Annotated in this window: 110 protein-coding genes, 2 tRNA genes, 1 other RNA gene and 9 pseudogenes; 60 read left to right on the top strand and 62 right to left on the bottom strand. The window is 33.6% G+C overall.

Going from position 1 to position 115343, the window contains the following annotated elements; translation table 11 throughout:
* The first annotated feature begins 35 nt into the window (after positions 1 to 35).
* Complete coding sequence (dprA, locus tag BWZ41_RS03865) at positions 36 to 1112, top strand: DNA-processing protein DprA (RefSeq protein ID WP_143689458.1); 1077 nt, start codon at positions 36 to 38, stop codon at positions 1110 to 1112.
* A 251-nt stretch (positions 1113 to 1363) separates the two neighbouring features.
* Here the strand turns inward: dprA and BWZ41_RS03860 are convergent, their stop codons facing one another.
* Positions 1364 to 2089 (bottom strand): triosephosphate isomerase, encoded by a 726-nt coding sequence (locus BWZ41_RS03860; RefSeq protein WP_143689714.1) that lies wholly within the window; start codon positions 2087 to 2089, stop codon positions 1364 to 1366.
* 24 nt (positions 2090 to 2113) lie between these two features.
* Positions 2114 to 2186, bottom strand: a tRNA-Thr gene (locus BWZ41_RS03855).
* Positions 2187 to 2263: 77 nt separating this feature from the next.
* Between BWZ41_RS03855 and rsmA the strand changes: the two genes are divergently transcribed.
* Together rsmA and guaB are read left to right on the top strand one after the other, a co-directional pair.
* Positions 2264 to 3058, top strand: coding sequence for a 16S rRNA (adenine(1518)-N(6)/adenine(1519)-N(6))-dimethyltransferase RsmA (gene rsmA, locus BWZ41_RS03850; RefSeq protein WP_143689457.1), 795 nt, complete (start codon positions 2264 to 2266; stop codon positions 3056 to 3058).
* 123 nt (positions 3059 to 3181) lie between these two features.
* The gene (guaB, locus tag BWZ41_RS03845) at positions 3182 to 4669 is read left to right on the top strand and encodes an IMP dehydrogenase (RefSeq protein WP_143689456.1); all 1488 of its coding nucleotides are present in this window, start codon (positions 3182 to 3184) and stop codon (positions 4667 to 4669) included.
* An 88-nt stretch (positions 4670 to 4757) separates the two neighbouring features.
* On the opposite strand, the gene rho is transcribed toward guaB, so the two are convergent.
* Positions 4758 to 6164, bottom strand: a complete 1407-nt coding sequence (gene rho / locus BWZ41_RS03840; protein ID WP_143689455.1) for a transcription termination factor Rho — start codon at positions 6162 to 6164, stop codon at positions 4758 to 4760.
* A 194-nt stretch (positions 6165 to 6358) separates the two neighbouring features.
* Positions 6359 to 6964: a cell cycle transcriptional regulator TrcR gene (locus BWZ41_RS03835; RefSeq protein ID WP_143689454.1), complete on the bottom strand. Its 606-nt coding sequence runs from the start codon at positions 6962 to 6964 to the stop codon at positions 6359 to 6361.
* 167 nt (positions 6965 to 7131) lie between these two features.
* Between BWZ41_RS03835 and BWZ41_RS03830 the strand changes: the two genes are divergently transcribed.
* From BWZ41_RS03830 to trpS, 6 genes are all read left to right on the top strand, one after another.
* Positions 7132 to 7922, top strand: a protein-coding gene (locus BWZ41_RS03830; protein WP_143689453.1) for an IS5 family transposase whose coding sequence is annotated in 2 segments (ribosomal slippage) — positions 7132 to 7525 and positions 7525 to 7922 — 792 coding nt in all. Because the reading frame shifts where the segments join, the coding sequence is not laid out codon by codon here.
* Positions 7923 to 8060: 138 nt separating this feature from the next.
* Positions 8061 to 9860, top strand: coding sequence for a peptidylprolyl isomerase (locus BWZ41_RS03825; protein ID WP_143689452.1), 1800 nt, complete (start codon positions 8061 to 8063; stop codon positions 9858 to 9860).
* A gap of 133 nt (positions 9861 to 9993) precedes the next feature.
* Positions 9994 to 10308 (top strand): 30S ribosomal protein S16, encoded by a 315-nt coding sequence (gene rpsP / locus BWZ41_RS03820; RefSeq protein WP_006015540.1) that lies wholly within the window; start codon positions 9994 to 9996, stop codon positions 10306 to 10308.
* 10 nt (positions 10309 to 10318) lie between these two features.
* Positions 10319 to 11305 carry a polyprenyl synthetase family protein gene (locus BWZ41_RS03815; protein ID WP_143689451.1) on the top strand — a complete coding sequence of 329 codons (987 nt, stop codon included), beginning with the start codon at positions 10319 to 10321 and terminating at the stop codon, positions 11303 to 11305.
* 62 nt (positions 11306 to 11367) lie between these two features.
* Positions 11368 to 11928: a nucleotide exchange factor GrpE gene (locus BWZ41_RS03810; RefSeq protein ID WP_006015534.1), complete on the top strand. Its 561-nt coding sequence runs from the start codon at positions 11368 to 11370 to the stop codon at positions 11926 to 11928.
* 15 nt (positions 11929 to 11943) lie between these two features.
* Positions 11944 to 12942, top strand: coding sequence for a tryptophan--tRNA ligase (trpS, locus tag BWZ41_RS03805; protein WP_143689450.1), 999 nt, complete (start codon positions 11944 to 11946; stop codon positions 12940 to 12942).
* 7 nt (positions 12943 to 12949) lie between these two features.
* On the opposite strand, the gene BWZ41_RS03800 is transcribed toward trpS, so the two are convergent.
* On the bottom strand, positions 12950 to 14317 hold the full coding sequence (locus BWZ41_RS03800; RefSeq protein WP_143689449.1) for a hypothetical protein: 1368 nt from the start codon (positions 14315 to 14317) through the stop codon (positions 12950 to 12952).
* A 198-nt stretch (positions 14318 to 14515) separates the two neighbouring features.
* On the opposite strand from BWZ41_RS03800, the gene BWZ41_RS08505 reads away from it, so the two are divergent.
* The 3 genes and pseudogenes from BWZ41_RS08505 (at position 14516) to BWZ41_RS03790 (ending at position 16745) form a co-directional block, all read left to right on the top strand.
* Positions 14516 to 14848, top strand: coding sequence for a transposase (locus tag BWZ41_RS08505; RefSeq protein ID WP_410543275.1), 333 nt, complete (start codon positions 14516 to 14518; stop codon positions 14846 to 14848).
* Positions 14849 to 14941: 93 nt separating this feature from the next.
* A complete protein-coding gene (locus tag BWZ41_RS08280) occupies positions 14942 to 15070 on the top strand; it encodes a hypothetical protein (protein ID WP_277750552.1) in 129 nt (42 codons plus the stop codon).
* A gap of 382 nt (positions 15071 to 15452) precedes the next feature.
* Positions 15453 to 16745: pseudogene (locus tag BWZ41_RS03790) on the top strand (IS4 family transposase).
* 41 nt (positions 16746 to 16786) lie between these two features.
* On the opposite strand, the pseudogene BWZ41_RS03785 reads toward BWZ41_RS03790, so the two are convergent.
* The 3 genes and pseudogenes from BWZ41_RS03785 to BWZ41_RS03775 form a co-directional block, all read right to left on the bottom strand.
* Positions 16787 to 17912, bottom strand: a pseudogene (locus BWZ41_RS03785) (IS256 family transposase).
* A gap of 169 nt (positions 17913 to 18081) precedes the next feature.
* Positions 18082 to 18954 (bottom strand): hypothetical protein, encoded by an 873-nt coding sequence (locus tag BWZ41_RS03780; RefSeq protein WP_143689447.1) that lies wholly within the window; start codon positions 18952 to 18954, stop codon positions 18082 to 18084.
* Positions 18955 to 19049: 95 nt separating this feature from the next.
* Positions 19050 to 19421, bottom strand: coding sequence for a glutaredoxin (locus tag BWZ41_RS03775; protein WP_006015443.1), 372 nt, complete (start codon positions 19419 to 19421; stop codon positions 19050 to 19052).
* Between the two features lie 68 nt (positions 19422 to 19489).
* On the opposite strand from BWZ41_RS03775, the gene ribF reads away from it, so the two are divergent.
* Genes ribF through BWZ41_RS03750 form a run of 5 tightly spaced genes read left to right on the top strand, consistent with a single transcriptional unit; the run spans position 19490 to position 24450 of the window.
* Positions 19490 to 20422, top strand: coding sequence for a riboflavin biosynthesis protein RibF (gene ribF / locus BWZ41_RS03770; RefSeq protein WP_143689446.1), 933 nt, complete (start codon positions 19490 to 19492; stop codon positions 20420 to 20422).
* Positions 20419 to 20895, top strand: coding sequence for a signal peptidase II (lspA, locus tag BWZ41_RS03765; protein ID WP_143689445.1), 477 nt, complete (start codon positions 20419 to 20421; stop codon positions 20893 to 20895). Before ribF ends, lspA begins: the two co-directional genes overlap by 4 nt.
* A 4-nt stretch (positions 20896 to 20899) precedes the next feature.
* Complete coding sequence (locus BWZ41_RS03760) at positions 20900 to 22231, top strand: M16 family metallopeptidase (RefSeq protein WP_143689712.1); 1332 nt, start codon at positions 20900 to 20902, stop codon at positions 22229 to 22231.
* A complete protein-coding gene (locus BWZ41_RS03755) occupies positions 22218 to 23528 on the top strand; it encodes a M16 family metallopeptidase (RefSeq protein ID WP_143689713.1) in 1311 nt (436 codons plus the stop codon). Before BWZ41_RS03760 ends, BWZ41_RS03755 begins: the two co-directional genes overlap by 14 nt.
* Positions 23529 to 23583: 55 nt before the next feature.
* A complete protein-coding gene (locus tag BWZ41_RS03750) occupies positions 23584 to 24450 on the top strand; it encodes a hypothetical protein (RefSeq protein WP_143689444.1) in 867 nt (288 codons plus the stop codon).
* Positions 24451 to 24457: 7 nt separating this feature from the next.
* Here BWZ41_RS03750 and purN read toward each other — a convergent pair whose 3' ends face one another.
* Positions 24458 to 25024, bottom strand: a complete 567-nt coding sequence (purN, locus tag BWZ41_RS03745; protein WP_143689443.1) for a phosphoribosylglycinamide formyltransferase — start codon at positions 25022 to 25024, stop codon at positions 24458 to 24460.
* Positions 25025 to 25288: 264 nt separating this feature from the next.
* Here purN and BWZ41_RS03740 point away from each other — a divergent pair, with 264 nt between their 5' ends.
* Positions 25289 to 25705, top strand: coding sequence for a hypothetical protein (locus tag BWZ41_RS03740; RefSeq protein ID WP_143689442.1), 417 nt, complete (start codon positions 25289 to 25291; stop codon positions 25703 to 25705).
* On the opposite strand, the gene BWZ41_RS03735 is transcribed toward BWZ41_RS03740, so the two are convergent.
* Positions 25698 to 26219: a Na+/H+ antiporter subunit E gene (locus BWZ41_RS03735; protein ID WP_143689441.1), complete on the bottom strand. Its 522-nt coding sequence runs from the start codon at positions 26217 to 26219 to the stop codon at positions 25698 to 25700. The genes BWZ41_RS03740 and BWZ41_RS03735 overlap by 8 nt on opposite strands.
* A 103-nt stretch (positions 26220 to 26322) precedes the next feature.
* On the opposite strand from BWZ41_RS03735, the gene BWZ41_RS03730 reads away from it, so the two are divergent.
* The 3 genes from BWZ41_RS03730 to lgt all read left to right on the top strand — a co-directional run bounded on the left by BWZ41_RS03730 (position 26323) and on the right by lgt (position 28576).
* Positions 26323 to 27240: an ankyrin repeat domain-containing protein gene (locus BWZ41_RS03730; RefSeq protein WP_143689440.1), complete on the top strand. Its 918-nt coding sequence runs from the start codon at positions 26323 to 26325 to the stop codon at positions 27238 to 27240.
* Positions 27241 to 27328: 88 nt separating this feature from the next.
* Complete coding sequence (smpB, locus tag BWZ41_RS03725) at positions 27329 to 27778, top strand: SsrA-binding protein SmpB (RefSeq protein ID WP_143689439.1); 450 nt, start codon at positions 27329 to 27331, stop codon at positions 27776 to 27778.
* Positions 27779 to 27784: 6 nt separating this feature from the next.
* Positions 27785 to 28576 carry a prolipoprotein diacylglyceryl transferase gene (gene lgt, locus BWZ41_RS03720; protein WP_017531780.1) on the top strand — a complete coding sequence of 264 codons (792 nt, stop codon included), beginning with the start codon at positions 27785 to 27787 and terminating at the stop codon, positions 28574 to 28576.
* A gap of 214 nt (positions 28577 to 28790) precedes the next feature.
* Here lgt and BWZ41_RS03715 read toward each other — a convergent pair whose 3' ends face one another.
* The 5 genes from BWZ41_RS03715 to BWZ41_RS03700 form a co-directional block, all read right to left on the bottom strand.
* Positions 28791 to 29141, bottom strand: coding sequence for a hypothetical protein (locus BWZ41_RS03715; protein ID WP_241653897.1), 351 nt, complete (start codon positions 29139 to 29141; stop codon positions 28791 to 28793).
* Positions 29142 to 29167: 26 nt separating this feature from the next.
* The gene (locus BWZ41_RS07940) at positions 29168 to 29320 is read right to left on the bottom strand and encodes a hypothetical protein (RefSeq protein WP_241653896.1); all 153 of its coding nucleotides are present in this window, start codon (positions 29318 to 29320) and stop codon (positions 29168 to 29170) included.
* Positions 29321 to 29404: 84 nt separating this feature from the next.
* Positions 29405 to 29932, bottom strand: coding sequence for a phospholipase D family nuclease (locus BWZ41_RS03710; protein ID WP_143689438.1), 528 nt, complete (start codon positions 29930 to 29932; stop codon positions 29405 to 29407).
* Positions 29933 to 29972: 40 nt separating this feature from the next.
* Positions 29973 to 31460 (bottom strand): UbiD family decarboxylase, encoded by a 1488-nt coding sequence (locus BWZ41_RS03705; protein WP_143689437.1) that lies wholly within the window; start codon positions 31458 to 31460, stop codon positions 29973 to 29975.
* Between the two features lie 47 nt (positions 31461 to 31507).
* Positions 31508 to 33391, bottom strand: coding sequence for a DUF3857 domain-containing protein (locus BWZ41_RS03700; protein ID WP_143689436.1), 1884 nt, complete (start codon positions 33389 to 33391; stop codon positions 31508 to 31510).
* 419 nt (positions 33392 to 33810) lie between these two features.
* Here BWZ41_RS03700 and BWZ41_RS03695 point away from each other — a divergent pair, with 419 nt between their 5' ends.
* The 3 genes from BWZ41_RS03695 (at position 33811) to BWZ41_RS03685 (ending at position 36580) form a co-directional block, all read left to right on the top strand.
* Complete coding sequence (locus BWZ41_RS03695) at positions 33811 to 34551, top strand: DsbA family protein (protein ID WP_143689711.1); 741 nt, start codon at positions 33811 to 33813, stop codon at positions 34549 to 34551.
* Between the two features lie 194 nt (positions 34552 to 34745).
* The gene (locus tag BWZ41_RS03690; protein WP_241653895.1) at positions 34746 to 35933 is read left to right on the top strand and encodes an OTU domain-containing protein; all 1188 of its coding nucleotides are present in this window, start codon (positions 34746 to 34748) and stop codon (positions 35931 to 35933) included.
* A gap of 53 nt (positions 35934 to 35986) precedes the next feature.
* Positions 35987 to 36580 (top strand): TIGR02217 family protein, encoded by a 594-nt coding sequence (locus tag BWZ41_RS03685; protein WP_063630557.1) that lies wholly within the window; start codon positions 35987 to 35989, stop codon positions 36578 to 36580.
* A 74-nt stretch (positions 36581 to 36654) separates the two neighbouring features.
* Here the strand turns inward: BWZ41_RS03685 and BWZ41_RS03680 are convergent, their stop codons facing one another.
* The 7 genes from BWZ41_RS03680 to BWZ41_RS07925 all read right to left on the bottom strand — a co-directional run bounded on the left by BWZ41_RS03680 (position 36655) and on the right by BWZ41_RS07925 (position 44653).
* Complete coding sequence (locus tag BWZ41_RS03680) at positions 36655 to 37428, bottom strand: hypothetical protein (RefSeq protein WP_063630558.1); 774 nt, start codon at positions 37426 to 37428, stop codon at positions 36655 to 36657.
* Positions 37429 to 37900: 472 nt separating this feature from the next.
* Positions 37901 to 38194, bottom strand: coding sequence for a hypothetical protein (locus BWZ41_RS03675; protein ID WP_143689435.1), 294 nt, complete (start codon positions 38192 to 38194; stop codon positions 37901 to 37903).
* A gap of 140 nt (positions 38195 to 38334) precedes the next feature.
* Complete coding sequence (locus BWZ41_RS03670) at positions 38335 to 41004, bottom strand: 2-oxoglutarate dehydrogenase E1 component (RefSeq protein ID WP_143689434.1); 2670 nt, start codon at positions 41002 to 41004, stop codon at positions 38335 to 38337.
* A gap of 281 nt (positions 41005 to 41285) precedes the next feature.
* Positions 41286 to 42626, bottom strand: coding sequence for an ankyrin repeat domain-containing protein (locus BWZ41_RS03665; protein WP_143689433.1), 1341 nt, complete (start codon positions 42624 to 42626; stop codon positions 41286 to 41288).
* A gap of 242 nt (positions 42627 to 42868) precedes the next feature.
* Positions 42869 to 43321: an ATP-binding protein gene (locus tag BWZ41_RS07935; RefSeq protein WP_241653894.1), complete on the bottom strand. Its 453-nt coding sequence runs from the start codon at positions 43319 to 43321 to the stop codon at positions 42869 to 42871.
* Positions 43299 to 43697, bottom strand: coding sequence for an AAA family ATPase (locus BWZ41_RS07930; RefSeq protein ID WP_241653893.1), 399 nt, complete (start codon positions 43695 to 43697; stop codon positions 43299 to 43301). Before BWZ41_RS07930 ends, BWZ41_RS07935 begins: the two co-directional genes overlap by 23 nt.
* A 119-nt stretch (positions 43698 to 43816) precedes the next feature.
* A complete protein-coding gene (locus tag BWZ41_RS07925) occupies positions 43817 to 44653 on the bottom strand; it encodes an ankyrin repeat domain-containing protein (protein WP_241653892.1) in 837 nt (278 codons plus the stop codon).
* 620 nt (positions 44654 to 45273) lie between these two features.
* Here BWZ41_RS07925 and BWZ41_RS03655 point away from each other — a divergent pair.
* Complete coding sequence (locus tag BWZ41_RS03655; RefSeq protein ID WP_143689432.1) at positions 45274 to 45540, top strand: hypothetical protein; 267 nt, start codon at positions 45274 to 45276, stop codon at positions 45538 to 45540.
* A 19-nt stretch (positions 45541 to 45559) separates the two neighbouring features.
* On the opposite strand, the gene purH is transcribed toward BWZ41_RS03655, so the two are convergent.
* From purH to BWZ41_RS03620, 7 genes are all read right to left on the bottom strand, one after another.
* Positions 45560 to 47080 (bottom strand): bifunctional phosphoribosylaminoimidazolecarboxamide formyltransferase/IMP cyclohydrolase, encoded by a 1521-nt coding sequence (gene purH, locus BWZ41_RS03650; protein ID WP_143689431.1) that lies wholly within the window; start codon positions 47078 to 47080, stop codon positions 45560 to 45562.
* A gap of 162 nt (positions 47081 to 47242) precedes the next feature.
* The gene (gene fmt / locus BWZ41_RS03645; RefSeq protein WP_143689430.1) at positions 47243 to 48142 is read right to left on the bottom strand and encodes a methionyl-tRNA formyltransferase; all 900 of its coding nucleotides are present in this window, start codon (positions 48140 to 48142) and stop codon (positions 47243 to 47245) included.
* 14 nt (positions 48143 to 48156) lie between these two features.
* Positions 48157 to 48513: a 50S ribosomal protein L20 gene (gene rplT, locus BWZ41_RS03640; protein ID WP_143689429.1), complete on the bottom strand. Its 357-nt coding sequence runs from the start codon at positions 48511 to 48513 to the stop codon at positions 48157 to 48159.
* Positions 48514 to 48534: 21 nt separating this feature from the next.
* Positions 48535 to 48741: a 50S ribosomal protein L35 gene (gene rpmI, locus BWZ41_RS03635; RefSeq protein WP_143689428.1), complete on the bottom strand. Its 207-nt coding sequence runs from the start codon at positions 48739 to 48741 to the stop codon at positions 48535 to 48537.
* A gap of 98 nt (positions 48742 to 48839) precedes the next feature.
* Positions 48840 to 49283 (bottom strand): PAS domain-containing protein, encoded by a 444-nt coding sequence (locus tag BWZ41_RS03630; protein WP_143689427.1) that lies wholly within the window; start codon positions 49281 to 49283, stop codon positions 48840 to 48842.
* Between the two features lie 205 nt (positions 49284 to 49488).
* Positions 49489 to 50262 carry a hypothetical protein gene (locus tag BWZ41_RS03625; protein WP_143689426.1) on the bottom strand — a complete coding sequence of 258 codons (774 nt, stop codon included), beginning with the start codon at positions 50260 to 50262 and terminating at the stop codon, positions 49489 to 49491.
* Positions 50263 to 50551: 289 nt separating this feature from the next.
* Positions 50552 to 51508: a hypothetical protein gene (locus BWZ41_RS03620; protein WP_143689425.1), complete on the bottom strand. Its 957-nt coding sequence runs from the start codon at positions 51506 to 51508 to the stop codon at positions 50552 to 50554.
* 218 nt (positions 51509 to 51726) lie between these two features.
* Between BWZ41_RS03620 and alaS the strand changes: the two genes are divergently transcribed.
* Both alaS and BWZ41_RS03610 read left to right on the top strand, forming a co-directional pair.
* A complete protein-coding gene (gene alaS / locus BWZ41_RS03615) occupies positions 51727 to 54366 on the top strand; it encodes an alanine--tRNA ligase (protein WP_143689424.1) in 2640 nt (879 codons plus the stop codon).
* Between the two features lie 203 nt (positions 54367 to 54569).
* A tRNA-Asn gene (locus BWZ41_RS03610) sits at positions 54570 to 54641 on the top strand.
* Between the two features lie 86 nt (positions 54642 to 54727).
* On the opposite strand, the gene BWZ41_RS03605 is transcribed toward BWZ41_RS03610, so the two are convergent.
* Entirely contained in the window at positions 54728 to 55462 is a 735-nt protein-coding gene (locus BWZ41_RS03605; protein WP_143689423.1) for a leucine-rich repeat domain-containing protein, read from the bottom strand.
* 187 nt (positions 55463 to 55649) lie between these two features.
* On the opposite strand from BWZ41_RS03605, the gene gpmI reads away from it, so the two are divergent.
* Entirely contained in the window at positions 55650 to 57146 is a 1497-nt protein-coding gene (gene gpmI, locus BWZ41_RS03600; protein WP_143689422.1) for a 2,3-bisphosphoglycerate-independent phosphoglycerate mutase, read from the top strand.
* Positions 57147 to 57160: 14 nt separating this feature from the next.
* Here the strand turns inward: gpmI and BWZ41_RS03595 are convergent, their stop codons facing one another.
* Positions 57161 to 57916 carry a hypothetical protein gene (locus tag BWZ41_RS03595; protein ID WP_108784208.1) on the bottom strand — a complete coding sequence of 252 codons (756 nt, stop codon included), beginning with the start codon at positions 57914 to 57916 and terminating at the stop codon, positions 57161 to 57163.
* 53 nt (positions 57917 to 57969) lie between these two features.
* A complete protein-coding gene (gene fabD, locus BWZ41_RS03590; protein ID WP_143689421.1) occupies positions 57970 to 58938 on the bottom strand; it encodes an ACP S-malonyltransferase in 969 nt (322 codons plus the stop codon).
* Positions 58939 to 59064: 126 nt separating this feature from the next.
* On the opposite strand from fabD, the gene rpmE reads away from it, so the two are divergent.
* The 9 genes from rpmE (at position 59065) to BWZ41_RS03545 (ending at position 70183) form a co-directional block, all read left to right on the top strand.
* A complete protein-coding gene (gene rpmE / locus BWZ41_RS03585; RefSeq protein ID WP_006013575.1) occupies positions 59065 to 59277 on the top strand; it encodes a 50S ribosomal protein L31 in 213 nt (70 codons plus the stop codon).
* Positions 59278 to 59298: 21 nt separating this feature from the next.
* Positions 59299 to 60084 (top strand): NAD kinase, encoded by a 786-nt coding sequence (locus BWZ41_RS03580; protein WP_006013579.1) that lies wholly within the window; start codon positions 59299 to 59301, stop codon positions 60082 to 60084.
* A gap of 83 nt (positions 60085 to 60167) precedes the next feature.
* Positions 60168 to 61646, top strand: coding sequence for a hypothetical protein (locus tag BWZ41_RS03575; protein WP_143689420.1), 1479 nt, complete (start codon positions 60168 to 60170; stop codon positions 61644 to 61646).
* Positions 61647 to 61735: 89 nt separating this feature from the next.
* Complete coding sequence (locus BWZ41_RS03570; protein WP_143689419.1) at positions 61736 to 62752, top strand: extracellular solute-binding protein; 1017 nt, start codon at positions 61736 to 61738, stop codon at positions 62750 to 62752.
* Positions 62753 to 62832: 80 nt separating this feature from the next.
* A complete protein-coding gene (locus BWZ41_RS03565; RefSeq protein WP_143689418.1) occupies positions 62833 to 63717 on the top strand; it encodes an aspartate carbamoyltransferase catalytic subunit in 885 nt (294 codons plus the stop codon).
* Between the two features lie 684 nt (positions 63718 to 64401).
* Positions 64402 to 65442 (top strand): ankyrin repeat domain-containing protein, encoded by a 1041-nt coding sequence (locus BWZ41_RS03560; protein ID WP_143689417.1) that lies wholly within the window; start codon positions 64402 to 64404, stop codon positions 65440 to 65442.
* Positions 65426 to 67192, top strand: coding sequence for a pentapeptide repeat-containing protein (locus tag BWZ41_RS03555; RefSeq protein WP_143689416.1), 1767 nt, complete (start codon positions 65426 to 65428; stop codon positions 67190 to 67192). Before BWZ41_RS03560 ends, BWZ41_RS03555 begins: the two co-directional genes overlap by 17 nt.
* A gap of 35 nt (positions 67193 to 67227) precedes the next feature.
* Positions 67228 to 67836 carry a guanylate kinase gene (gene gmk, locus BWZ41_RS03550; protein ID WP_143689415.1) on the top strand — a complete coding sequence of 203 codons (609 nt, stop codon included), beginning with the start codon at positions 67228 to 67230 and terminating at the stop codon, positions 67834 to 67836.
* Positions 67837 to 68086: 250 nt separating this feature from the next.
* Positions 68087 to 70183 carry an ankyrin repeat domain-containing protein gene (locus BWZ41_RS03545; protein ID WP_143689414.1) on the top strand — a complete coding sequence of 699 codons (2097 nt, stop codon included), beginning with the start codon at positions 68087 to 68089 and terminating at the stop codon, positions 70181 to 70183.
* Here BWZ41_RS03545 and sdhA read toward each other — a convergent pair.
* The gene (gene sdhA / locus BWZ41_RS03540) at positions 70155 to 71954 is read right to left on the bottom strand and encodes a succinate dehydrogenase flavoprotein subunit (protein WP_143689709.1); all 1800 of its coding nucleotides are present in this window, start codon (positions 71952 to 71954) and stop codon (positions 70155 to 70157) included. The two genes, BWZ41_RS03545 and sdhA, sit on opposite strands and share 29 nt — an antisense overlap.
* A 208-nt stretch (positions 71955 to 72162) precedes the next feature.
* Positions 72163 to 72573: a zinc-ribbon domain-containing protein gene (locus BWZ41_RS03535; RefSeq protein ID WP_143689413.1), complete on the bottom strand. Its 411-nt coding sequence runs from the start codon at positions 72571 to 72573 to the stop codon at positions 72163 to 72165.
* A 38-nt stretch (positions 72574 to 72611) separates the two neighbouring features.
* Here BWZ41_RS03535 and dapD point away from each other — a divergent pair, with 38 nt between their 5' ends.
* Positions 72612 to 73454: a 2,3,4,5-tetrahydropyridine-2,6-dicarboxylate N-succinyltransferase gene (gene dapD, locus BWZ41_RS03530; protein ID WP_143689412.1), complete on the top strand. Its 843-nt coding sequence runs from the start codon at positions 72612 to 72614 to the stop codon at positions 73452 to 73454.
* Here the strand turns inward: dapD and BWZ41_RS03525 are convergent, their stop codons facing one another.
* Positions 73455 to 73736, bottom strand: a complete 282-nt coding sequence (locus BWZ41_RS03525; protein ID WP_143689411.1) for a DUF2610 domain-containing protein — start codon at positions 73734 to 73736, stop codon at positions 73455 to 73457. It lies immediately after the preceding gene.
* Complete coding sequence (locus BWZ41_RS03520; protein ID WP_143689410.1) at positions 73737 to 74108, bottom strand: hypothetical protein; 372 nt, start codon at positions 74106 to 74108, stop codon at positions 73737 to 73739.
* 95 nt (positions 74109 to 74203) lie between these two features.
* Between BWZ41_RS03520 and BWZ41_RS03515 the strand changes: the two genes are divergently transcribed.
* Entirely contained in the window at positions 74204 to 75217 is a 1014-nt protein-coding gene (locus BWZ41_RS03515) for a class I SAM-dependent methyltransferase (protein WP_143689409.1), read from the top strand.
* A 183-nt stretch (positions 75218 to 75400) separates the two neighbouring features.
* On the opposite strand, the gene BWZ41_RS03510 is transcribed toward BWZ41_RS03515, so the two are convergent.
* The gene (locus BWZ41_RS03510) at positions 75401 to 75931 is read right to left on the bottom strand and encodes a hypothetical protein (RefSeq protein ID WP_143689408.1); all 531 of its coding nucleotides are present in this window, start codon (positions 75929 to 75931) and stop codon (positions 75401 to 75403) included.
* Between the two features lie 134 nt (positions 75932 to 76065).
* On the opposite strand from BWZ41_RS03510, the gene BWZ41_RS03505 reads away from it, so the two are divergent.
* Both BWZ41_RS03505 and BWZ41_RS03500 read left to right on the top strand, forming a co-directional pair.
* Positions 76066 to 76674 carry a superoxide dismutase gene (locus tag BWZ41_RS03505; RefSeq protein WP_143689407.1) on the top strand — a complete coding sequence of 203 codons (609 nt, stop codon included), beginning with the start codon at positions 76066 to 76068 and terminating at the stop codon, positions 76672 to 76674.
* Between the two features lies 1 nt (position 76675).
* The gene (locus BWZ41_RS03500; RefSeq protein ID WP_143689406.1) at positions 76676 to 77950 is read left to right on the top strand and encodes a M16 family metallopeptidase; all 1275 of its coding nucleotides are present in this window, start codon (positions 76676 to 76678) and stop codon (positions 77948 to 77950) included.
* Here the strand turns inward: BWZ41_RS03500 and BWZ41_RS03495 are convergent.
* The 3 genes from BWZ41_RS03495 to nuoE all read right to left on the bottom strand — a co-directional run bounded on the left by BWZ41_RS03495 (position 77947) and on the right by nuoE (position 80083).
* On the bottom strand, positions 77947 to 78264 hold the full coding sequence (locus tag BWZ41_RS03495; protein ID WP_143689405.1) for a WD_0736 family protein: 318 nt from the start codon (positions 78262 to 78264) through the stop codon (positions 77947 to 77949). The two genes, BWZ41_RS03500 and BWZ41_RS03495, sit on opposite strands and share 4 nt — an antisense overlap.
* Before the next feature lie 103 nt (positions 78265 to 78367).
* Positions 78368 to 79582 carry a tRNA guanosine(34) transglycosylase Tgt gene (gene tgt, locus BWZ41_RS03490; protein WP_143689404.1) on the bottom strand — a complete coding sequence of 405 codons (1215 nt, stop codon included), beginning with the start codon at positions 79580 to 79582 and terminating at the stop codon, positions 78368 to 78370.
* On the bottom strand, positions 79583 to 80083 hold the full coding sequence (gene nuoE, locus BWZ41_RS03485) for an NADH-quinone oxidoreductase subunit NuoE (RefSeq protein ID WP_143689403.1): 501 nt from the start codon (positions 80081 to 80083) through the stop codon (positions 79583 to 79585).
* Positions 80084 to 80338: 255 nt separating this feature from the next.
* Here nuoE and BWZ41_RS07920 point away from each other — a divergent pair, with 255 nt between their 5' ends.
* Together BWZ41_RS07920 and BWZ41_RS07915 are read left to right on the top strand one after the other, a co-directional pair.
* A complete protein-coding gene (locus tag BWZ41_RS07920; protein WP_241653891.1) occupies positions 80339 to 80893 on the top strand; it encodes a hypothetical protein in 555 nt (184 codons plus the stop codon).
* A gap of 30 nt (positions 80894 to 80923) precedes the next feature.
* Complete coding sequence (locus BWZ41_RS07915) at positions 80924 to 81220, top strand: hypothetical protein (protein ID WP_143689402.1); 297 nt, start codon at positions 80924 to 80926, stop codon at positions 81218 to 81220.
* On the opposite strand, the pseudogene BWZ41_RS03470 reads toward BWZ41_RS07915, so the two are convergent.
* The 3 genes and pseudogenes from BWZ41_RS03470 to BWZ41_RS07905 form a co-directional block, all read right to left on the bottom strand.
* A pseudogene (locus BWZ41_RS03470) lies at positions 81215 to 82005 on the bottom strand (IS5 family transposase). The gene BWZ41_RS07915 and the pseudogene BWZ41_RS03470 overlap by 6 nt on opposite strands.
* A gap of 135 nt (positions 82006 to 82140) precedes the next feature.
* Positions 82141 to 82554 carry a hypothetical protein gene (locus BWZ41_RS07910; protein ID WP_241653890.1) on the bottom strand — a complete coding sequence of 138 codons (414 nt, stop codon included), beginning with the start codon at positions 82552 to 82554 and terminating at the stop codon, positions 82141 to 82143.
* A gap of 30 nt (positions 82555 to 82584) precedes the next feature.
* Positions 82585 to 82899, bottom strand: coding sequence for a hypothetical protein (locus BWZ41_RS07905; RefSeq protein WP_241653889.1), 315 nt, complete (start codon positions 82897 to 82899; stop codon positions 82585 to 82587).
* Between BWZ41_RS07905 and BWZ41_RS07900 the strand changes: the two genes are divergently transcribed.
* The 3 genes and pseudogenes from BWZ41_RS07900 to BWZ41_RS03455 all read left to right on the top strand — a co-directional run.
* Complete coding sequence (locus tag BWZ41_RS07900) at positions 82892 to 83320, top strand: hypothetical protein (RefSeq protein ID WP_241653888.1); 429 nt, start codon at positions 82892 to 82894, stop codon at positions 83318 to 83320. The genes BWZ41_RS07905 and BWZ41_RS07900 overlap by 8 nt on opposite strands.
* A 157-nt stretch (positions 83321 to 83477) precedes the next feature.
* Positions 83478 to 83826, top strand: an RNA gene (gene rnpB, locus BWZ41_RS03460) — RNase P RNA component class A.
* A gap of 33 nt (positions 83827 to 83859) precedes the next feature.
* A pseudogene (locus BWZ41_RS03455) lies at positions 83860 to 84054 on the top strand (IS256 family transposase); the annotation flags it as partial.
* Between the two features lie 41 nt (positions 84055 to 84095).
* Here the strand turns inward: BWZ41_RS03455 and BWZ41_RS03450 are convergent.
* Both BWZ41_RS03450 and BWZ41_RS03445 read right to left on the bottom strand, forming a co-directional pair.
* The gene (locus tag BWZ41_RS03450; protein WP_143689401.1) at positions 84096 to 85388 is read right to left on the bottom strand and encodes an IS4 family transposase; all 1293 of its coding nucleotides are present in this window, start codon (positions 85386 to 85388) and stop codon (positions 84096 to 84098) included.
* 451 nt (positions 85389 to 85839) lie between these two features.
* Positions 85840 to 86610, bottom strand: coding sequence for a response regulator transcription factor (locus BWZ41_RS03445; protein ID WP_143689400.1), 771 nt, complete (start codon positions 86608 to 86610; stop codon positions 85840 to 85842).
* Positions 86611 to 86932: 322 nt separating this feature from the next.
* Here BWZ41_RS03445 and BWZ41_RS03440 point away from each other — a divergent pair, with 322 nt between their 5' ends.
* From BWZ41_RS03440 to BWZ41_RS03425, 4 genes are read left to right on the top strand one after another with little or no spacing between them, the layout of a single operon-like run.
* A complete protein-coding gene (locus tag BWZ41_RS03440) occupies positions 86933 to 87910 on the top strand; it encodes an NAD(P)H-dependent glycerol-3-phosphate dehydrogenase (protein WP_006014776.1) in 978 nt (325 codons plus the stop codon).
* A gap of 19 nt (positions 87911 to 87929) precedes the next feature.
* Positions 87930 to 88412, top strand: a complete 483-nt coding sequence (locus BWZ41_RS03435) for a phosphatidylglycerophosphatase A family protein (RefSeq protein WP_143689399.1) — start codon at positions 87930 to 87932, stop codon at positions 88410 to 88412.
* Positions 88402 to 89193, top strand: coding sequence for a GNAT family N-acetyltransferase (locus BWZ41_RS03430; protein WP_143689398.1), 792 nt, complete (start codon positions 88402 to 88404; stop codon positions 89191 to 89193). Before BWZ41_RS03435 ends, BWZ41_RS03430 begins: the two co-directional genes overlap by 11 nt.
* A gap of 35 nt (positions 89194 to 89228) precedes the next feature.
* On the top strand, positions 89229 to 90365 hold the full coding sequence (locus BWZ41_RS03425) for a hypothetical protein (RefSeq protein WP_143689397.1): 1137 nt from the start codon (positions 89229 to 89231) through the stop codon (positions 90363 to 90365).
* 3 nt (positions 90366 to 90368) lie between these two features.
* On the opposite strand, the gene BWZ41_RS03420 is transcribed toward BWZ41_RS03425, so the two are convergent.
* The 7 genes from BWZ41_RS03420 to BWZ41_RS03390 form a co-directional block, all read right to left on the bottom strand.
* Positions 90369 to 91157 (bottom strand): succinate dehydrogenase iron-sulfur subunit, encoded by a 789-nt coding sequence (locus BWZ41_RS03420; RefSeq protein WP_143689396.1) that lies wholly within the window; start codon positions 91155 to 91157, stop codon positions 90369 to 90371.
* Positions 91158 to 91211: 54 nt separating this feature from the next.
* A complete protein-coding gene (gene ybeY / locus BWZ41_RS03415) occupies positions 91212 to 91670 on the bottom strand; it encodes an rRNA maturation RNase YbeY (protein WP_143689395.1) in 459 nt (152 codons plus the stop codon).
* On the bottom strand, positions 91664 to 92062 hold the full coding sequence (locus tag BWZ41_RS03410; RefSeq protein ID WP_143689394.1) for an EVE domain-containing protein: 399 nt from the start codon (positions 92060 to 92062) through the stop codon (positions 91664 to 91666). The genes ybeY and BWZ41_RS03410 overlap by 7 nt, the downstream gene beginning before the upstream one ends.
* Positions 92062 to 93246: a cell division protein FtsZ gene (ftsZ, locus tag BWZ41_RS03405; protein ID WP_143689393.1), complete on the bottom strand. Its 1185-nt coding sequence runs from the start codon at positions 93244 to 93246 to the stop codon at positions 92062 to 92064. Before ftsZ ends, BWZ41_RS03410 begins: the two co-directional genes overlap by 1 nt.
* Before the next feature lie 237 nt (positions 93247 to 93483).
* Positions 93484 to 93972, bottom strand: a complete 489-nt coding sequence (locus BWZ41_RS03400) for a hypothetical protein (RefSeq protein WP_143689392.1) — start codon at positions 93970 to 93972, stop codon at positions 93484 to 93486.
* 77 nt (positions 93973 to 94049) lie between these two features.
* The gene (locus BWZ41_RS03395; protein WP_241653887.1) at positions 94050 to 95507 is read right to left on the bottom strand and encodes a YifB family Mg chelatase-like AAA ATPase; all 1458 of its coding nucleotides are present in this window, start codon (positions 95505 to 95507) and stop codon (positions 94050 to 94052) included.
* Positions 95437 to 96195 (bottom strand): recombinase zinc ribbon domain-containing protein, encoded by a 759-nt coding sequence (locus BWZ41_RS03390; RefSeq protein WP_277750557.1) that lies wholly within the window; start codon positions 96193 to 96195, stop codon positions 95437 to 95439. The genes BWZ41_RS03395 and BWZ41_RS03390 overlap by 71 nt, the downstream gene beginning before the upstream one ends.
* A 98-nt stretch (positions 96196 to 96293) precedes the next feature.
* Here BWZ41_RS03390 and BWZ41_RS03385 point away from each other — a divergent pair.
* Positions 96294 to 96395 (top strand): annotated as a pseudogene (locus tag BWZ41_RS03385) (IS5-like element ISWpi1 family transposase); the annotation flags it as partial.
* Here BWZ41_RS03385 and BWZ41_RS03380 read toward each other — a convergent pair.
* The 3 genes from BWZ41_RS03380 to BWZ41_RS03370 are packed head-to-tail and all read right to left on the bottom strand — an operon-like array spanning position 96370 to position 98089.
* A complete protein-coding gene (locus BWZ41_RS03380) occupies positions 96370 to 96762 on the bottom strand; it encodes a helix-turn-helix domain-containing protein (RefSeq protein ID WP_143689038.1) in 393 nt (130 codons plus the stop codon). The pseudogene BWZ41_RS03385 and the gene BWZ41_RS03380 sit on opposite strands and share 26 nt — an antisense overlap.
* Before the next feature lie 22 nt (positions 96763 to 96784).
* A complete protein-coding gene (locus BWZ41_RS03375) occupies positions 96785 to 97114 on the bottom strand; it encodes a helix-turn-helix domain-containing protein (protein WP_007549995.1) in 330 nt (109 codons plus the stop codon).
* Between the two features lie 51 nt (positions 97115 to 97165).
* Positions 97166 to 98089, bottom strand: a complete 924-nt coding sequence (locus BWZ41_RS03370) for a hypothetical protein (protein ID WP_143689037.1) — start codon at positions 98087 to 98089, stop codon at positions 97166 to 97168.
* A 198-nt stretch (positions 98090 to 98287) separates the two neighbouring features.
* Here BWZ41_RS03370 and BWZ41_RS03365 point away from each other — a divergent pair, with 198 nt between their 5' ends.
* The gene (locus BWZ41_RS03365; RefSeq protein ID WP_143689036.1) at positions 98288 to 99370 is read left to right on the top strand and encodes a hypothetical protein; all 1083 of its coding nucleotides are present in this window, start codon (positions 98288 to 98290) and stop codon (positions 99368 to 99370) included.
* 138 nt (positions 99371 to 99508) lie between these two features.
* Here BWZ41_RS03365 and BWZ41_RS03360 read toward each other — a convergent pair whose 3' ends face one another.
* The 3 genes from BWZ41_RS03360 to BWZ41_RS03350 form a co-directional block, all read right to left on the bottom strand.
* On the bottom strand, positions 99509 to 99871 hold the full coding sequence (locus BWZ41_RS03360; protein WP_143689035.1) for a helix-turn-helix domain-containing protein: 363 nt from the start codon (positions 99869 to 99871) through the stop codon (positions 99509 to 99511).
* Between the two features lies 1 nt (position 99872).
* Positions 99873 to 100208 carry a helix-turn-helix domain-containing protein gene (locus tag BWZ41_RS03355; protein ID WP_143689034.1) on the bottom strand — a complete coding sequence of 112 codons (336 nt, stop codon included), beginning with the start codon at positions 100206 to 100208 and terminating at the stop codon, positions 99873 to 99875.
* A gap of 104 nt (positions 100209 to 100312) precedes the next feature.
* On the bottom strand, positions 100313 to 100972 hold the full coding sequence (locus tag BWZ41_RS03350; protein WP_143689033.1) for a JAB domain-containing protein: 660 nt from the start codon (positions 100970 to 100972) through the stop codon (positions 100313 to 100315).
* Positions 100973 to 101084: 112 nt separating this feature from the next.
* On the opposite strand from BWZ41_RS03350, the pseudogene BWZ41_RS03345 reads away from it, so the two are divergent.
* From BWZ41_RS03345 to BWZ41_RS03320, 6 genes and pseudogenes are all read left to right on the top strand, one after another.
* A pseudogene (locus BWZ41_RS03345) lies at positions 101085 to 103738 on the top strand (efflux RND transporter permease subunit).
* Positions 103739 to 103826: 88 nt separating this feature from the next.
* Positions 103827 to 105380 (top strand): transcription termination factor NusA, encoded by a 1554-nt coding sequence (gene nusA / locus BWZ41_RS03340; protein WP_143689390.1) that lies wholly within the window; start codon positions 103827 to 103829, stop codon positions 105378 to 105380.
* 7 nt (positions 105381 to 105387) lie between these two features.
* The gene (infB, locus tag BWZ41_RS03335) at positions 105388 to 107709 is read left to right on the top strand and encodes a translation initiation factor IF-2 (protein ID WP_143689389.1); all 2322 of its coding nucleotides are present in this window, start codon (positions 105388 to 105390) and stop codon (positions 107707 to 107709) included.
* A gap of 9 nt (positions 107710 to 107718) precedes the next feature.
* Entirely contained in the window at positions 107719 to 108069 is a 351-nt protein-coding gene (locus tag BWZ41_RS03330) for a ribosome-binding factor A (RefSeq protein ID WP_143689388.1), read from the top strand.
* 3 nt (positions 108070 to 108072) lie between these two features.
* Positions 108073 to 108960, top strand: a complete 888-nt coding sequence (gene ubiA / locus BWZ41_RS03325; protein WP_143689387.1) for a 4-hydroxybenzoate octaprenyltransferase — start codon at positions 108073 to 108075, stop codon at positions 108958 to 108960.
* A gap of 564 nt (positions 108961 to 109524) precedes the next feature.
* Positions 109525 to 109620: pseudogene (locus BWZ41_RS03320) on the top strand (Rpn family recombination-promoting nuclease/putative transposase); the annotation flags it as partial.
* Here BWZ41_RS03320 and BWZ41_RS03315 read toward each other — a convergent pair.
* Both BWZ41_RS03315 and BWZ41_RS07665 read right to left on the bottom strand, forming a co-directional pair.
* Positions 109609 to 111306: an ankyrin repeat domain-containing protein gene (locus BWZ41_RS03315; protein WP_143689386.1), complete on the bottom strand. Its 1698-nt coding sequence runs from the start codon at positions 111304 to 111306 to the stop codon at positions 109609 to 109611. The pseudogene BWZ41_RS03320 and the gene BWZ41_RS03315 sit on opposite strands and share 12 nt — an antisense overlap.
* A 318-nt stretch (positions 111307 to 111624) precedes the next feature.
* Positions 111625 to 111837, bottom strand: a complete 213-nt coding sequence (locus BWZ41_RS07665) for a hypothetical protein (RefSeq protein WP_206663877.1) — start codon at positions 111835 to 111837, stop codon at positions 111625 to 111627.
* Positions 111838 to 111885: 48 nt separating this feature from the next.
* On the opposite strand from BWZ41_RS07665, the pseudogene BWZ41_RS03310 reads away from it, so the two are divergent.
* A pseudogene (locus BWZ41_RS03310) lies at positions 111886 to 112568 on the top strand (IS6 family transposase).
* A 41-nt stretch (positions 112569 to 112609) separates the two neighbouring features.
* Here the strand turns inward: BWZ41_RS03310 and BWZ41_RS03305 are convergent.
* Both BWZ41_RS03305 and BWZ41_RS03300 read right to left on the bottom strand, forming a co-directional pair.
* Positions 112610 to 113203: a hypothetical protein gene (locus BWZ41_RS03305; protein WP_143689385.1), complete on the bottom strand. Its 594-nt coding sequence runs from the start codon at positions 113201 to 113203 to the stop codon at positions 112610 to 112612.
* A 364-nt stretch (positions 113204 to 113567) separates the two neighbouring features.
* Positions 113568 to 114488, bottom strand: coding sequence for an Rpn family recombination-promoting nuclease/putative transposase (locus BWZ41_RS03300; protein WP_143689384.1), 921 nt, complete (start codon positions 114486 to 114488; stop codon positions 113568 to 113570).
* A 129-nt stretch (positions 114489 to 114617) separates the two neighbouring features.
* On the opposite strand from BWZ41_RS03300, the pseudogene wmk reads away from it, so the two are divergent.
* Positions 114618 to 115338 (top strand): annotated as a pseudogene (wmk, locus tag BWZ41_RS03295) (WO male-killing family protein Wmk); the annotation flags it as partial.
* Positions 115339 to 115343: the final 5 nt, after the last annotated feature.

Raw genomic sequence — 115343 nt, 5'->3', positions numbered from 1 at the left:
GGGTACACTAAATTGATAAGAAATTCAAGCCTTTTATGAAGATAAATAAATTAAATAACGAAGAATTAGAAATATGGCTAAGCTTGGCTAGGACTGTGGGACCAGTAAAGTTTTTTAGTATACTAAGAGCATGTGGCTCACTAGATGAAGTGCTTAAATATCTTAGTAAGTTGACTAACAAGGATTATGGAATTAAAAATGTACAAGAAGAAATTAAGAATGCAGAAAAAATTGGAGCCAAAATAATACCAGCATGTGATCCAGATTATCCTGACATTTTAAGGAATATCTCTGGTTGTCCTCCTGTAATAACTACACTTGGTGATGTCTCATTATTAAGCCGTGAGATAATTGCAATAATCGGTGGACGTAATTCTTCAATGAATGGAAGAAATTTTGCCAATAAGTTAGCACTTGATTTAAGCGAAGCTGGTTTTATTATCGTTTCTGGACTTGCAAGGGGGATCGATACTGCAGCAAACAGTGTAATATACAAAAATCACCCAACCATTGCTGTCACAGCAAGCGGAATTGACGTAGTATACCCAAGAGAAAATCTTGATCTATACAAAAGAATCACTGAAAGTGGCGGATTAGTAATTACTGAGCTTCCATTTGCTACTAAACCAAAGCCTCAGTATTTTCCTCAAAGGAATCGAATTATATCTGGTCTATCGCTGGGTGTTGTAGTGATTGAAGCATCGAGACGTTCTGGCTCTCTAATAACAGCAGATTTTGCTTTAAATCAAGGAAGAGAGGTATTTGCAGTTTCTGGTTTCCCTCTAGATTCACGCTGTAGTGGTAGCAATTATCTAATTAAAAACGGCGCTAAACTTGTTGAATCAGCTGATGATATAATAGAGAGCGTGAGATTTAGTTTGCCTCTTCAGCAAAAAAGTCTATTTGATACCGTTGCTGACCAAAAACAAGAAAAATTACAACAGGCAAAATCTGTTATAGTTGATCATATTAACTCTGTACCTGTTGATATAGATGAACTTATATTAGCAAGTGGACTTTCTACCAACATAGCTCTAATGGCTCTTTTGGAACTAGAGTTGGAAAACAAAATAGAGCGTTCACCGGGAAATAAAATATCGTTAATTTTCTAAGCTATAAGCCCACAACCGTACGAACATTGTGATTTGAGTTCACCAAGAAAGATGTCATTCCAGCGCGCGACGCTGGAATCCAGCCTTTATTATTTGGTTGAAATTAAGTCTTCTGGATCCCAGTGTCACTCTGACAACCGACATCTCGCTACGTGTTAGCGGATACCGTGACGTTATGACGAGGGATACGCGTTAGCGGAATCTGCTGAGACGCCCGTGATAGCCCTATTCCTATAGTAAGTAATTCCCTTTTATCTACTTTTAGAATTGATAAGAGAAAATTTTTTCTCGACTTGTTGTATAACTTTATAAAAGTGATCAAAATCTAAGCTTGCACTACCAATTAAAACTCCTAATAAATTTGGAATACTGAGCAAGTTTTCTATATTTTCTGAGCTGACTGAGCCACCATATATAATGTGTTTTTTACCAGTACAAAATTTTATTATCTCTATCACCTCAGCAATTGCGTCATTATTTGGCACATTTCCTGTTCCTATTGCCCATATCGGTTCGTATGCTATGGTATATTCACCTTGTGTTGGCAAACGGTTTTTGCATTGATATTCTATTACTTCTTTTGTTTTTTTATTTTTATAATCTTCTAAATTTTCACCTACACAGATGATTGGGTGTAATCCTGATTCTATTGCTGTTTTCGATTTGAGTTTTATTTCACTATCTTTTTCATGAGCCCTTTCAGAATGCCCAAGTATTACGTAACTACATCCTAGTTCCTTCAACATTCCTGCACTAATTTCACCTGTGTAAGAACCGAACTCTTTATGATGGCAATTCTGTCCTCCTATTTTAATATTATTGTTCAACTCTATACTGCTTGGAAATGATGTAAAAGGAGGGCAAATTACTAATTTAGAGGTAATTTCGTTGCTCTTGTTGTTAAGTTTGCCTATAAAGTCAACAAATGAAGAACGTGTTCCATTCATTTTCCAATTTGCTACTATTAAAAAGGACATCAACTTTACTTGTATGGATAAGAGTGCCGGCTGTCGGACTTGAACTGACAACCTACTGATTACAAGTCAGTTGCTCTACCAATTGAGCTAAGCCGGCATTAAATACACTAACAATATACAATTATTGATGAATTTTCGTCAACTAATTTTTAAAATACTGCATACTAAGATCATATGAAAAAATTTTCACTGAAGCCAAAAAAGAGTCTAGGGCAAAATTTTATTTTATCGAATGAGATAACAAAAAGAATAGTTGCCTTAGCTGGTAGCCTGAAAGATTTTAATGTTATTGAAATTGGTCCTGGGTATGGTGCGTTAACAAGAGAAATATTAGCGTATAATCCAAAGTTTCTACTTTCTATAGAAAAAGATAGTAATTTAGTGAAACATCACGAACAATTGCTAAATGAGCATCAGGGAAAATATAGAATTATAGAAGCGGATGCACTTAATGTTGTAGAAAAAGAGCTGGTAGAATGTCCAGTCAAAGTCATTGCTAACTTGCCTTACAATATCTCAGTAGCATTATTTTTAAAGTGGTTAAATAATATAAAATTTTTTACGAGTTTGACGTTAATGTTCCAAAAGGAGGTAGCAGAGCGTATTACAGCAGAACCTAGTTCTAAAGATTATGGTTCCCTATCAGTGCTAAGCCAGTTACTATGCGACATAAAAAAGGAATTTGATATTGAACCTAAGGAATTTTTTCCAAGACCAAAAGTATATTCTTCAGTAATTACAGTAAAACCTTTACCCACTCCAAGATTTGCAGTAAATTTAGAAACCTTAACAAAGCTAACACGTGCTGTGTTCGCTCAAAGAAGAAAGATGCTGAGAAATAGCTTGCAAAGTATAACTAGTGATGTCTCAACTACTCTTGAGAATGCTAAACTGAGTGGAGACGAACGTCCAGAAAGCTTAACTATTGAGCAGTTCTGTTTGCTAGCAAATAATGTAATTTTGCGATAAATATATTAGTAGCTACATACCTCTTCTATCCTATTTTGATCTAAAAATAGCTGTAGCCAGGCTAATTTTGCAAAAGCTCTATTGCAATTTCATTAATTGGCGTATAAGCTTTAAATAAAGCATATGAAAAAAATGGAAGCTTGTTATTCGTTTGACGATGTACTTCTCTTACCGGCCTATTCTGATGTATTGCCTCGTGATGCAGACACAAGAACTTATCTAACAAATAATATAGAACTAAATATCCCTCTCATATCCTCTGCAATGGACACTGTCACTGGATCAGGTTTTGCAATAGCTATTGCCCAACATGGTGGAATAGGTTGCATACATAAGAATTTATCAATAGATGAACAAGTGTTAGAAGTAAGAAGGGTGAAAAAATATGAAAGCTGGATCGTGTATAACCCAGTTACAATTTCCCCAGATAAAACGGTTGCAGAAGCAGTTTCATTAATGAGAGAGTATAATTATTCCGGAATTCCTGTAGTTGATCAACGCAAGTTAGTGGGAATTTTAACTAATCGAGATGTGAGGTTTATTGAAGACCAGAACATGAATATAAAAGTTTCCGAGGTAATGACAAAAGATAAGTTAGTAACAGTTCGAGAGCAGGCAGTAAACAGCGCCTCAGCAATGAAATTGTTGCATGCAAATAGAATAGAGAAGCTTTTGGTTGTTGATGAAAATTCTTGTTGCATAGGTCTAATCACAGTTAAAGACATCGAAAAATACAATAGATATCCAAATTCATGTAAAGACAGTAAAGGTCGACTCAGAGTTGCCGCTGCAATTGGTACTGGTAAAAAAGACGGTATAGAAAGATGTGAAGCTTTGATCGGAGAGGAAGTTGATGTGGTTATTGTAGATACCGCTCACGGTCATTCCGAGAACGTTATCAGCACCATTAAGGAAATAAAAAAGATGTATCCGAATACGCAATTAATCGGCGGAAATATTACAACAAAGGAGGCTGCTGAAGCGTTAATTGATGCTGGTGTTGATGCAGTAAAGGTTGGAATAGGGCCAGGATCAATTTGTACTACCAGAATAGTTACAGGTGTTGGTATGCCGCAATTCTCTGCAATCAAGAATGTTGCAGAGGTGTGTAGAGCAAAAAACGTCAGACTAATTGCTGATGGTGGAATAAAATATTCGGGAGATGTTGCAAAAGCTATTGCAGCTGGTGCTGATACTGTGATGATAGGTTCAATCTTTGCTGGTACTGAGGAAAGCCCAGGTGAGATTATCATGTATAAGGGTAGAGCATATAAGGAATATCGAGGAATGGGATCTATTAGTGCAATGAAACGAGGGTCAGCTAGCCGTTATTTTCAAGATTCAAAACTTGATTTAGTCCCACAAGGAGTAGAAGCAAGAGTTCCTTTTAAAGGTCCAGCTTCAGGAGTGATCTGTCAGTTAATTGGTGGGTTGCAAGCTGCAATGGGTTACACTGGCAACCGTAATATAGAAGAGATGAAAAAAAACTGCAAATTTGTCACTATTACTTCATCAGGGTTAAGAGAAAGTCATGCTCATGATATAATCATTACACAGGAAGCTCCAAATTACGCTTACCAAGCATCTAATTTATCATCTGATTCAGAGTAGATACAATCTCCTTCTGAGGGTGTCATTTCAACACTGGTACACAATTGTATAAACATAGCTTTTTTGCTCCATCAGAATTGGCTTACTTTTAGTGATTCATGGAGTTAAAAAAGTCAGCATTGCTCTTTGTTAAAAGTAGTTTGTCACGTAAAAACTCCATTGCTTCAACAGACCCCATAGGATTAAGTATCCTACGCAATACCCATATTTTATTTAGTATGGCCTTATCAACTAATAGCTCTTCCTTCCTTGTTCCGGATTTTGTAATATCAATAGCAGGGAATATACGTTTATCAGCAAGTTTTCTATCTAGTATAATTTCAGCATTACCTGTGCCTTTAAACTCTTCAAAAATAACATCATCCATTTTTGAACCAGTTTCTATAAGGGCTGTAGCGATGATTGTCAAAGAACCACCATTTTCAATATTACGAGCTGCTCCAAAAAAGCGTTTTGGTCTTTGCAGCGCATTTGAATCTACACCGCCGGTTAGAACCTTTCCAGACGAAGGAATGACTGCATTATAAGCACGTGCAAGACGAGTTATAGAATCAAGCAAAATCACTACATCTTTTTTGTGTTCAACCATTCTTTTAGCTTTTTCTATTACTATTTCAGCAAGTTGGACATGACGGTAGGCAGGTTCATCAAATGTAGAGCTTACCACTTCACCCTTTACAGAGCGTATCATATCTGTCACCTCTTCGGGTCTTTCATCTATAAGTAATACTATTAGTTCTATTTCAGGATAATTTGTAGCTATAGAGTGAGCCATTTGCTGAAGCAATATCGTTTTTCCTGTACGAGGTGGAGCAACTATCAATGCTCTTTGTCCTTTTCCAAGAGGTGTAACTATATCTACAGCACGCATGTTTATATCTTTTTTATTATTTCCGCTACTGTTGTTTTCAAGGATGAGGCTTTTTTCAGGATAAAGCGGAAGCAAATTATCAAAATGGACGTACTTTCTTAATTCACTGATTTCAGTAGAGTTTATACTTTGAACCTTAGTTAAAGTAAAATATCTTTCTTTATCACCAGGTGGCCTTATTTCTCCACATACCATATCTCCTGTACGTAAATTAAACTTCCTTATTTGGCCATTGGAAATATAAACATCATCGGTACTTGGAGCATAATTTGCACTTGATGAACGTAAGAAGCCAAAACCCTCAGGCAATGTTTCCACTACTCCACTTCCTGTGGTTATGCCTCCTTCTTCACTCATTTTCTTCATTAAACTGAATATCATTTCCTGTTTTAGCATCCTGCCATTGCCTTTACCACTAGTTGAAATTTTTCTTTCTTCAGCTAGCTCTAACAATTCTTCTGCTGTTTTTTCTTTCAATTCGCTCAGGTCCAATGTTTTCTTGTTTTTTTCAGCACCTTCACTGGTCATTTGTTTTACTGCGTCAGCATTATGAATTTGTTCGCTTTTTTCAGGTTGACCTACAACCTCTTCTTTTGCTAAGACATCTTCATTGATTGTTGTCATAATCCTCCAAAAATTTTAATTGATGCTTACTAACCTAAAATGTGAATATAAAACAATAAATTAGGCTGAGCTAGTTTTTAGTGCGTATTTAGACTTAATTATTATTAAACTAGATACTTTACTTACATTATACTGATAAAAACTAACAAGTCAAGTCAATTTAATATTAACAAAGTACAAGAATTTGAGAATCATCAATAGCTATTATTTATATTTTTTAATCTTTGTTTCTTCTCTTCTTCTATTTCCGCTCTTTCTACTTCCACTTCTAAATTTTCCTGGCTACATAAACCAAGTAGTACAGGATCTTGAGGTTTGATATTGAGCATGTTATGATGAGATCTATCTCTTACCTGCTTAACTGTGTAATTTGTTGTACTAACTAGCTTAGCTATAACATTATTGTTCAAGATAGGAAATTTTCTTACCAAATAACAAATTGCATTAGGTTTATTTCTACGCCTTGCTGTAGAAGGAAAGCCAAGAATGCTAACCGTCTTTGCCCTTTTTTTTATATTTTTTATAATCAAATTTGGTACACGATTTGGATTTTTTTTGCAATCATCGATTTCTTTTTCAGTAATTATTTCAGAAATAATAGGGTCATACTTTTCAACTTCTATTTCCTCATCAGCTATGTCTTGTACTTTTTCAAGGGATAACTTGCAACATTGTGCTATTTGATCAAAAGTTAAGCTAGTGTTATCAACCAACCAAGCAGCTACTTGCATGAGAAATTGTTCATTTCTATCTTTATTGTCTTTAGAAGATTCCATTGACATTGAAAAAACATCTCCCATTTTAATGTTCCTTTACTGTTATAGAAATAAAATATAAACCATTAAAACTAAAAAAGCATTAACTTTGTCATCCAATGGCTTTTTAGTTTATATTTCTCATCCCTTAGAACCTGTACGTGATCTCAAAAAAAGGATAGAATGAGAGGATAAAGTATATAAAGTAGGATATGCGAAATTTATATCCAAGTGATATAAGTCGAGAAAAGTTTGAGATTATTGTAGCAGATCTGGAGTCTTGCAGGAAGAGAACAAAGCCAAGAACACTTGATTTATATGATGTATTTTGTGGAGTATTATACGTCTTAAAAAGTGGCTGCCAGTGGAGAATGTTACCAAAAGAGTTTCCAAAATGGCGGAATTGTTACGACTATTTTAAGAAGTGGAGTGAAAAAGCAGATGCAAATAAAGAAAGTGTTCTGGAGCTGGTATTAAAAAAAATAGTTGGCGTGGTCCGACAAAACAATGGTCGGAAAGAAAAAACCAGCTTCTGCATAATTGATGCACAAAGCGTAAAAAATGCAGATACTGCTGAAGAAAAAGGCTATGATGCAGGCAAAAAGTTTCAGGAATAAAACGCCATATTGCGTTAGATACGCAAGGTTTACCCCACGCAATTTATATAACAACGGCAGAAATAACTGATCGTAGTAGCGCTGTGAGAATGGTTAAAAATGCTAAAGAAAACCTATCTGAAGTTAAAAATATACTAGTTGATGCTGGCTACACAGGAGAAAATTTTGCAACACAAATAAAAGCAACTATTGGCGCTACCGTTGAAGTAATAAAGCGAAACGAATTACACACCTTTGTCGTATTGCCGAAAAGATGGGTTGTTGAGAGATCTTTTGCTTGGTTGCAAAAATGTAGGCGATTGTGGAAAAATTGCGAGCGGAAACTCAACACTAGCCTGCAAATGGTCGTTCTTGCTTTCGCTGCTTTGCTTCTGAAAAGATTATGAACAGGCTCTGAGGTTAATATAAGCTCCCATTTAATTTAATATACTGCAATATTACACATATTAGCTAATTTGTTAATAGATTTACAAAGATTAAATTATTGCTATTCTAAATTTAAGTGTTAGTTAACTGAGTTTACAATGAGTATTAGAAATTTTTTTACCAAGGCAATCGTTCTCCTTTTAGTTTGCTTATTAATCTTTATGGGGATTGGCAATCTTTTATCAAATGATGATGAAAGGAAAGAATTAGCTAAAGTAGGAAAGGAAGTGATAACATCAGATGAATATAAATTACTATATCAAAATTATGAAAAGCAAATTTCTGGATCTGATATAAGTAAAGGACAAGTAAAAAAGCTAAAATATGATTTACTTAACGCGCTTATAGAGCAAAAACTATTATTTAACCTAATTAGCGAACTTGGATTAACAGTTGGAGAAGAATCTATAAAAAGCCATATTAAAAATACCAAATACTTTCAAGATGATAAAGGCGAATTTGACCATAATAAATTCCATCAAACTCTAAATAGCCTACATATAACAGAAAAGGAATATATAGAAAAACTAGAGAAAATCCTGCCTGCAATGATGTTCATGACTTCGTTATTTAAAGATAATTATCCGATAACTTTTGGTGAGAGTGTTGATGAGCAGATATACAAAAATCGCTACCAAACTAGAGTAGTTGATATTGTTAAAATAACTGAGGATGCAATTACAGACGTTCCTGAACCAGATGATCAAGCCTTACTTGATTTGTATGAAAGAAATAAGTCCAATTTTTATTACCCTGAGTATCGAACTGCGCAATACATTTCTCTGGATCAAAAATATTTTGCAGATCAAATCAGAATTTCAGATGAAGAGGTTGATAGTATAATAGAACATCAGGAACTTAAAAATCAAAGAGACATATTCAATGTGATATTTCCTACCAAAGAAAAAGCTGAAATAGCAAGAAGAGCGCTTGAAGAAAGTAAAGCAAGCTTTGAAGACATAATAGAAGAGTTCAGTAAAGTAAAACTTGAAGAAACCAGAGTAAATAATATAACTAAGGATTTCTTACCTGAAAATATGAGAGAAAAGGTATTTGCTCTCAAAACAGGTGAAGTAAGTGAAGTTTTAACAAGCAATTTTGGATGGCACGTAATAAAGGTAGAAAGCATACATCAAATCTCTGATGAAGACTTGGTTGATTTAAAAAAAGACATAAGGTCAGTTTTAACCAATCAAAAGTCTTTTGAAAAAGTCAATGATTTCAAAAATCAAGTGAATTATAAGATATACAATGGTGCAACGATTGAAGAAATCTCCAATAATTACAATTTACCTATACAAACCATTGGTCCAGTAGATGCTAGTGGAAAAGACCAAAGTGGTAATGAAGTAGGAAATTTCAGTGATTTCATTTCTTTCATTTTTTCACGCGAGAAAGATCAGAAGAGTTATTTTAAGGGTGTTGGAGATACTGTTGTTGGTGTAAAAATCACTGATATTATTCCTCCTAAATTACAAAGTTTTGAAGAAAGTAGGGAATCAGCCATAAAGCTTTGGCGTAGTGAATTTATAAAAGAAAAAATGTTTAAAATGGGACAAGAAGTAGCAGTTCAACTAAGAGAAAAGACAGATTTGGAAGAAATTCAAGGTATAAAATTGGTTAAAGGCCAGCAAATACAACGCAATGAACAAAACTACCCTTTTTCTTTCATAGAAGAAATTTTCAATATGAAAACAACTAATTCGGTAACAGATCCTATTCAATACAATAATGAAATTATAATAGGCGTTCTAAAAGAAATGCATTCATCAAATGGTAAATTAAACATGCTTGACACCGGAAAACGTGTGATGATATCGCTAAAGGAACAGTTAATTAGCTATCTAAAATCAAAGTATAGAGTAGAAGTTAATCATGCTATGATTGATGATATATAAAAAAGTTTATTATCTTCCTTTTATGAGTGATTGGAGGGGCTATATTGTATTTTTAGGTAAAAGAGGTACAATTAGTTTGACTTGAGCTGTTTATTGTATTTAAATTGTAATTAATATATGAATAAAGGTTGACATGGCAGTTAAAATAAGGTTAGCAAGGTTTGGGGCAAAGAAACGTCCTTTTTATAGGATAGTTGTAGCCGACTCACGAGCACCAAGAGATGGGCGCTTTATTGAGAGAATAGGACAATATGATCCAATGTTGCCAAAAGACAATAAAAATCGTGTTGTGGTAAAAGCTGATAGATTAAAACATTGGCTAAGTGTAGGAGCGCAAGCAACTGAAAGGGTAATGTGGTTCATTAAAAAAGGCATAGTAGATTTAGAAACAGAATCGAAAAAAATAGAAAAGAAAAAAGTTGAGAAAGTACAAGGGCAAGAAGCATAAGTCCTCTTAAATGCTAAACACTGATTTAACAAAAAGTAGTAAATTAGATGATATTGTATCTTCTGATTTATTGGCTATGAATGACTTTATCTTCAAAAATGTCAATGATGAAGGTACTAAGCTTGCTACCGATATTACATCTCATCTTATTAATTCAGGAGGAAAAAAGATAAGGCCTAAGCTCATTTTTATTATATGTAAAATGCTGAATTACTCTGGAGAGAGTAGGGTCAACATTGCTGCATCGGTAGAATTTATACACAACGCTACTTTACTTCATGATGATGTGCTTGATGAAAGTAAGGCACGCCATGGAGTTGCAACAGCAAATAAAATTTGGGGGAATAAATCAAGCATTTTAGTTGGTGATCTATTATTGACCTTAGCATTTAGGTGGCTTATAGAATGTGGGAATTTAAGTGTTCTCTCTATTTTATCTAAGGCATCTAATTTGCTTGTCAAGGGTGAGATAAAGCAGATGACAACGCGTTTTGACCCTAACACAATTAGGAAAAATTATTTTAATATCATTGGAGAAAAGACAGCATCTTTATTTTCTGCATGCTGCGAGGCTGCATCAGTAGTATCTGGAGCCACAAGTGATGAAACAGAGAGGCTAAGGAATTTCGGGTTTAATTTTGGCATGGCATTCCAAATAATTGATGACGTGCTAGATTATACTGCTAATCAATGCACTTTAGGAAAGCAACTTGGAAAAGATTTCTTTGAAGGTAAAGTTACTTTACCTTCTATTATAGCATATGAAAAAGGCAGCCCATCAGAACAAAAATTCTGGGAGAAATCTTTTTCTTCAGCTAGACACAATTTTGACCAAGCATTACAATATATTAATCATCATAATACCATTCATGTTTCTATGGAAGAAGCTAAACACTATATTAATATGGCGCAAAGTAATATTGATACTTTTTCTGATTCTCTTTATAAAACTGCTTTGATTGACTTTTTAAATGCAAGCATAGAAAGACAAGGATAGCTAACGCTTGATATTTTTAGATTGATTGTTATATATTTATTAAGTTTGTAAGGGTGAATGATATGTCAGATAGTAATAAAGAGAAAAAAAAGAAATTTGCAGATATGGTCAGTAAACGAAAAGGGGATGATCAAAAAGATCAGCAAACAGGTGATTTAAGTGAAGAGCTTAATATATTAAAAGAACGTGCAGTTCAGCTTGAAGATCATTTACGTCGCGCTGTTGCGGATAATGAAAACGTTAAACGTATAATGCAAAAGCAAATTAGCGATGCAAGTGATTATGCAGTCACAAAATTTGCACGTGATATGATCGACTCTTGTGACAATTTAAAAAAAGCAATGGAAAACTTGAAAGATGATGATCCTATTCATGAAGGAATAAAAGTGGCGCACCAAAAGATTGTGAGTGATCTAAAAAAACATGGAATAGAAGAAATAGATCCAATAGGTAACTCTTTTGACAGCAATTTACATCAAGCTGTTGTGGAAAAAGAAGATAATGAAAAAGAGCCTGGCACTATTGTAGAAGTACTACAAACTGGTTATACCATTAAAAATAGGTTGCTTCGTCCTGCAATGGTTATTCTTTCTAAAAAATCTGCTGATTGCGAAAGTAACTAATAAAACACTCAAGGTATGGAAGAAGTTGTCTTCTCAGGTATTCAGCCAAGTGGAGTATTACACTTGGGCAATTATCTTGGTGCAATTAAGCAGTGGATAGGCTTGCAGAACAAATATAAATCTCTTTTTTGTGTTGTTGATCTGCATGCAATCACAGCAAATAAGCTTCCCGCAAATGAATTAAAAAATAATATTTTTAAAGCAGCAGCAACTTATATTGCATGTGGAATAGATCCGGAAAAGTCGATTATTTTCAATCAATCCGCAGTTAGTGGTCATGCAGAATTGGGCTGGCTGCTAGGGTGCTATACACCAATTGGTTGGCTTAATCGTATGACTCAATTTAAAGATAAGGCTGGAAGCGATAGACAAAAAGCTTCTCTTGGGTTATATAGCTACCCAGTACTTATGGCTGCGGATATATTGCTGTATCAAACTAAATATGTTCCTGTTGGCGATGATCAAAAACAGCATTTAGAACTTGCACGTGATATTGCATCAGCTTTTAACAATCATTATAAATGTAGTCATTTCATCATACCTGAAATCTTAACTTTGGATTGCACATCAAGAATAATGAGCTTAAGAGATGGAGCAAGCAAAATGAGTAAATCTGACCCTTCAGAATATTCGTGCATTAACCTTGACGATACAGATGACTTAATTGTCAAAAAAATAGAAAAAGCAAAAACAGATTCAATTCTAGGCTTTGATTTTTCTACTTTAAAATGTCGTCCAGAAATAAGCAATTTGATAAATATTTATTCAGTGCTTAGTGATTTAAATGTAGAAAAAGTGTGTAAAAAAGTGGATAAACATGACATAAAGAACTTTAAAAAAGAGTTAGCTGACTTAATCATCAGTGTTATATCACCCATACGTGAGAAGTTGAACGGTCTTTTGAGGGATCAGCTCCATTTACATAAAATATTAAAAGAAGGTACAGAAAAAGCAGCAGAGATTGCAAATAACAATATAAAAAAGATCAAGGATATTATAGGGTTTGTTCAATAGGTTACAACTATTTCTTCCCATGGCTTTCAAATCGTGCAGCTATTTTCTTTACACTAACATGAGTGAGAAGAGGTTTTTTACTAACCGGAAGTTTAGAATCGGACTTTGCTGTTATGGGGTTCATTTTAGATCTTTTATTTCCTACCGGAAATGAGTGAGATTGGGAGGCAGTTTCTTGCGATGGTGCAGGATCTTTCTTCATACCGATATCTGCTTGTGTTGCAGGGGTGGCTTTGCTCTTAGCAACTTGATTTTGCTCAAATTTTCCTACTATTGACTTTACTCTACCGTCCTTCTTGCTATTTACTTTTTCTTTTATAATAACCGCTTTTACTTCTGATGCTGCTTTATCAGCAGATTTTTTCAGGATTGGTTTACTTTCAGCTGATTTTTGCGAAGTCACTCCTACTATTATTGGTTTCGTGCTCACTTGTTGATCAACAATATCTAGCCTTTTAGGATTTGACAGTATTTCAGATTTATCTTCTTTAGTTTCTTGCCTAATTTCTTGATTGGTAGCGTTTAGCGCTGGTGGCTCTGGAGCCTTTCTCTTTTTATATCCTCTTCTTGTTCCTGCATTTTTCTTAGGTTTCGTTTTGTGAGTTGGCTCCTTTTTAGCTAACTTTGAGTCTTCCGAATCTTTTGTTGAAGATTTACTACTTTTCTCTTGATAATTTGATATTTCCTCATGTCCAGACTCTTCACTTAATGAACTTTCATAGCCTGAATCTTCAGGAGATACATTCTCTATTTCTGGTTTAAAGTGTACCTTTTTTGAGGCAGTAGGAGGTGGCGGAGGTGCTGTTGTTGGCCGTTTTATTCTCTTCATAACTAATTTTCCTACCGGCTGTTTTCCTTCTTGCAGCTTAGGAGTATCTTCCTTCTGCTTTGATGTCGTTTTATTTTCCGTGCTTACTTCGTATGATTTATGTTCTTTATTGTTTTTTCCACTCTGCTTCGAATCTAAAATTTCTTTAAGTCCTTTCTTAAATAGATTCATTGTACTTAAAATATTTGAGTACTCGGCTGCTTTTTCTATAGTGAAACCTGATAATTCATCACCAACAAAATTTTTTATGTCATTATCCTTAGTTGGAATATCTTTTCCCGAGACTCTATCTAATATTCTCTTTAATGTTTCAACAAAACCGAGTGGCTTTGTGCTCAAAGGTTCTACATAATTATTCAAGTCACTATATATAACAAACTTAGCTACATCTTTTGCGTTGTTTGTAAAATTCTTCAGAGCTTGAGATAAATCTTTCAGTGTTTCATCATATTGTTCATTAATTTTTTTTGTATCCTTCAGCTTTATGACTCTTATCAAAGAATTGAGATTTTTATCATAATTGTCACTTTTAAATAGATCACTCATACCAATTACTGTTTATCGTTTACTCAAATATAAATTCAAAGTATTAAGACCGAGTAAATATTATATGACTTATCCTCTGACTCATAAACGCTTGCACTCGTAGATTCTGTAAACAAAATATACTGTGAGAAAATAAAGTAAAGAAAAAGTAGGAGAAATAAGGAAAAAGAGACCGTGAATAATATAGAGAAACTATCAATGGAATATTACATAGAAAAAAGAAAATGGGAACAAACTTTTGAATTCTTAAAGGGAGTCAAAGGAATACACAGCAAAAATGAGAAGAGGTTGAGAATATTTATGGAAGCGGTTTGGTATATGGTTAGGAGTGGCTGTAAGTGGCGTCTTTTGCCAGAAATTTACGGCAATTACAGGAGTATACATAGGAGGTTTAAAAGGCGGTGTGAAAAGGAAGTTTTGGCAAAAATATATGCAACAAAATCCAGATTTAGAAGTTGCGGTAATCGATGGAACGATAGTTCGAGCTCATGCTTGCTCTGCCTGATACAAAAAGGATTCCAAAGCTCTTAGGAAGGAATAAAGGTGGCTTTACTACTAAAATTCATGCATTTGTTGATGCATTGGGAAATCCTTTAAAATTTATACTTACTCCTGGCCAGAGGAATGAAATTACACAAGTTAATGAAAAATATCTATAACTCCACTATAGTGGCTGATAAAGGATATATGCTTTTGTTTGAGAGCAAAAGATGTGAAGTTGTGATTCCATCGAAAAGTGAAGAGCTTCTATGATAAGCATATTTATAAAGAACGGGAATGTTTTTTCAGTAAAATCAAAAATTCTATAGCTAACCGAAGTAAGATTTCCCTGAGCACTGAAAGACAAAATCAATAGCCGAATTAATATTGGGCCAAAAGCTTGGCAGCACTTGGGAATATTCAAAAAAGCATAAGCATCAAGTTAAGAGATTGCGAGCAAATTTAGGGAAGTTAAAGTAGATACTCTAGTTTTTCTGTACTTGTCTTTTAATGAAAATCATGACCAAGTTATTGTAATCTTTTTAAGAAAAATTTTCAAAGGGAGTATTAAATAAAGCATACGCGTCAAGTTAAGGAAATAAAGGTATGAAAGAGATAGAATAATAAGGTATAAGTTCTCCCAGAAATACTTTTAGTGAGAGAACCAATGAATAAAATAACTAGCTTATCAAAAAAGCTCAAAGAATTTTTTAATGAAAAAGCAGACAAAATCTCAATTACAACAAGGTTTATAAAAAGAAAGAGAAAGCTAAAAGGTTCATCGTTCGTAAAAGCCATGGTCTTGGGTAATATAGGGGTTGATAATTGTAGCGTAGAAACAATGTGTCAATTACTAAACGAGGACTCGATAGATATAACAAAACAAGGTTTGGATTTTAGATTTACTGAAGAAGCAGTGGAATTTATGAAAAGGATGTATAATGAATCTGTGGTTCTCTTTAAAAATATCTTGCAAGTTAATTGCAAAATCTTACAGCTATTTAATAGTGTTAAATTATTGGACAGTAGCTATATTACTCTACCTAACAATATGGAAGAGATGTATAAAGGTTATGGTACTAGCTACAGTGGCTATGAAAGCAATACTAAGTCTGGAATAAAGTTACAATTAGTTTTCGACTACATGAATCAGATAATAGACCAACTTAATTTAACGGAGGGAGTAAGATCAGACCAGGGATATAGGAAACATTTAAGTAATATATTAAGTAATGATTTGCTAATATCTGATCTCGGTTCAAGTTCTTTTAAACAAATCAATGAAATAGGAGCTTATTTCATAAGTCGTTATAAATCCGATACCAACATATATGATGTAGAAACAAATCAAAAAATGGAGTTATTAGAATGTTTAGAGGATAAGTTATTTTTAGAAAACGAGGTATTGTTAGGAAAAGAAGCAAAAATTAGAGTAAGAATTATATGTCAGAAACTAACTGAATATAGCCAGAAGAAGGAAAGCTAATAGATTAGCAAGATCGCAGATCCTCTAAAAGAAATCAAAAATTGTTGAACTGGTCAAAACTAATATTCCAGAGGATAAAATTAGTGCTGAGCAAGTATTACAGAGTAAGGTGGCAAATTGAGTTATTATTTAAATTGTATAAAAGGCATATCAGACTTAAAAGGAAAGCCATGCAGAGTATTATGTGAACTATATGCTAAATTGTGCGCAATTCTTATATTTCACGGCATAGTTGGTTGCATAGAAGTGAAAAAGAATACAGAACTTAGCTTAACAAAGGCATTTATTGAGCTAAAAAGGCGGGTTAGAGAGTTATTTTTAGCACTAAAGAATAAAGTTAATAGTTTGAAAATTTTTCTTAAAAAGATTACCATAACTTGGTCTCGATTTTCATTAAAAGACAAGTACAGAAAAACTAGAGTATCTACCTTAACTTCCCTGAATTTACTTACAATCTCTTAACTTGACGCGTATGGTTAAATAAACTGTGTCAAGCGGCATTTTTAGTTCAACTCAATTTTCAGTCTGTTGGGAAAGAAAATGTCAAGCTGAGACATAGTTAATGCCCAATTAGGCAAAGCTGTAGTCCACTTTTGCTCCACCTTTTTTATAGCACAATATACCTGTTTGTACAAGGCATTTGTATTAGTAAATGAGCCCTTAGTTTTAGTAAATTTCCTAATTTGTCTATGCACTCCCTCAATTGGATTGGTGGAGCTTCCAAACTGGTCCAGAATACTTAAAATAAATTTTCCCAATTGTTTTGCCACGATTTTATGACCAAAGGATATTTTTCACTCCATCAGCTCGAGTAAATAATTTTCAGCAATTTCTCTGCTTGAAGCCTGATATACTTTCTTCAGATCACTTATGAAAGTTTTTGCTGCTTCAGTAAGTTTCTTATCTGATGTACTATACATTTCTGCTTTAGCTATTTATAGCAGCAGGAAAACTTTTTAATACAAGCTATCAAAATGTCTTCTACTCCTCTCTCTTTTAAGTCATTTAATACACCTAGCCAGAAGTTAGCTCCCTCACTTTCTGCTAAATAAAAGCCCAAAACTTCTTTTCTGCCATCCTGGTCTATACCTAATATATTGTACATACATTTACTTATGCAATCTCCTTGACCTTAAAAAACCATAAATACTATTGGATATACTGATTGCAGTGGCGCTGTGCCATTCATTGATTACTGGTAGCAGTTTATCGGTAATACTAGATATCTCTGCTGCTGATATTTGTGGTCATATATTTCCTCAACATGTGAACTCTGTATCCCATGCCACTGGCATATGTGCTTAAGACCTTTGCTTCAAGTTCTGTTGTTTGCTTTTTTTGACTATTTGCGGTTCAAAACTTCCCTTCCTATCTCTTGGTGTTAGCAGCTCAAATGAACCTGCACTTGTCCGCAAAGTCTTTCCATTCCTCCCATTTCTGCAATTATTTTCCTCGCTTTCAACAGATAACTATCTCACCTTCCAGACTTGCCTCCAACAGCTTTTTTATAAATGGTGTTAATGCTCCATCTCTTCCCGTTAGAAGTCTTCCTTCTCTGATAGATGATAAAATATTTGTTTCTAATTCTTTATAGTCTACCAATCCGGTAGTTCTGTTTGCTTGACTCATGTCAAACCTCCATTTTTATATCAATTTATTACTTTTCTTTTCGGCTTGACACAGTTTATTTAATACTCCCTGTTAAACGCTGGGATGACAGAGAGCAGCTCAATTGCTCCACTCAATCAGTAAAAATCAGATATATGTAGACATTGGCTAAAACCATTCCAACAACATTTTAGTGAAACTTAACAAGCTTATCTATAGTTTTAGTGATGATTCTTGGAGTATTTGGAGAGACTTCTGAGCCCAGTCTATTTAACCGTTCTATAGCAAACCCGCTGTTCTCATTTATTATGAAATCACATAAAATATTTTCTATATCTTTAATAACACTTTCATGCTTTCTCAGAGGATGGTTATTCGGATATCTATGAATGGTTTTGATGCTAGAATACTCAACGAAAGCTTGATCTTTAAAAGCAAGTTGTCTCAATTTCTCTTTGAATTTTTCTTCTTCATCTCTTGCTAAAAGGCAATACTTTATCAGTGATTTTATAATCGAGTTTATAGCCTGATGTATTTCAGAATGCACTATAACTTTGATGATATTTTCTTCCACTATGCAATCATAAGTGCTTTTTTCGCTCTTTAATGACTCTATAAGCATTTTGCTATTTTGCGAATTCAATTCCAGATTCTCTTCACTTATAGGAGTCATTATAAAGGTATTATTATTTACCCTGATGTAAAATTGTGGCAACCCTTTAGAACAGGCAAATGCTACATCCTTAGACTCAAGTGCGTGATTGTATGAAGAAGAAAGGGTGCTTGCTATAACACTACTTGGTACTTTCATTCCATGATTACTTAGGTGATTTAACACATTCTCAACATCATAATATGTAAAACCTGTATCTTTTATCAATTCAACAACTTCTATGCAATTGTGTTGTTTATACTCTATTGTCACTTCTTCTGTAAAAAGAGTTTTAGCTGCTATATGCTTATCAAGCACTGTGAAAATCTTGATGAAACTCTCTAAATCTTGTTTGTTAATTAATTCAATACTAATTAAGTTTTTGCTAACAATTATAATATTTTTTATCATTTTTTCCCACTAAAAAAACTCACTAGATGAATTGTATTTTTAATTCATTAAAAATTGTTTAAAGTGGGTATGCCAGCAACAGTAAGACAAAAAAATCACATAAAATCTTCATTATGTATTATATTACATCCCTCGTGTTCATCACTGCCGCTTGTGTAAGCTGTTGCATTAATGCTATCTTCATTGTTATTTAACATATTATCCAACTTTCCTTCTTTTTCAAGATCCATCAATTTGTCACATCCAGCAATATGATGTACATAATCACCATTTTCATCAGTAATAAAAATTTGTGGAACTGTCCTGACGTTATATTTTGATTTTATACCGTCAAACAAATCCGAGTTTCTAAGTACATCAATTTCTTCGTATTTCACACCTTTTTCATCCAATAACTCTTTTGCTTTCTTGCAGAATGGGCAGTACTTCTTCACATATATTACAACTTTTCCTTTAGTGTTTTTCACGATTTATCTCCATAGTTTATAAAATACAACTATTATATATAAAAAATATATATAAAATATCAAATTGTATGAAAATTATTTACAACTGTGAGCAAGGGATAAAAGATAATGTGGCACTAACTTTCGGAAATTTCGATGGCGTTCATTTAGGACATAAGTTTGCAATTTCCAATCTAAGGAAGGTAGCACAAGAAAGAGGATTACCCTCTGCAGTTTTAACTTTTGAGCCTCACCCATCAACTGTTTTATTTAGTAGGAACAATTTTAGGTTAATAGATCAAGAACAAAAAAAGGAACTAATCAGCAGCTATGGTATAGATTACTTTTATATTATTAATTTTAGTAGAGGTTTTTCTGAGGTTAGCTGCGATGACTTTATTGGTAAGATTTTGGTAAAGAAGTATGGTGCTAAACATATAACTGTTGGAGAAAGTTGTACTTTTGGTCACAAACGATTGGGTAACATATTAACTCTAGAAAAATATTCTCAGATGTATGAATATTCTTTAACTAAATTAGAGCCATTGATAATCGATAGAAAAATTTGCTCTTCTTCCTCAATCAGGGAGTGTTTACAAAAAGGAGAAATAGAAATTGCTAATAAATTGCTTGGTAGGTCTTATCAAGTTTCTGGTATTGTAACAAAAGGTGCATGTAGAGGTAGAGAAATAGGGTTTCCAACCATAAACATTCCGATAGAAGATTACATGATAAAACCTAAGCTTGGTACATATTACGCCAAAGTTGCATTTTCTGAAAATAGTTCAAGTTGGCTATATGGAGTAGTCAACATTGGTATGAGACCTACATTTAAGGACTTAAAAAAACCTATAGTAGAAATGCATATATTTGACTTCAACAAAAATGTATACAATTTTAAGGTTGATATACAACTTTTAAAATTTATTAGGGCAGAAAAAAAATTCCATAGTATTAACGAGTTAACAAAACAGATAGATCGTGATATAATGAAGGCTTACCAGTTAAAGATAAATTTATGAAAAGGATATGTTTAGTTATTATATTGATTATAGTATCATTCGATCAAACAAGTAAATTGTATATAAACTCTTTGATTGATGAGAGGGAGTCAATCGAGATTACTAGTTTTATAAAATTAGTTGAAGTTTGGAATTCAGGAATTAGCTTTGGAATGTGTAGTACTCTGCCGCATGGCAGCTTCTTTTTTTCAGCATGTTCAATATTAATAATTGGTATACTTGCATACTTGATATATAAATCTAATGATAAGTCAATTTACCTTAGTTTTTCTCTGATGATTGGTGGAGCGATCGGAAATGTAATTGATAGAATCTATTGGGGAGCTGTATATGACTTCATATATTTTCATATCAATGATTGGTATTGGCCAGCCTTTAATTTAGCAGATCTATCTATAGTTTGTGGAATGTGTACATTGTTATATAAGTGGTATATATATGATAGGTCTATCTCTAAGCAAAATGAGGAATGAAATAATGCTTCGCAAATTCTTTAGTTTTTTTATACTATCTGTGTTTTTTTTCATTTGTCCGATTTCTTTGGAAGCTGAAATCATAAAGCATGCTAAGCTCAGTAATGGATTGGATGTTTATGTAGTACCTAATCACCGAATTCCAGCTGTTTTTCATGCAATAATATATAAAGTTGGGGGAATGGATGACCCAATTGGCAAAGCAGGCTTGGCTCACTACTTTGAACACTTAATGTTTGAAACTACAGGAAAATTTAAAGACATAGAATCCACTTTGGGCAGCATTGGGGCCCAATTTAATGCTTTTACCACTAAAGAATACACCTGCTACTACGAATTAGTTCTCAAAAAAGATTTACCACTAGCAATGGAAATTGAAGCAGATAGAATGGGCAATTTTGATGTTACTCAAGACAAAATAGATAGAGAAAAAAATATCGTATTAGAAGAAAGAAAGATGAGATTTGATAATAATCCTGAAGCTTTACTATGGGAGGAAATGAACAGTGCATTTTATCGTAATGGTTATGGTAGGTCTGTTATTGGTTGGGAGAGCGATATTAAAACTTACAATCAAGATGACATAACAAGGTTTCATGATAACTATTATCATCCAGGTAATGCTATACTGCTCGTTGTTGGTGATGTAGAATTTGAAGAAGTAGCGGAATTAGCAAAGGAAAAATATGGTGTAATTAAAGCTGAGCCTGTAGTTAAACATTATCCGAACCAAGATTCAATACATAATGCATATATATCGGTAATTTTAGAAAGCACTGAAGTGAAAGAGCCAGTTTTATACTTTCGCTATAGTGTTCCTTTATTTGAGCAAATAAGTGAAACTTTTCCTGTTGATTTGGCAGTGGATGTTTTGGGGAATGGCAAGTCTAGTAAGCTATATAAAGATTTAGTTCTAGATAAGAATGTAGCAGTAGAAGTGTTTGCTTATTATAATAGCTTAGCTTTTAGTAATGGTTACATTGAGATTCGGGTAACTCCAAAAAGCGGGGTAAATTTGGATGCTGTTGCAAGAGAGTTAGAAAATTCTATTAATCACTTTAACTCTGAAGGAATAACAAGTGAAGAGTTGCAAAGTACAAAGTCTAAATACAAAGCAGCACAGCTTGATAATCTATCTGATTTAACTAATATAGCAATGTTTTATATACCACGTCTAGCACTAGGTATTCCACTTGATGAAATAGACATTTCATATAGCAAAATTAATGATGTCAATCTGGAAGATGTAAATCACAAAATTCGTACTATTTTTTCTACTAATAAATTAGTCGGTCGTTTACTACCAAAAGGAGTTAATAATGATAAGAATAAGTAAATTTGTATTTCTATTTTTTTTCTGTCTAGGCTTTAATTTGCAAGCAAGCGGTCACCTAAATATAGAGGAGGTTACCACTAATAAAGGACTTAAGTTTTTGTTTGTTGAAAACCGTGATCTACCAAAAGTTTCACTCAATATATCATTCAAAGATGCAGGTTGCGTGTATGAAAGTGCAGAAAAGCAGGGGCTTGCTTGGTTTACTTCTCTTGTAATTCAAGAAGGAGCAGGAAAAAATGATGCCAAAGATTTTGTAAAAAAGCTTGAGGATAAAGGAATTAGTTTAAATTTTATTGCTGGTTTAGAAGCATTTAGGGTTTCATTAAATACTTTGTCTGAGAATCTAGAGGATGCAATTTCACTATTGAGCGATGCTATAATGCGACCTAAAGTTGATTCAGAAGGATTGAACAGAGTTTTTGAAAAAGCCAAAGTAAACTTTAATAATTTTGAAAAAGATCCTTATTTTATTGCTGCAAAAGAGTTGGATACGTTGTTGTTCAAAAAACATCCTTACTCAAGAGATCCATATGGAACTCTAGACACTATAATGAGCATTACTAGAGACGATGTTTTAACATACATAAAGCGTAGTTTTACTAAGGATAATATCGTCATTAGTGTTGTTGGTTGTGCAACAAAAGAAGAAGTTAGTATGCTGCTCGATAAATATTTATCTAAGTTACCATCAAAAAGATCGAAAGTTAGGAAGATATCTGTAAAAAATGAATTTGGGCCTGCAGAAAGTAAGAGCGTTTTTATGAATATACCACAGAGTGTAATACTTTTTGCTCAAAAAGGCATAGCATATGAAGACCCTAATTACTATAATGCTAGTGTTTTGATTAATGCGCTTGGTGGTATGAGTCTAAACTCAATACTGATGAAAGAGTTGAGACAAAATCTAGGTATTACTTATGGTGTTAGTGCACGTAATGTTCCTAATAAGCATGGAAATATTATATCTGGATTTATGAGTACTGATAGTTCCACTGCTAGCAAAGCTATATCAGCAGTAAAAGATACATTTAGCAGAATAAAAAAGGAAGGAATTGACGAACAATTATTCAAGGATGCAAAAACCAGTTTAGTAAATAACCTTATCTTCTCTTTTCTATCCAATAATGCGAATACAGCAACGTTACTGGATAGTATGCAGATAGATGATCGTGATATTAACCATATAAATAATTATGCAAATATCATTAATGATGTTCAATTGGAGGAAGTAAATAAGCTGGCAAATTCTTTGCTTGATCCCGAAAATTTATTTTTTGTTGAAGTTGGAAGAAAGTAAATCATTACTACAGCATAGTTGAAATTTTAATCATATTTCTTTATAATTTAGATATATGATTGACTTTTATGTTCAGGTGAAAAACGATACTGCAAGAGAAAGCAAAAAAACTCCAATTGCTTTGTTAAATCCTTTAATAACGATATTTTCTGTTATCAACACAGGTGTGTTGATAATCATCAAGTTGATACATATTACAAGTCAACAGATAGGTATGGCGGGCATAACGCTTGGTAATATTGGCACAGGTGTTTTTTTTAGCTCAGTATCCCTAATTTCAAGCATGTACTCTTTTTTTGACTATTTTAGAGAAAAAAGCTTATATAAAAAATGTAATTACAAGAGAACATTAGAACAAAAAAGAAGGGATAAATATAGAATTCAAGGTATTTGTTGGGATATTCTGTGCGATATATTATTTTTAACAGGCGCTGCAGTTTCTATTGCTTTATTTAGTAGTCCTATAGTTCTTTTTGTTACTGCACCTCTTGTTACATTGGGCTGTATAGTAATGACTGGTAACATAACTAACTCTATTTATCATCAAGTTAAAAACTTTAAAATTCATCTTTCACAATTTTCAAAAGAGGAGCAGAAAGAGCTGTATATAGAGATGAAAAAAGAAATAAATTTATCACGCCTTCATAGAATTATAGCAAAAGTACTACCTGATGTATTAGTATTAGCAAAATTGCACGCTAATCATGAGAATAAAGAAAGGCGAAAAGAGGTTCAGCATCTAAAAGAAATGCTGAAAGAAGGCAATCGAAAACCAATCGACGATGATACATCTGGTAAGGTTATTGAAATGAAAAAAGAAAAACATATCGAGCAAAAAAGCTCCAACCCTAAAGTTCCAACACACCTTTCTCTGGATCAAGATGTAACAAAAAGAAAAAGCAGTATCACACGATCTTTCTAATTTAATATCACTTAGCGTTACTTTCTGCTATTGATCTTACTGCTTTTACATAACACTTATGCTCTTCAGCTAGAATGCGCTCTGAGAGACTGTGAACATCATCATTTGGTAACACTGGAACAGTAGCTTGAGCGATTATGGCTCCAGCATCAATTTCATGAGTAACATAATGCACAGTACATCCTGTAATTTTTACACCCGCTTTCAGAGCTTGCTCCTGAGCATTTAGGCCCTTAAATGACGGAAGTAAAGAGGGATGAATATTTATAACTTTGTTATGCCATTTATTCAGGAAATTGGCCTTTAGAATTCTCATAAACCCTGCAAGGCAAATTAAATCAACCTTATGTTGAACAAGTATTTCATGAATTTTATCAGTATTAAGTGGCTTATCTTCAACAACAAACGCTGAAACTCCTGCTTGCTTTGCTATTTTAAGACCTCCAGCTTCACTATTATTTGTGATAACACATACAGTTTTAGCAGGGAAATTCTGATCTTGACATGCTTCTATTAAAGCTTGCATGTTTGATCCTCTACCTGAAATTAGTATTCCGAGTTTTATCTTTTTCATTTTAGTACAGCTGTAAGAATGGACATTAATAAAATAGCTCAAAAAGAAAGTTTATTTTAGAATAAACACTATTGTGTAGCAATATTTTACACTGCTGGATAACATGGAATTAAAGAAATCATTCAGTTTGAAGTAATTTTAACATTTAATTTTAGGAATATTATACAATTTATGGTAAATAACTGCATATTTTTATGGCTGCGTTATTATTTATTTAACAAAGTATTAGTATAATTTACTACTGAATTAAATGGAGAAAATTCAATGAATAAATTACCAAGCAATGCAAAAACAAGCAAGTCTCAGGTTACTCAGTGGGAAGTAATAAAAAATTGTGAATATTCTGATAATTGTCTATCAAAAGTAGTAATTTTATACGTTATTAAAATGGCGGAATTATCAGATATTTATACGAGTAATGAACCTGAAATTAACACTATACTTACAAGAATAAGCATAACAAGTGAAAATGCATTTTTAAATAAGGTTGTTGATATTGAAATTATGGAGGGCATTTTTCCGTACAAATTCAACAGCAAGAAGAAAAATAACATATCAAGGCTAGAAGATTTGTACAATTATTTATGTTCTACTGTTATTGATAGCCTTCCAAAAGAAATGCTTGAAAGCCTAATAAGAGAATACAGAGACGCTGTTAACTTATTTAAAGCAATTACTTAACTAGGTGTAGCATTTTTAAGACTTTACCTTCTATTTCAGAAATGCCACTTTCAAGATCTTTATCTATCAAACATATGATAGATAAATATGTTTTCTGCTTCTTTTCAACATTGATAGTTAAAGTTCCAGGAGTAATCGTAACCGAGTTAGCAAATAATGCAATGGTCTTATCATTATGTCCTATGCATTCCCTTACAATAACAATTGGCTCAACTGTAGATTTGAATCGTAGCACCTTTTTTGTTACATAAATACTTGAAAAAATAATTTGGTAAATTAGCCAAGGTATATAACTTATAAGCTGATAAAGTGACAGCCTACCACTATCATTTAGAATTTGACTAAGGGCGCTTTCAGCATTGATCAATCTTCTAAAGATAATGGATGTGAACACAGAAGAAAATACTCCACAGAGAATAAAAAAAGGCTCAAAATAACCAGACAATATAATCCATAGAGAAAACAAAATCACAAATGATAGAGAAAAAAACTTAATATTTTGTCTGACTTTCATGGTTTGGAGTATAACTTAAATGATTTTTTAGGAAAATAAAAAGTTCTTGATTTTTGTGTCAAAGATCATAATAACCAGGTTATTTTAATAAATAGTAGAAATTATGACGCTTGATGACTTTATAAAAATGCTTGCAGAAGTCAATGATACTTCAGGTTTAAGCAAAAACAACATAATTGAAAGAATAAAAACAAAATTAGAAAGTATTGATGTACGGAAGTGGGAGGATAGTAGATTTAATATAAATCATATATTCACTACACATAGTGATCTAGATCCTGTAGAGACTACATTGTTGCATTTTGCTGCTAAGAGTGGCTATGAGAACATAGCAAAAGCTCTAATTGAATATGGAGCAGATATTGATGCATGGGACAGCGATGGATGCACTCCTTTACATTTTGCTGCTGAATGGAACCACAAAGGCATATTAGATACTTTAATTGAAAGTGGAGCAAATGTTAATGCGTGGGACAGTGATAGATATACACCTTTACATCTTGCTGCTGAAGGCGGCAATGAAATTCCAGTAGGAGCTCTAATTGCATCTGGAGCAAATGTTAATGCGCAGAATAATGATGGGCATACTCCTTTACATTTTGCTACTGAAGTTGGTAATGAAAATATAGTAAGGGCTCTAATTGCACACGGAGCAGGTGTGAATGCGCAGAGCAATAATGGATATACTCCTTTGCATTTTGCTGCTGAAATTGGTAATGAAAATATAGTAAGGGTTCTAATTGCATGCGGGGCAGATGTTAATATACAGAGCGATGATGGACAAACTCCTTTACATCTTGTTGCTGAATGGGGTTATGAAAGTGTAGCAATAATTTTAGTTACAAATGGTGCGAATGTTTATGCGCGGGACGATAACGGACACATTCCTTTACACTCTGCTATTGAATGGGGCTGCAAAGATGTAATAAGCTTTTTGTCGAGTAATCCTAGTCCTAGTACTGAAATGGCGGTAGGAGGAGTGGAACAAATTACACTTGCAGAAAGATTGAAGTCTTTTTAACCACACTTGTATTTACTTAGATAATTGTTTTGTTATGAATTAAACCAAAAGTTCTGTAATATATTGAAGCTTAAAGATATCTTTAGATATGGAAGTTATTGCAGAAAATAGAAAAGCAAGGTTTGAATATTTTATCTTAGAAGAATTTGAAGCAGGTATGATCCTCTTAAGTAGTGAAGTAAAATCACTAAGGGAAAGAAAAGCAAACATTTCTGATGCTTACGTTACTGAAAAAAAAGGTGAAATATGGCTAAACAATATGCATATTGCAGAGTATAAAGCTGCGAACCAAAAGAATCACAAGCCAAAAAGAGAACGTAAATTGCTTTTGCATAAAAAAGAGATACATAAGCTAATTGGTCAAATCAAAACCTCTGGAATAACTGTTGTGCCACTTTCTATCTATTTTAATGATAAAGGATTGGCAAAAACTAAAATTGCTATTGTTAAAGGAAAAAAACTCTACGATAAGAGAGCAACCATAAAGCAGAGAGAGTGGGACCGTGAGAAAAGTAGATTGTCTAAGAATAATTTGTAGTAAAATATGTCTTTAAGTCCAATTATTTTTAGCATAGGTCCTGTTTCTATATATTGGTATTCTTTAGCATATGTTTTTGGTATAGTTTTTGCATATTGGTATTTACATAAGCTAGACAATCAAAAAATATTTACTAAGAATTTTTACGATTCGTTATTAACAGCCGTTATTATAGGCATTATCCTTGGAGGTAGGCTTGGCTACGTATTGATATATGATCCGGTTCTCTATATAAGCAATCCTATCGAGATACTAAAGACCTGGGAAGGAGGGATGTCATTTCATGGTGGTGCTATAGGAGTTTTGCTTGCAGTAATAATCTCCTGTAGAAGACATAACATTCCTATATTTTACACACTGGATCTAATTTCTTGTGGAGTTCCGATAGGTTTATTTCTAGGTCGCATAGGCAATTTTATAAATGGGGAGTTATTTGGCAGACTAACAAACGTGCCGTGGGGTATGATATTTCCAGAAAGTGGTGATAATTTGTTGCGCCACCCAAGTCAACTTTATGAAGCATTTTTAGAAGGAGCGCTACTTTTCGTAGTTGTAAATTCACTATTTTTCTTGAACAAAATGAGATTGTATTACGGTGCAACAACTGGTATTGCAGTTATGTGGTATGGAATAGCACGTTTTGTGGTTGAATTTTTCCGCGAGCCAGACTATCAAATTGGCTATTTATGGTTCAATTTAACTATGGGACAATTTCTTTCTATACCTATGATTTTGCTGGGAATGCTTATATATTTAGGTGCGTTGAACTTAAGATTTAATACGAAATCTGTTCAATAGAGAAAAGGTAAGTTTAATCGAAAAATATAGTGGAAGTTTATTTATTCCATACTATGTACAATTATGTGAATTTTTTGTCTTGCAGAGAATAAATGTAAGACCAGCAAACCTTCGTTGTATAGCTATAAGAAAAACTTAGTAGCTACTGACCAAATTCATTACTAAGTAGATATTCATTTTCCACCAGAATATTCCTGATTGAGAAGCTACTTTATTAAAACATATTTTTAAATTTTTGCAAAAACCCTGGTTGATTATCATTAACCTTTGTGAAGGCTATGTTTAAACTGTATCTCGGATCATTTGGCATATCATATCTAATATTCAGTATTGAAAATTTGTTTTTATTATGAACAGAAACATCGTCATATGATAACTTTGTCGTGTAGCACTTTATATGCTTTTGCTTATCATATACTATATCACCTGATTCCCCTTCTAGTTCTATAAATTTAGTTTTTTTCTGACATTCTTTTATTTTTATTAGATCCTTGTCTAGTGATATTGAAACCGGTAGTGTATTACCAGCATACTCTTTAGCTAAAAGCTCACTTTGAGGATACATTTTTATTTCCCTTCCAAAATGTGAGTCTATAAAATTATTGCTCCAAAATGTACATATTCGTCAGTAGAATACGGTACACCACCATAATTGCATTGAACTTTGTAATCTCCAACACCATTATTTTGAAAAAAATCATGAATGGCAGCGTAACTATCAGCAGCATCATTTATGTAATCCATTACCTACCCCTTAAAACCTTTTAATTTATTATATCACAAGAAATTAAATCTATCAATAAAAAGACTTTTTTTGATATCAAGTATCTAGGGAGCATATTGATAGGATTGTGACATTCGTATTTCCCAGTTCTTCACATACTGCTGGACTAATTCAGGATAATTTTCAATAATTAATAAATTTTCAGCGTTTCCCTTTTCAGCTGTCTTACTGAGGTTAAACGATCCTGTGATGACTTTTTGATTATCAACAATTATTACCTTATTATGAGCAATTTTTGGCTTATTATCGATCCAAATCGGTATTCCATTTGAAAACAATTCGCTTATGACACTATATTTTGAATGGAGTTGTGATTTATCTAAGACAACTTTAACATCAACACCACGCTCTTTGGCGTTAATCAAAGATTTTGCAACTGTTCCAAGAGTAAATGTATATTCTTGAACTAAGATAGATTCTTTAGATTGGTCTATCTCGCTGATTATCGGTACAGCACAGTCTTCTTCAGGTGAGAAGCAAACTGTTGCTTTTGGGCAAGATGAGGATATAGGACCCGCATAGTAGTACAGAGAAAAACATGCCGACAAAAATAAAAGATATAAAAGCCTCACAAACCACACCTAAATACACGGCGGTAGTCTACATCATAGCTCAATCACCTGTCAACCCATATTCCTTCCACTTCTCTGTAACTTTCTTTATTATTTCCTCGCTCATTTCAATTTTTCTTCCCCATTCTCGTTTGGTTTCAGGTGGAAGTTTGTTTGTTGCATCAAATCCTATTTTACCTCCGAGACCACTTTCAGGAGAAGCGAAGTCTAAATAATCAATTGGAGCATTCTCTATCATGATTGTATCACGTACAGGGTCCATCCTCGTTGAAACTGCCCACATTACTTCCTTCCAATCACGTACATTTATATCATCATCAACAACTATAATAAATTTGGTGTATAAGAACTGTTTGAGAAAAGAGAGTATGCCCATAATAATTCTTTTTGCATGCCCTGGATAAGCCTTTTTTATCGATACTACCGCTATTCTATATGAGCAACCTTCTGGAGGCAGGTAAAAGTCCACTATCTCTGGAAATTGATTGATAAGAATTGGCACAAAAATTTCATTGAGTGCTTCACCAAGAATTGATGGTTCATCTGGCGGCTTACCAGTGTAAGTGCTGAGATAAATTGGATCTTTGCGCATTGTAATTGCAGTGATGTTAAACTCAGGAAACTGTTCAACAGCATTATAGTAACCGGTATGGTCTCCGTATGGCCCTTCATCTCTATACTTATCCAAACTTACATATCCTTCTAAAACAATTTCTGCATGAGCTGGCACTTGAAGAGGAATAGTCTTACAATTTACAAGCTCAAGAGGCTTTTTGCGCAGCAGCCCAGCAAATTGGTATTCTGACAATGTCTCCGGCACCGGAGTTACCGCAGCAATAATCGTTGCAGGATCGCTACCAATCACAGCAGCCGCAGGAAACTTCATATTTTGCTCCCTCTCCTTCCACCGTTTATGGTGACCTGCACCACCACGATGTGCAAGCCAGCGCATTAAAGTCGTTTTTTTATCCATGACCTGCATACGATATATTCCAAGATTAAAATTATCTTGCTTGTCTGCTGTTGGTCCTTTTGTTACCACAAGTGGCCAAGTGATAAGCGGTGCAGGCTCGTTTGGCCAGCATGTCTGAATAGGTAGCAAACTAAGATCCACCTTATCCCCAGTTAGCACCACCTCTTGACATGGGGCTTTGCTCACAACTTTGCTCCGCATCGACAATACAACTTTTAGTAGAGGAAACATTTTCACAGCATCTTTGAAGGTTTTTGGCGGCTCAGGTGATCGCAAAAATGCTAGAAGTTTACCCAGATCCCTTAATTCATCAGAATTTATACCAAGCCCGAATGCAATTCTCTCAATAGTACCAAATAAATTCACTAAAACGGGAATTGAATTTTTGCCATTTTCTGTGACAACATTTTCAAAGATGATAGCTGGTCCCTTGTTTGACAAAACCCTACGATGAATTTCTGTCATTTCAAGAATAGTTGAAACTTCTTTTTTAATTCTAATTAGATCTTTTTTTTCTTCTAATGCTCTGATGAAGTCGCGTAAGTTATTGTACATATTTTAAAAATTTTAAGCCTTTTAAGAAGTGCTTTTCCCAGCACAACTCATTCACTTATTATTATAGAGGCTCTGGAAAAATTATTCTCTAGCTCGCTTTTTAAGTTTTTATATTCAGCAGTTTTTAACTCTTCATTGGTAATAAAACTTTTCTTTATGGTTATTAAATTGCTAAATTCGGTTCCATCATTTTGATATTTACACGACCTATTTACATATAACCAAGGAGAATTTATTTCAAAATTCAAATTTTCACAATTTTTAATTTTGATATCTTTTATTATCATATGGCTTTCCTTAGTTTTAGGAACACCAATAAAAAGGTCTGATATTTGGTCAGAAGCTGTATTCACAACATCATTAAGCCAATTATCTCCTAAATTCAAAGCAGGTCCTAGATTTGTCTTAAAAATCTTATTTTTTTGCTGAAACTCATATTTGATTGTAAGATCCTCTACATTACGCAAGGTAAGGTCAGGCAATTCTAAGAACTTCTTTTCTTCTTCATCAAGATATACTCCACTAATCATACGAAAAACAGAATCTCTTAACTGCTCATCTGAATAATATAATCCAACACCTGTTAAGCCTAAGGCTGCTTCCCCTTGCACGGTAAGCTGGCCATATTCATTTACAACGTTATCTTCTATAGTTAATTCACTATGTGATATCACTTTTGAATTTTCACCTTGTACAGCAGGAATCTTTATGTAATCTGCTTCCTCAGAATCGAGTACTAGAGCGTTCCTATCAGCAATATCTGGGAAAATACCCTGTGCCATACTGACGGTATTAGTTGGATCGATCCAATATATTTTTCCATCTCTATTTGTTACTTTGAGCATCACATGATTAAAATTACCCATATTAGGTAATGCTTCAGGATTAGAAGTGCTAGTAGTTCCTCTCATAACTAAAATAGGTTGAACTTTATAACCAAGTTTTTGCAGAATAGCAGCCGTGCTAGCAGAAAAGTCTTTGCAATCCCCGACTTGAGAATCAGCAATTTTCTCCAAATCTCTCGGAAAAAATTTTCCTGACACTGTACGCCAGTCTCCCATGTACTGAACTTTTTCATTCAATAAAGAAGTGACTGCATTAATTTTCTCCTCATCGGTACTCTCATTGTCAGCAAATTCTGCTATAGCTTCAAAAGTTGCAGGAAGCGGCTGATTGATAACGCTATGATATCCAGGAGCTAATTTTTTAGCTAAATCCTCCCATTCAGATAAGCTTGAAAGTGATACCCAAGTGTTGTGTTTTATGTTCAATATTCCATTATGTGGTTCATTTGTTGTGTTTTCATAAACTGCTTTCTTTAAAGCAATGCTTATAGAGTGTATATCATCATTTTTTTCCTCAGCGATTTCTAATACTTCTCTTGGATCATTAACTTTAATCTCCAGGGGTAATTCAGAATTGATTTTAGTATTTTCTGCTTGTAAATAATCCCCGTAATAAGAAAAGCTCAAGCCATAAAAGTTATCAACAGGAACCTTTTTGTTAACTTGCTTATATCTTAAATATACTTCCGTACCAATTTCTATTTTAGGAAATGGTATGGTTACTTGCCTTAGCTGATCAAAGCCTTTACCAGGACTAGCCAGTGGCTTATCCTCCATCATATCTTCAGTCACTATATATTCCTCTCCATTATAAGCTGCTTTAGCCTCTAAAACAGTAAAATCTGCACTATCATCATTGTAAACAAGACTGTATAGAGAGAATCTATCACGTCCGGATTCCTTGAGTATTTTTGCTTGTAGTTCTACTTCCGTTTCGTAGGTACCATCTCTATTAACATTAATGTTAACATTAGAAAACTTAACCTCAACGGAAGCATCTTCGTACTTAGCCCACCTTGCTTCAGCTATAGTAGACATGAAAAATACTAGTAATGCTAAGTTAAAGATAGTTTTTAGAAATTTCATTACGTCACCATATTTACTGAAAAATTATTTTACTAGACTTGTACAATGCCACCTACAATAAAAACAGCCAACTGATTAGGGAAGAAGCTTATTTTCTAGAATGGCTATTTCTTTCTCTCTACCAATTATTGGTTCGCTCATATAATTCACCGCCGTGTTTGTCAGCATTATATGCAGCGATTACAAGATAATCAACTTTTTTGCTTACAATTTGCTAGAAATAGCAGTAAAGACTATCTAAATCTTTATAAATGCCTTACTCTGCAAAATTTTTCATCACCAAATCTTATGATGAACTTTACAAAAATATCTTAAATTTCATTTTATAAAGTTTGCATTTCTTGATAAAAATGTTTTAACATTAAGCATTTCTTTAATATTTGTATTCTTTAAGTAAGTATATGTCTAAAAGTAAGTATATGTCTAAGATACCATTTTTATTGATTTTTATACTTGCAGTAGCAAGTTTACCAGTAATAAACAATTGGCTTTCACACCGCAGTCAGAACTTAAATGATGATTATATAGGTGAGAGATTGGATAATTACATCAGTAAAAATTTTGATAGAGTTCTAAAAGCTCTCCAGGAAGAGTCAGCTAAAAATAGTTATGCTAATGCAACCAAAAATAAAATTTCTCAGCATAAAAATGAAATATTCGACTCTACTTATCCTTACTCAGGAAATGAAAATAGCAATATCATAGCTGTAGGTTTTTTTGACTATTCTTGTGGATATTGCAAAGCTATAAAGAACGATGTAAAACAATTGATCAATGATGGCAAAGTTAAGTATATCTTTAGGGATGCTCCAATACTTGGTAACAATTCTTTAAAGGCAGCAAAAGGTGCTTTAGCAACTTATTTTATCGATAAAGAAAAGTACTTAGATTTTCACTACGCTGCACTAGATCACAGAGGAGAATTTTCAGATGAAACTATATTAGGTATAGTGAAAAATATAGGGATCAACGAGAACGATTTTAATAACTCTATGAAAAATAATGCAGACAAAATTGAGCAAATGATAAACAACAGCAAACTTTTAGTAAGGGATTTGGGAGTAGGCGGTACACCTTTTTTGATAATAGGAGATAGTCTTTTTGTAGGAAAAACTGATTTGAATATATTACGCAAAAAAGTGAATGGGTTAAAAGATTAATAAAATTCCTGCTTGACAGCACAAGAAAGTTTAAGTATAATTAAGTTAAGATATAGTAAGTAACAATATGTATAAGCTACATATTAGTTCAAGAAAAGTAGGTGATGTTTCCTTGCAATACAGCAGGACCTTAAGTAATAAGCCTTCCTAGGCTGATTAATCTATTAAAATACATATTATTTTGGAGTTATAACATGAGAGATTCTAACTATGTAAGAGAGCCAATTGCTCTTTTTCAAAAAATCAAAGAAAATAAAAAATCAAGTGATTTATTGCATAATCTAAAGAGCGCTTATCCTGAAAAACTAAAAATCGGGGCTGCTATAAAGACAGGGGATTGCTTTTTTGACTCTGTGGCTCAAGGATTGAATGAATTAAACATAAAACCTGATTATCGTTTTACTGCAAAATCATTAAGAAAAGACTGCGCAGATTATGTTGAGCAACATGGTAAACAAGATAGTTGGGCCTATAAAGCAGTAATAAAAGACGCTGCTATTGGTGGCTACTTTGTTGAGCTAGAAGGTCCATATGGTCCTATAGAAGATCCACAAACTAAAATAAATATGATAGATGAGAAAAAGACTTTTCATCAATACTTAAAAAATATTAAGAATATTGCCACAGGAGCTGGTTCTACACCTATATGGGGTCGTCCAGAGATTGAAGGGAGAATGATATGTGAAAAGTATAAAGTGAAAATTGCAGTGATAGCACTAGAAGAAGAACTTATAGATGGTAGATATATTACTACATGTGAAGAAGGTGAAGGCGATAAGGTTGTTCGTATAGTGAATTACATGAGGCATTTTGTGCCACTTCTAAGTGAAATTTCTGAAGATATAACAGAAAGTCAACCAGTTTCTAATGAAGAAATCTTTGGTGAGGTTACAGAAGTTCCTGCTTCTGATCAATCAGAGCAAAAAGAACAATATAATATCAGAACTAGCAAATCAGCAATTGTGCAAGATCATGAAACACAAAAAGAGAGAATTAATACCAGCGCTAGTGAGCCAATTCATACAGATACAGTAATTACTATTTCTCATCAACAAGGGCAAGAAACACAACAAGAGGCAATAGAAAAGAAATTAATCAATAGTTACAGAAGAGAAGCTATTTATAGCATAGCTGCTGTAATAACAGCTATAGAATTCACAGCATCTGCTATAGCTATTGTTTTTACTCAACCAATTCCTTTAGCATATCTTGCTGGAGTTGCTTTAGTTTTTGCATGTATTTGTATGTATAAGTTGACGCAGAGCCATAAAGACATTAATGAACTCAAAAGTGAGCCAAAGGAAAATATTGCCCATACTTTTCTAGAAGAAACGGGATTTAAAATTTATAGCCTGATTGATAAAGTAGCTTCAAAAGCTTAAGCTCTTTCTTACTTTATCTACACCAAATCAATTTTGTTTTCACAGGAGGAAATATGTCATTTACAGAAATTAGATTTCCAGAAAATATATCTTATGGTTCCACTGGAGGACCGGAATTTTCCACTGACATTGTAACAACTCATAATGGCTGTGAGCAGCGCAATATTAATTGGTCTCGTGCACGTGCCAGGTATAACATAGCTTATGGAGTTAGGTCAAACGAGCAGCTAACAGAACTCATAACATTTTTTCAGGCACGAAAAGGTAAAGCTATAGGGTTTCGCTTTAAGGATTGGTCAGACTTTACAGTTATCAATCAAGAAATTGGCATAGGAGACGATAAAAAAACGATCTTTCAACTGATGAAAACTTACATAAGTGGAAAAGACAAGCATACACGAACTATTAAAAAGCCAGTGCATGATACAATAAAAATTTACCTAGATGGTGAAGAGACAGAAAAATATTCAGTAAATTATTCAACTGGAGAAATAGAATTTATGAAACCACCAGCAAAAGGCACAATAATCACCGCAAGCTTCGAATTTGATGTACCAGTACGATTTGATACAGATTACCTAAACGCTTCTATTGATAACTATGGCAGTAACAGTTGGAATAATATTCCCTTGGTGGAAGTGAAATAAAGTTAAAGTATGCTCCATAAAAGTTAAGCGATACTGAGGCTCATATTTAAATGAGCCTTAGCATATTTTAAAGTCTATCGCCCATTACAATGTTCCACACTCGAAATTTGAGGAAATTCTAATGTAGTGTTTTCTCTTTCTTGTAAAATAGAAAGTTTTAATAATTCTTTTAGAACTAACTTTACAAGTGTTGTATCATTTTCCTTAAAGAGGTAGTCCATCCTATTGGTTTTCTGTATGTGATTGACAAAATTTCTAGCTTCCTCATTAAAAGCCTCGATTGTGTTGATACAAGATAATACTAAATCCGAGCTATTTATCGCTAAAATTCCATTTACGAAAATATCTAATTTTGTTTTATCTTCAGTCAAATCTTCAGCTAACCTATTTCTAATATCATCATTCTCAAACAAAATGTACTCTAGGTACGAAGCAGACTCAATAAGTATAAAGTCTTCTAAAGGTAATGGTTCTAAACCATTTTTAACATAAGTCAATATGTTGAACTCAGTAATACACCCCTTTTTACTCACAACACAGTACTTGGGAAGATTACGATACATTGATAGCAAAGAAAAAAGACGTATTATACTTGTACCTCTATCTTTCATTTCCTCGAGAAGCTTTTTATCATTTATTAGTTTATGCAAAATGTAATCCGTAGCAGGACCTGGTTTGCGAAAACGAAACATATTATTTTCTGCAAAAATAGCCTCAGCTAATTCTATAGACTTTTTATCCTCATCTATAAAAGCCTTTTTGTCTCTATTTAATCGTATGATTTTAGCCTTGCTATTGCTGCGTAGTCTAGTTTGCCCTATTAGCCTCTCAAATATTTCTGTCTTCATATATATCTGATATTAATTAATATCAATATTTACTATATTAACTACCTTGAGAAAAATAAATGAAAATCTTAATAAATATTATACTTTTATAAAAAAATAAAAGTCTTTTTATATTTGCCTAAGTATAAAAGCAGTTTGATTACTGTGAGTTATCTAGGTCTAATTAATGAGCCTGCTTGAAGCCGTTCGGTGTTTAAGATTTCTGCTTGGTGCATCACTACTTCTGAAATAGCTGCAAGAAATTCCAAAGTTAGATACCGAAGTAAAAAAAATCAATCATATGTTTTCATAAAACGCCAAGAGTGAGAATTTTAATAGAATCAGAGGAATATAAGATTTAGTTTTTCCCATCTGATCTCAATTCCACTGAACGCTATTGATTTCAGATTACGCACAATATTCGAAAATATATTCGCTGATTTTTCTGATTCCATTTATTTTATTCTTAAAAGTGCCTCTCTACCTTTACGTCTTAAGATTCAAGCCAGATGACCCCTATTATAGCAGCATTCATTGCATCCATACAAGCTTGGCATTCACTATCATTACATTCTCCTTCAAGCCTATCGTATTGGTTAAGTGTAATATTATCTTTATTATTTAGCATAACTTTAAAGCATTCTTCATAGTTTTTGCCAGTAGATTCACCTGTTTTGACATCAATAAGTTCGTCATTTTCAACCTTAATATCTATTCGAGAATTTGGTCTCTCTTCTTTTTTTGTAATAGCATGAGATTGTAATTGGAAAGCGTTATTGTTACTCATAAAATACTCCTAAAATTTATTCTAGTTATAGAATATAAAGTTTAAGAATCTATAAACTAGTTTTACTCTCCACAATCTTTTTTGTGATATGGGAAATTTTTTATTGCTATGAGTTATCTAGGTCTAATTAATGAACCTGCTTAGTGTTTGCACAATTGTACCTGCACAACTTGCTTCAAAATTTCTGCTTGTTGTTGAGCATGGACATTAGCATAACCGCATGCAGGAGATGCAGCAGCGGGTCTCGCAATACATTTAGGCCTTTTTGCTTGAGTGTCTAAATTAGATAGAACTTCTTCTATTAACGGATTAACAAAAAACCATCCTCCCATATTTTTTGGTTCCTCTTGACACCATATAATTTCAGCGTTCTTATATTTTTCAAGTTCACTGCCTAGTTTATCGGCCGGGAATGGATAAAATTGTTCTAAACGCACTACTGCTATATCGTTTATTTTTTGTGCTTCAAGCATTTCAATTATGTCGTAATAAACTTTACCACTACATATTACAACTTTACGTATTTTATCACTTGCAACTAAACCTTTTCTACACTCTGGAATTACCGTAAGAAATTTTCCTTCAAAGTCAGAAAGGTTAGAAACTGCGCTTTTATGACGCAATAGTGATTTAGGTGTAAACACCACTAAAGGCTTACGAAAATCTCGATTAATTTGTCGGCGCAAAACATGAAAGTAATTTGCTGGAGTAGAGCAATTAACTACTTGCATATTATCCTCTGCGCAGAGTTGCAAAAATCTCTCTATACGAGCAGAACTATGCTCAGGCCCCTGCCCTTCATAACCATGAGGCAAAAGTAAAACTAGACCACTTGACCGCAACCACTTTGTTTCTGCAGATGAGATAAATTGGTCGATCATAATTTGCGCGCCATTTGCAAAATCACCGAACTGCCCTTCCCAGAGCACAAGTGAATATGGAGAGTCAAGGCTATATCCATATTCAAAACCCATCACAGCATACTCAGATAGTGCGCTATCTATAACTTCAAAGCGAGCTTGCTTCTCACTTATGTTGTTCAGTGGAATAAACGTTTCTTCTGTTACTTGATCAACAAGTCTTGAATGACGGTGCGAGAAGGTGCCGCGACCAGAATCTTGTCCTGACAAGCGCACTCCTATTCCTTCTCTAAGCAATGACGCGAATGCGAGACTTTCAGCAGTTGCCCAGTCTATGTTGCTACCGGAATTTATACTTTCTATTCTTCCATCAAGTATTTTTCTGACCTTATTATTGATATTAAAACTGCTTGGAATATTGCTATTTATGTGTACGCCCAATTTTTTTAGCTCATCTGGTGAAACACCAGAGTCCGTATAATATTCACTCAAATCGTTCAACTTTGCTCTCCTGCGTTTTAACCACACTCCATCAAACCAGTCAGCTTTCTTCGGAGTATAAGTCGTTGACTCAGTAAGGCTTTTATCTAATCTTGTTCTAAATTCGCTGCGTAATTTACTTACTTCATCGCTACCTAGCACTTTCTCTGCAGTCAGCTTCTCTTCGTACAGCGTGCCTGGAGTTTTATGCTTTGATATTGCTTTATACATAAGTGGCTGAGTAAAATTTGGCTCATCGCCTTCATTATGGCCATATTTGCGGTAGCATATTATGTCAATCACCACATCCTTTTTAAATTTCTGCACATACTCCATTGCCAAATTCGCAACAAAACTCACAGCTTCTGGATTATCTCCATTAACATGAAATATTGGAGCTTCTATTGATTTTGCTACATCAGTGCAATAAAAAGATGAGCGTGCGCAGGATGGGTTGGCGGTAAAACCAACTTGGTTATTAATAACAATATGCACGATACCACCTACTGTATAACCTTCAATGTTGCTCAAAGTAAGGGTTTCGGCCACCACTCCCTGCCCGATGAAAGCTGCATCACCATGAATTGACACTCCAAGCACAGATCTTATATTTTGCTTCGCTCTTACTCTTCCAGCTAGAACTGGATTTACCGCCTCAAGGTGAGATGGGTTAGGACATAAACTTAAGTGTATTTTTTTACCATCAGCAAGTGCTCGATCAGAAGAGTAACCAAGGTGATATTTGACATCACCAGATACCTCAAGACCACTTGGGTATGCAAGATTGCCTTGAAATTCAGACAGCATTGCCGCATATTCTTTCCCCATAACTTTGGTTAGAACATTAAGCCGTCCTCGGTGGGCCATACCAAGAACTATTTCTTCAATACCAAAAGCTGCAGAATCACTAATAACTCTTTCAATTGCAACAATAGCTGACTCCCCACCTTCGATAGAAAAACGCTTATATCCAGGAAATTTCATATGGAGAAATTGCTCGAACACCTCAGATTCGATTAAGTGCCTCAGTATTTCTTTTTTATCCTGAGGGCTTAGCGTATAGACCTGATTTTCAATTTTCTCCTGCAGCCAAACTCTTTCCTCATAAGAGGAAATATGCATAAATTCAAAACCGATATTATTGCAGTAAATATCTCTGTAGGTTTTAGTGTCACTTGTAGGAGAAAGATTTAAGTATTTTTGATAATCTATTTCCTTATTTACATTCGGTGATAATGGATTTAAGTCTGCAAAAAAGTGACCATAAGATCTGAAAAAATTTGCTAAATCATCAGCATCTACCTTGGCTTCATTCTGTGCTCTGCAGGGTTCGGCTTTATTAACTTCTAAATTGCTCGAAAAAATTCTGTACCAATCTTCTCCAATTGATTTATCGCCTTGCAAGTAACGGCTATAAATTTCTTCCACAAATTCTGCATTGTCACCATAAAGGCAGCTTAAACTTGGCATAATCACTACAAAAGATATCAAATACTTATAAGTATAACTTAAGTTTTTTAAAAAAGAACTTTTTTGATCTCTGTAGATTAAGCTAATGCATTACCGCTTTCTCACAGATGTACGAACATTCATTTTTGAAGGTAAACTTCACAGCAAATGTTCAGTGCATGACACCATTTGTTTTTATGGTTTTGTCTATTTTATTTTGCCACTCTGCTAAACGAATACATTTAATTTCATTTTTATCGAGCAGATAATTGTCATATATTAGCTTAGTTCTCCTGTTGTACTTAAATGTAGATCAGCATAGCCCTAATTTTTTTATATATTTTACTTCTTTCTCTATATTTAATAACAGGCTTAAAAATAAATGGTAAACCTATAATTGTTAAGCTTAGAGCTAAGATTGAAAGTACACAAAAGGCTTTGTGTTTACTATGCAGCTCTTTCAAGTAAAGCATCAAAAATCTACAGAATTTTTTGTAATTTTCTTCAATATTTTTTTTGCTATGAGCCTTGTCAATAAACATATCTATTGCGGTATAATCTTTACTACACTTAATTGCCCCTTTTTCTATTAATAGCTGAGCTATATCAAAATAATCCTTTTGAATAGTAAGATGCAGAGGTGTAAAACCTTGTTGATCACAAATATTCATATTGGCTTTTACTGCTAACAACATTCTTACAATTTCTACATGGCCTTTTTTAGCTGCAAGTAGCAGAGGAGTTCTGTTGCATCTAGTGACGGCATTAACGTTTACCTTAAGCTCCAATAAGAACTTAACTGCTTTAGTATCACCATTATAGCTAGCTTTATGTAACCTGGTATTACCGTTACAATCTTGTTCATCTGCTTCTATTCCCTTTGAAACAAGAAATGTTACCATCTTCCTATTATTATTCTCAATAGCGCAATCCAGTGCATCAAAACCATGTTTGTTTTTTGTGCAAATAAACTCTTTTAACCTAGCTTTTGCTTGCTTTACAATAAGCTTTACCAGTTGCATTTTGTTGTTATATGCTGCTAGAAAAAGCGTAGTATTATTTTCTGCATCTTTTGCTTCTATGTTTGCACCTTTCTTTATCAGATATTCTATAATCTCTGCTCTACTTTCATAATGTGTAGTACATTGATAAATGGTCAAAAATAAAGGAGTACGAAAGTTGTTATCTTCACATTCAAGATTTGCTCCGCTATCAATTAAAATCTGGACGCTCTTTTTAGAACCGTATAATGAAGCTATGTGAAGAGGAGTATAGCCTTCCTCAGCATCTTTTTCATTAATTTTTGCGCCTTTTGTTATTAAAAAATCCATTAATTCTGTGTCATCTTGTAGTGTAGCAAGGTGAAGTGGAGTAAATCCATTTTTATCTCTAGAATTAATTGTCAGTTGATTAACAAGAAGTTTAGCAATTTTTTTGTGTCCATGCATAATAGCATAATGCAGTGGGTTTCTATTTTCGTTGTCCACAACATTAAAGTCAGCTTCGTGCTCTAATAATGATTTTACTCCAACTAAATCGCCTTCTTTTGTAAACTTATGCAAGAGAGTGACTCCGCTTACATCTTTTGAGTTAATATCAAATCCACTTTCTACCAATTGATGTATGTCTTCCTCACACGCCATACCATTTTAATTAAACCCTTTTCGCATTAACAATACTCCCACTTAATTAAGTTTGAATGAATCTGTAAGAGAGATATAAACGTTAGGGAGATTTGTGATAAATAGTAAGAAAAAGAACAGAAAGTCAAAATCTATCTAACACAACTAAATTTTACCTGCTTTTTTTGCACTCTATCTCTACTTTTGCATTTACATTTGCTGAATCACTTTCCTGCTTTACAATAAGGAGATCCATATGTTTTTTATTTAGCTAAGCCACAATATTTTTTTAATTCTCTAAAACTCAAAATATTTCCCCAATCCTCTATCAAGCTACTCACTTTTTTATTCTCATCCCCAACTTCAATCTTTTTAGATTTAAGACGTTTAAGTACATTATTGAAATCATCCATGGTCACTGTCACTTTTAGCTCTTCATCTTCTGACTCTTCTTCGCAAATCTGATCTACAGCATGAAGTTTTGCTTCATTTACCAAATTTTCTAGATCAGCTCCTGAAAAACCATTAGTTTCTTCTGCAAGTTTTGCTAGATTTACATCTGGTGCCATTGGCACTTTTTCCGTATAAAGACCCAATATTTTTTCACGTAGGCTTTTATCTGGTAAAAGAATTTCAATATGTTTAGAGAGGCGACCTGATCTAATTACTGCTTCATCTAAACTTTCTAGACGATTAGTTGCAGCAATGATTGTCACCTTCTATAGGGTTAAAACCATCAAGCTCGCATAAAAACTGATTTACAATTCGGTTGTGTTCTTCATCACTTCGTCCACTATTACTACGTTTTGTACAAACAGCATCTATTTCATCTATAAAGACTATGCAAGGAGCATTTTCTCTCGCTTTTGCAAAAAGATCTTTTATGTAATGCGCGCTGTGTCCAGCATATTTTTGTATACATTCAGATCCAGAAACGCTAATAAATTTAGCACTAGCTTCACATGCAATTGCACGAGCAATAAGAGTTTTACCATTTCCAGGTGGACCATATAAAATATAGCCTGTTGGCATTTTGCAACTTAGCATTTCAAGAGCTTTCTTCTTCTTCTCTGATATATGACCACAAATCATTTTTAACTCTTTTCTTACTTCCTCTGAAACAATAACATCATCAAGTGTTACTTTTTTCTGCTTGTCTTGATCAACTATCTCTATTCTAGAAGAGCCTTTTATTGCACAAACAAGATCATTTAATTTTTTTGAGCGCGTTGCTTTATTAACCGATTTTTTTCATCACTCACTTCTTCAATATTTATTATGTTTGAATCTTGCTCGTTTTTAATCTCATTTTTAGCATCCAATTCAGACGCTTTGTACGTAATATATTTAGCTATAGATGCAAATGCATACAAAATACTTACACACAATAACACCTTTAATACAGGCACATCAGGTACAATTAAATTAACCGCAACAATTGATGTTGCCATAGCAGCACCTAACAACAACATTGAGCCAAAAACGATATAACCTTGAATTTTCGCTTTTTTCAGCTGCATTAAGTATCCAGAGCCATTAGGATGCTTGAATGCATAAATATTCACTGCAGTTTTACCATGAAAATTCTTTAACCAAGGATCTGCATTTTTTCTTATTAGAATTGATATTGTTTTTCTACTTCCATTATCTGCAGCATAATGCAAAGGGGTATTGCCCTCTTTATCCATTACATTAACACTTATTCCTTTATTTAAGAAAAATTCTACTACTTCAACATGACCATTTTCAGCAGCTAAATGTAAAGGAATCTTCTCGCGCTTACTATCTTTCTTATTAACATCAGCTTCTCCTGCTACCAGGACTTTTGCTACGTTTTCAAAGCCACCTCTAGCAGCTACGTGCAACAATGTAAGTTCTTGACTAAATAAATGATTTACATCAAATTTAACTTTCTTCCACTCTTCATGTAGATCTTGATTCTGTTTCTCTAGTTCTTCTTGTATTTCCTGGATTATATTATCTTCATTTAAATCTGTCTTATCGTTAATTATACTCAGTACTTCTGCTAGTAATTGATCACTTGTCATAATCTCATCTTTAATCTTAAATAATATATTTAATTATTATATAATTAAAATAAAAATTCAATATTTATTTTAAACAAGGTAATAATTGGATTGTGAATAGCAAATTAGATCCAAGTAGCCCCATCTCACACTACTGTCATCCCAGTTCCTAGACACCAGCCTTTCTTACCAACAAAAACTTAGCATAACTTTTGTTCTCAAAAAATTTCTGGATTCCAGTGTCAAGCACTGATCTTCAATCTCCCTACATCTCTGCGTCACGCACTGAAATGACACCCTGAAGCTTTAGCTATAAATATTAAGCAAGCAAAAAAAGGCAAAAGAAGCCTCATGGAGATAGTTGCTCCACTCTTTATTTTTTAAATTTGACGTTGGGTAATGTCTTAAACAGACTGTTTCAGTTTGTATAGGGAAAAGCCCGAAGTTTTTATAAAGACATAGTATGTACATAGTACAAAAACAGTACGCTAAATACAAGTCTTCTTGTCGTTTTAATCTATACAGATTGGGAAGTTAAATAATATAGCTTCACCTTCTCTGTAAGACATTTTAGCCATAATGGCTAATTTCTGGAGGATGAAGCACTTAAACTAGTTGCTATTGATAGTAATGATGCTTTCATGGCTGAAATAGAAAATAGCAAAGACATATCTGTTGTGACTACTTCTAATCAGTGGCTTACAGCAAAAAATCTTACTTCTTTCGATCATCAGATTAAGTCTACTCCAGCGGATATAGTAAGGATTTCTGATAGGTGGTTGATTTTTGACGAGCATGGAATAAAGAATGTTGTTAAGGCTAATGAAGAACCAAAAGAGGGAATGTTCAAAAAAGTATGTCAAACCGAATTTTTAGTTCAACTCAATTTTCAATCTGTGGGGGTATAATTTTGACAGGATACAAAGCTTAATGGAGAAAGTTACGAATATCAGTGAAAAACATGGCAATTTTATTCTCATTTGCAGCTGCTATCACGTCTTGATCTTTCAATGAGCCACCTGGCTGAATTATAGCTGTAATTCCATGTTTTGCACTTTCTACTATACTATCTGGAAATGGAAAAAATGCATCCGAAGCAAGCGCTGCGCCTTTACATTTTTCACCTGCTTTTTTTACTGCAATATTCACACTATCTATTCTGCTTGTTTGTCCTGCACCGATGCCAATAGCACAACCGTCTTTTGCTATCACTATTGCATTGGATTTTACATGTTTACATATTTTCCAAGCAAAAATAAGATCTTCCTTCTCTTTTTTTGTTGTAGTGCATTCTGTCACTCGGTTTATTTCTTCTACTTTTACTGTATGGTTATTATTTTCTTGCACTAAGAACCCGCCAACAACATTTTTGATTTGATATTTTGCATTTTGCTGAAGAGATTGATGAATAATCACTCTTAAATTTTTCTTTTTTTGTAAAATTTTTAGTGCCTCATTGTTTACCGATGGTACTATCACCACTTCCAAAAATATCTCGTTTAATTTCTCTGCTAGCTTTAAATCTATCTCCCGATTGAAAGCAACTATTCCACCAAAACTGCTTATTTCATCACATGATAGAGCTTTTTCATATGCTTTTAAAGCACTATCACTAACAGCAGCGCCACATGGATTATTGTGCTTTATTATCACTGCTGCAGGTTCTTGAAACTCAGAAATTATGTTAAGTGCAGACTCTATGTCAACTATATTATTATAGCTCAACTCTTTTCCATGTATTTTCTCCAGTGGATACTTGCTAAATTGATTGCTATAAAATGCAGCTTTTTGATGAGGATTTTCACCATATCTGAGTCCTTGTGCTTTACATCCATATAAAGTAAAAAACTCTGGTAACTCATTGCTTTTACCCTGTGATAAAAACCAATTGTAAATATTAGAATCATACTGTGCAGTCAGAGCAAATGCTTTAGTTGCTAGATGTTTTCTATATTCTAATGTTGTCTGATTGTTATTTTTGATCATCTCAGCTTTCAGTGTTTCGTAATCTTGAATGCTAGAAATCACTGAAGTGAAATGAAAGTTTTTTGCTGTAGCTCTAATTAATGCTACTCCACCTATATCTATTTGTTCTATGATTTGCTTCTCACTTGAGTTGCTATTAACCGTTTTCCAAAATGGATATAAGTTAGTTATAAGCAGATCTATCGGCTTAATTTCTAGATTCTGCATTTCCTTTTCGTGCCTTTTTCGATCACAGAGTATTCCTCCATGAATTTTAGGATGTAAAGTTTTCACTCTGCCATCTAGTATTTCTGGAAATTGTGTGTAATCTGAAACTTCTTGCGTTTTTATTCCCGCACCTGATAGCACTTTATAAGTATTCCCTGTTGAGAGAATTTCTATTTGTTGCTGCATCAAAAACGATGCAAGTTCAATTATATTTGTCTTATCGTATACTGATATTAAAGCTCTTTTAATTTTCATATGGAAGGTTTCTTAAGATTATATCTAAGAAAAGAAAATTTGTCTATATATAGCTACTACGTCATACCACTGCGTTATCTCGTTGTAGATTCCGCTAACAAGCAGCGGAATACCAAATTGTAGAAGTTGCTTTAGCTCTCCTCACCCTCCTTTCAAAGTAGTCTATTCTATAAATTTTTTTGTTAAACTTGATTTTAAGCCACGAACAAAATCTTTAATATCGCAAGGATTTCTTCCTTCCATTTGTACAACTTTAGGAATTAAAGTACCACCTTTTAAACTTACGTGCATATTATCGTTAACAATCTCACCTTGTTCTGAAGCGAAAGCTTCAAAGTCAGCATCAAGTATCTTGATACGTTTATTCTCTACCTTAATAAATGCTTTTGGATAAAATGCTTTAACCTTTCTATAAGCAATTTCACAGGCGTCACTTGCGTAAATTTTATAGTCTTTTACTTTGTCAGCATAGCACGCATCGTTATCGCTCTGTTTTAAGGGAACTTGCTTTTCAATTTCGTTTAGTACTTTCAGCAGTAAATCACTACCTAATTCAGACAATTTATCATACAACGTCTTATAATTATCGCTTTTTTCAATAAGAAATTTTTTCTGTTTTAAAATAGGGCCAGAATCTAATCCTTCATCTAGCTGCATAATGCTAACTCCGGTTTCTTGATCTCCGGCTAAAATTGTGTGCTGTATCGGAGCTGCACCGCGCCACCTAGGCAGCAATGATGGATGAATATTAATACAACCATATTTAGGAATATTTAAAATTTCTTTTGGAAGTATCAATCCATACGCAGCAACAACTGCAACGTCTGGCTTAAAATTTTCAAACTTTTCTTGCTCTATCGAAGATTTTAAAGAGGTAGGAGTACATACCTCTATGTCACTTTTTTCAGCAACGATGTGTACTGGGGATTTTGTTAACTTCTGCCCACGACCTAAAGGCTTTGGAGCCTTGGTGTATACCGCTACTGTTTCGTTATGTGATTTCAATAGTAGACTTAACGTATTAACCGCAAACTCCGGCGACCCCATGAAAATAATTCTCATTAGGTGTTTTTGCTTTAAGATAACTTACTATTTACAATTTCTATTAATTTAGCAAAATCATCCTTATGATTAACAGCCATCTCAGCAAGAATTTTCCTATTTAAATCAATTTCAGCAAGTTTAAGACCATGCATAAATCTACCGTAAGTAAGTCCATGTTCTCTTACTGCTGCATTAATACGTATTATCCACAAACCACGAAAATCACGTTTACAGGTTCTTCTGTCTCTGTAAGCATATTGGAGTGCTTTTTCAACTCTTTGTAATGCAATTCTATAACAATTTTTTGCCCGTCCTCTATAACCCTTTGCTAGTTTCAATATTTTTTTATGACGAGCATGAGTAGTGACTCCACGTTTTACTCGAGCCATTTTTATTTTACCTCCATTTTGTTAAATACCATAAGGCATATAAAGCTTAACTATACGCGAGTCAGATTTACTAAGAATCGTCGTACCACGCTGATTACGAATATTAGATTTACTTCTCTTTACCATACCATGTCTTTTACCTGACTGAGTAGAGATGACTTTACCCTTAGCTGTAAGGTGAAAGCGCTTTTTGACAGAAGCTTTGGTTTTTAATTTTATTTTCGTCATATTCTAAACAAATTTACAAACACCACTATTTAGTTCTTTATTAGTAATTAAGTATGAGTATAGATAATTTTATTAAAGAATCAAATTAAAATTGTATTTTAAAGCAGCTTGAATGTAATTACACCCAATATATGAGTTATACCTTCTTCATTCCCAATTGGTAGCAATACTTGCCTCATTTTAACACTTTCACTTTCTTCCTCTTCGTTAATTGAGCATTTACTCTCTATTACAGTCTCAAGTTTATCAACAACTGCATCTATTTTATATAGCCGCAAAAATGGTGCATCAATTGCATACTTATCATCGATGTACATCTTTTTTTCAAAACCATAGAATTCAATAGCTTTTTCTCCTGCATTTTCACAAATATAACCTCGATCTTTAACTTCAATGATAAAACAATGCTGCCATGACTCCATGATTTCTGCAGTGTCTATTTCATGTCTTTCTGGCCATTCTCTATCTGATCCTTTTATATCACTCCAATGTTGAGTAACTATATTCACTATTCTTCTTTCTTTGCCTGCATAATTTTCCATTCGAAATTCCACATATAAAACACAGATATGAGGTAAATTTATCGTGAATATATTGATTTTTTCTTACTCACTGGTGTAGGTTATTGAAAATTCTCATCCTGTTTACACAATAGGTAATGATAAATTAAGTATAATAATTGGAATATCAAAATTATTCAATGAGGAAATTGTGAAATAAAAAAATTCTATTTTTGCAATATTTTTGCTAAATAATACTATTACCTCTACTTTCTAAGGTTATTGCACTTAATAAATTACTAGATGGAGTTTCTTTCTGAGAACTACTATGGCGTTTACTTTTTCTATTACAAGACCAACATTTAAACGGTACAGCTGCTGCAATAGCTGCTACCAAAGCTACTGCTACTGCTAAAATACCTACTGTGAACACTATATTATTTTTCTCGTTTGAAGGTGTTTTCAATAATTTAAATCCTCTCAAGTTTGTATCATGAATCATAGGATTACCCAAAATATTCGTCGTATTTTGAACACTTTCTATATTTCGCATTGTAATTCCATTGCTAGCGTTTGATTTTTTCATTTCTTCCATTACTTGTTTTAAGTTTGGTAGTTCTGCTGTTGTATTTTCAATATCACCAGCTTCCAGCTTTTGCAAGTTCTCATTACTCAAAAACTCTTTGAGATACTTTTCATAAAACTCTTTGGCATTATATCTTTTATAACTTCGTATTTTTCCACTCTTAAGATCAGAAATAATATTATCAATCATCAATCGATAATTTATTTTGGAATTTGCTTCACGCATTATTTCCTCTCTACCAATGAGTATACGATAAGATGAATTGTCAAGTATGCACACATAATTGAGTTTTAAATCACCTCCTCCCAATAGAAAATATATTGTTCTGTTTTGTTCTACATCTCGCAATTCTGATTCAATACTAATCCATCTATTCCTTTTTTCCTTATTGATTGATCTTTTTTTTCCTACAGTATTTTTAAATCTTCTTGACATATATGACCCCCAAGCTGACCAATATTTCCTTATGTATAAAAGATAAATTATTTAAGTCCACATTTTTTCACTAAGATTTTTATATTTTTATTATACTAAATAATACATATATTAATATCTGAATTTCTCATTGCAATTTATTATACCTTAGTAAAAACGATATAAAATTAGAGAAAGAGTTATAAAATTTTTTGTAAGACAGGAAAATTTCTTCTCCTTTGGTTCCAGAGCATATAAGTGCTGTAAGAGCTAAGTTGATGGCACTGTTGTGCCATCAAACTCTGGAATCTTACTCGACACTAATCTGAGAAGATAGATGTGCTACCGATGTAGCATTGCTGAGCAAAGATTCTATTTCTGATGTAGATCCGGAATGCTCAAATTGAGCTTGTTCAGGAAGGTTTTTCATCGCTTTTTCAACATCGTAGCTACCTTCCCTATTTTTTCTATGCCATACAAAGTATCCTAATCCTGCAAAAGCTACTGCTAGCACTCCACCCAATATACCACCAGCAATCCCTGCTATTCCTATATACTGTCCTCCATTTATTTCGGGTAATTTAGGCCCTTCCACATCTGTGCTATTAAATATAGAATGATCTAACACTTCTTGTGAATTACTATCAAAACGGGAAACACTACTTATATCTTCAGGAGTAATTCCATAACTAGCATTTGATTCTTCTATTTCATTTATTACGTCATTAATCTCTTTAGTAGTTACTTTGCTTGATGCAAAATCGAATTCTTGTTTTGTTAAAGAAGCTGATTCGATAGTTACATCTTCCTGCATCTGATAATCAATTTCTTCAGTAGTAGATTCTCTCAATTGGCTATTTTCATCAGTTCTTTCTTTGAGCTTTTTTGAACTATCCTTACCCAATTCATCTACAAGGTTTTTTAGATATATTTTCTTAAATTCTCTATAATTATATTCTTTACCTTTTTCTATTTCTCCACTCTTAAGACCTAAAATAATTCCATCTATTGTCGATTCACGAATTGCTTGAGGAATGTCTATTGAATTTACTATTCCTGTAACCAAGCCTATCTCAGCTGCTCTAGAAGATATAGAGAGGTCTTTTACTGTTAAATTCTCTCCTTTAATTAAAAATTCTACTCTTCTGTTTTGTTTTATACTTTCCAAGTCAGATACAATTCTAATTGTTGGACCATCCATCTCCTGCTTATTTGTTGTTTCCCTCTTTCGTATGCTATTCTTAGTGTTTTGGAATTTTTTTGGCATTTCACACTCCTTAAATTAATTAACAAAAATATTATTTGAATTAACAAATACTTCTCTATGTTAGTGGATAAAATATTTAAACCCATATCTTTTTATTAAAATTTTTATGTAAAAGTTACTTTTATTATACTAAATAATATATATATTAATATTTAGATTGATAAATTGATTTTACTTCCGTTACAACTTATTATTTATAGGTAATCTCAGTAAAAACGATGAAGCTAAACGAAATTAGAGAAAGATTTATAAAATTTTTTGTAAATAATAATCATGAGGAGGTTCCTTCTTCTCCTTTGATTCCCGAGCATGATCCAACACTCATGTTTACAAATGCTGGTATGGTACAGTTCAAAAACATCTTTACCGGCACGCAAAAAACTGAAATGAAACGTGCCGTCTCAAGTCAAAAGTGTCTCAGAGCAGGTGGTAAACACAATGATCTTGAAAATGTTGGCTATACATCTCGGCATCACACATTTTTTGAAATGCTCGGAAATTTTAGCTTTGGTGATTACTTTAAAGAAACTGCAATAGAATTTGCGTGGAAATTTATTACTGAAGAATTGTCTCTTGATAAAAACAGACTATCCATAACTGTTTACCACACCGATGATGAAGCACATGAAATTTGGCGTAAGATAAGTGGCTTTTCAGATGATAAAATCATAAGAATTACAACAGATGATAACTTTTGGAGCATGGGCAATACTGGTCCATGTGGCCCATGTTCTGAAATCTTTTACGATCATGGAAATTCCGCTTTACATGAAGACGACAGAATTGTTGAAATTTGGAATCTGGTATTCATGGAATTTAATAAAGATGAAGAAGGTAATTTACAAAAATTACCAAAAAAATGCATCGATACCGGAATGGGTCTTGAAAGAATAGCAGCTGTTATGCAAAACGTCCATGATAACTATGATATCGACCTATTTTCTGCTCTAATCAATAAATCTCAAGAATACTGTGGAAATAAGGAAAACAAAGTAGCTCATAAGATTATCGCAGATCACCTTCGTGCAGCTGCATTTCTCATCGCAGAAGGAGTGCTTCCTGGAAACGAAGGCAGGAATTACGTATTACGCAGATTAATTAGGAGAGCAGCACGTTATATCCACCTACTTGGATATAATGATTCTTTATTGCATCTTGTTTTTCCTGCACTCATAGATGGCACAAATTTGGCTTATATGGGAGATGCTTATCCAGAGCTAATCAGAGCTAAAAGCTTAATAGAAAAAACGTTAAAATCAGAGGAAGAAAACTTTAAAGACACTTTAATGAAAGGCATTAATCTCTTGGATAAATTTACTGCAGATTTAAAATCAGGTGACACCCTTCCTGGAGAATCAGCATTCAAACTATATGACACTTATGGATTTCCTTTGGATATCACACTTGATATTTTAAAAGAGAAAAAAATAAATTTTGACCAAAAAGGTTTTGATAATGCAATGAAAGAGCAAAAAGAAAGAGCACGTGCTAATTGGACTGGATCTGGTGAAAAGTCTGTTGAACAAGTATGGTTTAATTTAATCGATCAGTTTGGCAAAACGGAATTTGTTGGTTATGAACGTGATGAAGTAAAGGATGCAACAGTACTCGCAATAATTTCCTCTAAAAATGAATTAATTGTTTCTGCAAAAGAAGGAGAAAAGATAACTATTATACTTGATAAAACACCTTTTTATGGAGAGTCAGGTGGACAAGTGGGAGATATTGGAAAGTTACTTCTTGTCATCCCAGTACTTGATACTGGGATCCAGATTCCAGCGTCACGCGCTGGAATGACACCAGATTTAGGCGTAATCATAGTGGAAAATACCAACAAGATTAATGACCTATATTTACACAGATGTATAGTGGAGTCTGGTTCAGTTCGTAAAGGTGATATAGTTACAGCTAGTATTAACAAAAAAAGAAGACAAGACTTAAGCAGAAATCATTCAGCTACACATCTTCTACACTTTGCACTCAGAAAAATCTTAGGTGATCACGTTACTCAAAAAGGTTCTCTAGTCGCACCAAATAGACTAAGATTTGACTTTAGTCACAATAAGCCAGTCACTCAGGATCAGCTGTCTTCAGTAGAAGATATAGTAAACTCTCTAATCAGAGAAAACCTTTCTAGGTCTACAAAAGTTCAAGGTATGGATCAGGCAATAGACGAAGGAGCGATGGCCTTATTTGGTGAAAAATATGGTGATAGGGTTAGGGTTATAAAAATTGGAGACTCAAAAGAATTATGTGGCGGTACACACGTGGAACGTACTGGAGAAATTGGTTTGTTTAAGATAGCAGCAGAATGTTCCGTTGCATCTGGAGTAAGAAGGATCGAAGCTTTAACCGGTCAAGAAGCAATCAACTACTTACGCAATAACGAAATTAGCTTAAAAAAAGTTGCAGAATTCGTAAAAGCACCAGTAAATGAAATAATAAGTAGACTCAGTATTTTAAGCCAAGAGCGCAAAGAATTCGAAACCAAAATAAAAAATCTTTATAAAAAGCTTGTCAGTGTAGAAAATATAAAAAGCACTGAAATAAATGGAATAAATTTCGTAAGCCACACTTTCACTGACGTTCCAGGAAGTATAATAAGGGAATTTGTTCTTCAGCAACAAAAATCGAAAACTGTAATAGCCTTCACGGTAACAGAAAAGGATAAAACAGTTTTAATTGTCAAAGTAAGTAAAGATTTAACTAATAAGATCAATGCAAAAGAGCTAGTATCTACTGTAACCAGAAGGGATTGCGGTGGAAATGCCGAACTTGCCCAAACAGGCTGTGATAACAATAAAATAGATGATGCCATTACAGCAATCCATAGCAAAATAACAGCTTGCAAAAACTAATACACCCTACTACCTCGGAACCGTGAACGGAATCGTCAAGGTATTATGCAAATAGGGGTAGAGAAGACTTAACTGTCAAATGAGCATATCAGGTAATAAAAACTGAATTACAGCTCTATGCTCTGGAATGATATCTAGGTTTAAAGTCTACATAAAAATCATTTACAATCTACGTTCAATATGATAAGTTGAAAACAGTCTATTCCTCGGTAGCTCAGTGGTAGAGCAGTTGGCTGTTAACCAATTGGTCGCTGGTTCGAATCCGGCCCGGGGAGCACTATTTTATACAATCTGTACATTTCACTTTTAGCCCAGAATTCACTACCTTTTTTTGTCTTTTAAACAGACAAAACGTGTGAAGTTATATAGGTTTAAAGCCTTTACTATCAAAATGCAAAGATGCCTGCGCTTCACTTAGCTTGCTACCTTGCTCTCCCCCTACTTTTCTTTTATTACACCTACTTCGTAGTGAAGGCAGGACATTTTCAGGCAACGTGCTATCAATACTGCAATAATTAAAAATAAGTGAAGTAAGACGTATCAAATTTCCACTCGCCAAAGTCTGTGCACCTCTGTAATTAATGCTGCTATCATATACTTTAAGTGTAATAAGATTTGTAAGATTTCCACTCGCTAAAACTTCCGCACCTTTGTCACTGATTTCATTCCATCCTAAACTAAGCAAAGTAAGATTTGTAAGATTTCCACTCGCTAAAGCTTTTGCCCCCCTATCGCTAATTTTATTATCATATAATTTCATCTCAGTAAGACTTGTAAGATTTCCACTGGCTAAAGCCTCTACACCTTCATCACCAATTTCGTTTCCTCCTAAATCAAGCAAAGTAAGATTTATAAGATTTCCGCTTGCTAAAATCTTCGCACCTTCTGTACCAATACAACAGCAACTTAGATCAAGTGAAGTAAGATGTGAAAGCTTAGCTAATTCTTTTACAACTTCACAATCAATGCTTGAATATCGTAAAATAAGCTTTCTAATGTGTGTATTATTTTTTAAAAAATTTACGAACTTGTTTGCATTAACTATAGCGCCTGATGTTGCTAAAGTATTACCTTTTATATATTGGCTACAACTCACTTGACCTCACTATTAAAGCTATGCAAGTGTTTTAGTAAACACTTCAGCAACTGTCAATCACTTTAATAAAATATTTTATGAAAAATCTCATACCTCTAAGGAGCTTTTTATATCTCTTATTTTAACACAAAAGTTGTGAAAAGAGTTTGTTTTTGGTACCATTGGGGGTTTCGATATTAACTTTTATATGAACTTTCAATCAGTCGTTTTATGTATACTAGATGGCTGGGGCAATGGAATAGAAAATAGTAAATACAACGCTATTAGCAATGCAAGTCCACCCTGTTGGCAATATATTAGCTCTAATTATCCAAAGCGCAGTTTATCTGCCTGCGGAACTGATGTTGGATTACCAGACGGCCAGATAGGCAATTCAGAAGTTGGACACATGAATATTGGCAGTGGTAGAGTGGTAATGCAAAGCCTGCAGCGCATTAATCGAGAAATTGAAACGATAGAAAATAATGTAAATCTGCAGAGCTTTATTAATGATCTAAAAAGCAAAAGCGGCATATGCCATATAATGGGACTGGTTTCAGATGGCGGTGTTCATTCGCATCAAAAGCATATTGGAGCTTTAGCAAATAAAATATCACAGCGCGGAATTAAAGTTGTGATACATGCATTTTTAGATGGCAGAGACACATTGCCAAATTCAGGGAAAAAATGCATTCAAGAATTTAAAGAGAGCATCAAAGATAATGACATAAGAATTGCCACTGTCTCTGGACGTTATTATGCCATGGACCGTGATAATAGGTGGGAAAGGACAATTGAAGCTTATGAGGCTATCGCATTTGCAAAAGCACCTCACCACGATGATGTAGTATCGCTGATTGATAAAAATTATCAAAATAATATAACCGATGAGTTTATTAGGCCTGCAGTAATAGGTGATTATCAAGGCATAAAATCAGAAGATGGATTGCTATTGGCTAACTTTCGTGCTGATCGAATGATACAATTGGCAAGTATTTTACTTGGTAAAGCAGGTTATACTGAAGTGACAAAATTCTCTTCAATTGTGAGTATGATGCAATACAAAGCGGACTTAAAAATTCCCCATCTCTTTCCTCCTGAATCTTTTGCTAACACTTTAGGGCAAGTAATAGCAGACAATAAATTACGACAACTGCGTATTGCAGAAACTGAGAAATATGCTCATGTGACTTTCTTTTTTAATTGCGGAAGAGAAGAACCTTTGCTCGGTGAAGAAAGAATACTAATTCCTTCACCAAAAGTTAAAACTTATGATCTACAACCTGAAATGTCAGCCTTCGAGCTCACAGAAGAACTTGTAAAAAAAATTCATTCTCAAGAATTTGCGCTGATAGTTGTAAACTACGCTAACCCTGATATGTTGGGACACACAGGTAATATAAAAGCAGCCGAGCAAGCTGTGCTCGCTGTAGATGATTGCCTTGCAAAAGTACTCAGCGTTGTCAAAGAAGTGGGTAATACTGCACTCATTGTTACAGCAGACCATGGTAATGTGGAATGTATGTTTGATGAAGAAAATAACACACCTCACACAGCGCACACTCTAAATAAAGCTCCATTTATTATATCTTGTGAAAATTTAAAACTGAGAGATGGAAAATTATCTGATATTGCACCTACTATTTTACAGCTACTTGGACTCAAAAAGCCAAATGAAATGACAGGTAGTTCATTAATTGTGTAGTGCGCTTTATATTACTATAAATCTATAAATAAGGGCTGATTTGCATTAGGAAATAAAACACTGTGCATAGCAGATAGCATATCTATTTGCTGCTCCAAATGGCCATGTTGTGCTTCTACATTAGAGTATTGAATATGATTTTTGCTAGCATACACAGATAAAGAACCATCGTCTTCGACTGCTTTGTTATTTTGCAATACTATATTAAAAATTTCCTTCTGTTTTAAAGCATTAAACCAGCCCTCATCTGTCGTGTAAAAAAATTCACCCGTTCCATTTTCTGGACATACCTCTGGATAAATCTTTAGCACATCATGAGAAAGTGGTGGAGAAAAATAGCTTTTGAATGAGTAGCTGGGAGAGTTGTGATTATTGTGCAGAGCAATAACATGATCTTGACCAGGAAGTAAAAAGTCTAAAATTTTTTCTGCAAAGTTTCTAGTAATTCTCAAAGCATCTTCTGAAAAATTGCCAAACTCTCTTAAGCTAGCTTCTGCACCTACATCATCAAACATGCGATTGGGATCGAATTCATACCGCTCACCATTTAAGTAAAATTCTACATTGCGCGGAGTACCATCACCATGAGTAATGTACAGCATTCTTCCACCAAACTCCTCGATTATATTCTCACCAGCTTCTTTTGAAGTTACTTCATTTTGATGCACATTGATAAAATTGATTCCACTTGTATCGCTACTTTTAATAAAAAGTTTAACTGTAGTATCACCTAGCGCCAGATCATATTCTTTAGTGTCAATGTTTGACATTCCGCTGCCATCAATAATCAAAGCAAAAAAAATAGCCCAAATTTTACTTTATGTTAGTTATAAGCTTTTATTTTAAAATTTTTTGCTGTCAACATTAATGATTCATTAAAGAAGCCATCAATATCATCAATACTACCTATGCTTTTTGTATTGATAGATTGGTCAATTCTTTTAACTAAATTGGATAGAACTTTATTAGGCCCAATTTCAACGAATTTATTAGTGCCACGGCTTGTCATATGTAAAATCATTTCTCTCCACCTCACTCTGCTTATGACTTGCTTAGCGAGCAAAGCTCTTATGATCTCTGGATCACTTTCTTTCTTAGCTGTAACGTTTGATACAAAAGGAATCGAAGGGCGAGTTATGTTGATGCTTTTTAAAAATTCCAGAAGTTTTTCATCAGCAGGTTTCATAAAAGATGAGTGAAAAGGCCCACTAACTTGCAATTTAATTATTTTCTTTACACTTGAGTTTTTAAACAATTCAGGTAACATTTCAAGGGCTTCTGAAGTACCACTCACCACTACCTGTCCACCACCATTATCGTTTGCAATTTCACAATCAATTTGAGCTGATTTTAATATACCTTCTACTTCGCTTATTTCTGCTCCAAGTAGCGCAATCATTCCACCTTTACATTTCAGTGAAGCTTCATGCATTGCTTCGCTACGAACTTTTAACAATTTGACTGTAGACTCAAGCGTCAATGCCCCTGCAGCACATAGCGCTGTATACTCGCCAACTGAATGCCCACAAACATACTGAACTCTGTAAAGATATTCACCAAATACGTACTTCATAACACGTAGCGTTGCAATTGACACTGCCATTATAGCTGGCTGAGCGTTTTCCGTGATGGTTAATTTCTCAATAGGACCATTGAAAATCAAATGAGACAGCTTTCTACCTAATACGTCATCTACTTCATCAAATACTTGCCTTGCAACTGAAAATTCATCATATAAGTTCTTTCCCATTCCTATAAATTGAGAGCCCTGACCAGGAAAAGCAAAGATCATAATAAATTATTTATTTTTCATTAGGTATACTACTTTATTTATTTTTTTGTCAATATTTCACAATAATGATTGACCAAATGAACCAGATTCACTAAAATCTTAGCTGGTAAGAAATTTGTAAGAACAATGGCAGAAATCGATTATCACAAAGTTACTATAGTTATGACAGATGGTCAAGAGTTTGAAACTTATTCCACTTATGGAAAGGAAGGTCAAAGAATAAAACTTGATAGAGATCCTCTTACTCATCCTGCATGGACTGGAAGCTTGACAAGCGGTTCAGGGGAGAAGGATAGTAAAATAGCTAAGTTTAATGATAAATACGGGAGTCTTTTTTAGTTCCTCCCCTCTTTATTTAACATGTATAAATATAAAAATGTAGGCTATATTGCTTCTTCGCTAACCAAGTCTCAGGAAGTATCTAAACTACTACAGAAGCTCAATTTTATCAATATAGCAGAAGCAGGTAAGCATGAAGTTGATCTGCTGATAGTTGTTGGTGGCGATGGTTTTATGCTACGCACCCTACACAACTACGTCATAGGGAATAAAGATATACATGTGTATGGAATAAATACCGGTAATGTCGGGTTTTTAATGAATAAATGTTTTAAAGATCTAATTGATCATATAGAACATGCAGTTCCTACTCAGCTAACTTTACTAAAAATGGAAGCCACAGACATAAGTGGCAAAAAACACCATTACATCGCAGTAAATGAAGTGTATGTCTTTAGAAATGCAAATCAAATAGTGGAGATGAATATTACCATTAATGATAAGCTAAAAGTAGAAAAATTCAGAGGAGATGGAATTATATTGTCTACCCCAACAGGTAGCACTGCATATAACTTCTCTGCCGGTGGGCCAATCTTACCACTTAATTCAAATTTACTTGCACTGACTTCCATTAATAGCTACTACCCAAGGCGTTGGAATGGAGCGCTAATCTCAAATGATACAATAGTGCAAATTGATATCAATGATGTGAAAAATCGTCCAGCACTTGTAGTATCAGATTACAAGGAATTTCACGACATATCGCAGGTAAAAATACAGAAAGATCACGAAAATACAGTCACTCTACTTTTTGACAAAGATTGCCCTTTGAATGAAAGGATCTTTGATCAGCAGTTCTTATACTAATATTTATTCTTAAATTAGTATTCACTATATCTTAATAACTATAGCGTAATCAACATAACATTGTAATTAATTTTGGAGCGAATATGCCTGGATCAGAAAATAAAGATAACGTCACACTGGTTTCTCATACAACGGTGAGTGAAAATAGTGGAGCAACTCCACCAACACCAACTCCCAGAACAAGTACTCCAAAACAAGATGGCAAAAACACAGATCCATTTGAAGAAGCTGCCTCAAATAAGCCATCATCTATTCTACCAGCTAATCAAGCTTCACAACTTGATGAAATAGCACCTACTCTTCCACCAAGAAATTCAGATTCACAACTTAATATACCACAAAGCCCAAATAGATTAGAAGAATCTTCTTATGCAGAGTTGAATTTACCTACTTCAAACGGATCAGCTGACAGTAGACCAGAAGAACCTGCTTATGCAGTTATAAATAAAAGTAAAAAAACTCCAGAAGATAGTTCTAAAGCTGATAATGAAACAAATAGTCAACATCCAACTCTAAGCAGATCACCTTCTCAAGAAACAGTATTTGATCAACCATGGGATAGGGATGAAAGTGAAAAAAATCTTCTTGAAAAGTTCAGTCAGCATAGCGATACACCTTCAACTTCTCCGCCATCATACACGAGCAGAAGTAGTTCTCAAGAATCTTCACCTACAAACAGCAAATCTAAACTGCAAAAAAACAGATTCTGGCCCAAAGCGCAGTACGCCATGCAGCAGAAAGGCGTTGTAATTTTTGGTGCGGCCGCTATCGTGCTTAGCACATCTACAGCTTTAGTATATTTACAAGATAAAGCAAAATTTATTACGTTCTTTACAAACAGTCCACTCTATACCGTCGTACCAATTATTGCAGTTGCTTCATTGCTTGTAATTAGTCCAATATTTTTTGCAACAAAACAATTTATAAATACTAAAGAATATCAAGCTCAAGGAAAAAATGCAGATGAAGTTTTAGACAATGTTTTTAGACACCAGCCAGAAGGTAAAGTTATAAAGTCTGTAAGGCTGGAATATAGCAATGGCACTCATTCAAATTTTGTCCTTAATGCTTGGAAATCTAAAAAAGGCTTCGTCAATATTGACGAAAAAGTAATTAGTAAAACTAACAAAATGGAGTCTTTAATTAATAATAGGCCACTATTTACTACATTATTAACTGCCGTAGTTGCTGCAAATATATCGCTCCCTTTATTGCTGTATATGGAAGGTGGTGTTAATAATATACAAAAATTTTACCAGAATCCTTTGATCAATAACATAAGATTATTACCACTTACAGGCTTAGTTATAGTTGCATTATTAGCTGTGTGTGTTGGCGTGCATTACTATAGAAAAACAAATTGCACTAATCTTGTATATTCTGAAGAAACGATTGATCCTAAAAATGTTAATGGGAAATTCATTGAGGAAATAAAACGAGAAAGAACAAATGTTCTTGGAGAAAATCATAGTAAAGACGCTAAACGCAGCAGTTTAACGCTTGAGCAGGTTGTAGTTCAATCTCACAATTGTAAGGATGCTATCTATAGTATAAGTGAATGAAATAAATCTCCTACAATGTCCATTGATTGGAATTTTTATACTTGCTAAGGCCTCGCTATTTGAGTACCTTAAGCTAAAGGGGTTTGTTTATGAAAAAAGGTTTAATATTTATATCTTTAGTAGCGGCTGTATTGATAGTCGTTAATTTTTTATATAAAAATAGCGGAATTGATGATTCACAAGTAGTAAACGTTTATTCATCACGTAAAGAAGAATTAGTACATAGTTTGTTTGATGATTTTACAAAAACCACTGGCATCAAGGTACGTTATATCATTGACGATTATTCCCAATTGCTTTCACGTATGGAAAATGGCGGTGAAGCTGATTTGTTTTTAACTGCAGATGCAGTGAATTTGATTTTAGCCAAAAAAAGAGGGCTCTTATCCCAAGTGGATTCAGAGACTTTAAAAAATGCCATACCTGCAAAATTTAGAGATAATGAAGATTATTGGTTTGGTCTCACAAAAAGAGCTAGAATATTGGTTTACAATAAAGAATCAGTAGATCCTAAGGAATTAAGTACCTATGAAGATTTAGCGAATGAAAAATGGAAAGGGAAAATATTAGTACGCTCTTCCACAAGTCCATATAACCGATCATTGATCGCTTTTATGATTGCAAAAAATGGTTTTGAAAAAACAAAAGAATGGGTGAGTGGAATTGTAAGCAACATGGCAAGAAAACCAAGCGGTGGTGACACAGATCAAATTTATGCTGTAGCCGCTGGTGAAGGCAATGTTGCAATAGTAAACAGCTACTACTTTGCAAGAATCCTTTCATCAGAAAATAAAAAGAATATCACAGACAAGTTAGGAGCTTTTTTTCCTAATGATGGTGTAATGGTGAATATTAGTGGTGCAGCAGTAACAAAAAACGCAAAACACAGAGAAAATGCTATAGCTTTATTGGAGTTTTTTGTAAGCAGGCAGGCTCAAGAATTATATGCTAAAAAGAATCAAGAATATCCTATTGTTGAAGGTATTGAAATTTCTGATGTGTTAAAATCTTGGGGAAATTACCTACAAAGTACTCTGCCTATAAGTGAGCTTGAGAAGCATCTCTTTGAGGCTGTTATGATAGCAGATGAATGTAAGTGGAAATAAAATTTTATAGCTTCCTTCTACTTTACTTTACAGTTGTGTAATTGAAATTAAGAAAGTAGAATAAGCTCAAAAAAGGAGCTATGGACAAGAGAAGGAATTTATTAAATATCTCAGACCTCACAATCGGTGATGTAGAAAATATAACTAAATTAGCCAACCAATACCTTGAAGAAAAAGTTGAAAATAGTCATGTTCTGAAAAATAAAATAGTCATAAACCTATTCTTTGAAGATTCAACACGTACGCTCGCATCTTTTGAAATAGCAGCAAAAAGCCTTGGAGCAAATGTTATAACTTTACCAATAAAATCTTCTTCTATTAACAAAGGGGAAGATCTAAAAGATATGATAAAAACACTAAATGCAATGAATCCTGACTATATGATAATCAGGCATAAAAGTAGTGGTATTATTAATACATTGGCAAAGCATGTTAACTGCTCGTTAATCAACGCAGGCGATGGAAGCAGCGAACATCCAACTCAAGCTCTTGCAGATTATCTCGTAATTATCAGTCATAAAAAACAAATAAAAAACCTCAAAATTGTAATATGTGGAGATATTTTGCACAGTAGAGTTGCAAGATCAAATATAAGATTGCTAAAAATGTTTGGAGCAAAAATAAGCTTAGTTGCTCCACCAACCTTAATTTGTAAGCATTTTCCTGAAGTAGATTCACTGCATTATTCATTAACCGAAGGTATAAAGGATGCTGACGTCATTATGCTTTTAAGATTGCAGAAAGAGCGCATGAATAATAGCCCTTCAGAAAAAGAATATTTTCATTTGTATGGACTTGATGCACAAAAACTATCGCACGCAAAACCAGATGCAATTGTTATGCACCCAGGACCAATAAATAGAGGAATTGAGATTAGCAATGATATAGCAGATTGTGTTATTTTACAGCAAGTAAAGTTTGGATTAGCAACGCGTAAGGCAGTACTGCACTATTTAATTGTTTAACTTTAATTAATTTTAAGGAATTTTAGACATAATGATCCTCCTATAAAAACGATTTAGAAAAATATAACACACCTCATGACAGAAATTAAGTATGAACTGAAGTAGACCGTGCTATATTTTTTTATTGAGAGATTAATTGAAAAGTCTGCAGACTTGAACAAGGTGAATTTCAAGCTCTAAAATACCCTCATTGTTATTAATAATAATCAAATTACTAAATGTGTCAAGCAATTTTTCACTCTATACCATAATTATGAACATTTATTTGCAAAAAATACTATAAACATAAAATGATAGATGTCATAAAAGTATCCAGCACTAGCATCTAGTTAAATTTGCGAATATAAAAGTTATGCTAAAATATAACGTTTCTAATGATGATGGAAAATGGATCCCAGTATCAAGTACTGGGATGACAAGAGAAATGGAATAACATTATGAAGGTGTCATTCCAGCGCGTGACGCTGGAATCCAGAAAAAAACAGTGTCAGCTATTCCAATGACAATTTAAGGTAAAACCTAAATAAATGGGAAAAACTTTGATATTCAGTCTTTGCAAAATTCTACTCGTATAGAAAAGGTAATACAAATGTTTTTTATAAATAAAACCTTAAGGCATTTTTTACTGTAGATTAATCATTTGATTATAGTATCATTCTAATTAATCCTATGCCTGTAATATTTATGAAGAATACTTTATATTTCATACTATTAGTTGCTATATTTTTATCATCTAACCTGTTTGCTATAGAGCAACCTGAAGAAAATAAAAATGAAAATAGCATAAATCAAGAAGACAAATCGAAGAGCAACACTGATGCTGAAAGCGCTGATAAAGAGAATGACTCACTTACAGGCAAGCTAGAAGAAAGCACAGACCAAAACTCAATAAATGTAGCTAATAAAGAAGTACCTTCTATAAGCGAGCTAAAAGAAAGCACAACCCAAAATGAAGAAGTACCTTCAAATAATGAAATAAACCTACAATCTAAAGAGGAGACTAATATGAAAGATACTGAACTTTCAACAAGTCCTTTATTAGAGGAAAAGAAAGAAGAATCTGAGGAGAAAAAAATCAGTAGTAATAATCAAATAAATTTACAGCCCGAAGAGGAGGTTAGAATAAAAGACACCGAACTTTCAACAAGTCCTTTATTAGAGGAAAAGAAAGAAGAACAGCCTGACAAGATAAATAAAGAAGATGAAAAATGGACAAAGCTGAACAAAGAAATAACAAAAAAATGGGACTATAAAAGCAAGTCAATATATAAACGACAATATGATAGCCTAAATGAGCACCTTCCTAAAACTATATTTACTGATGATTACAGTAAGCAATTTTTTTACTGCATCAAGAAGGGCAACTTAATTTGTCTAAGAGGAGTAATAAATAAGCTAGAAAAAATTGGATTAACAATTCAAGAAATACTAAGATTTAGAAATAAATTGGGTGATACTCCTCTAATTTATGCAGTGAAACAAGGTCAAATAGACACAGTTCGCTTTCTCTTATTACAAGGTGCTGATCCTAGAGTAGTTGATAATAATTTTAAGTCCCCTATTGAAATAGCAATCGAAAGGAATCAGATCAACATAATAAACGCAATTGCCGAAATGATGCCATACCTTTTAGAGGATAAAGAAATAAACAATCAAGAAAACTCAGAGATGTATAACTTTGCTATAAAAACAAAAGAAAACACGTGTGATGCAAAAAATAATTAGACTTTTAATATTAATTTTAGTTGGTCATTTATGCTATGGAGATGATGCAATCAATGATTTTTTAAGCGCTCTGCATGATGTAAAATACGTATCTTACAATACAAAAGATTTTGCTAAATTTTTAGTACAGTGCAACAAAGCAGGCATACCACAAGATTTTAAGAAAGGTTTTGGTACTAATTTAAATGGTGCTAATTTTAGTCAATTGTATTTAAGCAAATCTATTTTTGATGGAGTAAGTTTAATTGGTGCCGATTTTTCTAACACCGATTTATCAGATGTGTCTTTTATCGATGTTGATTTACGTGGTGCCAATTTTTCCAATGCTAATTTACATGGCGTTAAAATAAAAGGCACAAATTTAAGTTTTTCAAAATTTGCTTCTACAAATCTAACAGATATCATATTTGATCAATCTAATATCAGTTATGCTGATTTTGTCAATTCTAATCTCAACAAAGTAAGTATGCGTAATATAATTGGTTTGCATACCAAATTCTTGAATGTAAAAATGAATTTCTCCAATTTATCAAACTCAAGTGCCAGCTACATCAATTTTAGTGATAGTGAAATAAACGACACTGTTATGCAGAAGAATAATTTCGACAATGCAAGTTTCTTTGGAGTGGATGCACACAAGCTCAAGATACAATTCTCTTCACTAAAAAACGCTAATATATACGGTGCTAAAATAAAAAAATTGGATTTTACAGGTAGCAATCTTTCGAACGCCTATTTTAATGCTTCTATTATAGTTGATAGTAACTTTGAAAAAGCCAATTTAAGCAATTCACAAATTTCCTATGTGAAAGGGGATAATTCAAACTTCATTAAATCTATACTAAATGGTTCCAAGATAAAACATGCATATGTTTTCGAATCAGACCTTCAGGATGCTGATTTATCTAATATTGATTTTAGTTTTAGTGAATTGCATAAAGTTAATACCTATAACGCTAACATTTGTCATGGAAAGTTTCATAATACTAAAGTTGTGAATTCTGACATGAATGGTTCGTTCTTTGACCATTCATTGTTTACCTCTGCAAAAATAGAAGATTCAGATCTTTCGACAACTTCAATGTATAAGACAAAAATTAAAGACTCTCAAATTTATAATAGTACTCTTTCCCACCATAATATGGATTTGAGTGAGATAGAAAATTCAATATTCTTCAAATTATTAGCTGATAATTCGAGCTGTTCTAAGTCAAAAGTCACTAATTCACACTTTATTGAAAGTGATTTCAAATCCTCCGTGTTTTATGATAATGCCTTTAGAAAGACTAGTTTTTTTCTTAGCAATTTGAGTAATTCAAAAGTGAGTGATGTCTCTTTCCTCTCTTCAAGCATATATAAAAGTTCAATTGCTGATATTCATTTAACAGATTGCAAATTTGATAATTCAATTTTGATTGACAATCAAGGACAGACAAAAATTACAAATCTAGAGAATGCCATAACTTCAATTAAAGATCTGCAAGAGAAAATATCGCAGGGCAAAAAATTTGATGTAAATTATTCTTACTTTGAGTTTAAGGATATGAATTTAGAAAATGCTAATTTTTCTAATTCAATATTAAGTAGAGCAAAGTTTGTAAACGTTAATTTGAATAAGGCAAATCTTGAAAAAGCCGATTTACGTTATACTGTCTTTGATAATTCCTCTCTTATTGATGCCAATTTATCAAATTCTAATTTAGAGGGCTCTAGTCTTTTAAACTTTGATTCAAAAAATACAAAGTCTTAAAAAAGCTCTATAATGTACTTGTTAAATAAAGAAAAATGACCGTAAAAAATGAGGGCATACTACTGATTCTATCCTCTCCTTCTGGAGCTGGAAAAACTACTATATCAGAAAAATTACTTGAGCAATCAACTGATTTAGTTATGTCTGTTTCTATGACTACACGCAAACCTCGTCCCGGTGAAGTAAACGGAAAAGACTATTTTTTCGTTACTGAAGAAAAGTTTCACGAACTATGTAAGGCTGGTCAAATGCTTGAATATGCCAAAGTTTTTGAGAATTTTTACGGTATACCAAAAGATTTTATAGAACAAAACCTGAGTAGTGGAATAAGTGTTTTACTGAATATAGATTGGCAAGGAGCATTTCATTTGTTTGAAATCTTAAGAGAAAAAGTTGTAAGTGTTTTTATACTACCTCCCTCAATGGAAGAGCTTAGACTGCGTCTACAAAGGCGTAATAGTGATGATGAAATTGAAATAGAGCGAAGATTATCCGAAGCCCAAAAAGAGATAAGTAAAAGTAATAAATATGATTACGTCATAGTTAATGATGATCTTGATAAAAGCGTAGAAGAGATAAAATCAATACTAAATAAAGAAAGGATTAAAAAATTAGAAGAAAAACAAAGCCCGAAAGATCTATAAAAATATTTGTTTATCTCTTTTAGCAGCATTCATGCTTCACAGTTTAGCCACATTTATTATTTTTTAAGATAAGATAGTTAAAATAGTAGACAAGTGCTAAAGTGGGGATTTAATTATGACAACAGATTTTCTAATAGAAACTAGCTTTCCACCTATATTTCGATAACATCTAGCTCAATTTAAAAGTCCAATTCAATAGGCTGTTAGTTGAAGCGCTAACGCCAAATAGCTTTAATATTGAGGTTTTTATATGGTTATAGATTCAAGTGTATTAGTTAGTAATGCAAATAAACTAGACAAATGTATAAACAAAAATGAAAAACCAGAGCAAGATAAAAAAGACAAGCAATTGTATAATATTATAGAGAGAAAGGTAAAAAAAGAAAAGCACAAACACCTAAACCCAGAAGTTGGGAAAGACGGGACTCTCAGAGAATGCAAGAGGTGGTTCAAAAAAGGGGCTAGTCCTGAGGTATTAACTGAGGTATTAATTAAATTAAAAAAATCGCCAGAATATTATGAGTATTATACTCAACACTTCCTTCCAGCATTGAAAGAAGAAATCAAACAGTCAAAAAAACTAGAGAAAATAAAGAAAGAGAAGATAGAACAAGTAATTTCAGAAATTACTGATAATAGCAAATATTGTTCTAATAGTATTACCCACAACCAAAATGATCGTAGGAATAGTGAAGCAGAAAGTGGCTACGGTAGCGATGTTGAAGATGATCATAAAGTAGAAATAAGCAACGAAATAACAAATAACAATACTCTATTACTAAAAGCGATCAAAAATGGAAATAACAGGAAATTTAGAAAATACCTAAAAGATTGCACAAATGTCAGTGGCATAACAGATGAAAAAGGAAATAATATTTTACACCTTATTGCATCGCTCAAAAAGAAACAAAAGCTTAAGTTTCTAGATACCTTGATAAAAATAGCTAACGAGAAAAATTTAGTACAACTTGTTGATAGTGAAAATCAAGAAGGAAAGACTCCTTTTCAGGTAGCAATAATTAACAAGATAATAAAAGGGAAACATGATTCTCACACAATCCAAGATAACGATAACACACTTAAGTTTCTTGCAAAATTGTTAAAGTATGGAGCCAGCTCTGACAATTTAGGATTATCTACAAAAGAATTACAATACTTAAAAGAAGAGCAAAAGACATACTATTGTGATTTCCTAGAAAAATTAGCAAAGTCAGTAAAGAAACCTGAGTTAAAATCAGAAATAAGAACAAAAATTAAAGAAATTATACCACATACCATAAATACTCCAGATAGTAATGATAATTATCAATTACATTTAGCAATTAAAAATAAAGATGAGAAATCCTTTAAGGAGTTATTGCAAAAAGGAGCAGATATTAGCCTGAAAGATACAGATGGTAATAATGCTTTACACCATATTGCCTTGCTGAGAGGGAAGCAAAAAGTTACATGCTTGAAATTAATATCAGCCTTAGTAAAAGAAAGAAAAATATCTGAAGATAAATTAGATGAAGCTATAAAAGCAACTAACAGGCAAGGCAATACACCTCTAGAATTAGCACTAAAGAAAAAAGCAGAAAAAAAAAGTATCGAATACCTATCGCAAGAAACAATTTTTGATTTAGCAACTAATTATGATAATACAACAAAGTTTTGTGCAGCATTATTACAAAACGGTGCTAACCCTGATTCTTTATGGTTAGAAGATCCAGAACTCCATACTAAAAAGTACTATTTAACTTTACGAGATCTAAAAGATTGTTCAAGCACTCCACAGAAAGCACAGGAGAAAGCTAAAGAACTAAAAGAGAAGTTTGAGGAAAAATACCACTGTAGAACTGCTTCGAAAAAATGTCAATCAGGCATTAAAAAGCTAGGTTCTGGTGTAAAAAAAGGAGCATCTGCTGTATGGAAATGCATTGATCCGGGCAGGAGAGCTAGTGTATTGTTAGCAATCACAGTAGCAACTACTATTATTACAATGGTAACACTTTCTTGCTTCCAAGGACAAATTGCAATTGGAGCAGCGTTACCCATCATAGCTATAACAGGAGTGGTCTGTCTGATATTCACTTTGGGACTTAGCGACATTAGGAAGTCTATTAAGGAATTAACCAACGATAAGCAAAGCCGTAAAGATGATCACCTAGCTGCAAAACAACCTAAAAATATTACTGAACAACAAAATTTAGCTAACAACTCAGCAGAGCAAGAAGTACAAAGATCGTCAAATCAATCGGAGCATAAAGAAAGCCCAGCTACTCAAATGAGCTATGTATCAATACTACGTCAATTTATAAATAAACCAGATGGGTTAACTAATAAATTCTCTTTTCCGGGGCGATGAAATCAATCTCATCGCTCAGAGTTTTTTCAGCAACTTTTTTATAGTCAATTTCTACACTAACTTGGCTTTTCTCTTCTTTAAGCCATGCTATAGTATGCTTCATCCAGTTTTTATCATCACGTTCAGGGAAATCTTCACGAGCATGAGCACCCCTGCTTTCCTCGCGATTAGCTGCGCATTCCATGGTAATAACTGCTTGTGGAATCATATTGGCAAGCTCCAGTGCTTCAACCAAATCACTATTCCATATCATACTGCGATCTTCAACTGCAATGTTAGGCATCATTTTTGCTACTTCTTTCATAGCTTTTTTACCTTCCTCTAAAACTTCAGCAACACGGAATACCGATGCATATTTCTGCATAGTGTGCTGCATTTCACTTCGTATTTTTGCTACTTTGAACTCTCCAGAAGCAAATCGCATTTTATTAAATCTATCTACTATCAAGTCTGTGCAGTCTGAATGCAATTTTTTATGTGGTGTATCAGGTTTCAATTTTTCTTTTGCTCTCAGCGCTGCAGCTCTACCAAAAACCACAAGATCAAGAAGTGAGTTGGAACCAAGTCGATTTGCACCATGCACAGAAACACATGCTGCTTCTCCTATTGCAAATAATCCTTCTACCACTTCTTCTTTACCTTTTTGCAACGTGATCACTTCCCCATGATAGTTGGTTGGAATACCTCCCATGTTATAGTGAACAGTTGGAATAACAGGTATCGGATCTTTAGTAACATCAACTCCTGCAAAGGTCTTTGCTGTTTCACTAATACCTGGCAATCTGAGCTTTATTACTTCCGGATCAAGATGAGCTATATTCAAGTACATGTGATCTTTCTTTGGCCCAACTCCCCTTCCCTCTCTAATTTCAATTGTCATTGCTCGACTTACTACATCACGAGAAGCCAAATCTTTTGCCTTTGGCGCATAACGTTCCATAAACTTCTCACCCTGAGAATTAACGAGGTACCCACCTTCACCGCGGCATCCTTCCGTCATCAAGCACCCTGAGCCATATATTCCTGTTGGATGAAATTGCACAAATTCCATATCTTCAAGTGGCAACCCAGCTCTCACCACCATGCCATTACCATCACCTGTGCAGGTGTGTGCACTTGTTGCAGAAAAATAAACACGTCCATAACCACCTGTTGCTATTACCACAGAATGTGCACGAAATCTATGCAACGTACCATCACACAGCGACCAAGCTATCACCCCACAGCATGTCCCTTTGTCCATAATCAAATCGATTACAAAATATTCGACAAAAAATTCAGCGTTAAATTTAAGACATTGCTGATATAGAGTATGAAGAATTGCATGCCCAGTTTTATCTGCTGCTGCACAAGTACGCTGAGCCGATTTTCCTTTACCAAAGTGAGTTGTCATTCCACCAAAGGCACGCTGATATATTTTTCCATCTTCCGTACGAGAAAAGGGTACACCAAAATTTTCAAGTTCAATCACAGCTTTGGCAGCATTTTTACACATATACTCTATTGCATCTTGATCGCCAAGCCAGTCTGAACCTTTTATTGTATCATATGCATGCCAGCGCCAGTCATCTTCAGCAATATTACTCAAAGCTGCACTAATTCCTCCTTGCGCTGCAACTGTATGACTTCGTGTAGGGAAAATTTTAGAAATGCAGGCAACTGAAAAATTAGTTGCAGCCATTCCAAGTGTTGCTCTAAGCCCTGCTCCACCTGCACCTACTATCACCACATCATACTCATGCTCTATGATTTCATACGCTGACTTATCCATATCCACTTATTTTATCATCACAGGCTTATAATATCACAGAAGTAGAAAAAATCTATACAAGTTTTCTGGATGTAAGCTTCTGAAACAAACCTATAGTAAACGATGTAATAACAATCATAGGGCGTCATGAAAGTAGCTGAAATTGGAATGACACTATCATAAAGTAATAAGTGTAGTTACTTGCATAACATTGATAACTTATGCCTATTTAACTAGATCTAAAATTAGATAGAAAAAGGTAATCTTGATAAAACTCATTTACAACAAGTTCTCTCGCATTTGAATTTTCTGTTTGCACTTTTTTGTATCCTAACTTATAGCTTATTGAATCTTTATATGAACTAACTGCTTTATATATCTTACTTACCTCTCCTGGAAAGATACCACCAACAATTATAACGCACAATCCTGCAACTGTTGCAAAAGCTAGAGCTAGATTTTGCCTCCAGCTAGCTTTTTTCTCTTGCATGTTAGCAGGACACAATTCGCTTGAAATTTCTTTTAGATACTCATGCCACATGTGATTGCAGTTTGTACATTTCACTTTTCTTCCAGATTCACCTATTTGCTCACGAGATACTAAGTAAGTTTTAGTACAATTATGACATTGTATTTTCATAGTGCTTACGTATAAAATAATATAAATTTGATATCAATATGTATATAATAAATGAAAAATTTGCAACTAAAAAATTACAAGATGAGATAGAAAATATTTGGAAAGATAAAGAAAAACTTAACGATTGTAATCTAAAAAAAGCAGCAAGATTAATAATCAAAGAGGTAATTGAGTTACTTGATAATGGTAAAATTAGAGTAGCAGAAAAGTCATCAAGTGGAGAGTGGATAGTACATAAATGGATCAAGCAGGCAATATTATTACATTTTCTCACTGCAGAAAGTAAAATAATAGACAACACCAATTGCTGGTTTGACAAAATCGGTAGTAAGTTTAGTGAATGGAATGAGGAGAAATTTTACCAGTCAAAAATTAGAGCAGTTCCTGGATGTTTTGTCCGCCAATCTGCTTACATAGGTAAAAATGTTATTTTAATGCCAAGCTTTATCAACGTTGGTGCATATATTGATTCTGGTACAATGATAGACACTTGGTCAACAGTTGGTAGTTGTGCACAGATAGGAAAAAATTGCCATATCTCCGGTGGAGTGGGAATAGGCGGAGTTCTTGAGCCTGTTCAAGCTTCTCCGGTTATTATAGAGGATAATTGCTTCATTGGAGCACGCAGTGAGGTAGCCGAAGGTGTTATAATAAGAGAAGGATCAGTCCTTGGCATGGGGGTGTTTATTGGAGGATCAACAAAAATTATTGATAGAGAAACGAAAGAAGTATTCTACGGTGAAGTGCCACCTTATTCTGTAGTTGTACCAGGATCTACTTCATCTAAAGATAATATCTCAACCTATTGCGCAATTATAGTAAAAAAAGTGGACGAGAAAACGAGATCAAAAACCTCTATAAATGAAATATTGAGAATCTAACTACTTACCGTCACTTTTTTTATCATTGTTGCTAACTATAGTGATAGCATATGCACATAATTCTGAAAAAGAAATGCCATTTTCTTGAGATAACTTGTGTAATTTTTGCAGACTTTCTTTGACTTTGTTAGGTATATTTCCTCCACGCTCCTTTGCAAGCCAGTAATCTTGATGGTGAATTGGATGAGTATCACCCTTTGGATCTCCTATGTATATTGCAAAAGGCGAATTTTGTCCTTTAAAATCACACTGTACAGTAAATTTTTTTATGGATGCAGTCATTTAAAAACCTCTACTTTTCTTTTTAATCGATTTTATAGCAGGTGGAAGAGATGGTTTTTTGATCAAATCTTGCCTATTGAGCATACTTTCTTTGCCTTTTAAAGTTCGAAGAACATCGGCTCTGCTTAGCTGTGATTCTTTCGCCATCCTCATTCCATGCTTTACCATAATATTAGCATATGCTAGCACTTTTTTTACTAATTCTAGGTCACCATTTAACATTCGAACTAGCACTTGAAATATTTCTGCTAAAGTTAACCCGTCAGCACCTATAACCTTATTTTCTACAAAATTTATAGCTTCTTCAAATTTATATTCAACACCATCATCTTGAGGTATAAGGGTAACATAATCTGTATCTTGACTATTCATAATTGAAGCACTATCGCCTTTAAACTTATATCATATATATAAATACTCCACTATTTTATAGTATGGCACGCTATAGTTAAACATTTATTAATAATATGCTTACTTATATACACGAATTAATTGATAAAAGCCAAGGATCAATATCCATCAGTAATTTTATGAATGCTGCTCTATATCATAAAGAGTATGGCTATTACATGAATAAATTACCACTTGGCAAAGATGGTGACTTCATTACTGCACCTGAAATTAGTCAGCTATTTGGTGAAACAATTGCAGTGTGGATAATGAATACATGGGAAAAATTAGGAAAGCCATCAAAATTTTCTCTAGTTGAACTTGGACCAGGTAAAGGAACACTCATTCATGATGTAATAAGAGTCACCAAAAAATATAGCTGTTTTTTTAGCTCAATGGACATTCATCTAATTGAGATAAGCCCTATTTTACAGAAAATACAAAAGGAAAAATTAAAGGGATTAGATATTAACTGGCACGAAGACATCAATAATTTACCAAAGCAGCCAACTATTTTTTTTGCAAATGAGTTATTTGACGCCCTTCCGATTGACCAGTTCGTTTATCTTGATGGACAGTGGTATGAAAACAGAGTGACAAAGCAGGATAATGGCAGTCTTTCGTTGTTACTTCAGTGCTCAGTGCCAATTACTGGAAAAGGAAAACTTTTCAATGGTGCAGTAGTGGAAGTATGCCTAGCCGGAACCGAAATATTAAAGAAACTTGAGAATAAGATAGTCAATAACGGGGGAGCTGCCCTGATTATAGATTATGGTTATGTATATCCTTCATACAAGAGCACTTTACAATCAATAAGACAGCATAAGTATAATAATTTTCTTGAAAATGTCGGTAATAGTGACATCACTGCACTTGTGAACTTTCAAGCACTAAAAGATTCATTAAAACATGTAGACTGCGAGACTTTAACTCAAAGAGAATTTTTATATTTATTTGGTATAAAGGAAAGAGCACAAGCTTTAATGGAAAATGCAAGTAATGAACAGAAGAATAGGATCTCCAGTGAATTTTTAAGGTTAACTGAAAATATGGGTACTCTCTTTAAGGTAATGCTGATTCATCATTTGTAGTCTTGTATGGTTCTTATGTTAAACATATAAATACTAAAAAATTAAAGGTTTTTGATGACAAAAAGACCGGATGCCAGTGTCAGCTACTTGCATGACATCCTCTTGCTTCTATAGGTGTCTTTATCTCGTCTACTTTATTTTGCCACACAGATACAATGGTTTCACGTGCACTTGGTAGGCTATCTATTTTGACAAAGAAGGACTACCAACACCTTCAGCGTTTGCATCACTAAACTTACTTGCTACTTTATCAATAGTCCAAACGAGTGGCGTAACAACGAGCGCAGCAGCCCAAATAACAGCACTAACAACATAACTCAAAACTGTGTTAACAAACTGAGCTAATGCACTACTATGGACATGTGCCTTACCTGACAACATGGATGAATAATCTATCAACGATTTTGTACTGTACTTAAGATCACAACCATCTGTTACTTTCGCTAACCCTTTTGCCGGCCAATATGATAGATACGCCAATGCTAGATATAAAGGTTGTAGGGCTATATTAGCTAATGTATAAGTAGTAAGATAAGTCAGAGAATGACACCTCAAACTACCAAAAGCTACATTTTTCACTGGCTCAATAACACTATTAATATAATAAACGGACTTATAGAAACTATTTTGTGGAACTTCGTTACCTTCAACGCTTTTTCTAGGAATATCTCCGAACTTAGCATATCTACTAAAATTCTTGAATAAACTTGACATATTACCCCTCTAAAAATAAAAAATAATTACCTTGTCAGTATAGTTCATTTTAGAATAACTGCAATAAACATCTTACAAATTATGTGTTGCGCAAAAGCACATATTAACATACCATCGGAAATAAAGAGGTCAGCATGAGTTTTACTTTACCTGAGTTGCCATATGATAAAGCAGCTTTAGAACCTTACATATCTGCAAATACATTGAATTTTCATTATGATAAGCACCATAAGGGATATTTAAATAAACTCAACGAACTGGTTGAAAACACAGATTATCAACATATGGAAATTGAGGAATTAGTAACGAAAGTTCATGGAAATAATAATACACTTCCTATTTTTAACAATGTAGCACAAGTTTGGAATCACACTTTTTATTGGAATTCAATGAAAAAAAATGGTGGTGGTAAACCTAAAGATGATGGTCTTCTAGCAAAAAAAATTCAAGATGATATTGGTGGCTTTGACAAATTTTGTGAAGAATTTTCAAATTATGGAGTAAGCCAATTTGGTAGTGGATGGGTGTGGTTAGTGCTTGAAAAAGGAAAACTCAAAATCACTAAAACTCCAAATGCGGATCTACCGCTAATTTATGGCCAGGTGCCACTACTTACTATGGATGTATGGGAGCATGCATACTATTTGGATTGCCAAAATCGCAGAATTGACTACATAAAAGTTTTTCTTGATCATTTGATCAATTGGGATTTTGTAGAAGAGAATTTAAAGAAGAATATATAAGATGAATATACCACAAGTAACAAAACTAGATAATGGTCTGCGCATAATAACTGGGAGAGTGCATGAAGTTGATTCCGTAGCTTTAAATATACGAGTTGGTGTTGGCAGTAGAGCTGAAAGTGCAAGTCAAAATGGAATATCTCATTTCCTAGAGCACATGGCTTTCAAAGGAACAAAGACAAGAACTGCTTTTGAAATTGCAAAAGCTTTTGACGACATAGGTGGAGCTTTCAATGCCTGCACCGGTAGGGAAAGCACCAGTTACTATGCAAAAGTTCTTAAAAGAGATATTGAAACTGGCATTGATATATTAATAGATATATTGATGAATTCTATATTTCCAGAAGATGAATTGGAGCGTGAAAAAGGTGTTGTAATACAAGAGATTTTTCAAACCAATGATTCACCTAGTGATATCATTTTCGATAAATATTTTGAAGTAGCTTATAAAGATCAACCATTTGGTAGATCAATCTTGGGCACGCAAGATACTGTCAAATCTTTTACTAGAGCGGATCTAGATAACTACATAAATGAGCATTACTTTGGTGAGAACATTATATTTGCTGTTGCAGGAAATGTTGAACATGAGGAAGTTGTTCAATTAATCAAAGACTTTCTCTCAAATATTCATTCAAGAGAGCTGAAAAAAAGCCAGAATGCAAGTTATATCGGTGGCGAATATCTAGAGCATCGTAAATTAGATCAGGTGCACTTGTTAATTGGGCTACCTAGTGTTTCTCGTGATGATAATAGATATCACACATTTAAAGTTCTTGATTCCATACTGGGAAGCGGAATGTCATCACGCCTATTTCAGGAAGTAAGAGAAAAGCAGGGTCTTGCTTACTCTATTTACTCATTCAACTCCAGCTATGCTGATACAGGAATGCTCTCCATTTTTGCCGGTACAGATAGTAGTAATCTAGATAAGCTTTTAAAATCCATAACGACAGAGCTAAAGAAATTGTCCACAGACAATCTGAAGGAAGAAGAAGTAAATAGAGTAAAAGAGCGAGTAAAATCCCAAATTTTAATGTCACGCGAAAGTGTTAGCTCACGCGCTGAAACATTAGGACACTATTACGGCAACTATAATAAATACATCAGTAAAAACGAATTAATAGAAAAAACTAGCATGGTTAATATTGCTGATATAAAAAGGGCAGCAGAAGAATTGCTATCTCAGCATGAAAAAATTACTTTAGCTGCGATTGGAGAAATTAAGTCATTGCCAAGTTACGATAAAGTGGTTTCTATGCTTAGTGTACTTTAGTTATGTTGCTTATGCTCACTAAAAAGTTCAATGAATGGTTGCAAAATCCTTTCTATAAAAAGTTTGCTTTCTGGTTCATCGCGTATACCACTAATCATTTTATTGAAAGTTTTTTCGCTGTTTTGTAAAAATAAATAGCTTTCTACTGATTGCACAATAGACAAGGCAGTTAAAATTCCTCCTATCACTAAACAAGAAGCTATAGCAGGTACAGTACCCACTGCAATTCCAGTTGCGACTAATGATAAACCAGCTAAGAGTGTAAAGGCTGAAACGCAAAACGCTATTTGATGTTTTTCTTTATTTTTAACCATAAATGCCTCACAAAATTATATTTCTAGTATACCCGTATATATACGGTACTGTCAAGTTTTTAAAGAAGATTAAAAAATGCAACGCACATGTGCAAAATATGAACTAGGTATATAATTCACAACGCAGCGGTATTTCACTAATCCAATTATTTTTTTCCTGATCTAACCTATCATTCAATATCGCTTGTCTTATTGATTCCATCAACTCATTCATGAAGAAAACATTGTGAATGGTAACAAGTGTGTAAGCCAGCAATTCCTTCGCTTTTAGTAAATGGTGTATATAAGCTCTTGAATGTTTCCTGCAGGTAAAGCACAAACAGTCATTTTCAATTGGGTTATCATCTAGTTCGAATCGTTGATTTCGCAAATTAATATGCTCTTTACACTTTGAAGAAATAGAATCTCTGTTTTTTACTTTAACAAGTGCGCCACCATGTCTTGCGAGGCGAGTTGGATGCACGCAATCAAATGTATCAACTCCAAGCTCTACTCCATGAAAAATGTCTACAATTCCACCAATACCAAGCAAATGAGTAGGCCTCTCTTTTTTTAAACGTTCCATAGTAAAGGAAACTACGTCATACATCTGCTCTTTACTCTGACCAAGCGATCCACCTATTGCTTGACCAAAAAATGGTAAATCATTAATAAAGTCACAACTTTCTCTACGTAAATCTTGATACACTCCGCCTTGGCTAATTCCATACAGCGCCTGTTTGCCATCATTATTTTTTTCAAACTCATTTAAAGAACGTTCAGCCCATCTATGGCTCATGAGCATTGATTTTCTTGTGTATTCTTTACTGACATGGAATGGAGTACATTCATCTAAAACTAGGATTAAATCTGCACCTAATTTTTGTTGAATTTGTATAGACTTTTCAGGAGTTAGACAATAAGTTTTACCATTTATGTAAGAACGAAAAATTGCCCCATCTTCATTAATTTTGATCAGAGTTTTTTGTTTCTGTCTTATTCCCTTTATTTCTTCTGAAACTGACCCGTGTCCTAAACTAAATATCTGATATCCACCAGAATCAGTTAGCATTGGTCCATTCCATCCCATCATCTTGTGCAAGCCACCAAGTTTTGCTACGGTATCTTCCCCTGGTTGGAGCATTAGATGATAGGTGTTAGAAAGTATTATCTGAGTACCGGCTTCTCTGATTCTTTCGATATCTGCAGCTTTAATAGCAGCTTTGGTTGCACAAAATATAAATGCTGGTGTTTCTATACTTCCATTTGGAGTTTTAATTGTACCAACTCTTGCAGAACCTGATTGTTTAGCTATCTGAAATGCAAATTTCTCTTTCATCTATTTACTTGAAAGTTCTGCTATGATATTTTCCACTTTTTCAGGAGTGAGATTTTCATAAAAGTCATTATTGATCTGCACCACAGGGGCATTAACGCATGCACCAAGACATTCAACTTCCTTTAAAGTAAATAGATTATCTTTAGTAGTTTCACCGATATTGATTCCTAGTTTCTTTTTAAAGGTATTTAACACTTCTTCACTATTGCACAACCAGCAAGGAGTTGTTCTACAAATTTGTATGAGATATTTACCTACTGGTTTTAAATTATACATGGTGTAAAAATTTGCCACTTCATATACACGAATATGTGGAATATGAAGCATGTCAGCAACGTAACGCATAGCAGATTCAGGAACCCATCTGCATTGTTCTTGAACCAGGTATAGTAAAGGCATGACGGCACTACCTTCTCTACCTTTAGGATACATCTCTATAGACTTTTTCGCTTTTCTGAGGTTGTCTGATGTAAAACTAAACTGTTCTTCTTTCTCTTTCATCTAATAAAGTTCGTGTAAATCTCAACAAATTATACTTGAAGAGTTAACAATTGCAATTGTTGGTTTTTTGAGCTCTACAATATTATATCTGTAGAGTGGGTGCACTCAATTTGTGAATTCTTTACTGCTACTCATTTTCCATATTTCGCTTTGCAGATTATAAAGGTATTAACTTCTTAATTTTAGTTAAAATTTTATTGACGTTACATATAGAAATAATCATAATAGCGTTTTATTAAAATTTTAAATATAATTATGTCTATATTAAGTAGATTATTTAGAGTTAATACAACTATACTGAAAGTTAAAGAAGCGATAGGTTTTAATCCAAAAAACGTAGGGTTGATTGAAGGAAATGGAGTTACTTATGGACTCAGCTATCAAGATAACGGCAATGGAAGCAGTAAAGTAAAATTACTTATTAGTTCATTATATCAATCAAAAACATATGAATATGGTACAAATATCAGCGTAGCAAATGAATTTAAAGATCAATTATCTCTCACGTTAATAGAAGATTCAGCTGAAGTAGACAAAGTTGGAGTTATCTTTCCTGAAGAAGAAACTAACGAAGAAGGAAAAAAATACATAAAAAGTTTAATGTTTAACACTTATAAAATTCAACATTCAACTAATGCACCCTCAGTTGAGCATTCAGGAAAAGTAAAATTACAAAAAAACATTAATAACCACAATGATGCAAATAAAGGCAATAGTTACTTTCAACCAAAAGCAGTAAAAGTTGGTAATGGTAATGTTGTTGTAATTGCTCATAACTTAAAGGATCAAGCTTTAGTTTCTTGGTATTGACAATCAGACACGAATGAAAAATTTAACGTTTTGCGTGAAACAAACGGCATCATAGAAAGCAAATTATTCAAATTTGATAATCCAGGGCAATTAGTACTAGATGAAAATACGATGCTTTATGGACAGGTGAAAAAGATTACTAAAAATCAAGAAGTAAGAACAAATATTTTTAAGTTCGATATAGCCAAAGTGGTTGAGGATCTAAAAAGTGGAAAGAAAGATGAATGTTTGCTTAGTAAGAAAGGATGCCAATTAAATATAGTGTCATCTATTAACTCTAATCCAGGAAAAATAAACTTTTTACAGTATGTAAGAGCCTGTTCATAATCTTTTCAGAAGCAAAGCAGCGAAAGCAAGAACGACCATTTGCAGGCTAGTGTTGAGTTTCCGCTCGCAATTTTTCCACAATCGCCTACATTTTTGCAACCAAGCAAAAGATCTCTCAACAACCCATCTTTTCGGCAATACGACAAAGGTGTGTAATTCGTTTCGCTTTATTACTTCAACGGTAGCGCCAATAGTTGCTTTTATTTGTGTTGCAAAATTTTCTCCTGTGTAGCCAGCATCAACTAGTATATTTTTAACTTCAGATAGGTTTTCTTTAGCATTTTTAACCATTCTCACAGCGCTACTACGATCAGTTATTTCTGCCGTTGTTATATAAATTGCGTGGGGTAAACCTTGCGTATCTAACGCAATATGGCGTTTTATTCCTGAAACTTTTTGCCTGCATCATAGCCTTTTTCTTCAGCAGTATCTGCATTTTTTACGCTTTGTGCATCAATTATGCAGAAGCTGGTTTTTTCTTTCCGACCATTGTTTTGTCGGACCACGCCAACTATTTTTTTTTATACCAGCTCCAGAACACTTTCTTTATTTGCATCTGCTTTTTCACTCCACTTCTTAAAATAGTCGTAACAATTCCGCCATTTTGGAAACTCTTTTGGTAACATTCTCCACTGGCAGCCACTTTTTAAGACGTATAATACTCCACAAAATACATCATATAAATCAAGTGTTCTTGGCTTTGTTCTCTTCCTGCAAGACTCCAGATCTGCTACAATAATCTCAAACTTTTCTCGACTTATATCACTTGGATATAAATTTCGCATATCCTACTTTATATACTTTATCCTCTCATTCTATCCTTTTTTTGAGATCACGTACAGGTTCTAAGAAGAACTGGAGGCGATGATCAGGTTGCTTTTCTTGCAAAAAAACAATCTTCTAATACGCAAGAATTGCATTTAGTAATGCCTTGCTAAGAAAGGACCAAAATCAAATTTTACTGTTTGTGAATGTGAAGATCCTATAGAACAATTGTACGTTAAAGACAATGGCCAAGGAGGTTTTATCGTCACTTCGGTCAGTGGAGAGAGTATTATAACTTTTAATAGAGAGAGCTCTGGAAAATCTTCTGAAGCAATGATAATACCGACAAGCAGTATCAAAGCTCTCAGTGATTTTGTTAATATCATTAACGGCCAATTGATGCCTAGTATTATTTCCAGCAGTACTGTGGCTCCTATAACTGTTACAGAGACGGTTGTGACTTCTAAGAAAACGACGACTGCTGCAATTACTAGCACAACAGAAACCGACACTGTAAAGACTACCAAATTAACAACAGTAGCATCAACTATCATTGTACCAACTTCCACAATGAGTAAATCTTCAACAGAGTCAACAACTCAGGCAAGTACAGTAACAGTGGAGTCAACAACAGTAGCATCAACTACCACTGCACCTACTTCTACAACTAGTGTGCCTTCGGAAACTGAGACAAGTACTGTAAAATCTACAGCAGCGACTGTTGAGTCAACTTTTACAGCAAGCAGTACTACGATGAGTAAGCCTTTAACAGAATTAACAACTAAGATGAGTACGTCATCAGAACCAACAACAGTAGTTGAAACTATTGCGACTTCACAAGCAACTATGATTACTACAATGCCAACTAATGCGCCAACAACAAACTCAGAGAAAACTATACAAACAGTGTCCACTATATCAAGTACTGGAACAAAGGTAACAATTCCTCTGTTCACTACAACTTTACTTCCTCAAACTACTCCTTCACCACAGCCCACTCAGCTTGCTATAGAGTCTAATAGGGCAGGAATGATAGGTGGGTCTTTGGTTGGAGCGATAATAAGTATTGCTGGAATTATAGGATTCATAGCATACAAATATGTTAAGGGTCGTAATGCTGCTCCTGTGTTAGAACTAACTAATTTCAATGATAGAAGGCGATCATCTTCAAGTGGCAATAGCGATGAGGAAATTTTTATCGCTAATAACAGAATGAGACATATCTCTATGCGAACTATGGATCAATCTGAAACAGTGCTAAACAGTATATCGATGGAGAGTAGTAGTCGGTCAAGAAGTAGCTCATCGTCTTCAAGCGGTGGACCAGGGTCTTGACTGACTGAGCTAGAATCTAAAAGTGAAAAAAGCTTATCTTGGGATAGCGATGATGTACCGGAATATCACCTTTAGCTATTTGTCTGAATGTTTTCAGTATGTAGACTGTTAGGAAAATTTCTTTTGCTTTTGTGATTTTAATGTTAAAGTATAATTCCTAGGTGCAATAAGTAGCTGCTGTTGTGTGATAAACACAGCAGAGGAAAGTCCGAGCTCCAAGAAAAGGTAGTGACGGGTAACGCCCGCCGGAGGTAACTCCAGTTATAGGGCTACAGAAAATTACCGCCTAAATATTATTAGGCAAGGGTGAAAAGGTGTGGTAAGAGCACACCATAACAATGGCAACATTGGTAGTCAAGTAACCAACACTAGGAGCAAGATTAAATAGAAGTAGATTTTATGTTTTTCTCATATCTACTCGGGTAAATCGCACGAAGTAAATGGTAACATTTACTCCAGATAAATAGCTACATAAACAGAACTCGGCTTATATTTCACCTAGGCAATGAATGAATGTCAGCCATACTATGTAAATGTAGGGAGTGCATAGACAAATTAGGAAATTTACTAAAACTAAGGGCTCATTTACTAATACAAATGCCTTGTACAAACAGGTATATTGTGCTATAAAAAAGGTGGAGCAAAAGTGGACTACAGCTTTGCCTAATTGGGCATTAACTATGTCTCAGCTTGACATTTTCTTTCCCAACAGACTGAAAATTGAGTTGAACTAAAAATGCCGCTTGACACAGTTTATTTAACCATACGCGTCAAGTTAAGAGATTGTGATCAAATTTAGAGAAGTTAAGGTGGATACCCTAGTTTTTCTGTACTTGTCTTTTAATGAAAACTGCGACCAAGTTATGGTAAGCTTTTTGAGAAAAATATTTAAGCCTTTAATTTTATTATTTAGTGCTAAAAATAACTCTCTAATCCGTCTTTTTAGCTCAATAAATGCCTTTGTTAAGCTAAGCTCCGTATTTTTTTTCAGTTCTGTGCAACCAACTATTCCATGAAATATAAGAATTGCACACAATTTGGCATATAGCTCACATAATACTCTGTATGGCTTTCCTCTCAGCTTATCAAGCCTTATATTACTCTTATATAATTTGAACAATAATTCAATTTGCCATCTTATTCGGTAAACTACTAGTATTTGCTCAGCATTAATCTTACTTTTTGGAACATTAGTTATAAATATCGACCAATTTAGTAACTTTTGGTTCCTTTGAGAAGATGTGTATCCATGTGATCTTGCTAACCTATTAGCCTTTCTTCTTCTAGCCATAGCTTGTTCTTCAGTTAGTTTTTTAAATATAATTCTTACTTTAACCCTTGTCTCTTTTCCTAACAATACCTCCTGTTCTAGAAAAGATCGATCTCCCAAATGTTCTAGTAAATCTATTTTTTGACCTGTCTCTATATCATATATGTTAGTATCGGATTTATAACGACTTATGAAATAAGCTCCTATTTCATTGATTTGTTTAAAAGAACTTGGCACAAAATAACCCAAATCAGATATTAGTAAATCGTTGTTCGATATATTGCTTAAATGGCTTCTATAACCCTGATCTGACCTTATTCCTTCAGTTATATTAAGCTGGTCTAATGTCTGGTTTAGGTAGTAAAAAACTAATTGTAACTTTATTCCAGACTTAGTATTGCTTTCATAACCACTGTAGCTTGTGCCATATCCTTTATACATGTCTTTCATACTGTTAGGTAAGCTAATGTAGCTGCTGTCTAATAATTTAACACCTCCAAAGTGCTTCAAGATTCTGCAATCAACTTGTAAGGTATTTTTAAGTAACGTTAAAGATTCATTATACATTCTTTTCATAAATTCCACTGCTTCCTTGGTAAATCTAAAGTCCAGACCTTGTTTTGTTATATTTATCGAGTCTTCATTCAATAATTGACACACTGTCTCTATACTACAATTATCAACCCCTATATTACCCAAAACGATGGCTTTTATGAACCCTGTTGTAGCTGAGATTTTATCTGCTTTTTCATTAAAAAATTCTTTGAGCTTTTTTGAAATGCAAACTATTCTTTTCATTGTATAAGTTCTCCGTTTTCTTTGTTAGATTTAAGAGAACTTATATCTTTTTTTTCTCTTCCTTACACTAAGTTTATTACCACAGTTCCTTAACTTGACGCGTATGGTTTATTTAACACTCCCAATGTATCAAACATTTCACATACCCTGTACGCTCAATTTGACCACCTATATCCCTTTTACTTCTTGGCTTATCTCTTTTTGTATTTCCTTTTGAACTTAACAAAGCTTGAATTTTAACCGAGCTTTTCCTTTAACTCGTCATTCTCTATCTCTAAAACCTTACTTTCTTACCTATAACTTTTTAGCTCCGCTTCCAACTTTTCTATCTTTTGTTGCAAATCTTTGTAAAGTTCTAAAAGACTGACCATGTTACCTCACTTTTAGGATTAGTTTTTATCTTACTAAATCTACCTTTTCGCTTCTTCAATCAACAAGTAAATAAAGCATTTCATGCGCTGTCCTTCACTTGTTCTGCTTGATAGTCACTACTGCTTTCGCTTATATTAGCACTAGAGTATTCTTCATCGTCAACATACTCTTTTAGAACATATCCTCTACCCCAAACAGTTTCTATGTGGCTTATTCCATCATTTGCACTTTCAAGTTTTTTACGTAATTTACACATAAAAACATCAACTATTTTGTTATCTGAAGGTTCGTCCAAGCCATTGTAAAGATGGTTTAAAAACATTTCTTTTGTCAACACTGCTCCTTTACGCAATGCCAGCAATTCTATCATGGAATACTCTTTGTTAGTAAGGTGAACTGTTTTGCCTTTTACCTCAACAATCCTGTGATCAAAATTGATATTCATATTACCAATCTTTATCACTGATTCGGGATGACCTTTAGTACGTCGGACTATGGCCTTAATTCGAGCTAATAATTCGCTCTTATGAAATGGCTTGGTTAAGTAATCATCGGCACCATACCCAAGTCCTTTAGCTTTATGGTTGGCAGCGGAGATACACGAAAGTATTAAAACAGGAACTTTGATTTTTGCACTTCTTAATCTTAACAGTATATCATATCCATCAATATCACCAGGCAGATGTATATCTAGAATAACTAGATCGTAATAGTCTCCACCCGAGGAAACCATATTATTGTTATAATCTTGTGCAGAAGTAACAACGTCGCAAAAATGTCCATCAGAATTTAAGGCATTAACTACAGTCTTTGCACTTACTTGATCATCTTCAATTAATAATATACGCATATTTTACACCCCATAAATAATTTATAATTTTAGTAATATATATAACCAAGGAAAGTAACAAATCAAATTTTTATTAATGAATAATAGAAATTACACTTATTAATTAATAGTTAATGTATCGTTCCAAAATTATACAAATAGATCTAAAATATAATAGATATACTATAATAATACTATTTTTAGTAAATATTGAATAGAAGCTATTTTATTAAAAGAATACTTAGGTTAATAGATATTTAAACTATTTTATACTTTTATGTTATATTTTTAATTTACTTATTCTACAGTTTTAAATTATAAGTAATACTTTCAGGAATATTGAGTGGTAATATCAGTTTTAGGTGCTGGCGCATGGGGTACAGCAATTGCGATTTCATTAAGTAGTAAGAAAAATGTAATTTTGTGGACTCGCAATAAGGCCATGTTTGAATCAATTAAAGAGAAAAGAGAAAGTGACAAGCTACCTGATTGTCCAATTTCTGATAATGTATCAGTAAAATTAGCTATTGAAGATGCAGTTAATGCTTCAGTAATAATTCTAGCTGTTCCCACTCAGTCTCTAAGGGAGATATGTCATCAATTGAATGATTGTAACCTAAAAAAAAATGTAGCAATAATTTTGGCTTGTAAGGGAATAGAAAAATCTACATTAAAATTACCTAGTGAAGTAGTCAATGAAGTTTTACCTAATAATCCTCTTGCTGTTTTTTCTGGTCCTAGCTTTGCTATAGAAGTTGCAAGAAAATTACCATATTCGATGGTTCTTGCATGTCAAAATGAAGTATTAGGTTCAAAATTAGTATCAGAGCTACAGCAAGAAAATATTAAATTGTACCTTAGTAGCGATGTTATAGGAATACAGGTTTGTGCAGCGCTAAAGAATGTTTTTGCTATAGCATGTGGGGTTGTTCTAGGTAGGTTTGGGTTTAATGCTCATGCAGCATTAATTACGAAAAGTATGAGTGAAATTAAGGCTTTATACTCAGCAAAAGTTGGTGACGGCAATGTAGATATAAATACACTACTTGGACCAGCATGCTTAGGCGATTTGGTTGTGACATGCACATCATTAAATTCAAGAAATCTATCTTTTGGATCTAAAGTAGCTAATAGTAATGGTTCTAGTGCTCAGCAGATTTTATCAGAAGGTAAGTCGGTAATTGAAGGTTTTAACACTGCTAAGTCTGCATTTGATTTAGCAGAAAAGCTAAAGATAAAAATGCCCATATGTGAAGCGATCTATAGATTGCTATATGAAAATACTTCTGTAGAAGATACTATTTCTGTTCTTGTAAATTAGTTTTATATTTCGGTATATTGTGAAATTTTTATATAAATTAATATCAACATGGTGGCTATCTGGCACGGTAAAAAACATGCCAGGTACTATAGGCAGCTTGGCTGCTTACCCAATTGTTCCTATATTACTCAATGACAGAATTTTAGGTACAGCAATTATTTTTTTTTTATTCTTAATTGGATTATGGTCTACAGGCAATTATATACAACATTACAAAGCTCCGCATGATCCAAAAGAGGTAGTAATTGATGAAGTAGTTGGTCAATTGCTGACAGTACTTCTAGTTTCAATATTATTAGAACAAGAAATGAATAGCTCTGTATTGTTGGTGTGCTTTTTCTCCTTTAGGTTTTTTGATATAATAAAAGTGTGGCCTATAAATTTGATTGATAAAAATACAAAAGGTCCTTTAGGTATTATGCTAGATGATGTTGTAGCTGCAATTTTAGCCTTTGTTTTTATAGGAGCCTTTTATTGTTTATTGTTGGTTTATGCAGAATAAAAAAATTTGTTATTCAAGCTTAATTATTCAGAACCTAAAGGATTATATACTTTATGCAACGAATTTGTCCAAGTGGGAAATACATGACGAATTTGATAATGTTATATTTACAGTAAATGGTACCAGAGAATCGTTATTTAATTTTGTGTTTTGTGAAGATCAATGTACTGAGCTTTCCATATGCAGAACTCTAGATTATCTCAAAGCACGAAATATAGAAGCAACATGGATAATAAGTCCACGTATAAAAATAGGGGGTATTTTAGAAAAATGCGAAATAAAACACGTTAGCACACCAAAAAAAGTTTTACTAAATATAAAAGATTATTTTTTGCCTGATGATGCTGTTCCAAATTTGAAGTTCAATGTTGTAAATAGTAGTGAGCTCTTAGAGCAATTAGATTTACACACTTCTAAAATTTTTTATCATAGAATTAGTATTGTTAGCACATTTTTTCGCCAATTATCGAATTATGATGATAAGAGCTCAAGGTTAAGATTTTTTCTTGTAATGCTAAATAACGAAATTGTTGGAACATGCGGTCTTTATATTCAAGACAACATAGCTGGTTTTTATAGCGATGGAGTTTTGCCAATTTACAGGGGTCGTGGAATAGGAACTCAAATGGTTCTAGAAAGAATAAAGATAGCTAGGCAATTTGAATGCAAATATATAGTAGCACATTGCATGAAACCTTCTGTAAACCTTTATAAGAGATTAGGCTTTAGGGTATTGGACAATCTTCACTTATATACCTCTTCAGTACAATCTCTTTGCTGAGTAGTTACAAATTTTTATATTTGTTTTGGAATACTATGTTTTTTTTGTATGAAATAGTTTTACTACTAATTCTAGTATTCTTCTTTTTCTCATATTCTAAATTAAAAATTAGTAATAAGATTAAGGACTTACAACATCAAAATGTTATCATAAATAATTTAATAGATACTGTGAATGATGGATTTTATATTTGGGACGCAAAAAAACGTATAGAAAAATTTTCTCCCAATTTACTAATTTTGCTTAATACTGTTTTTTATTCATTTAATGAGTTTGTAAATTTTTTTGAGCAATCAGAAAGCTTAATTAAAAGTTTTGCTGAGGCAAAGGAAATAAATAAATCTTTTACTCTAGATTTAAAGTCAAAAGACAGTGAGGTTTATTGCACATGTTATGGTAGAAGCATAATAGATTATTCTAATAACGTGATTGGTGTGTTGTTATGGATAAGGAATATCTCAGATTATAAGATAAAAGCTAACGAACTTGAGTTAGAAAATAGTAAGCTTATGCGAGAAATGGAGAACTATAAAAAAATTTTTGACTCTTTACCATTTCCAATACTGAAGCACAATAAGAATAAAAAAGTAAGGTTTTATAACTTATTTTATGATAAATATATAGGCAGCTCTAAAAAATTTACTGTTGCGAGTGGCTCCTATAACGTAAAACCAGGAGAGTGTGTAATAACTTACAAGAACGAACCTAAGGTTTTTAATTTTGTTGAAGTTCCAATGCAAAATTCTAATAGCATAGTAATGTATGGAAAAGATATTAGTGATGAAAAAAAATTACATACTGAGCTAAGCAATTGTTTAGCTGCACAAGAAAGTTTGCTTGAGAAGCTATCAATTGCTGTAGCGATATATAGTAAGGATCAAAAGCTAAAATTTTATAATAACGCTTTTATAAAAACTTTTCAGTTTGATCCAAAATTTTTGGAGTCTTATCCAACTTATCACGAAATTATGCTTCACCTATTTGAATCTAAAAAGCTTTTAGGAAAAAATGATTTTCAAACTATTAATAATCAAAGACATGAGTTGTTCAAAAGATTACTGGAATCATATGGTGAAACAATACATTTCATGAACGGAAAAACGTTTAGAGTATTAACAATACCCTATGCTTCAGAGGGTCTACTATTTTCTTACGAAGAGTGCCAGAAATAACACTCAAATTCCTCCTCTCTCTACCATAAGCTGTTTTACTTTCGCTATCGCTTTTGCTGGGTTAAGACCTTTCGGGCAGGTTTTTGTACAATTCATTATTGTATGACAACGATACAACTTAAATGGGTCGTTTAAAGAAGCAAGTCTTTCTTCTTTCTTATTATCACGACTGTCAGCAATCCATCTATAAGCTTGCAGTAATATCGCTGGCCCTAAAAATTTATCATCATTCCACCAATAGCTTGGGCAACCAGTCGAACAGCAAGCACATAGTATACAATCAGACAGACCATCCAATTTTTTTCTATCTTCAGGAGATTGAAAGTATTCTTTATTTTGTAAGGCAGATTTATCTGTTTGTAACCAAGGTTTAATCGATTTGTATTGCTCATAAAATTGGCTTAGATCTGGAACTAGATCCTTTACTATATACATATGAGGTAGTGGATATATTTTTACTTCACCTTTTATATCATGTATAGATTTAGTGCATGCGAGAGTGTTGGTACCATCAATATTCATTGCACAAGATCCGCATATTCCTTCTCTGCAAGAGCGTCTAAAAGTTAAGGTTGAATCTATTTCATCCTTTATTTTTATTAATGCATCAAGTACCATAGGGCCACAATTATCCATATCGATAAAAAATGTGTCTATTCTTGGATTTTTATCATCATCAGCAGACCAACGATAAATTTGAAATCTTCTAATATTTTTTGCTCCAGTCGGAGTAGGATAAACCTTGCCCTTTTTATTAACTTTAGAATTTTTTGGTAAAGAAAACTGAACCATATTGCTTACCTTTTACAGCTAAAACCCCTTTTTTGTAAATAACATATTTTGGTATTATCTACCATACTTTTCCTTTTCAAATTCAAGCAAAGCTAAAATCTTGCTCTCTAAACTTTTCATTATAATTTCTTCATCTTCTTTTTGATGATCATAGCCAAGTAAATGCAGCAATCCATGAACTAACATGTGTGCAGTGTGAGTGAGGATAGATATACAGTACTCATGAGACTCTCTTTCTATTGTATCTACTGCAATTACTATGTCTCCTAGATCACATTCACTAGATAACTGTTCGCATGGAAATGATAGTACATTAGTTGGCTTATCTATTTCTCTAAACTTAAGATTAAGTTGATGTAGCAAGTTATCATCAGCGAGAGCTATTGATATATTTGGTTTATAATGATCTATTTTTAATTCTTTTAGAGAAGCATTAATAATATTTAATACAAAACTCTGTGGGTCTTTCGTAATACTATGCCACCTCTTATCAAGAATGCTCACTTCTAACATTCGCTCATCCTTATTATTTCATTCCACTCAGTCTCTAAAACCGAAGAAACTGATAAACGTGACTGTTTTAATATAACCATATTTTTCAAAAGTGGGTTTTGTTTTATACTGTTTAACGTCACCTGGTTACTTAAAGGTTTCAAAAGTTTTACATTCACTAATCCAAATTTGGAATTATAAACATGATAATACTCCTTTAATACTTCAACTATTCCAAGTATAACTTTCTCTTTACCTGTATGATAAAAAAATGCAAGATCGCCTAATTTCATAGCTCTCATGTAATTTTGAGCTTGATAATTGCATACACCATTCCACTGCGTCACCTGCTCCTTTTCCATTTTTTGCCACGAGTATTCACTTGGTTCCGACTTGAGTAGCCAAAATTGCATTATTTTTTTCTTCTTAGATAAGCTGGTATATCATAAACATTGCTGCCCCACTTAACTCTTTCGTTTGTTTGCTCAGTTGAAGCATATTCTTTTGTTTCTGATATAGGAACTTGATTATAAGGCCATTTAAAATTTTTTTCCTCTGCTGGGATCTTGTTTTGATTAACAGATGAATTGTCGTTACAGCTATCAATGCCAGTTGCAAGAACAGAAACTCTAACTCTTCCTTCCATCGCCTGATCAAAAGTGGCACCAAATATTATATTTGCATTTTCATCGACTTCTTCACGCACTCTATTGGCTGCAGCATCAACTTCAAATAGAGTCATATCTCCACCACCAGTAATATTAATTAATATTCCTTGTGCACCTTTCATTGATACATTATCAAGTAATGGATTAGATATCGCAGCCTCTGCAGCACTAATTGCCCTATCTTCTCCTTCTGCCTCTCCAGTACCAATCATTGCTTTACCCATCTCACTCATTACTGTTTCTATGTCAGCAAAATCAAGATTAATAAGTCCTGGCATGATCATCAAATCAGTTACTCCTCTTATGCCAATATGTAGAACATTATCGGCGAGTTGAAATGCATCAGCAAATGTAGTTTTCTCATTAGCAATTCTAAACAAGTTTTGATTGGGAATAACAATAAGTGTATCTACGTGCTTTTGCAACTCTTCAAGTCCAAGCTCTGCAATGCGCATACGTCGCACACCTTCAAAACCGAACGGCTTGGTTACAACTCCAACAGTCAGTATCTTTTTTTCTTTTGCTCCTTTATCTTTAACTGCAGCTCTTGCTTCTTTGGCTGCCTTTGCAATTACCGGTGCAGCACCTGTTCCAGTACCACCACCCATCCCTGCTGTGATAAAGAGCATATGGCTATCTTTTATATGCTCCATAATTTCATCAATTGATTCTTCTGCTGCACCTTTACCAACATCAGGCAAAGCACCAGCACCAAGTCCTTTAGTTAAGTTGATACCAAGTTGAATTTTTTTATCACACAATGACTTCTCTAACGCTTGAGCATCGGTATTTGCTACAACAAAATTTACTCCTTGTAAATTGGATTGAATCATGTTGTTCACAGCATTTCCACCAGCACCACCCACTCCCACAACGGTAATCCTTGGGTGCAATATGGGTAAATCTGGTAAACCAAGGTCGATTGACATTTAAATTACTCAAATATTAGTGAATTCACTTGATAACAAGTTACTGCTTTTTTAATAATATGCAAACATTTTTCGTTTTGATATATACAAATAGTGAACAAGATTTACTTATTCTTAACATTAAGAAATGTAATGATTATAGACTTTCAAACAACACTATTTAAAACTGCAAAAAAAACAGAAAGTACTTGTAAGTAAAAAAGGACAGACTTCTGTCCTTTTTGTTGAAAGCATAATTTATACAGAGCGAGTACCCACCCCCTCAGTCACTGCTTGAGTTTCATTAATCTTAGTTCCTGGTGATTGATTCTCGTCGTTTACTTTTGCTACTACTCCGTTAATATTGCTATTGAGGGCTTTTATTTCCTCTGATTTACCACTGTTTTTACATGCATACACAGTTGCAGTTATTAAAGCTGCCACTGCAGCAAGAACTACCAAACTAGCAACAAGTGGATGAGCAGTTGCAAATGTAGACATTGCAGTAATGGCAGGACTAACAAGTGCTGCAGCTTTTACTACAGATGCACCAACAAAGGTTGCATAAACTGGACTTAAAAAATAAGCAGCCGTAAGCGAAGCTACTGCTGCAATTGACACAAAAGTAGCAGCTGTTTTACGCGGATTTTCTTTTACAAGATCCCAACCTTGCACAGGAACTTCTTTAACTGCTGACCAAAGTCCTTCACTTTGATATTTATTTTTTATTGCTTCAAGTCTTGGCATAAATCTACTCCTAAAATATTAAAATTTCACTAATGGTAGTATATAGCAAGAAAAAGCTGCCCGTCAAGTAATTTAATTTATTTATACATTCTTATTCTGTAATTCAGCGCTTCTGCAATGTGTGCTCTTTTTATTTCTTCACTTTTCGCAAGATCTGCAATGGTTCTTGCGACTCTTAATACGCGTGTGTAGCCTCGATTAGAAATGTAATTTTCTTTTAGTACGTGTTTTAGTAATTCTAATCCTTCCTCGTCTGGCTTAGTTAATGCTTCACCGATTACTTCTGCATTGCAATAAATATTCAATTTACTATAACGCTCAGCTTGAATTTTTCTCGCTGATATCACTCTTTCTCTTATCGTCTTAGTACTTTCTCCTTCTGAACAAATTTCAGGAGAGAATATATTGACGTTTGGCATTTCAATGCATATGTCTATTCTATCAAGCAAAGGTCCTGATATTTTATTTCTATAATCTGTGCCGCATTTTGGAGCTTTGTTGCACGATCTACTTGCATCACCTAAGTAACCGCACCTGCAGGGATTCATTGCAGCTATAAGTTGAAAATTAGCTGGATAAGTAATGTGAGCATTTGCCCTTGCGATAGTGACTTTTCTATCTTCAAGTGGTTGGCGTAGAGAATCAAGCACAAGCCTTGGAAATTCAGGTAGCTCGTCAAGAAATAACACACCATTGTGAGCCATGGTAATTTCCCCAGGCTTTGCATTTTTTCCTCCTCCTATCATCGCTGACATCGAGCATGAGTGATGAGGTTCACGAAAGGGACGAGTTACTTTAAATGTTTCGTTACCGGCTTTTGTTATGCTAGAGATAATATTAACATCAATCATCTCTTGTTCAGTCAAATCGGGTAATAGCCCTATAAATCGCTTAGCAAGCATTGACTTTCCAGTACCAGGAGGTCCAACAAGAAGCATATTGTGTCCACCTGCTGCTGCAATTTCAGCTGCTCTTTTTGCAACAACTTGACCTTTAATATCCTTTATATCTGGAACTGAATTTTTTTCTTTGGGTGCAGCGCTATAGTTAAAAGTTACCGGCTGAATTAACTGCTCACCCTTAAAATGTCTGATAATATCGGTTAATTTCTCTATAGCTAGAATAGAAACATTCTTTACCCATGAAGCTTCTACTCCATTTCCCCTTGGGCAAATTACTCCTTTATTTGCCTGTTTTGCATTGATTGCTGTTGGAAGTACTCCTGAGATTGGTATGACTCTGCTGTCTAGTGCAAGCTCGCCCATAATTATATAAGACTGAACTTTTTCAACTGGTATCACATTCATTACAACAAGTAATCCAACAGCAATAGCTAAGTCATAATGACTACCTTCTTTAAGCAAATCCGCAGGGGAAAGATTAACTGTGATTCTTTTTGGAGGTAACAGAAGATTGATTGAATTTAACGCTGCTCTGATACGCTCTCTGGATTCTGCAACAGTTTTATCCGGCAGTCCAACAATATTGACTGCTAGTACAACATTGCATAATTCTATTATGGCTATTTTGATCAAAATTTGCAAGACTTTTTATGCGAAATACTATATACAAGTGATTGTGATTGATTTCAATTTGATGAATTAACATTCTAATAATATTTTGCTTAGTCTGCCAATCCACTTGATCAAGCTTTGATTCAACACTTGAGGAAAAGTTTTTCAAGCTATCTGTAACAAGGCTCAATTCTTGTTGTAGTTTTTTTTGATCAAGCGTTCTTTCTTTCTCTTCTTCAATTTCTTTCAAATGCTGTTTCATTGTTGTGATTCTTGGTTCAAATTCTTCTTGGCTTATAAACCCTTTAGCATAGCTATCAATAAATTTTTTGATACTTAATCTTAACTTACTTTCTTGCTTTTCACGTGTTTGATTATGTAAAGGCTTTTTGTTCTCTGACAATCTACGTTGATATTCATTTGCAATCCTATCTGGCTCTTTCAGGATACTCTTGACTTCTTCCCATATAACTCCATCTAATACATCAGTGCGTATTGATTTATTATCGCAGATTTTATTGCCATTAAATTTGCTAGAGTTTGTACCAGAGCAACGATAGTAATAATATGTCGACTTTTTATGAACGTGGTTTGTACCACAATAAGTATATTGACAACGTTGACATACCATTAAACCTTGCAATAAATATGTTTCTCTTCTTTGCCGTACTCTTGCTCTTTGTCTATTTTCAGCTAATTGTGTTTGCACTGAATCAAATAAATTTTCATTGATTATTTTTGGTACTGGAATATAAGTCCAGTTCTCTTTATCACTATTAAAGCGACCACTTTTAAGTTTACCACAANAATAGAAGACTATCAAAGGAGTACGATTTACTTACAACATCTACTGAAAGTTTCATATATCTGCCTATGAGTAGGGTTATGTTAAGTAGGGAATATGCTTGAATTTAATTGTTTGTGGACAACCTCTAATCACTAAATGGACAATGTCACACAATGTTTCATCCTTAATTTTCCTATATTCCCTCACTAGCCTTGATATTTCTTCGCTGCCCACATCACTACGGAAGGCCTTATCATGTAAGTCTTCAGAGGATTTGGTAAAAAAATACGACATATCAACCGATAGTACTTCTGCTAATTTATATAACCTATCAACTACAAGCCTAATCTCTCCGCTTTCATATCCTTGTACATGCTGAAATGAAATTTCAAGCTTTTTTCCTAACTCTCTTTGACTAAAACCACACATTAGCCTTCTTTTCCTTATTCTTTCCCCTATTTGTTTATCGATAGGATGTTGTATAGTCATTTTACGTATCAGGTAATATTAACTATGTATTATCACTTTGAGAAAAAGATTTTACCAATATATAAACTGCACTACGTAACCTTTTGCTCTTAATTTCGTTATATCCTTTGACTAACTTTAGTATTTCTTCATCATAAGCTTCATGTGAGTCAGTGTGCATATCAGTAAAAAAGTTAGCAACATCTATCGATAGTGCTTTTGCTAAATCATATAATCTACTGGCCAAAACACAATTTGAACCATTTTCGTACTTTTGTATCTGTCTATACGAAACACCTATTCTCTTTCCCAATTCGGTCTGTGTCAAAGCACGATCTAACCTAAGTTGTTTTATTTTTTTACCTAATTGCACTTTTCACCTCTTATTCAAACTTACAACAAATTTTATGAAGTGGAAAAAAAGCTAGCAAAGTAATTGCTTTAATAATTTCTGCCTCTCGCTAATTAAATCGTTTGGCCTTACGTATTTTTTCTCAATTTCCCTCATCTCTTTTTCTCGTTCTGCAATGCTATTTCGTATTACTTCAGCCGAGTATCTGCTTTTGCCACTTGCAAACTCTGATCTTAATCTTCTAACCTTGTATTCGAGCTCAGCAAATCTTTCGTGTTGCTCAAGAAGTTCTATCATATGACTAATTTCAGAGTTTAGCTTTTTTTCCTCAACATTTCTTACAATAAAAGAAAGTAGAAGCTTATCTATTTGGTAATCAATATTTGGTTGAGCAGCAAATAGATCAATTATGGCTTTTACGTCAGTAGGATTTGTAACTAGTAAGTTAAAATTACTACATAAAAAACTATAGAACTTTATCGTCTTCTCAAGATAATTTTTCATATCTTGTGATAATTGCAATTCTTTGTGAATTCCTGACAGCAATATTTTCAATTCTTCCAAGTATTTCGTGTCAAAATTACTTACTTCTGTAGGTGAAAGGATCATTAGCAGCTTTTTTACAAGCTCAACATCATTTAACTTTACTGCATTATAAAGAGCTTTTTCTTTATCTTCTTTTAAATCATAAAGCTCTGATGAGTTATCTATGCTGAATAGATATTCAGTATTTCCTTGAGGAGAGTAGATTAAAATGTCCACTTCTCTTAGCGGGTGATCATCATTAAACTTTTCTAGTAACTGCTTATCGGTAGTTTCCTCTATTGCTACAACTGCTTTGCTTACCTCTTTCAACTTTGCAATATCATCTCTTGAGTTTTCAAGTATATCTTTAGCCTTGTCTAGCAGCTGCTCATATAGAATTATTTTTTCTTCATTATCAAGTAGCTGACAATGCTTTTTCAGCTTTTCAGTAGAGTAAGATAGGATATCCATTTTTTTCAATTTTACGATTACGATACCCCATTTTTGTTGAAACTGAAATAATTTTTATAGGATGTGTTTTTCTAGTGTAGATGCCCGCAAAACTTGTTATTATAATATACAGTAAATCAATAAGTCGTATAATATTAACAATTAAATAATATTTATCACGATATGATCGAATAGTAATGAAATTAAGTGAGGGTTACAATGAAAAAAATAAATGGTAAAAAATTGTCTAGTAAAATGTTAAAAGCGGTAGAGCGAATAGCAAAAGAAGGGTTATTACCTAATTTTATAAAAGCTGCTCCAACAGCAAATAAAAAGATTAGTAAATTACCTGTCTTAACATATCCTGAGGAGCTCAATCCATTTCGATCAGCTTTATGCAAGATAAGGCTAAGTGAATATGAAAATGTGAAATTAAATGAATTCTTGGAAAAAGCTATTGCAGCTGAAAATCTAGACAAATTAAGTAAAATTGTCGATGAAGCTTTGGATTTAGGAATAAGAGTAAACGCTCGCAACGAAGATGGCATTAGCTTCGCTAATGTTACAATGTTTAAGATGCATCGTGATGAATTCAAAGGAAATAAACAAGAGGATATAATCAGGAAGTTAGCCTTAAATGGAGCAGATTTTAATGTACAAGTTGATAAGAAAATAACTGAAATTCATCAAAAGGTGCAAAAAGAAGTTGAGCCACAAATATATAGTAGGCTCAAAAAACTCAGGGAAGTTGGAGAGAACGCTACTATAGAAGGAACTGTTGAAAATGTAGAAATCGATAATAAGACCTTCTATATGGAATTTTCACATAGCTGCATAGTTGATGTTGCAAAAGTTGTAGAAGGCGCAAAAAACTTGGGCCTGAGCAAGGGAGATTTAAATCTCGGTGGCAATATCATAAAAATAGGTGATGGTGAAGTTGAGGTCAAAACCGGGAAGGACGGTAAAAGAAATTACGTAGATATATCCGATAACAGCGCTTTTACAGTAACACTTTGCACTAGCCTAGGAGAGCTAAATTTAATGGTATATCACGATACAGAAGACTATCATCAAGTACAAATTGAGGTAGAAGATGAAGAAATGTGGAATGAGTTGCAAAAAATAGGAGAAATCATAGGACAAGGTTGTTTATTTGGTGGAATGTCTGTTAAAGAAGTAGTGGAAAAAGGCAGCTTTACTAGATGTGGAAGGTGGGGAGACCAAAATTCTAAAAGTAGTGAGACCTTTTCTTGGGTGAATAAATTAAAAGACAACAAAACGACATCCGTAGGGCGTTCTTGATCGGAGGCTATGTTTTTACATAGCCTTAGCTATTGCGAAGTAAAGTAGTTTTTAAAATTCAATCAAGTTTACCGTAAATAATTTACTTTAACCAATAATTTTCTTGTAAAGGTGAGTTGGAAATACATTTAGGCATTATTACTTATTGGCAAGCGCTTTTATTACTGAATGAACTATGTTACACAATATTTCATCTTTAATTTTTCTATATTCTCTTACTAATCTCGATATTTCTTTGCTGCCCACATCGCTACGGAAGGCCTTATCATGCAAGTCTTCAAAGGCTTTGGTGAAAAAATATGACATATCAACGGACAAAGCTTCTGCCAAATTATACAGCCTATCAACTATAAGCCTTACCTCTCCAGTTTCATATCCTTGTATATGCTGAAATGAAATTCCAAGCTTTTTTCCTAAGTCCCTTTGGCTCAAACCACACATTAGCCTTCTTTTCCTTATTCTTTCACCTATTTGCTTATCGATAGGATGTTGTATGGTCATTTTACGTATCAGATAATATACTTTGAGAAAAAGATTTTACCAATATATAAACTACGCTACGTAACCTTTTGCTCTTAATTTCGTTATATCCTTTGACTAGTTTTAGTATTTCTTCATCATAAGCTTCATGTGAGTCAGTATGCATACCAGTAAAGAAATCAGCAACATCAATTGATAGGGCTTTTGCTAAGTCATATAGCCTACTGGCTAAAATGCAATTTGAACCATTTTCGTACCTTTGTATCTGTCTATATGAAACGCCTATTCTTTTTCCTAATTCAGTTTGTGTCAAACCACAGTATAACCTAAGCTCTTTTATTTTTTTGCCTAATTCCACCTTTCATTACTAATTTTAGCTGTTCAAGCTTACATTGAATTTTGTAATTTATGAAGTAGAAAAAAAAGAAGGAGAGCTAGAGAACTCTCCTTCCGGTCTATAGGTTACAATAAACCACTGTCATAAAAACTAAAGTGGCTCTTCTGTGTTACGATTATATGATCTATCAATTTCATTCCTACATTTTCACAGGTTGCAGCTAATGTAAGTGTGTTATCCTCATCCTCCTTTGATGGTTCTATATCTCCACTTGGATGATTATGTGAAATTGCAACAGATGCTGCGTCAATCAGTAACCCCTGCTTTATTATTTCCCTCACATATAGAGGTACTCTGTCTATAGTTCCACAATCTTGAATATACTCATATATTAAATGACCACTTCGATCTAAGTATACCACTCGTAAGCTTTCCTTTCGTGACTGACCTATTGCTGCTTTAAAGTATTTTAATAGCTCTTCTCTATTATCAAGAATCGACAGCTTTTTTAACTTACCTTTCAATATCCTATCGAAAATCTCTTTCAGACAAAAGATACTTGCTATTGCTCCATCGTTCATTCCTGTAACATTTTTTAGCTCATGAAAATCAGCATTAATTACCCTTCCTAAACTACTAAAAAGCTCCATTAGCCTTTTGGCGACTTCTCTTCCTTCTGTACACGCGGATAGATTACGTTCCAGTAGCTCATGGTCAAGTAAAGACCTACCCCTACTTGATAGAATACGAGTTTCTAATTTCTCTTTTCTCTCACTATTATTCATAAAAACCTCCAAGATCAACATTATATACAAATTCAGCGCCAGCTTTCTGACGCAGTAGTTCTCGAGGAATAACCCTTTTGAACTCTAAATTTGCAATGTTGTCCTTGTTGCTTTGATTGGTAATTTGCCGGAAAGAACTTTAACTGAAATAGCACGCAAACTAAAGAAAGAAATAGAATCTCTGCCAAATGTTCTTAAAGTTGAAGTAGCAGGTATGCGTAAAGAAACAGTGGAAGTTATAATTGAGCCCACAGTTCTAACAAAATATAACATTCAATCAAATGAGATATTTCAAGCTATATCAAACAACAACAGATTGGTAGGAGCCGGATCACTAGAAAATGATACCGGTAAATATTCGATTAAAATATCAGGGTTATTAAAAGACATAGAAGATATTATGAATATTCCTATTAGATCTCAAAGTGATGCAGTTTTGAGAATCAAAGATATAGCAAAAGTATACCTTGGGTTTGAGGATCACCAAGGATTTGCTCGTATTAATGGACTACCTAGCATTGTACTAGAAATTTCAAAACGTAATGGAAAAAACATAATAGACACGGTAAATCAAGTAAAATACTTAATGGACAAAGCAAAAGATCAATTACCTGAAAATTTAAAAGTAGTTTATTTGAATGACCAGTCAAAAAATGTACGTGATGTGCTTGACGACTTGGAAAATGGTATAATATTTGCCGTATTACTAATATTAACCATAATAATGCTCTTTATGGGAACAAGGGCTGCTATTCTTGTTGCACTATCAATACCTGGCTCCTTTCTAATAGGAATAATGGCTCTTTACCTCATGGGTATTACTCTAAATATAGTTGTGCTCTTCAGTTTAATTATGGCAGTTGGCATGCTGGTTGATGATGCAATTGTAATCAGCGAATATGCTGATAGAAAGATGATTTGTGGCATGGATAAAGTAGAAGCCTTTTGCACCTCAGTTCATGATATGTTCTATCCAGTTTTATCATCAACATTGACTAAATTAGCAGTGTTTTTCCCTCTGTTACTCTGGCCCGATACAGTCGGTAAATTTATGCAGTACATACCAATTACAATAATTCTAACTTTAACTGGATCGCTAATTATGGCTTTGGTTTTTATACCAACACTTGGTGCAATATTTGGTAAACCTTCCATAACTTCAAAAAAAGAAATAATAAGAATGAGTGCTATAGAAAGTGGTGAGATAAAAAATACTGGGCTTATAATAAGAACTTATGTACGTATGTTAGAGAAAGTCTTAGATCACCCCAAAAAATTTGTATGTGTTGTTGTGTTTGTTTTATTTTTGTCTAGTATATTATATTTTACTTTTGGTCCTGGATTAAAGTTCTTTCCGAATGTAGATTCAGATAACATTTTAATCAGCGTTAAAGTAAAAGAAAGCTTATCAGCCAAAGAACGAGATTTGATACTTAAGAAAGTAGAAGAACGTATTTTGGGTGTTGAAAAAGAAATTTATGTTTTTTATGCTCGGTCAGGAAAATTTTCAGACAACGTTATTGCCAAAATTCAATTGGAACTTGTAGATTGGCGCTGCAGGCGCAAAGCCAAGCAAATACTAAATGATATAAGGAGCTGTGTGCAAAACATAAAAGGAGTAATAATTGATGTACAGGAACAAAAGTCAGGACCATCAGCTGACAAGCCAATACAAATTAACTTAAGCGGAAGTGCATCCAACTTGAATTCAGTAGCAGAGAAAATCCTAAAAATTATGGACCAACCTTCATCTGGATTTATAAATATTCAAGATAGTAGATCAGCACCTGAAATAGAGTGGAATATTAGTATTGATAAGAGTAAGGCTACAAGCTCTGGAGTAAGTGTTGCAACCATCGGTGATTTTATAAAGATGGTTACAAATGGAGTATTAATTGCAAAATATAGACCAAATAACGCAGATGAAGAAATTGATATTGTACTACTCTTTCCCAGAAAGAATCGCAACATGAAAACTATAGACAACCTTTTTATTAATACAGCAAATGGACCATATTCTATGAGTAGCATAGTGAAATACGTTCCCGAAAAAAAGGCAAATAAACTAAGTAGGATTGATGGATCACGCACAGTAACAATCTCTGCTGACGTTGATACTGGCTATCTTGTTGATGAAAGAGTTAAGTTCATTCAAAATTCGATTACTCAAGACTGTAGTAAAGGAGTAAAGATTGATTTCAAAGGTGACAAGGAAGATCAACAAAAATCAGGAGCATTTTTATTAAAGGCTTTTATATTAGCAATTACATTGATGATATTGGTGCTAGTGGCACAGTTTAACAACATATACTATACATTTATCGTAATGACAGCAGTGTTTTTATCAACAACATGTGTATTTTTCATTTTCTTTCTTATTCAGAAAGTTTTTGTAGTTGTCATGTGTGGAGTGGGGATAATTGCTTTAGCAGGAATTATAGTGAATAATAATATACTATTGCTTGATGCCTTTCATCAGCAAATTAAGGTGCGCAAAATAACATTAAGCAATGTATAATAAACGCTTCAATTTCTCGCATCAGGCCAATACTACTTACCGTTGCAACTACAGTTCTTGGTTTAATACCGATGATTACTAGGTTAAATATCAGTTTTTTTACGCTACAAATCACATATGATGCTCCATCAAGCCAGTGGTGGGTTGATATTTCAGCAACCATAGCAAGTGGAATATTGACTGCAACGGTCTTAACTTTATTCTTTACTCCAACATTGCTTATCATACAAAGACATGAAAAAACTTGACTTAAATTAGCAATCATTTAACATTTAAGATAGCGTTTTTTTACCTGTTGAAGCTATAATTATAACTAATTAAATTGGATTTATTTATATGATTGCTAATCGTAAAAGCAGTGTTAAGCAGAAAAGCAACAAGAATAACATAGTTGGAAGCCTTGATGTAATAAAAACAGCGGGAGAGCTCTCACTTCAAAAAGGTTTGGATTTTAATATTATAATAAATGCACTTAAAAGTGCTATCGAAGCAGTAGCTCAACAAAAGTATGGTAGCAAAAGTAAAATTGTAGTTAATATAGATACAAACACAGGCAAAGTTACCTCATATAGACAACTAAAAGTCATTCATGATGAATCAAATGAAAATGAGTGTGACTTAATTAAGTTGACACAAGCTAAGTTAATAAAAGAAGATGCAAAAGTTGGAGATACTATTAGTGAGTTGATTTCTCTTAACACTGATCTTGTTTCAGCAAGAATTGCCCAGCAAAAGATTTCTGAAATAATCAAAGATGAAGAGTTAAAAAAGCAATATGAGGAATTTAAAGATAAGGTAGGAGAAATGAGGTATGGCATCGTTAAACAAGTAGAATATTCAGATCTTATTATAGACATAAACGGAATTGGAGCATACCTCCCTTTACGAAACTTAATTGGTGGTGAGTCATTTCGTGAAGGCGATAAGGTTAAAGCTTACATACAGGCTGTTAAGCGCTCTGACGATGGACGTCAAATCATTCTTTCTAGGGCTCATGAAGGCTTTTTAGAGGCATTGTTGAATCAAGAAGTACCAGAAGTTGCTGACGGATTGATAACAATTAAGGGTATAGCTAGAGACGCTGGTTCAAGATCTAAAGTTGCTGTTTTTTCATCTGATAAGAATATCGATCCAGTAGGTGCTTGCGTTGGAGTTAAAGGAGATAGAATAAAAACTATTATACACGAATTAAACGGTGAAAAAATCGACGTCATACATTACTCATCAGATTTGGGTCAATTTGTTATTAAAGCCATTACTCCTGCAGAAGTATCAAAGGTCATTATTGACGAAAATGAAAATTGTATAGAGTTAATAGTTGCTGAAGATCAATTGAGTTTAGCTATAGGAAAAAAGGGTCAGAATGTAAGATTAGCTTCAGAGCTTGTTGGATGGAAAATTGAGATATTAAGCACTCAACAAGAATCAGAAAGAAGAAATAAAGAATTTAGTCAATGTTCAGTTTTATTTGCTGAAGCTTTAAATTTAGAAGAGATTATGGGCCAATTATTGGTAACAGAAGGTTTTTCAAGTGTAGAAGATATATCTAACACTTCAATTAAGGAACTTGCTTCAATAGAGGGCTTCAATGAAGATATTGCAAATGAGCTTCATAATAGAGCAAACAATTACCTGAGAGCAGAGAATGATAGAAAAATAGAAGAGCTAAAAAATTTAGGTATGGAAGACGATGTAATCAACTTAGCCTTATCAATAGATAATAAAATTGCTCTTAGTAAACATAATATTAAAACTTTAGAGGACATAGCAGATTTATCAAATTATGAGTTTTATAGCATACTCTCTTCCTCAACTAATAATAAAAATAATCTAAAAGATACAGCAGATTTAATAATCATAGAAGCACGTAAAAAGCTTGGATTAATATAAAAACAATATGAATAATGAAGATATCAGTAATAAAAAATTAACCCTACAAGGCTTAAGCAAGCTTAAATTAGACATTAATTTAAACTCTTTAGATAGTCAAAGTACTGGTACTACAATAGTAAAAAAAAGAAGAAAAATTCATTCTGCAGAAGAATATAGTTTATTTGACGAGAGTAAATCAGGCTCTTTAACTGAAAAAGAACAAATTTCCCGCATTAATGCTGTACAGAATGCTACTTTGCTGAAAGAAAGGAATCAGAGAGAACAAGAAGAGAAAATAAAAAAAGAAGAAAGCAATCAAGAAGCTAAAGATAAAAATGAATCACACTCTGTACCTAAAGAAATAAATAAGGAAGTTTTAAGTAATACTAACTCAGTTGAACAAAAAGAAGATAGTATTGAATATGAGAACAATGATAAAAAGTCTTTTAAAGCTAGCAAAGATATATACTCTAAGCATTCTAAGCTAGTAATTACACAGGCAATAGATGAAAGAAATGAACACCTCTCTGTATTTAAGCAAAAATTTGGTATAAGAAGTAAACAATCAAAATTTACTAAGGGTAAAAATATAGCAAGAGAAGTTATTATACCAGACAAAATAACTATCAGGGAGTTATCTATTCGTATGGCAGAAGATAGCAAGAGTGTGCTAAAAATGCTCAAAGAAGAAGTTGGGGAGAGCTATAGAGTAGATGATCTAGTAGATCCAGATATAGCATGCGAAATAGCAAAAAAATTTAATCATACGGCTAAACGAGTAAGTGATGCTGATAAAGAAAAGAATTTACTCTTCATAAGCAACAGAGAAAACTTACCTAAAAGACCAAAACCACCTATCGTTACTTTTATGGGACATGTGGATCATGGTAAAACATCATTGCTCGATGCATTTCGTGAATCTAATGTTGCAGAAAGAGAGTCAGGTGGAATCACTCAACATATAGGTGCTTATCAATTAACGACAAAAAATAAGCAAAAAATTACTTTCATTGATACACCAGGGCATGAGGCGTTTACTGCAATGCGTGCACGTGGTGCCAATATTACTAATATAGTTGTGATAGTAGTTGCAGCTGATGATGGAATCATGAAACAAACAGTTGAAGCAATAAACCATGCAAAAGCAGCAAATGTCTCTATTATAGTTGCCATTAATAAAATTGATAAATCACAACCTGGCGATGTAGAAAGAATAATTAATAGTTTGCCTCAGTATGACCTCATCCCCGAAGAACTTGGTGGTGATGTTATAATTGTGCCAGTATCAGCAAAAAAGAAAATCAACTTAGATAAACTAGAAGAGGCAATTTTATTAATTGCTGAATTAATGACGCTAGAAGGAATAGAGGATTGTCGAGCACTTGGATGGGTGATAGAGTCGAAAATAGATAAAGCTAAAGGAATATCAGCTACATTAATAGTTGAAGAAGGAACATTAAAGATTGGTGACATATTGATAGTTGGTACAACATACAGCAAAGTACGCAGTATGATTAATCACCTTGGTCAAAGAGAAAAAGCGGCACTACCTTCTACTCCAGTTGAAGTTACTGGTTTAAATGGTGTACCAAATGCTGGAGATAAATTTGTTGTTGTAAACTCTGAAAGGCAGGCTCGTGAAATTGTTGAATACAGGTTAGAATTAATCAAGAAAAAGAAAGAAGATTTAGACGACAATAATTTAGATATATTCAATCGTAATGATAGTGAAACAGAAGAACTATCTGTAGTTTTAAAGTGCGATGTTACTGGTTCTATTGAAGCAATATCAAGCTCAATTGATAAGCTTGGTAAAGATCAAGTGAAATTAAATATTCTACACAAAGCAGTAGGAGGAGTAACAGATTCAGATGTGCTGCTTGCAGAAGCATCAAGCGCAGTAATTTTAGCTTTTAATGTAAAAGTGGATTCAAAAATAAGAGAATTAGCAAAACAAAAAGGTATAGAAATACATACTTACAATATAATATATGAGCTTATTGAAGACATGAGGATGTATCTAACTAGAATGTTAAAGCCTGTTACACGAGAGGTTCGTGTTGGTTCTGCATCTGTAAGACAAATATTTAATGCATCCAAAGCCGGTAATATAATCGGATGTTATGTCACTGATGGAGTTATAAAAAAAGATTCTTTAATTAAGGTAGTACGTGGCAGCAAATTGGTGCATGAAGGAAAGTTAAAAGCACTACGTAGATTTAAAGATGATGTTAAAGAAGTGGGTGTAAATTTTGAATGCGGAATATCGCTAGAGGGTAATATCGATATTAAAGTTGGAGACACTTTGGAAGCTTATCAATTAGTGCAAGAAGAAAGGGTATTATAGTAGCTGAATATGAAAAAGGAAATTAGAAACCTAAAAGTAGCATCGGTATTACACAGGGCAATATCAAAAGTCTTAATGGAAGGTAATGTTCTTAATGAAAAAGTAGTAGTATCTGATGTAAAGCTAAGCAAAGATTTGAAGAAAGCAGATGTATATATTGTGTTATCTTCATTAAACATCCAAAATGATAATGATGATATCAGCACTGTTGTTAATGAAATGAACCAATCTGCATGGTCAATACGTAAATCTATATTGTGTTATGTTGATTTGCGATTTATACCTGAGTTAGTTTTTAAGCCTGATTTAGCATTCGATAATTTTGTCAATGTAAGCAAAATATTACATAGTCACACTTAATTAATGTATTTCAACCATTATTTTTCATTAATGAGAATACACAGTTTAACAGGTTTATGGCTTGCGCTATTTCCTAGCTTAAGCAGCATTCTTTTAGCCTCAACTTCTCTATCGTATCAAGCTCTTTTTCTCCTTGTTTTGTTTACTATAGGTGCATTTTTAATGAGACCCGCAGGGTGCATAATCAATGATATCTTCGATAGAGAAATAGATGCGCACGTTGAACGAACAAAATATAGGCCACTTGCAAGTGGTGCATTAAACATAAAGCAGGCTTTGGCTTTACTTTCACTGTTACTATCTATTGCCCTGGTAATCTTATTATTAACCAATAAAACTACTCTTATACTTGGAATAATTTCAATGTGCATGATAGTTATCTACCCCTTGCTAAAGCGTTACGTTTGGTGGCCACAATTGTTTTTAGGGTTTACTTTCAACATGGGATCACTCATGGGTTCAGCAGCAATAACAAACCAGATTAGCATAGAATCCTTGCTATTTTATATAGGATGCGTCTTTTGGACGCTTAGTTATGATACTATATACGCTCATCAAGATAAAAAAGATGATGAAAAATTAGGAATGAAATCTACTGCATTATATTTTGGCAATACAACAAAATCTTGGTTGAAAAGATTTTACTTAATATCCTTAATGGCATGGTTGTATGCTGGTATACTATCATCATTAAATAACATCTTTTATATTGCTTTACTTGCTATAGGATTCATATTTTACCACCAACACAAAAATTTCAATCCAGACGATTCTAATCAATGCATGTCCATATTTAAAAATAATTCCCAGATAGGACTCTTGCTCTTTTTCGGTATCCTTTTAGATAGAATTATAAATTCTACTTTTGTATCCGTTCAGATGCATGGCTAATGTGTAAATATCGAAGCAAAAATGGTGTCATTCCAGTGCTTGATACTGGAATTGATATTGCAAGTAATGCATTGGGTTTGGTGAGTATGGATTTTGCGTTATAAAATGAAGCACTTTTGATGAATTTATAAAGAAAACTGGATCCCAATGTCAAGTACTGGGATGACAGAGAAAGCATCATATTGGGATGACACCATTTATTTCTATGGCTGTCTTTTCTATCTTATTTTATCACCCTGCTGAACGGATTCTACTTTTTAGAACATATCTTGAAAGGAATTTAGGAAGATAATATGATAGGATCAGTAAAAAATATATCCAGGTGATGTAGAAGATAATATGATAGGATCAGTAAAAAATATATCCAGGTGATGTAAGTGACAAAGAATGGAAATTTTTTGAGCCAAGAGTTGCATAAGGTGTGGCCAAGAAAGCATAAAATCAGAACGATTATTCATGCTATACGATACATAATGAGAGGTATTTGCCAGCAGAGCAAAAGATTTTCCTCTATGGAAGACAGTGTATGATTATTTTTTTAGGTGGCGTAATAGTCACACATTGCTTGAAGTCATCAAAATAAAGGCCGGTGTACCCATTGATGTTATCGCTGAAATCACTGGCCTCTCTCTCGACGAAATCAAAAAGTTAAGGAATTAAATTATATCCTCTCTTAGCCTGAGTCAAATGACCTTGAACTGAAGCATTACTTAAATAACTTTGAGGCTCTAAACTCATTTGTTTTGCACCATCAACTTCTAATCTATCATCTCCGTTGTGTAACATCTGTTGCATTGGTTGATCTAGCACAACATTTAGCCTTCTATTAAACTCTATCATAAACTTGTCAAACTTTTTCGGACTTAATTTACCAGGATATACCGCTTCTCTACCAGGACATGCCCTCTCTACATATGAGTTTAAAAATCCTGAAATCTCATTAAACTTACCACCCGTGATTTTTGCAGTAACCTCTTTCTGCATTTCTACACAATCAATATTTAACCGATGCATTGATACCCCACTTTTTAATGCAGCTTGTTCTACTACTTTCTCAAATTCCTCTATAATATTTAATTCATAGCCCTGTGCTTCTAATGGTGATATAGACTGAACTACTGTGGAAATATACTTCTGACCTGTGATTTTCCTTATAAATACATCTAATAAAAGAAGTACACCGTTGTTATCAATACCTTGAACTGTAATAGCTTTAGAAGGTTCCATACTTATAGCTGCCTTAAAAGGAGAAGAAACAAACTGAAAAATACCTTTAATAGTACCTATCGTAGTGTAAGCAAAAATATTGATAAATGAAGATGGCTTACTTGTTCCGCTTGTAACCCCTATTTTATTAGGACCTATCTTATCATTTTGCAACGAATTTTCATCTTCTTGTGTAATACTGCGGCGATTATGGACACGTGTTGATAGGGAGCTGCTTTCTTCTTGTAAATTAAGATGTTGGATGATTTCTTCATTTCTTCTTATTCTTTCTTCTAGAAGGTTTCGTATTTCTAAGCTGTTTTCTTCATTAAGCGTATTTGCCATGGCTAAAGCTCCTCTAGCATCAACATAATCACTTTTATCAAGAATGAGCTTAACTATATTTAAATTACCATAAGCAGCTGCAAAGTGCAAAGATGTCCAACCATCTTTATTTTTAGCGTTAACGTCAGCATGATTACTTATAAGAAATTTAGCTACTTCTAAATGACTGCTTTTAACAGCCCAATGCAAAGGAGTATTGCCATTATTGTTCTTAGCATTAATATCAGCTCCTTCCTCTATAAGCTCTTCTACTATACTTAACCTACCATAACTTGCAGCCCAGTGTAAAGGGATATTACCATATTTGTTTCTTTCATTAACATTAGCTCCTTCCTTTATGAGCTTTTCTAATACATCTAAATGACTATTTTTAGTAGCCAAGTGCAAAGGAGTATCGCCATTACTGGACTTAGCATTAATATCAGCCCCTTTCTCTATAAGCTTTTCTATTACACTTAAGCTACCATAACCTGCAGCATAGTGCAGAGGGACATTGTCATATTTATTCTTCTCATTAACATTAGCCCCTTTCTCTATAAGCTTTTCTACTATATTGACATTCTGATTAAGAGCAGCCCAGTGCAGAGGAGTAGCGCCATGATTATTCTTAGCATTAACATCAGCCCCTCCCTCTATAAGCTTTTCTACTACCTGTAATTTATCTGCAAGAACAGCTAAATGTAGAGGAGTATTGCCTCTATTGTCCCTGGCATTAACATCAGCCCCTTTATTGATAAGATCCGCAACTTGATTGGCATCTCCACTACGTACAGTAGCAAATAATTCATTAATCATTTAACCCTCCATAAAAACAACTCAATTTCAAAGTAAGAAAAAAATCTTTTTCTGAATAAAACAGCTACCTCATAATATAAAGAAAAATATTTTCACTATCATATTTATTGTACATAAAAAATTAATAGCTCAATATACTTCTCATAAAATACTCCATCTCTAAAACTTGTCAATCCCTATTTAGAAGTTTTTTTGATAATCTTTAATGAAAGTTCTTAACGAATGAATACTGACTTAATAGTATATATTACTAATAACTTAGACAACACAATCACTTCCGCACCCAAAACCACTATTGTGTTATCTAAGTGGAGAAAGTCACCTCTCCCCACTCGACTTCAAAACCGAACTTGATAGTTTCCCATCATCCGGCTTCTCTCTAATTTGGTGCTTTTCATGCATACTTCCATGTAATTGATCGTGGCAGTGCTTATGAAGCAAGGATAGATTTTTCATATTGTTATTGCGTCTATTCCGATCTTGATGATGTACATGGGTTCTGTCGCATCTATAGAGCGAAGTCAGTTTCATTTGTAGGAAAATAGAAAGAGTAATATAATCATCTTTAAAAAAGCAAAGATGTTGCGTATTAGTCCAAAATTATTGCCCTATTTCAAAGGATTTAGCTTTTCAGCAGATGTTATCAGTATACATGAAGTGTCGATTTTCTTTGAGCTATCGAGATTTGGAAGAAATGATGAGTATAAGAGGAGCGAAAATTGATCATGCTACGCTACAAAGGTGGATTTGTGCCACTGATAGATGAAGAGGTGAGGAAAAGGAAGAAGCAGGTTGGCAGTAGCTGGAGAATGGACGAGACCTACATAAAATTAAACGGTAAATGGGTTTATCTATACAGAGCACTAGATAGTCTCGGCAATACTGTAGACTTTCTGCTGTGTACTCGTAGAGACAAGTCTGCAGCACTTGCATTCTTTCGTAAAGCCTTTAGAAGGAATAATCTTCCTGAGAAAGTAGTAATTGATAAAAGCGGCAGTAATATTGCTGCTCTTGATGACTTGAATACGGAAATTCCTGAACCTTATAGAATCACGGTTTTTCAAGTAAGATATCTAAATAATATTGTTGATAGATTTATCAAAAAATTAATAAAACTAATGCTTGGGTTTAAAAGCTTCCATTCTGCAAAGATCACCATCACAGGCATAGAAAATATTCGTATGATTAAAAAAAGACAAATTATTAAAGCTAATGATAATGGTTCTACTTTTGAAAATTTTGCTATGTTAATGGCTCTATAACTCTCATAATTCCAGTTTTTACAATCTTCTTGTACTACAATTTATAGATGCGACAGAACCAGTGCAAGGCATTCGCTATCATCTTCGTATGTTTCCATAATTCCAATATTACCTGTATTATTAATATCACGATCACGTAATATTATTCCTGCTGCTAATATTTTATTATAGCCTTTAACATTTCTAAGTTCCCCTTTTAATTCTTCTTCATCTTTAGGTTCTACCATATCGATAAGTGTCTCATATGTTAAGAATGAAAGTAAAAATTTTGATCCAAGGTAGATTCTATCTTTTTTGCCTTTTTGCGTTATAATGGAAATTTTTGGTGATCTATTATAGAGAAGTAATCGTTGCACATCACCAGCTATGTATTCTCTTATAAGTTCAGCAATGTCATTATCATAACAGTCTTTATCTCCATTATAGAATGATTTTATACAAAATTTTCCTACTGTGCCGTTATTATATCTATACTGAGCAATGTAACCTCTGGTAAAACCTGATACCTTTTTTTCAATTTCTGGAAATTTTGTAATATCATTAGGAATCATATCTTCAAAATGACTTAGCAAATTCTGTTGCACTCTCTTGAAATTAGTGTCTAGAATACTTTGCTCATTAGCATTTTTGCCCATGATAAATATATTCAATAATTTAATTATATCATACAAATGTTAATTTATATTAAAAATAATATTTAATAAGTAAATTATTTAATACTTAAAAGTGAAGTACAGTAATAAAATGATAAGTATGGCAGCTAGGGAATATCTTGGTAACTTGAAAAATAGCAAGAATGTGGAAGAGATAGTACAAACAACAAAAGTATAACTCTTTTTACAATAATCCGAAAAGAACAATAAATTTTATACTTGCTGCTGTTTCCTTTGTTAACATTAGCTAGTCAGAAAGTCAGTTACCAGGGAAGGCAGATTATAAACCTAGAACCTATTTAAATTATCTAATAGTGGATAACCAATTACAAAGATCACTGTAATTTCAGGATATTTCTTTTTTGAGCTGTACAATTTCAGCTTGAGGAAGATCTGTAGTTTGAGAGATGATATCAATGGAAACACCAGCCCTAAGTAGGTTTTTTGCGACTTCAACTTTTTCTTCTTTTCTTCCTTCCTCCCTACCTTTTTCACGGCCAATTTGGATGCCTTCTTGTCTACCTTCTAGTTTAGCATCATCGAGTTTTTGTTCCAAGATAGCAGCTTCTTTCTGTAAATCCATTACTCTTTCTTCATATGCTAATAAGTCCTTCTCATTCCAATGAAATTTATCTAACTCATCATATGCTAACTTTATTATTGGTGATTTTTCTGCTATTTTCCTTAAATCTTCATCAGTTGTTTCTTCTGCATATTTAAAGAAAAATAGCCAACGATCTACTACATTTTCTAGCTGCTCTTCTCTACTTTTGGGAAACTTTGGTAACTCAATGAAGATAAATTGAAAATCTTTCAAATCATGCTCATTAGTTTTTTCATCTCTTATGGTATGGCTAGATATATAATCAAGCTTATCAGGAAATAAATTACAATTAGAAATAGCAATAAAGAAAACCTTCTTTAAATCAATGTACTTACCACCTTTATCAGCCTGCCTCGAGTAAGCCTTAGCAGCGTAAAGTTGAGCGCGTTTTTCAAATCCTTTATCACGAGCGAGTTGCATTTCCGCAATATATCTATTTCCATATGAATCCTTACAAAGAACATCAACAATGCTTTGTTTATCAGAAGCAATCTCAGGATTCATAATGGTGCTGAGAAACTCAACATCTTGAATAACGTTGATTCCAGTAAAGCCTAAGATATCGTTTAGAAAGTGAATAAGGATATTCTTATTTTTTTCAGTACCGAAGATTTTCTTAAATGTTAAATCAAGCTTAGGATCTAAAAATTTTGAAAGAGCCATGACGAATTAACCTAGAAAGCATTAATAATTATACACAATTGTGAAGAAATATTCAACTAAAATTCAAACATAGAAAGAAGCATCCCTTTTTTATATCTTTATTTGGTAGTATTAACCTGTATAATATTTATGGCAAACATCTCAATAAGGTATCAGATAGCACAAAAAGTAAGGAGCTGGAGGTTAAAGCGAGGTTATACTCAAAAAGATTTAGCGGGAAAAATCGGCGTAACGTATCAAATAGTACTACAATATGAAAAAGGAACACGAAAAATTTCGATTGAGAAGTTGTACGCTATAGCAGAAGTGTTATCGATTGGTATTATAGATCTCATTCCTGTATCAAATGAAAAAATCTGTCTTGAAGATGAGGGAGAAGAAATATTAAATCTAGTAAGAGAATATAAAAAGATTGGCGGTCAGGAGTTACGTAGAGTGTTTTGTTTACTGACCAAATTGGTTCAAGTTAGTGAGAAAAGTAGTAAAAAAGCAGAGAAAATAAAAATTGCAAAGGGTCTGGTTAAAGCAGGAATTTCTGTTGATGTTGTTTCACAAGCAATTGGCCTCTCTGCTAATGAGTGTGTTGAAGAAAAAACAGGTTCTATCTACTATAAAATAGGAAAAAAGATAAAAGAATGGACGGGAATATACTCAGAAGGATTTGGCTGAGAAAATGGATACAACACGTGATGAAATAAGCAACTATGAGCAAGGACGTGTGGCCATTCCACTGGAAAAATTATATGCAATAGCAGAAACATTATCAATTAGCATTACAGATCTGCTCATAGAGGAAGATGAGATAGTAGAAAGTGAGCTACCTGATTTGATTAAAGAATACAAAGAAATGTAGTA

The organism is Wolbachia endosymbiont of Nilaparvata lugens, assembly GCF_007115045.1.
In the GTDB taxonomy this organism is placed as follows: domain Bacteria; phylum Pseudomonadota; class Alphaproteobacteria; order Rickettsiales; family Anaplasmataceae; genus Wolbachia.
Note: the sequence above shows the minus strand (reverse complement) of the source record. Positions and strands in the feature narration are given on the sequence as shown.

What these genes read in the sequence shown, in the direction of transcription:
- dprA (WP_143689458.1), top strand. Translation starts at nt 36, where the DNA reads ATGAAGATAAATAAATTAAATAACGAAGAATTAGAAATATGGCTAAGC.
- BWZ41_RS03860 (WP_143689714.1), bottom strand. Translation starts at nt 2,089, where the DNA reads ATGTCCTTTTTAATAGTAGCAAATTGGAAAATGAATGGAACACGTTCT.
- rsmA (WP_143689457.1), top strand. Translation starts at nt 2,264, where the DNA reads ATGAAAAAATTTTCACTGAAGCCAAAAAAGAGTCTAGGGCAAAATTTT.
- guaB (WP_143689456.1), top strand. Translation starts at nt 3,182, where the DNA reads ATGAAAAAAATGGAAGCTTGTTATTCGTTTGACGATGTACTTCTCTTA.
- rho (WP_143689455.1), bottom strand. Translation starts at nt 6,164, where the DNA reads ATGACAACAATCAATGAAGATGTCTTAGCAAAAGAAGAGGTTGTAGGT.
- BWZ41_RS03835 (WP_143689454.1), bottom strand. Translation starts at nt 6,964, where the DNA reads ATGGGAGATGTTTTTTCAATGTCAATGGAATCTTCTAAAGACAATAAA.
- BWZ41_RS03825 (WP_143689452.1), top strand. Translation starts at nt 8,061, where the DNA reads ATGAGTATTAGAAATTTTTTTACCAAGGCAATCGTTCTCCTTTTAGTT.
- rpsP (WP_006015540.1), top strand. Translation starts at nt 9,994, where the DNA reads ATGGCAGTTAAAATAAGGTTAGCAAGGTTTGGGGCAAAGAAACGTCCT.
- BWZ41_RS03815 (WP_143689451.1), top strand. Translation starts at nt 10,319, where the DNA reads ATGCTAAACACTGATTTAACAAAAAGTAGTAAATTAGATGATATTGTA.
- BWZ41_RS03810 (WP_006015534.1), top strand. Translation starts at nt 11,368, where the DNA reads ATGTCAGATAGTAATAAAGAGAAAAAAAAGAAATTTGCAGATATGGTC.
- trpS (WP_143689450.1), top strand. Translation starts at nt 11,944, where the DNA reads ATGGAAGAAGTTGTCTTCTCAGGTATTCAGCCAAGTGGAGTATTACAC.
- BWZ41_RS03800 (WP_143689449.1), bottom strand. Translation starts at nt 14,317, where the DNA reads ATGAGTGATCTATTTAAAAGTGACAATTATGATAAAAATCTCAATTCT.
- BWZ41_RS08505 (WP_410543275.1), top strand. Translation starts at nt 14,516, where the DNA reads ATGGAATATTACATAGAAAAAAGAAAATGGGAACAAACTTTTGAATTC.
- BWZ41_RS08280 (WP_277750552.1), top strand. Translation starts at nt 14,942, where the DNA reads ATGAAATTACACAAGTTAATGAAAAATATCTATAACTCCACTATAGTG.
- BWZ41_RS03780 (WP_143689447.1), bottom strand. Translation starts at nt 18,954, where the DNA reads ATGATAAAAAATATTATAATTGTTAGCAAAAACTTAATTAGTATTGAA.
- ribF (WP_143689446.1), top strand. Translation starts at nt 19,490, where the DNA reads ATGAAAATTATTTACAACTGTGAGCAAGGGATAAAAGATAATGTGGCA.
- lspA (WP_143689445.1), top strand. Translation starts at nt 20,419, where the DNA reads ATGAAAAGGATATGTTTAGTTATTATATTGATTATAGTATCATTCGAT.
- BWZ41_RS03760 (WP_143689712.1), top strand. Translation starts at nt 20,900, where the DNA reads ATGCTTCGCAAATTCTTTAGTTTTTTTATACTATCTGTGTTTTTTTTC.
- BWZ41_RS03750 (WP_143689444.1), top strand. Translation starts at nt 23,584, where the DNA reads ATGATTGACTTTTATGTTCAGGTGAAAAACGATACTGCAAGAGAAAGC.
- purN (WP_143689443.1), bottom strand. Translation starts at nt 25,024, where the DNA reads ATGAAAAAGATAAAACTCGGAATACTAATTTCAGGTAGAGGATCAAAC.
- BWZ41_RS03740 (WP_143689442.1), top strand. Translation starts at nt 25,289, where the DNA reads ATGAATAAATTACCAAGCAATGCAAAAACAAGCAAGTCTCAGGTTACT.
- BWZ41_RS03735 (WP_143689441.1), bottom strand. Translation starts at nt 26,219, where the DNA reads ATGAAAGTCAGACAAAATATTAAGTTTTTTTCTCTATCATTTGTGATT.
- BWZ41_RS03730 (WP_143689440.1), top strand. Translation starts at nt 26,323, where the DNA reads ATGACGCTTGATGACTTTATAAAAATGCTTGCAGAAGTCAATGATACT.
- smpB (WP_143689439.1), top strand. Translation starts at nt 27,329, where the DNA reads ATGGAAGTTATTGCAGAAAATAGAAAAGCAAGGTTTGAATATTTTATC.
- lgt (WP_017531780.1), top strand. Translation starts at nt 27,785, where the DNA reads ATGTCTTTAAGTCCAATTATTTTTAGCATAGGTCCTGTTTCTATATAT.
- BWZ41_RS03715 (WP_241653897.1), bottom strand. Translation starts at nt 29,141, where the DNA reads ATGTATCCTCAAAGTGAGCTTTTAGCTAAAGAGTATGCTGGTAATACA.
- BWZ41_RS07940 (WP_241653896.1), bottom strand. Translation starts at nt 29,320, where the DNA reads ATGGATTACATAAATGATGCTGCTGATAGTTACGCTGCCATTCATGAT.
- BWZ41_RS03705 (WP_143689437.1), bottom strand. Translation starts at nt 31,460, where the DNA reads ATGTACAATAACTTACGCGACTTCATCAGAGCATTAGAAGAAAAAAAA.
- BWZ41_RS03700 (WP_143689436.1), bottom strand. Translation starts at nt 33,391, where the DNA reads ATGAAATTTCTAAAAACTATCTTTAACTTAGCATTACTAGTATTTTTC.
- BWZ41_RS03695 (WP_143689711.1), top strand. Translation starts at nt 33,811, where the DNA reads ATGTCTAAGATACCATTTTTATTGATTTTTATACTTGCAGTAGCAAGT.
- BWZ41_RS03690 (WP_241653895.1), top strand. Translation starts at nt 34,746, where the DNA reads ATGAGAGATTCTAACTATGTAAGAGAGCCAATTGCTCTTTTTCAAAAA.
- BWZ41_RS03685 (WP_063630557.1), top strand. Translation starts at nt 35,987, where the DNA reads ATGTCATTTACAGAAATTAGATTTCCAGAAAATATATCTTATGGTTCC.
- BWZ41_RS03680 (WP_063630558.1), bottom strand. Translation starts at nt 37,428, where the DNA reads ATGAAGACAGAAATATTTGAGAGGCTAATAGGGCAAACTAGACTACGC.
- BWZ41_RS03675 (WP_143689435.1), bottom strand. Translation starts at nt 38,194, where the DNA reads ATGAGTAACAATAACGCTTTCCAATTACAATCTCATGCTATTACAAAA.
- BWZ41_RS03670 (WP_143689434.1), bottom strand. Translation starts at nt 41,004, where the DNA reads ATGCCAAGTTTAAGCTGCCTTTATGGTGACAATGCAGAATTTGTGGAA.
- BWZ41_RS03665 (WP_143689433.1), bottom strand. Translation starts at nt 42,626, where the DNA reads ATGGCGTGTGAGGAAGACATACATCAATTGGTAGAAAGTGGATTTGAT.
- BWZ41_RS07930 (WP_241653893.1), bottom strand. Translation starts at nt 43,697, where the DNA reads ATGATTTGTGGTCATATATCAGAGAAGAAGAAGAAAGCTCTTGAAATG.
- BWZ41_RS07925 (WP_241653892.1), bottom strand. Translation starts at nt 44,653, where the DNA reads ATGACAAGTGATCAATTACTAGCAGAAGTACTGAGTATAATTAACGAT.
- BWZ41_RS03655 (WP_143689432.1), top strand. Translation starts at nt 45,274, where the DNA reads ATGGCTGAAATAGAAAATAGCAAAGACATATCTGTTGTGACTACTTCT.
- purH (WP_143689431.1), bottom strand. Translation starts at nt 47,080, where the DNA reads ATGAAAATTAAAAGAGCTTTAATATCAGTATACGATAAGACAAATATA.
- fmt (WP_143689430.1), bottom strand. Translation starts at nt 48,142, where the DNA reads ATGAGAATTATTTTCATGGGGTCGCCGGAGTTTGCGGTTAATACGTTA.
- rplT (WP_143689429.1), bottom strand. Translation starts at nt 48,513, where the DNA reads ATGGCTCGAGTAAAACGTGGAGTCACTACTCATGCTCGTCATAAAAAA.
- rpmI (WP_143689428.1), bottom strand. Translation starts at nt 48,741, where the DNA reads ATGACGAAAATAAAATTAAAAACCAAAGCTTCTGTCAAAAAGCGCTTT.
- BWZ41_RS03630 (WP_143689427.1), bottom strand. Translation starts at nt 49,283, where the DNA reads ATGGAAAATTATGCAGGCAAAGAAAGAAGAATAGTGAATATAGTTACT.
- BWZ41_RS03625 (WP_143689426.1), bottom strand. Translation starts at nt 50,262, where the DNA reads ATGTCAAGAAGATTTAAAAATACTGTAGGAAAAAAAAGATCAATCAAT.
- BWZ41_RS03620 (WP_143689425.1), bottom strand. Translation starts at nt 51,508, where the DNA reads ATGCCAAAAAAATTCCAAAACACTAAGAATAGCATACGAAAGAGGGAA.
- alaS (WP_143689424.1), top strand. Translation starts at nt 51,727, where the DNA reads ATGAAGCTAAACGAAATTAGAGAAAGATTTATAAAATTTTTTGTAAAT.
- gpmI (WP_143689422.1), top strand. Translation starts at nt 55,650, where the DNA reads ATGAACTTTCAATCAGTCGTTTTATGTATACTAGATGGCTGGGGCAAT.
- BWZ41_RS03595 (WP_108784208.1), bottom strand. Translation starts at nt 57,916, where the DNA reads ATGTCAAACATTGACACTAAAGAATATGATCTGGCGCTAGGTGATACT.
- fabD (WP_143689421.1), bottom strand. Translation starts at nt 58,938, where the DNA reads ATGATCTTTGCTTTTCCTGGTCAGGGCTCTCAATTTATAGGAATGGGA.
- rpmE (WP_006013575.1), top strand. Translation starts at nt 59,065, where the DNA reads ATGGCAGAAATCGATTATCACAAAGTTACTATAGTTATGACAGATGGT.
- BWZ41_RS03580 (WP_006013579.1), top strand. Translation starts at nt 59,299, where the DNA reads ATGTATAAATATAAAAATGTAGGCTATATTGCTTCTTCGCTAACCAAG.
- BWZ41_RS03575 (WP_143689420.1), top strand. Translation starts at nt 60,168, where the DNA reads ATGCCTGGATCAGAAAATAAAGATAACGTCACACTGGTTTCTCATACA.
- BWZ41_RS03570 (WP_143689419.1), top strand. Translation starts at nt 61,736, where the DNA reads ATGAAAAAAGGTTTAATATTTATATCTTTAGTAGCGGCTGTATTGATA.
- BWZ41_RS03565 (WP_143689418.1), top strand. Translation starts at nt 62,833, where the DNA reads ATGGACAAGAGAAGGAATTTATTAAATATCTCAGACCTCACAATCGGT.
- BWZ41_RS03560 (WP_143689417.1), top strand. Translation starts at nt 64,402, where the DNA reads ATGAAGAATACTTTATATTTCATACTATTAGTTGCTATATTTTTATCA.
- BWZ41_RS03555 (WP_143689416.1), top strand. Translation starts at nt 65,426, where the DNA reads ATGCAAAAAATAATTAGACTTTTAATATTAATTTTAGTTGGTCATTTA.
- gmk (WP_143689415.1), top strand. Translation starts at nt 67,228, where the DNA reads ATGACCGTAAAAAATGAGGGCATACTACTGATTCTATCCTCTCCTTCT.
- BWZ41_RS03545 (WP_143689414.1), top strand. Translation starts at nt 68,087, where the DNA reads ATGGTTATAGATTCAAGTGTATTAGTTAGTAATGCAAATAAACTAGAC.
- sdhA (WP_143689709.1), bottom strand. Translation starts at nt 71,954, where the DNA reads ATGGATAAGTCAGCGTATGAAATCATAGAGCATGAGTATGATGTGGTG.
- BWZ41_RS03535 (WP_143689413.1), bottom strand. Translation starts at nt 72,573, where the DNA reads ATGAAAATACAATGTCATAATTGTACTAAAACTTACTTAGTATCTCGT.
- dapD (WP_143689412.1), top strand. Translation starts at nt 72,612, where the DNA reads ATGTATATAATAAATGAAAAATTTGCAACTAAAAAATTACAAGATGAG.
- BWZ41_RS03525 (WP_143689411.1), bottom strand. Translation starts at nt 73,736, where the DNA reads ATGACTGCATCCATAAAAAAATTTACTGTACAGTGTGATTTTAAAGGA.
- BWZ41_RS03520 (WP_143689410.1), bottom strand. Translation starts at nt 74,108, where the DNA reads ATGAATAGTCAAGATACAGATTATGTTACCCTTATACCTCAAGATGAT.
- BWZ41_RS03515 (WP_143689409.1), top strand. Translation starts at nt 74,204, where the DNA reads ATGCTTACTTATATACACGAATTAATTGATAAAAGCCAAGGATCAATA.
- BWZ41_RS03510 (WP_143689408.1), bottom strand. Translation starts at nt 75,931, where the DNA reads ATGTCAAGTTTATTCAAGAATTTTAGTAGATATGCTAAGTTCGGAGAT.
- BWZ41_RS03505 (WP_143689407.1), top strand. Translation starts at nt 76,066, where the DNA reads ATGAGTTTTACTTTACCTGAGTTGCCATATGATAAAGCAGCTTTAGAA.
- BWZ41_RS03500 (WP_143689406.1), top strand. Translation starts at nt 76,676, where the DNA reads ATGAATATACCACAAGTAACAAAACTAGATAATGGTCTGCGCATAATA.
- BWZ41_RS03495 (WP_143689405.1), bottom strand. Translation starts at nt 78,264, where the DNA reads ATGGTTAAAAATAAAGAAAAACATCAAATAGCGTTTTGCGTTTCAGCC.
- tgt (WP_143689404.1), bottom strand. Translation starts at nt 79,582, where the DNA reads ATGAAAGAGAAATTTGCATTTCAGATAGCTAAACAATCAGGTTCTGCA.
- nuoE (WP_143689403.1), bottom strand. Translation starts at nt 80,083, where the DNA reads ATGAAAGAGAAAGAAGAACAGTTTAGTTTTACATCAGACAACCTCAGA.
- BWZ41_RS07920 (WP_241653891.1), top strand. Translation starts at nt 80,339, where the DNA reads ATGTCTATATTAAGTAGATTATTTAGAGTTAATACAACTATACTGAAA.
- BWZ41_RS03450 (WP_143689401.1), bottom strand. Translation starts at nt 85,388, where the DNA reads ATGAAAAGAATAGTTTGCATTTCAAAAAAGCTCAAAGAATTTTTTAAT.
- BWZ41_RS03445 (WP_143689400.1), bottom strand. Translation starts at nt 86,610, where the DNA reads ATGCGTATATTATTAATTGAAGATGATCAAGTAAGTGCAAAGACTGTA.
- BWZ41_RS03430 (WP_143689398.1), top strand. Translation starts at nt 88,402, where the DNA reads ATGCAGAATAAAAAAATTTGTTATTCAAGCTTAATTATTCAGAACCTA.
- BWZ41_RS03425 (WP_143689397.1), top strand. Translation starts at nt 89,229, where the DNA reads ATGTTTTTTTTGTATGAAATAGTTTTACTACTAATTCTAGTATTCTTC.
- BWZ41_RS03420 (WP_143689396.1), bottom strand. Translation starts at nt 91,157, where the DNA reads ATGGTTCAGTTTTCTTTACCAAAAAATTCTAAAGTTAATAAAAAGGGC.
- ybeY (WP_143689395.1), bottom strand. Translation starts at nt 91,670, where the DNA reads ATGTTAGAAGTGAGCATTCTTGATAAGAGGTGGCATAGTATTACGAAA.
- BWZ41_RS03410 (WP_143689394.1), bottom strand. Translation starts at nt 92,062, where the DNA reads ATGCAATTTTGGCTACTCAAGTCGGAACCAAGTGAATACTCGTGGCAA.
- ftsZ (WP_143689393.1), bottom strand. Translation starts at nt 93,246, where the DNA reads ATGTCAATCGACCTTGGTTTACCAGATTTACCCATATTGCACCCAAGG.
- BWZ41_RS03400 (WP_143689392.1), bottom strand. Translation starts at nt 93,972, where the DNA reads ATGCCAAGACTTGAAGCAATAAAAAATAAATATCAAAGTGAAGGACTT.
- BWZ41_RS03380 (WP_143689038.1), bottom strand. Translation starts at nt 96,762, where the DNA reads ATGACTATACAACATCCTATCGATAAACAAATAGGGGAAAGAATAAGG.
- BWZ41_RS03370 (WP_143689037.1), bottom strand. Translation starts at nt 98,089, where the DNA reads ATGGATATCCTATCTTACTCTACTGAAAAGCTGAAAAAGCATTGTCAG.
- BWZ41_RS03365 (WP_143689036.1), top strand. Translation starts at nt 98,288, where the DNA reads ATGAAAAAAATAAATGGTAAAAAATTGTCTAGTAAAATGTTAAAAGCG.
- BWZ41_RS03360 (WP_143689035.1), bottom strand. Translation starts at nt 99,871, where the DNA reads ATGACCATACAACATCCTATCGATAAGCAAATAGGTGAAAGAATAAGG.
- BWZ41_RS03350 (WP_143689033.1), bottom strand. Translation starts at nt 100,972, where the DNA reads ATGAATAATAGTGAGAGAAAAGAGAAATTAGAAACTCGTATTCTATCA.
- nusA (WP_143689390.1), top strand. Translation starts at nt 103,827, where the DNA reads ATGATTGCTAATCGTAAAAGCAGTGTTAAGCAGAAAAGCAACAAGAAT.
- infB (WP_143689389.1), top strand. Translation starts at nt 105,388, where the DNA reads ATGAATAATGAAGATATCAGTAATAAAAAATTAACCCTACAAGGCTTA.
- BWZ41_RS03330 (WP_143689388.1), top strand. Translation starts at nt 107,719, where the DNA reads ATGAAAAAGGAAATTAGAAACCTAAAAGTAGCATCGGTATTACACAGG.
- ubiA (WP_143689387.1), top strand. Translation starts at nt 108,073, where the DNA reads ATGTATTTCAACCATTATTTTTCATTAATGAGAATACACAGTTTAACA.
- BWZ41_RS03315 (WP_143689386.1), bottom strand. Translation starts at nt 111,306, where the DNA reads ATGATTAATGAATTATTTGCTACTGTACGTAGTGGAGATGCCAATCAA.
- BWZ41_RS07665 (WP_206663877.1), bottom strand. Translation starts at nt 111,837, where the DNA reads ATGAAACTGACTTCGCTCTATAGATGCGACAGAACCCATGTACATCAT.
- BWZ41_RS03305 (WP_143689385.1), bottom strand. Translation starts at nt 113,203, where the DNA reads ATGGGCAAAAATGCTAATGAGCAAAGTATTCTAGACACTAATTTCAAG.
- BWZ41_RS03300 (WP_143689384.1), bottom strand. Translation starts at nt 114,488, where the DNA reads ATGGCTCTTTCAAAATTTTTAGATCCTAAGCTTGATTTAACATTTAAG.